Origin of the sequence: Sphingomonas sp. CFBP 8765, assembly GCF_014841445.1 — a bacterium.
Classification (GTDB): domain Bacteria; phylum Pseudomonadota; class Alphaproteobacteria; order Sphingomonadales; family Sphingomonadaceae; genus Sphingomonas; species Sphingomonas aerolata.
The window spans coordinates 1-114,424 of record NZ_JACYTY010000006.1 but is presented as its reverse complement, the minus strand read 5'-3'; the positions used below and the strand labels follow the sequence as shown (position 1 = coordinate 114,424).

Annotated in this window: 101 protein-coding genes, 2 tRNA genes, 1 pseudogene and 1 riboswitch (1 of these 105 cut by a window edge); of the genes and pseudogenes, 47 read left to right on the top strand and 57 right to left on the bottom strand. The window is 64.7% G+C overall.

Annotated elements, in window-relative coordinates:
- The 5 genes from IFT87_RS15590 to IFT87_RS15570 all read left to right on the top strand — a co-directional run.
- Window positions 1-1,184, top strand: the 3' portion of a protein-coding gene (locus IFT87_RS15590) for a S41 family peptidase (protein ID WP_031439957.1). Its footprint begins 151 nt before the window's first position; 1,184 of the gene's 1,335 nt are visible here — the last part of the coding sequence; its start codon lies beyond the left edge, outside the window; its stop codon occupies window positions 1,182-1,184.
- A 20-nt stretch (window positions 1,185-1,204) separates the two neighbouring features.
- The gene (locus IFT87_RS15585; RefSeq protein WP_031395676.1) at window positions 1,205-1,687 is read left to right on the top strand and encodes a disulfide bond formation protein B; all 483 of its coding nucleotides are present in this window, start codon (window positions 1,205-1,207) and stop codon (window positions 1,685-1,687) included.
- Window positions 1,684-2,256 carry a demethoxyubiquinone hydroxylase family protein gene (locus IFT87_RS15580; protein WP_042466726.1) on the top strand — a complete coding sequence of 191 codons (573 nt, stop codon included), beginning with the start codon at window positions 1,684-1,686 and terminating at the stop codon, window positions 2,254-2,256. The genes IFT87_RS15585 and IFT87_RS15580 overlap by 4 nt, the downstream gene beginning before the upstream one ends.
- A 113-nt stretch (window positions 2,257-2,369) precedes the next feature.
- Window positions 2,370-2,837: a hypothetical protein gene (locus IFT87_RS15575; RefSeq protein ID WP_031439959.1), complete on the top strand. Its 468-nt coding sequence runs from the start codon at window positions 2,370-2,372 to the stop codon at window positions 2,835-2,837.
- A gap of 77 nt (window positions 2,838-2,914) precedes the next feature.
- Window positions 2,915-2,992, top strand: a riboswitch (ZMP/ZTP riboswitch).
- An 18-nt stretch (window positions 2,993-3,010) separates the two neighbouring features.
- Complete coding sequence (locus IFT87_RS15570) at window positions 3,011-3,703, top strand: DJ-1/PfpI family protein (protein WP_037527968.1); 693 nt, start codon at window positions 3,011-3,013, stop codon at window positions 3,701-3,703.
- Here IFT87_RS15570 and IFT87_RS15565 read toward each other — a convergent pair.
- Together IFT87_RS15565 and IFT87_RS15560 are read right to left on the bottom strand one after the other, a co-directional pair.
- A complete protein-coding gene (locus tag IFT87_RS15565; RefSeq protein WP_031395680.1) occupies window positions 3,694-4,326 on the bottom strand; it encodes a DedA family protein in 633 nt (210 codons plus the stop codon). The two genes, IFT87_RS15570 and IFT87_RS15565, sit on opposite strands and share 10 nt — an antisense overlap.
- A 53-nt stretch (window positions 4,327-4,379) precedes the next feature.
- Window positions 4,380-5,780, bottom strand: coding sequence for a UdgX family uracil-DNA binding protein (locus IFT87_RS15560; protein ID WP_192191209.1), 1,401 nt, complete (start codon window positions 5,778-5,780; stop codon window positions 4,380-4,382).
- Window positions 5,781-5,863: 83 nt separating this feature from the next.
- On the opposite strand from IFT87_RS15560, the gene IFT87_RS15555 reads away from it, so the two are divergent.
- The 6 genes from IFT87_RS15555 to IFT87_RS15530 all read left to right on the top strand — a co-directional run bounded on the left by IFT87_RS15555 (window position 5,864) and on the right by IFT87_RS15530 (window position 14,348).
- On the top strand, window positions 5,864-6,712 hold the full coding sequence (locus tag IFT87_RS15555) for a shikimate 5-dehydrogenase (RefSeq protein ID WP_037527973.1): 849 nt from the start codon (window positions 5,864-5,866) through the stop codon (window positions 6,710-6,712).
- Between the two features lie 113 nt (window positions 6,713-6,825).
- Window positions 6,826-7,941 (top strand): extracellular catalytic domain type 1 short-chain-length polyhydroxyalkanoate depolymerase, encoded by a 1,116-nt coding sequence (locus tag IFT87_RS15550; protein ID WP_192191208.1) that lies wholly within the window; start codon window positions 6,826-6,828, stop codon window positions 7,939-7,941.
- 158 nt (window positions 7,942-8,099) lie between these two features.
- The gene (locus IFT87_RS15545) at window positions 8,100-10,949 is read left to right on the top strand and encodes a M16 family metallopeptidase (RefSeq protein ID WP_192191207.1); all 2,850 of its coding nucleotides are present in this window, start codon (window positions 8,100-8,102) and stop codon (window positions 10,947-10,949) included.
- A gap of 17 nt (window positions 10,950-10,966) precedes the next feature.
- Window positions 10,967-11,266, top strand: coding sequence for a hypothetical protein (locus tag IFT87_RS15540; protein WP_031439525.1), 300 nt, complete (start codon window positions 10,967-10,969; stop codon window positions 11,264-11,266).
- Between the two features lie 80 nt (window positions 11,267-11,346).
- Window positions 11,347-13,167, top strand: a complete 1,821-nt coding sequence (locus IFT87_RS15535; RefSeq protein WP_192191206.1) for a DUF885 domain-containing protein — start codon at window positions 11,347-11,349, stop codon at window positions 13,165-13,167.
- A 98-nt stretch (window positions 13,168-13,265) separates the two neighbouring features.
- Window positions 13,266-14,348: a glycosyltransferase family 2 protein gene (locus IFT87_RS15530; protein ID WP_037530309.1), complete on the top strand. Its 1,083-nt coding sequence runs from the start codon at window positions 13,266-13,268 to the stop codon at window positions 14,346-14,348.
- Here IFT87_RS15530 and IFT87_RS15525 read toward each other — a convergent pair.
- The 3 genes from IFT87_RS15525 to ykgO all read right to left on the bottom strand — a co-directional run bounded on the left by IFT87_RS15525 (window position 14,345) and on the right by ykgO (window position 16,093).
- Window positions 14,345-15,040 (bottom strand): murein L,D-transpeptidase catalytic domain family protein, encoded by a 696-nt coding sequence (locus tag IFT87_RS15525; RefSeq protein WP_031439528.1) that lies wholly within the window; start codon window positions 15,038-15,040, stop codon window positions 14,345-14,347. The two genes, IFT87_RS15530 and IFT87_RS15525, sit on opposite strands and share 4 nt — an antisense overlap.
- 287 nt (window positions 15,041-15,327) lie before the next feature.
- Window positions 15,328-15,963 carry an HAD family hydrolase gene (locus IFT87_RS15520; RefSeq protein WP_031439529.1) on the bottom strand — a complete coding sequence of 212 codons (636 nt, stop codon included), beginning with the start codon at window positions 15,961-15,963 and terminating at the stop codon, window positions 15,328-15,330.
- A 4-nt stretch (window positions 15,964-15,967) separates the two neighbouring features.
- Window positions 15,968-16,093 (bottom strand): type B 50S ribosomal protein L36, encoded by a 126-nt coding sequence (gene ykgO / locus IFT87_RS15515; protein ID WP_003046794.1) that lies wholly within the window; start codon window positions 16,091-16,093, stop codon window positions 15,968-15,970.
- A 157-nt stretch (window positions 16,094-16,250) separates the two neighbouring features.
- On the opposite strand from ykgO, the gene IFT87_RS15510 reads away from it, so the two are divergent.
- The 5 genes from IFT87_RS15510 to IFT87_RS15490 all read left to right on the top strand — a co-directional run bounded on the left by IFT87_RS15510 (window position 16,251) and on the right by IFT87_RS15490 (window position 20,566).
- Complete coding sequence (locus tag IFT87_RS15510) at window positions 16,251-16,865, top strand: hypothetical protein (RefSeq protein WP_031395071.1); 615 nt, start codon at window positions 16,251-16,253, stop codon at window positions 16,863-16,865.
- Window positions 16,862-18,013, top strand: coding sequence for a M14 family metallopeptidase (locus IFT87_RS15505; protein WP_426291138.1), 1,152 nt, complete (start codon window positions 16,862-16,864; stop codon window positions 18,011-18,013). Before IFT87_RS15510 ends, IFT87_RS15505 begins: the two co-directional genes overlap by 4 nt.
- A gap of 91 nt (window positions 18,014-18,104) precedes the next feature.
- On the top strand, window positions 18,105-18,791 hold the full coding sequence (gene gpmA / locus IFT87_RS15500; RefSeq protein ID WP_037529868.1) for a 2,3-diphosphoglycerate-dependent phosphoglycerate mutase: 687 nt from the start codon (window positions 18,105-18,107) through the stop codon (window positions 18,789-18,791).
- A gap of 240 nt (window positions 18,792-19,031) precedes the next feature.
- The gene (purE, locus tag IFT87_RS15495; protein ID WP_192191205.1) at window positions 19,032-19,487 is read left to right on the top strand and encodes a 5-(carboxyamino)imidazole ribonucleotide mutase; all 456 of its coding nucleotides are present in this window, start codon (window positions 19,032-19,034) and stop codon (window positions 19,485-19,487) included.
- A gap of 11 nt (window positions 19,488-19,498) precedes the next feature.
- Window positions 19,499-20,566, top strand: a complete 1,068-nt coding sequence (locus tag IFT87_RS15490; RefSeq protein ID WP_031439532.1) for a 5-(carboxyamino)imidazole ribonucleotide synthase — start codon at window positions 19,499-19,501, stop codon at window positions 20,564-20,566.
- A gap of 19 nt (window positions 20,567-20,585) precedes the next feature.
- Here IFT87_RS15490 and IFT87_RS15485 read toward each other — a convergent pair whose 3' ends face one another.
- Window positions 20,586-23,192 carry a glycoside hydrolase family 9 protein gene (locus IFT87_RS15485; RefSeq protein WP_192191204.1) on the bottom strand — a complete coding sequence of 869 codons (2,607 nt, stop codon included), beginning with the start codon at window positions 23,190-23,192 and terminating at the stop codon, window positions 20,586-20,588.
- A 289-nt stretch (window positions 23,193-23,481) separates the two neighbouring features.
- Between IFT87_RS15485 and IFT87_RS15480 the strand changes: the two genes are divergently transcribed.
- The 5 genes from IFT87_RS15480 (at window position 23,482) to IFT87_RS15460 (ending at window position 30,098) form a co-directional block, all read left to right on the top strand.
- Window positions 23,482-24,198, top strand: a complete 717-nt coding sequence (locus IFT87_RS15480) for a hypothetical protein (RefSeq protein ID WP_052149131.1) — start codon at window positions 23,482-23,484, stop codon at window positions 24,196-24,198.
- A complete protein-coding gene (locus tag IFT87_RS15475; protein WP_249403389.1) occupies window positions 24,188-25,681 on the top strand; it encodes a family 43 glycosylhydrolase in 1,494 nt (497 codons plus the stop codon). Before IFT87_RS15480 ends, IFT87_RS15475 begins: the two co-directional genes overlap by 11 nt.
- A gap of 167 nt (window positions 25,682-25,848) precedes the next feature.
- Window positions 25,849-27,417 carry an alpha-N-arabinofuranosidase gene (locus tag IFT87_RS15470; protein WP_192191203.1) on the top strand — a complete coding sequence of 523 codons (1,569 nt, stop codon included), beginning with the start codon at window positions 25,849-25,851 and terminating at the stop codon, window positions 27,415-27,417.
- A 51-nt stretch (window positions 27,418-27,468) separates the two neighbouring features.
- A complete protein-coding gene (locus IFT87_RS15465) occupies window positions 27,469-28,536 on the top strand; it encodes an alpha/beta hydrolase (protein ID WP_031440985.1) in 1,068 nt (355 codons plus the stop codon).
- Window positions 28,533-30,098, top strand: coding sequence for a glycoside hydrolase family 43 protein (locus tag IFT87_RS15460; protein ID WP_037529867.1), 1,566 nt, complete (start codon window positions 28,533-28,535; stop codon window positions 30,096-30,098). The genes IFT87_RS15465 and IFT87_RS15460 overlap by 4 nt, the downstream gene beginning before the upstream one ends.
- Before the next feature lie 18 nt (window positions 30,099-30,116).
- Here IFT87_RS15460 and IFT87_RS15455 read toward each other — a convergent pair whose 3' ends face one another.
- The 22 genes from IFT87_RS15455 to IFT87_RS15355 all read right to left on the bottom strand — a co-directional run bounded on the left by IFT87_RS15455 (window position 30,117) and on the right by IFT87_RS15355 (window position 51,345).
- Window positions 30,117-32,021 carry an NPCBM/NEW2 domain-containing protein gene (locus tag IFT87_RS15455; protein WP_192191202.1) on the bottom strand — a complete coding sequence of 635 codons (1,905 nt, stop codon included), beginning with the start codon at window positions 32,019-32,021 and terminating at the stop codon, window positions 30,117-30,119.
- Entirely contained in the window at window positions 32,018-34,690 is a 2,673-nt protein-coding gene (locus tag IFT87_RS15450) for a glycoside hydrolase family 3 C-terminal domain-containing protein (RefSeq protein ID WP_197975314.1), read from the bottom strand. The genes IFT87_RS15455 and IFT87_RS15450 overlap by 4 nt, the downstream gene beginning before the upstream one ends.
- Before the next feature lie 41 nt (window positions 34,691-34,731).
- Window positions 34,732-36,675, bottom strand: a complete 1,944-nt coding sequence (locus IFT87_RS15445) for a sialate O-acetylesterase (protein WP_192191201.1) — start codon at window positions 36,673-36,675, stop codon at window positions 34,732-34,734.
- 23 nt (window positions 36,676-36,698) lie between these two features.
- Complete coding sequence (locus tag IFT87_RS15440; protein ID WP_128082295.1) at window positions 36,699-37,031, bottom strand: hypothetical protein; 333 nt, start codon at window positions 37,029-37,031, stop codon at window positions 36,699-36,701.
- 334 nt (window positions 37,032-37,365) lie between these two features.
- Window positions 37,366-37,441 (bottom strand) — tRNA-Phe (locus IFT87_RS15435).
- A gap of 53 nt (window positions 37,442-37,494) precedes the next feature.
- Window positions 37,495-37,668: a DNA gyrase inhibitor YacG gene (locus IFT87_RS15430; RefSeq protein WP_081877796.1), complete on the bottom strand. Its 174-nt coding sequence runs from the start codon at window positions 37,666-37,668 to the stop codon at window positions 37,495-37,497.
- A complete protein-coding gene (locus tag IFT87_RS15425) occupies window positions 37,668-38,624 on the bottom strand; it encodes a ribonuclease (protein WP_192191200.1) in 957 nt (318 codons plus the stop codon). Before IFT87_RS15425 ends, IFT87_RS15430 begins: the two co-directional genes overlap by 1 nt.
- On the bottom strand, window positions 38,617-39,186 hold the full coding sequence (locus IFT87_RS15420; protein ID WP_037531997.1) for a Maf family protein: 570 nt from the start codon (window positions 39,184-39,186) through the stop codon (window positions 38,617-38,619). The genes IFT87_RS15425 and IFT87_RS15420 overlap by 8 nt, the downstream gene beginning before the upstream one ends.
- Window positions 39,187-39,231: 45 nt before the next feature.
- Complete coding sequence (infA, locus tag IFT87_RS15415; protein ID WP_031441079.1) at window positions 39,232-39,450, bottom strand: translation initiation factor IF-1; 219 nt, start codon at window positions 39,448-39,450, stop codon at window positions 39,232-39,234.
- A gap of 156 nt (window positions 39,451-39,606) precedes the next feature.
- The gene (locus IFT87_RS15410) at window positions 39,607-40,806 is read right to left on the bottom strand and encodes a DNA methyltransferase (RefSeq protein WP_249403388.1); all 1,200 of its coding nucleotides are present in this window, start codon (window positions 40,804-40,806) and stop codon (window positions 39,607-39,609) included.
- A gap of 45 nt (window positions 40,807-40,851) precedes the next feature.
- Entirely contained in the window at window positions 40,852-41,082 is a 231-nt protein-coding gene (locus IFT87_RS20525) for a hypothetical protein (RefSeq protein ID WP_249403387.1), read from the bottom strand.
- Window positions 41,083-41,257: 175 nt separating this feature from the next.
- Complete coding sequence (locus IFT87_RS15405) at window positions 41,258-43,414, bottom strand: sodium-translocating pyrophosphatase (RefSeq protein WP_192191199.1); 2,157 nt, start codon at window positions 43,412-43,414, stop codon at window positions 41,258-41,260.
- Window positions 43,415-43,510: 96 nt separating this feature from the next.
- Window positions 43,511-44,398, bottom strand: a complete 888-nt coding sequence (thiL, locus tag IFT87_RS15400) for a thiamine-phosphate kinase (protein ID WP_192191198.1) — start codon at window positions 44,396-44,398, stop codon at window positions 43,511-43,513.
- A gap of 108 nt (window positions 44,399-44,506) precedes the next feature.
- Window positions 44,507-44,962 (bottom strand): transcription antitermination factor NusB, encoded by a 456-nt coding sequence (nusB, locus tag IFT87_RS15395; RefSeq protein WP_037530839.1) that lies wholly within the window; start codon window positions 44,960-44,962, stop codon window positions 44,507-44,509.
- 199 nt (window positions 44,963-45,161) lie between these two features.
- Window positions 45,162-46,457 carry a histidinol dehydrogenase gene (hisD, locus tag IFT87_RS15390; protein ID WP_037530842.1) on the bottom strand — a complete coding sequence of 432 codons (1,296 nt, stop codon included), beginning with the start codon at window positions 46,455-46,457 and terminating at the stop codon, window positions 45,162-45,164.
- Complete coding sequence (gene hisG, locus IFT87_RS15385; protein ID WP_037530845.1) at window positions 46,454-47,119, bottom strand: ATP phosphoribosyltransferase; 666 nt, start codon at window positions 47,117-47,119, stop codon at window positions 46,454-46,456. Before hisG ends, hisD begins: the two co-directional genes overlap by 4 nt.
- A gap of 98 nt (window positions 47,120-47,217) precedes the next feature.
- Window positions 47,218-47,697 carry an RcnB family protein gene (locus IFT87_RS15380; protein ID WP_037530847.1) on the bottom strand — a complete coding sequence of 160 codons (480 nt, stop codon included), beginning with the start codon at window positions 47,695-47,697 and terminating at the stop codon, window positions 47,218-47,220.
- Window positions 47,698-47,849: 152 nt separating this feature from the next.
- Window positions 47,850-48,725 (bottom strand): alpha/beta fold hydrolase, encoded by an 876-nt coding sequence (locus IFT87_RS15375; protein WP_192191197.1) that lies wholly within the window; start codon window positions 48,723-48,725, stop codon window positions 47,850-47,852.
- Between the two features lie 147 nt (window positions 48,726-48,872).
- A complete protein-coding gene (locus IFT87_RS15370) occupies window positions 48,873-49,772 on the bottom strand; it encodes a pirin family protein (protein WP_037530851.1) in 900 nt (299 codons plus the stop codon).
- A complete protein-coding gene (locus IFT87_RS15365) occupies window positions 49,762-50,208 on the bottom strand; it encodes an NUDIX hydrolase (RefSeq protein WP_056408949.1) in 447 nt (148 codons plus the stop codon). Before IFT87_RS15365 ends, IFT87_RS15370 begins: the two co-directional genes overlap by 11 nt.
- 142 nt (window positions 50,209-50,350) lie before the next feature.
- Window positions 50,351-51,058 (bottom strand): glutathione S-transferase, encoded by a 708-nt coding sequence (locus IFT87_RS15360; protein ID WP_037530853.1) that lies wholly within the window; start codon window positions 51,056-51,058, stop codon window positions 50,351-50,353.
- Complete coding sequence (locus IFT87_RS15355) at window positions 51,058-51,345, bottom strand: BolA family protein (RefSeq protein ID WP_031396501.1); 288 nt, start codon at window positions 51,343-51,345, stop codon at window positions 51,058-51,060. Before IFT87_RS15355 ends, IFT87_RS15360 begins: the two co-directional genes overlap by 1 nt.
- Before the next feature lie 122 nt (window positions 51,346-51,467).
- On the opposite strand from IFT87_RS15355, the gene IFT87_RS15350 reads away from it, so the two are divergent.
- Window positions 51,468-51,992 (top strand): J domain-containing protein, encoded by a 525-nt coding sequence (locus IFT87_RS15350; protein ID WP_081877806.1) that lies wholly within the window; start codon window positions 51,468-51,470, stop codon window positions 51,990-51,992.
- Window positions 51,993-51,996: 4 nt separating this feature from the next.
- Here IFT87_RS15350 and IFT87_RS15345 read toward each other — a convergent pair whose 3' ends face one another.
- The 9 genes and pseudogenes from IFT87_RS15345 to IFT87_RS15305 form a co-directional block, all read right to left on the bottom strand.
- The gene (locus IFT87_RS15345; protein WP_031441068.1) at window positions 51,997-52,584 is read right to left on the bottom strand and encodes a DUF922 domain-containing protein; all 588 of its coding nucleotides are present in this window, start codon (window positions 52,582-52,584) and stop codon (window positions 51,997-51,999) included.
- Window positions 52,577-53,260 carry a Fe2+-dependent dioxygenase gene (locus tag IFT87_RS20520; RefSeq protein WP_107045083.1) on the bottom strand — a complete coding sequence of 228 codons (684 nt, stop codon included), beginning with the start codon at window positions 53,258-53,260 and terminating at the stop codon, window positions 52,577-52,579. Before IFT87_RS20520 ends, IFT87_RS15345 begins: the two co-directional genes overlap by 8 nt.
- Window positions 53,254-54,000, bottom strand: coding sequence for a tetratricopeptide repeat protein (locus IFT87_RS20515; RefSeq protein WP_037530855.1), 747 nt, complete (start codon window positions 53,998-54,000; stop codon window positions 53,254-53,256). The genes IFT87_RS20520 and IFT87_RS20515 overlap by 7 nt, the downstream gene beginning before the upstream one ends.
- An 8-nt stretch (window positions 54,001-54,008) precedes the next feature.
- A complete protein-coding gene (locus IFT87_RS15330; protein WP_249403386.1) occupies window positions 54,009-56,513 on the bottom strand; it encodes a TonB-dependent receptor in 2,505 nt (834 codons plus the stop codon).
- A 74-nt stretch (window positions 56,514-56,587) separates the two neighbouring features.
- A complete protein-coding gene (locus IFT87_RS15325) occupies window positions 56,588-56,830 on the bottom strand; it encodes a ribbon-helix-helix domain-containing protein (protein WP_037530859.1) in 243 nt (80 codons plus the stop codon).
- Window positions 56,831-56,852: 22 nt separating this feature from the next.
- Window positions 56,853-58,676 carry a cobaltochelatase subunit CobT gene (gene cobT, locus IFT87_RS15320; protein WP_037530861.1) on the bottom strand — a complete coding sequence of 608 codons (1,824 nt, stop codon included), beginning with the start codon at window positions 58,674-58,676 and terminating at the stop codon, window positions 56,853-56,855.
- Between the two features lie 4 nt (window positions 58,677-58,680).
- Complete coding sequence (gene cobS / locus IFT87_RS15315; RefSeq protein WP_031393922.1) at window positions 58,681-59,685, bottom strand: cobaltochelatase subunit CobS; 1,005 nt, start codon at window positions 59,683-59,685, stop codon at window positions 58,681-58,683.
- 153 nt (window positions 59,686-59,838) lie between these two features.
- Window positions 59,839-64,503 (bottom strand): NAD-glutamate dehydrogenase domain-containing protein, encoded by a 4,665-nt coding sequence (locus IFT87_RS15310; protein WP_192191196.1) that lies wholly within the window; start codon window positions 64,501-64,503, stop codon window positions 59,839-59,841.
- 292 nt (window positions 64,504-64,795) lie between these two features.
- A pseudogene (locus IFT87_RS15305) lies at window positions 64,796-65,605 on the bottom strand (PAS domain-containing protein); the annotation flags it as partial.
- Between the two features lie 143 nt (window positions 65,606-65,748).
- Here IFT87_RS15305 and IFT87_RS15300 point away from each other — a divergent pair.
- A tRNA-Thr gene (locus IFT87_RS15300) sits at window positions 65,749-65,824 on the top strand.
- A gap of 29 nt (window positions 65,825-65,853) precedes the next feature.
- On the opposite strand, the gene IFT87_RS15295 is transcribed toward IFT87_RS15300, so the two are convergent.
- The 6 genes from IFT87_RS15295 to IFT87_RS15270 all read right to left on the bottom strand — a co-directional run bounded on the left by IFT87_RS15295 (window position 65,854) and on the right by IFT87_RS15270 (window position 69,150).
- Entirely contained in the window at window positions 65,854-67,182 is a 1,329-nt protein-coding gene (locus IFT87_RS15295) for a hypothetical protein (RefSeq protein ID WP_192191195.1), read from the bottom strand.
- Between the two features lie 160 nt (window positions 67,183-67,342).
- Window positions 67,343-67,549 (bottom strand): hypothetical protein, encoded by a 207-nt coding sequence (locus tag IFT87_RS15290; RefSeq protein ID WP_192191194.1) that lies wholly within the window; start codon window positions 67,547-67,549, stop codon window positions 67,343-67,345.
- Between the two features lie 107 nt (window positions 67,550-67,656).
- Window positions 67,657-67,890: a hypothetical protein gene (locus IFT87_RS15285; RefSeq protein WP_192191193.1), complete on the bottom strand. Its 234-nt coding sequence runs from the start codon at window positions 67,888-67,890 to the stop codon at window positions 67,657-67,659.
- Between the two features lie 107 nt (window positions 67,891-67,997).
- Window positions 67,998-68,312: an ogr/Delta-like zinc finger family protein gene (locus tag IFT87_RS15280; protein ID WP_192191241.1), complete on the bottom strand. Its 315-nt coding sequence runs from the start codon at window positions 68,310-68,312 to the stop codon at window positions 67,998-68,000.
- Between the two features lie 35 nt (window positions 68,313-68,347).
- Window positions 68,348-68,863, bottom strand: coding sequence for a hypothetical protein (locus IFT87_RS15275; protein ID WP_192191192.1), 516 nt, complete (start codon window positions 68,861-68,863; stop codon window positions 68,348-68,350).
- Entirely contained in the window at window positions 68,860-69,150 is a 291-nt protein-coding gene (locus IFT87_RS15270) for a carph-isopro domain-containing protein (protein WP_192191191.1), read from the bottom strand. The genes IFT87_RS15275 and IFT87_RS15270 overlap by 4 nt, the downstream gene beginning before the upstream one ends.
- A gap of 91 nt (window positions 69,151-69,241) precedes the next feature.
- Here IFT87_RS15270 and IFT87_RS15265 point away from each other — a divergent pair, with 91 nt between their 5' ends.
- From IFT87_RS15265 to IFT87_RS15225, 9 genes are all read left to right on the top strand, one after another.
- Window positions 69,242-69,766, top strand: coding sequence for a helix-turn-helix transcriptional regulator (locus tag IFT87_RS15265; protein WP_192191190.1), 525 nt, complete (start codon window positions 69,242-69,244; stop codon window positions 69,764-69,766).
- An 892-nt stretch (window positions 69,767-70,658) separates the two neighbouring features.
- Entirely contained in the window at window positions 70,659-71,099 is a 441-nt protein-coding gene (locus IFT87_RS15260; RefSeq protein ID WP_192191189.1) for a hypothetical protein, read from the top strand.
- A complete protein-coding gene (locus IFT87_RS15255; RefSeq protein ID WP_192191188.1) occupies window positions 71,100-72,443 on the top strand; it encodes a hypothetical protein in 1,344 nt (447 codons plus the stop codon). It begins immediately after the preceding gene.
- Window positions 72,440-73,051, top strand: coding sequence for a dCTP deaminase (dcd, locus tag IFT87_RS15250; protein WP_192191187.1), 612 nt, complete (start codon window positions 72,440-72,442; stop codon window positions 73,049-73,051). Before IFT87_RS15255 ends, dcd begins: the two co-directional genes overlap by 4 nt.
- Window positions 73,052-73,212: 161 nt before the next feature.
- Window positions 73,213-74,397: a caspase family protein gene (locus tag IFT87_RS15245; protein WP_192191186.1), complete on the top strand. Its 1,185-nt coding sequence runs from the start codon at window positions 73,213-73,215 to the stop codon at window positions 74,395-74,397.
- A 1-nt stretch (window position 74,398) separates the two neighbouring features.
- On the top strand, window positions 74,399-75,610 hold the full coding sequence (locus IFT87_RS15240; protein ID WP_192191185.1) for a hypothetical protein: 1,212 nt from the start codon (window positions 74,399-74,401) through the stop codon (window positions 75,608-75,610).
- Entirely contained in the window at window positions 75,607-76,698 is a 1,092-nt protein-coding gene (locus IFT87_RS15235; RefSeq protein ID WP_192191184.1) for a ComEC/Rec2 family competence protein, read from the top strand. Before IFT87_RS15240 ends, IFT87_RS15235 begins: the two co-directional genes overlap by 4 nt.
- A gap of 179 nt (window positions 76,699-76,877) precedes the next feature.
- Complete coding sequence (locus IFT87_RS15230; RefSeq protein WP_192191183.1) at window positions 76,878-77,099, top strand: YodC family protein; 222 nt, start codon at window positions 76,878-76,880, stop codon at window positions 77,097-77,099.
- 8 nt (window positions 77,100-77,107) lie between these two features.
- Complete coding sequence (locus IFT87_RS15225; RefSeq protein ID WP_192191182.1) at window positions 77,108-80,215, top strand: DEAD/DEAH box helicase; 3,108 nt, start codon at window positions 77,108-77,110, stop codon at window positions 80,213-80,215.
- A gap of 53 nt (window positions 80,216-80,268) precedes the next feature.
- Here the strand turns inward: IFT87_RS15225 and IFT87_RS15220 are convergent, their stop codons facing one another.
- The 3 genes from IFT87_RS15220 to IFT87_RS15210 all read right to left on the bottom strand — a co-directional run bounded on the left by IFT87_RS15220 (window position 80,269) and on the right by IFT87_RS15210 (window position 86,519).
- On the bottom strand, window positions 80,269-81,417 hold the full coding sequence (locus tag IFT87_RS15220) for a DUF2235 domain-containing protein (protein ID WP_192191181.1): 1,149 nt from the start codon (window positions 81,415-81,417) through the stop codon (window positions 80,269-80,271).
- Between the two features lie 793 nt (window positions 81,418-82,210).
- Entirely contained in the window at window positions 82,211-83,200 is a 990-nt protein-coding gene (locus IFT87_RS15215; protein WP_192191180.1) for a restriction endonuclease, read from the bottom strand.
- Between the two features lie 208 nt (window positions 83,201-83,408).
- Complete coding sequence (locus IFT87_RS15210; RefSeq protein WP_206757234.1) at window positions 83,409-86,519, bottom strand: hypothetical protein; 3,111 nt, start codon at window positions 86,517-86,519, stop codon at window positions 83,409-83,411.
- A 327-nt stretch (window positions 86,520-86,846) separates the two neighbouring features.
- Between IFT87_RS15210 and IFT87_RS15205 the strand changes: the two genes are divergently transcribed.
- A complete protein-coding gene (locus IFT87_RS15205; RefSeq protein ID WP_192191178.1) occupies window positions 86,847-88,649 on the top strand; it encodes an ATP-dependent nuclease in 1,803 nt (600 codons plus the stop codon).
- Entirely contained in the window at window positions 88,618-90,426 is a 1,809-nt protein-coding gene (locus IFT87_RS15200; protein WP_192191177.1) for an ATP-dependent helicase, read from the top strand. The genes IFT87_RS15205 and IFT87_RS15200 overlap by 32 nt, the downstream gene beginning before the upstream one ends.
- A gap of 383 nt (window positions 90,427-90,809) precedes the next feature.
- Here the strand turns inward: IFT87_RS15200 and rtcR are convergent, their stop codons facing one another.
- Window positions 90,810-92,402, bottom strand: coding sequence for an RNA repair transcriptional activator RtcR (gene rtcR, locus IFT87_RS15195; protein WP_192191176.1), 1,593 nt, complete (start codon window positions 92,400-92,402; stop codon window positions 90,810-90,812).
- Window positions 92,403-92,666: 264 nt separating this feature from the next.
- Between rtcR and IFT87_RS15190 the strand changes: the two genes are divergently transcribed.
- On the top strand, window positions 92,667-93,890 hold the full coding sequence (locus IFT87_RS15190; protein WP_192191175.1) for an RtcB family protein: 1,224 nt from the start codon (window positions 92,667-92,669) through the stop codon (window positions 93,888-93,890).
- Window positions 93,891-93,922: 32 nt separating this feature from the next.
- A complete protein-coding gene (rtcA, locus tag IFT87_RS15185; protein WP_192191174.1) occupies window positions 93,923-94,936 on the top strand; it encodes an RNA 3'-terminal phosphate cyclase in 1,014 nt (337 codons plus the stop codon).
- 365 nt (window positions 94,937-95,301) lie between these two features.
- On the opposite strand, the gene IFT87_RS15180 is transcribed toward rtcA, so the two are convergent.
- Window positions 95,302-96,045, bottom strand: a complete 744-nt coding sequence (locus IFT87_RS15180; RefSeq protein WP_192191173.1) for an Lrp/AsnC family transcriptional regulator — start codon at window positions 96,043-96,045, stop codon at window positions 95,302-95,304.
- Between the two features lie 620 nt (window positions 96,046-96,665).
- Here IFT87_RS15180 and IFT87_RS15175 point away from each other — a divergent pair.
- The 4 genes from IFT87_RS15175 to IFT87_RS21045 all read left to right on the top strand — a co-directional run bounded on the left by IFT87_RS15175 (window position 96,666) and on the right by IFT87_RS21045 (window position 101,303).
- Entirely contained in the window at window positions 96,666-97,091 is a 426-nt protein-coding gene (locus IFT87_RS15175; RefSeq protein ID WP_192191172.1) for a LexA family protein, read from the top strand.
- On the top strand, window positions 97,088-98,356 hold the full coding sequence (locus IFT87_RS15170; RefSeq protein ID WP_192191171.1) for a Y-family DNA polymerase: 1,269 nt from the start codon (window positions 97,088-97,090) through the stop codon (window positions 98,354-98,356). The genes IFT87_RS15175 and IFT87_RS15170 overlap by 4 nt, the downstream gene beginning before the upstream one ends.
- A gap of 1,762 nt (window positions 98,357-100,118) precedes the next feature.
- Window positions 100,119-100,454 (top strand): hypothetical protein, encoded by a 336-nt coding sequence (locus IFT87_RS15165; protein ID WP_192191170.1) that lies wholly within the window; start codon window positions 100,119-100,121, stop codon window positions 100,452-100,454.
- 444 nt (window positions 100,455-100,898) lie between these two features.
- A complete protein-coding gene (locus IFT87_RS21045; protein WP_446740633.1) occupies window positions 100,899-101,303 on the top strand; it encodes a DUF7668 domain-containing protein in 405 nt (134 codons plus the stop codon).
- 401 nt (window positions 101,304-101,704) lie between these two features.
- Here IFT87_RS21045 and IFT87_RS15160 read toward each other — a convergent pair whose 3' ends face one another.
- Window positions 101,705-102,052 carry a hypothetical protein gene (locus tag IFT87_RS15160; RefSeq protein ID WP_192191169.1) on the bottom strand — a complete coding sequence of 116 codons (348 nt, stop codon included), beginning with the start codon at window positions 102,050-102,052 and terminating at the stop codon, window positions 101,705-101,707.
- A 148-nt stretch (window positions 102,053-102,200) separates the two neighbouring features.
- Between IFT87_RS15160 and IFT87_RS15155 the strand changes: the two genes are divergently transcribed.
- On the top strand, window positions 102,201-102,368 hold the full coding sequence (locus IFT87_RS15155) for a hypothetical protein (protein ID WP_192191168.1): 168 nt from the start codon (window positions 102,201-102,203) through the stop codon (window positions 102,366-102,368).
- A gap of 49 nt (window positions 102,369-102,417) precedes the next feature.
- On the opposite strand, the gene IFT87_RS15150 is transcribed toward IFT87_RS15155, so the two are convergent.
- Window positions 102,418-103,011 carry a hypothetical protein gene (locus tag IFT87_RS15150; protein ID WP_192191167.1) on the bottom strand — a complete coding sequence of 198 codons (594 nt, stop codon included), beginning with the start codon at window positions 103,009-103,011 and terminating at the stop codon, window positions 102,418-102,420.
- 360 nt (window positions 103,012-103,371) lie between these two features.
- Here IFT87_RS15150 and IFT87_RS15145 point away from each other — a divergent pair, with 360 nt between their 5' ends.
- On the top strand, window positions 103,372-103,767 hold the full coding sequence (locus IFT87_RS15145) for a hypothetical protein (protein ID WP_192191166.1): 396 nt from the start codon (window positions 103,372-103,374) through the stop codon (window positions 103,765-103,767).
- A gap of 790 nt (window positions 103,768-104,557) precedes the next feature.
- Here IFT87_RS15145 and IFT87_RS15140 read toward each other — a convergent pair.
- The 3 genes from IFT87_RS15140 to IFT87_RS15130 form a co-directional block, all read right to left on the bottom strand.
- Entirely contained in the window at window positions 104,558-104,926 is a 369-nt protein-coding gene (locus tag IFT87_RS15140) for a hypothetical protein (RefSeq protein WP_192191165.1), read from the bottom strand.
- Between the two features lie 345 nt (window positions 104,927-105,271).
- The gene (locus tag IFT87_RS15135) at window positions 105,272-105,601 is read right to left on the bottom strand and encodes a hypothetical protein (protein WP_192191164.1); all 330 of its coding nucleotides are present in this window, start codon (window positions 105,599-105,601) and stop codon (window positions 105,272-105,274) included.
- Window positions 105,602-105,736: 135 nt separating this feature from the next.
- On the bottom strand, window positions 105,737-106,516 hold the full coding sequence (locus IFT87_RS15130) for an SDR family oxidoreductase (protein ID WP_056405740.1): 780 nt from the start codon (window positions 106,514-106,516) through the stop codon (window positions 105,737-105,739).
- A gap of 1,689 nt (window positions 106,517-108,205) precedes the next feature.
- On the opposite strand from IFT87_RS15130, the gene IFT87_RS15125 reads away from it, so the two are divergent.
- Window positions 108,206-109,012, top strand: coding sequence for a hypothetical protein (locus IFT87_RS15125; RefSeq protein ID WP_056405742.1), 807 nt, complete (start codon window positions 108,206-108,208; stop codon window positions 109,010-109,012).
- A gap of 130 nt (window positions 109,013-109,142) precedes the next feature.
- Complete coding sequence (locus IFT87_RS15120) at window positions 109,143-109,457, top strand: hypothetical protein (RefSeq protein ID WP_192191163.1); 315 nt, start codon at window positions 109,143-109,145, stop codon at window positions 109,455-109,457.
- Window positions 109,458-109,544: 87 nt separating this feature from the next.
- Here IFT87_RS15120 and IFT87_RS15115 read toward each other — a convergent pair whose 3' ends face one another.
- Window positions 109,545-110,375, bottom strand: a complete 831-nt coding sequence (locus IFT87_RS15115) for an acyl-CoA desaturase (RefSeq protein WP_197975308.1) — start codon at window positions 110,373-110,375, stop codon at window positions 109,545-109,547.
- Window positions 110,376-110,536: 161 nt separating this feature from the next.
- On the opposite strand from IFT87_RS15115, the gene IFT87_RS15110 reads away from it, so the two are divergent.
- Entirely contained in the window at window positions 110,537-110,854 is a 318-nt protein-coding gene (locus IFT87_RS15110; RefSeq protein ID WP_192191161.1) for a metalloregulator ArsR/SmtB family transcription factor, read from the top strand.
- Between the two features lie 721 nt (window positions 110,855-111,575).
- Here the strand turns inward: IFT87_RS15110 and IFT87_RS15105 are convergent.
- Window positions 111,576-111,881 (bottom strand): hypothetical protein, encoded by a 306-nt coding sequence (locus IFT87_RS15105; RefSeq protein ID WP_192191160.1) that lies wholly within the window; start codon window positions 111,879-111,881, stop codon window positions 111,576-111,578.
- A 217-nt stretch (window positions 111,882-112,098) separates the two neighbouring features.
- Between IFT87_RS15105 and IFT87_RS15100 the strand changes: the two genes are divergently transcribed.
- Window positions 112,099-112,461, top strand: a complete 363-nt coding sequence (locus IFT87_RS15100; RefSeq protein WP_192191159.1) for a hypothetical protein — start codon at window positions 112,099-112,101, stop codon at window positions 112,459-112,461.
- A gap of 149 nt (window positions 112,462-112,610) precedes the next feature.
- Here IFT87_RS15100 and IFT87_RS15095 read toward each other — a convergent pair whose 3' ends face one another.
- Together IFT87_RS15095 and IFT87_RS15090 are read right to left on the bottom strand one after the other, a co-directional pair.
- Window positions 112,611-112,853 carry a hypothetical protein gene (locus IFT87_RS15095; RefSeq protein ID WP_156360509.1) on the bottom strand — a complete coding sequence of 81 codons (243 nt, stop codon included), beginning with the start codon at window positions 112,851-112,853 and terminating at the stop codon, window positions 112,611-112,613.
- A gap of 612 nt (window positions 112,854-113,465) precedes the next feature.
- Window positions 113,466-113,744 (bottom strand): hypothetical protein, encoded by a 279-nt coding sequence (locus tag IFT87_RS15090; RefSeq protein WP_192191158.1) that lies wholly within the window; start codon window positions 113,742-113,744, stop codon window positions 113,466-113,468.
- Window positions 113,745-114,086: 342 nt separating this feature from the next.
- Here IFT87_RS15090 and IFT87_RS15085 point away from each other — a divergent pair, with 342 nt between their 5' ends.
- Window positions 114,087-114,293 (top strand): hypothetical protein, encoded by a 207-nt coding sequence (locus IFT87_RS15085; protein ID WP_192191157.1) that lies wholly within the window; start codon window positions 114,087-114,089, stop codon window positions 114,291-114,293.
- The last annotated feature ends 131 nt before the right edge of the window (window positions 114,294-114,424 follow it).

The window sequence follows — 114,424 nt, the reverse complement described above, 5'->3', positions numbered from 1 at the left end:
TCGACAAGGTCGATGACAAGACGCTGATCAAGGGCGCGATCCAGGGGATGCTCGCAAGCCTCGACCCGCATTCGAGCTATGTCGACGCGCTGGATTACGAGAATCTGCGGATCATGACCGAAGGCAATTATGGCGGCCTCGGCCTGACGGTGCAGATGGAGGACGGCGCGATCAAGGTCGTCACCCCGCAGGAAGACTCGCCCGCCGCGCGCGCGGGCGTCAAGTCGGGCGATTACATCACGCATATCAACGGCAAGCTGATCTACGGCGATTCGCTCGACGAGGCGGTCGCGCAGATGCGCGGCAAGCCCGGCAGCAAGATCACGCTGGGGCTCGTCCGGCCGGGTCGCGACAAGCCGCTCGACGTGTCGATGCTGCGCGAGATCATCGTCCAGAAGCCGGTGAAATGGGAGGTGCGCGGCGATGTCGGTTATATCAACATCAACACCTTCAGCGAGAATACCGGCGCGGACACGCGCGCGGCGATCATGGCGATCGACAAGTCACTGGGGCACCGTCCGCTCGGCTATGTCGTCGACCTGCGGCAGAATGGCGGAGGTCTGCTGACCCAGGCGATCGCAGTCAGCGACGCGTTCCTCGATCACGGTGAGATCGTGTCGCAGCGCGGCCGCGAGAAGACGGATATCGAGCGCTACTACGCCAAGCCCGGCGACGACGCGCATGGCCTGCCGGTCGTCGTGCTGACCGATCCAGGGACCGCATCGGCCTCCGAGATCGTCGCCGGCGCGCTGCAGGATCATCACCGCGCGCTGATCATGGGCGAACGCACCTTCGGCAAGGGATCGGTCCAGACCGTGCTCCAGCTCGGGCCCGAGACCGCGTTGCGCCTGACGACCGCGCGCTACTTCACGCCGTCGGGCCGGTCCGTCCAAGAGGGCGGAATCGAACCCGATATCCGCGTGCCCCAGATCAGCGATCCCGATCACAAGGCGCGCCCGGTGTTCCGCGAGGCCGACCTGCGTCGTCACCTGATCAACGAGGTGAAGGCCGACAATGCGGTGCTCGAGGAAGATACCAAGGACGATCCGCGCTTCTCGGCGACGCCCGAGGCGCTGAAGAAGCAGGGGGTCGAGGACTTCCAGCTTTATTATGCGCTGAAGACGGTCGCCCGGCTCGGCGGCGCCGCGCAGGTCGCCGCCGCGACCAAGGCACCCGTCAAGTGAGCGTACGCCGCGGGCTGGGGATGACCAAGAACGAGGAGATCGCCCGGTCGATCGCGCTCGTGCTGCCGCTGCTGCTGTTGCTGGGGGCGCTCGGGTCGCAATATCTGGGCGGGCTCTATCCGTGCGAGATGTGCCACTGGCAGCGCTGGCCGCATTATTCGGCGGTGTTGCTCGCGGCGGCGACGTTCGTGGTGCCGCAGCGCTCGCTGCGCGCCTCGCTGGTGCTCGTCGCGGCATTGCTGATCGGGATCAGCGGCGCGATCGGGCTGTTCCATGCCGGGGTCGAATATCACTGGTGGAACGGCATCACCGCCTGCACCACGACGGTGTCGATGGCGGGCACGACGCCGGCCGAACGGCTCGCCGCGATCATGAACGCGCCGATGGTGCGCTGTGATTCGGCGCAGTGGTCGCTGGCGGGGATTTCGCTCGCCGGGTTCAACGCGATCTTTTCCCTGGGCGGCGCGATCACCATCTTCGTGCTGATGAGGAAGACACGATGACCACCGCGACCCCGATCCCGACCGTCCCGCGCGGCACCGGCTGGAAGCCGGGCGATCGCAAGCACCCGAGCGAGGCGATGGTCCGCGTCGACCAAGCCGGCGAATATGGCGCGATCCGCATCTATGCGGGGCAGCTCGCGGTGCTGGGCGACCGGCACCCGTCGTCGCGCCTGATCCATCACATGGCGCAGCAGGAGGAGCGTCACCGCGCGTTCTTCGACCGGATGATTGTTGAGCGGCGTGTGCGGCCGACTGTGCTGCAGCCGATCTGGAAGGTCGCGGGTTTCGCGCTTGGCGCGGTCACTGCCGCGATCAGCCCGCGTGCCGCGATGGCCTGCACCGCGGCGGTCGAGACCGAGATCGACAAGCATTATGCCGAACAGCTCGTCGCACTGGGCGACAGCGATCCCGAACTGAGCGCGGCGATCCTCGATTTCCAGGCCGAGGAGCTGGAGCACAAGGCGACCGCGATCGCTGCCGGGGCGGAGGAAACCCCCGGCTATCCGGTGATGAGCGCGCTGATCCGGCTGGGCTGCAAGGTCGCGATCGCGACCGCGAAACGGATCTGACCGCGGCGCCGGCCGTTGGGACTGAAACGCGTGGCGTTGCAGCGTTCAGCCTAGGGCCACCGACGATCGCCGATCCTGTCGGCCAACAGATACGGATTATGGGAGTGGTGCGTATGAGGATGATGATGGCGGCGGCCTTGCTGGTCGCCGGTCCGGTGGCGGCGCAGACGGTGACGTCGGGTGCGGCCATCCCGGCCAAGCCCGGTGCCCCCGCAGCCAAGCCCGCGTCCGCGCCGGGTGAGGTGTCGCGCAGCGCCCCGGTCAACGGCGTGCTCACGCTGTTCGGCAACGAGCGCTGCCCGACCAATGCACAGGGCGAGGAAATCGTCATCTGCGTGCGTCGCAGCGCGCAGGAGCAATATCGCGTCCCCAAGGAGCTGCGCGAGTTCGCCGTGACGCCCGAAAATGAGAGCTGGGCGGCCAAGGCGCAGGGCACGCTCGGCACCGGTGTCGGTGCGAACAGCATCGGCAGCTGCTCGACCGTCGGCCCTGGCGGCGCAACCGGATGTTTCGGGCAGCGCGTTCGCGAAGCGCGCCGCGAAAACAAGGAGCGCGCAGCCGAGGTGCCCATTCTCCCATAGGCTGCCGCGACCGGTTTGCGTTCAGCGCGCGAACCCGTCGATGCTGTTGCGTCGTCAAAGACAACCGCATAGCGTTGGCGCGTCCGCGTGACTGGCGCCGAGTGGATCACCACGGGGAAGCGCGGACGGTTCCGCCGCGCGCCTGGGCAGCCCCTCTGGACGGAGCTTGTGCCATGCGCGACCCTTTTCGTATCGCCTTCCTACTGTTTCCCAACGTCACCCAGCTCGACCTCACCGGTCCTGCCCAGATCCTGTCGCGGCTTGGCGAGGCGCAGGTCGATCTCGTCTGGAAGACGCGCGATCCGGTGCCAACCGACGCCGGGTTTTCGATCCTTCCGACCGCGATCTTTGCCGAGGTGCCGTACGCGGATATCCTTTGCGTCCCGGGAGGCTTCGGACTCAACGACGTCATCGCCGACGACGAAGCGATGGCATGGGTGGGGGCCGTCGGGGCGGGCGCGACATGGGTCACCAGTGTCTGCACCGGCTCGTTGATCCTGGGTGCCGCGGGATTGCTCGACGGGTACCGCGCGGGGTGCCACTGGGCTCAGCGTGACATGTTGCCGCTCTTCGGTGCGATCCCCGTCGACGCGCGCACCGTGGTCGATCGCAACCGAGTCACCGGCGGCGGTGTGACGGCGGGCATCGACTTTGCGCTGACACTGATCGCGCTAATCCGCGGCGAGGCGCATGCACGCATGGTGCAATTGGCGCTCGAATATGATCCCCAGCCACCGTTTGACAGCGGCTCACCCGCACAGGCCGGTCCGGAGATCGTCGCCGCGTACCAGCGCCGTGTGCAGGCGTTGGCACCGACGCGTGACGAAGACCTGCGCGCGCTTGCCCGGCGTCGTGGTTACGGGTGACGCTTCAGCCCGCGGACGCGGTGCCAGATGTAGAAGCCGACCAGCGCGATCAGGACGATGCCGATCAGCAGGTCCGCGCTGTGGAAGGCGGCCTTCACACGCGGGTCGCTGTCCCATTTGTCGCCGAGCTTCATGCCGACCCAGGCAAGCCCGAAGCACCACGGCCAGGAGCCGATGAAGGTGTAGAGGTGGAAGGGTACGAGCTTCATCCGCGCGACACCCGCCGGAAAGGCGATGAACGAGCGGATGACGGGGAGCAGCCGCCCGATCAGCACCGCCATGCTGCCCCAGCGCGCGAAGAACCGGTCTGCTGCATCGAGCTCGCCCGGGCCGATCAGGACATAGCGACCCCAGCGCTCGGCCATCGGTCGACCGCCGCGCTTGCCGACCTCATAGGCGACGATCGAGCCGAGGTTGCACCCGATCGCGCCCGCGGTGGCGGCGAGATACAGGTCGAACCGGCCGGTCGACACCAGATAGCCGGCGAACGGCATGATGATCTCGGATGGAAGCGGGATACACGCGCTTTCGATCGCCATGAGGATCGCGATGCCGACATAGCCGCCGGACGAGATCACCCAGATCGTGAAGGTGGCCAGCACGGCCAGAATCTTTTCGAACATGGCGCGGGGATTTGCGCGATGCGGCGCGCGAAGGGAAGGGCCAATCGGTTCGCCTAAGCCAGCCGCGTGCCGGCCATTCGCAGATCCTCGACGAATCGCGCATATTCCTCGTCGGCCTGAACCTTGTCGGGCAGGCGCAGCAGGTAACTGGGATGGACGGTGATCCATGCCTCGCCGCCGCCGGGAAGCTGCAGCGCGCGGCCGCGTTCCTTGCCGATCGTCATCACCTTGCCGAACAGCGAGCGGGCCGCGGTGGCGCCGAGCGCGACCGTCACCTTGGGCGCGACGAGCATCTGCTCCTGCTCGATCCACCACCGGCAGGCCTCGATCTCGCCGGCACCGGGCTTGGCGTGGATGCGCCGCTTGCCGCGCTGTTCGAACTTGAAATGCTTGACCGCGTTGGTGACATAGGCGCGGCTGCGGTCGAGTCCCGCCTCCGCCATCGCGCGATCGAACATCTGACCGGCGGGGCCGACGAACGGCCGCCCGGCAAGATCCTCCTGGTCGCCTGGCTGTTCGCCGACGAACATCAGCGGCGCGTCGATCGGTCCCTCGCCGAACACGGTCTGGGTCGCGGGCTTGTAGAGCGGGCAGCGGGTACAGCCCGCGGCCTCGTCGCGCAGCGCCTCCCAGGCGATCATGCTGTTGCCGCCGACGACGTCGCGGGCGCGCTCGATCATGCCGCTCTCGCGCGCCTGTGCGGTGGCGATCATGCCGGGGACGAGATCGGTTTCGGGCATGTTCTTCCAGTATTTGCGGGGCATTTCCTTCAACATCGCGCCGATCTTGACGCGCGCGGGGTTGAAGGTGCTGGCGTAATAGGTCTTCCAGACTTCTTCGGTCGGATCGCCCTCGGGTGCGTCGGTCTTCTTGGCGCCCGGCCCTTCGCTGAGCATCGTCCCGTCCCAGTGGATCGAGACGTTGGGGGTCAGGATCGACCAGCGCATGCTCGCAAAGCGATTGACGAAGAAGGCGGCGTTGGCGCGGACGATGTGGTGATCGGGTTCGAACCAGGCGACGAACCGGGTTGCGCCCTCTTCCTCGACCTCGCGGAAGCGCAGGAACGCGCGCATCTTGTGGATGTCGCGGCGGACATCCTTCGCAATCCGTTCGAGCCGTCGCACGAGAGGATCGGCCCGATCCTCGATCAGCTTGGGTTCGCGGCGCAGCCGGTGGAGCAGCGTGTAGAGCAACGCGAACCGCTCCGGATCGCTGCCGAGGATGACGCTGCGGGCGAGATCGAGGAACGCGCGCGGGACCGAGACGGTCGCGGAGGCAGCCCGCGGCGCGGATGCTACAGGAGGATCCGGTGGCACCGTCCCGAACAGGTCCGCAGGGGCGCTACCCGCCTGCCACACCACGTCGTCGGGGGGCACGTCATCGGCCATCAGGCCGCGCGCTGCATCGCGCCAGCCATCGAAATCGTCCGGTTCGGCAAGGGTCACGACGCGCATCGCCGGTTCTACGCCGGGTAGCGGCGCTTGTTCCGCCGCGCTTGTATCTCGACCCCGGCGGATCGCCGTCCTATTTTATGGCGATGACCCAACAGACCTCAGCCCCGGAACCCGCTCGTCCGCTGATCGGGCGCGATACACGCCTGTGCATGTCGCTGTCGGCGCGACCGGGCAATTTCGGGACCCGGTTCCATAACCGGCTCTATGCGCTGACCGGACTCGACTATGTCTACAAGGCGTTCTCGACCCGCGACCTGGAGGGCGCGGTGCGCGGTATCCGGGCGCTCGACATCCGCGGCTGCGCGATCTCGATGCCGTTCAAGGAGGCGGTGATCGCGCTGCTCGATGGACTCGCGCCCTCGGCCGCGGCGATCGACAGCGTCAACACGATCGTGAACGACGATGGCGTGCTGACCGGGCACAACACGGATTATGCCGCGGTCGCGGCACTGGTTGCGGATATCGATCCGGCAACGCGGTTCGTGCTGCGCGGGTCGGGCGGGATGGCGAAGGCGGTCGCCGCGGCATTACGCGACACGGGCTTCCGCGACGGCGTCATCGTCGCGCGCAACGAACCCGCCGGGCGTGCGCTCGCCAATCTCTATGGCTTCGCATGGGCCGCGGATCTTCACACCGAAGAGCAGGCGGACCTGCTGATCAACGTCACGCCGATGGGGATGACGGGAGCCGATGCGGACGCGCTCGCCTTTCCGCCGGCGATGATTGCGACGAGCGCCATTGCGTTCGACGTCGTGCAATATCCCCCGGAAACGCCGTTCCTGCGCGCCGCAGCTGCGGCGGGGAAACGCTGCATCACCGGCACCGAGGTCGCGATCCTTCAGGCGCTCGAGCAGTTCGTGCTCTACACCGGCATCCGCCCGATCGACGCGCAGGTCGCCGACGCCGCCGCCTTCGCGCGGGCTCACGGCTGAGCTCCGGCGGCGATTTGCCCTTGTGATCGGGCAGGGGCGGCACAAGATATGCTGCACTGCACCATTCACGGAGCCGGGCGTCAAGGCGTCGGGCGCGCATGACGGGACGATCGATGGCCAGGCTTTCGGAAACACTCGCGCAACTGGCGCAGGCGCAACGCGCCGCGGCGGCGCGCTTCGCCGAGCAGCCAGAGAACGAGGACTCACGCCTGCGCCCGCTCGAATCATTCGGCGCGAATCCCGGCGCGTTGCGTGCGTTGACCTATGTGCCCGAGGCGACGTCCGACCGGCGGATGCCGCTGGTCGTCGTTCTCCATGGCTGTACGCAGACCGCCACGGGGTATGACCGGGGGGCGGGCTGGTCCGATCTTGCCGACCGGCACGGGTTCGCCGTGCTCTATCCCGAGCAGCAGCGCGCGAATAACGGCAATCTCTGCTTCAACTGGTTCGACGCCGAGGATATCCGCCGCGGTGGCGGTGAGGCGCAGTCGATCCGGTCGATGATCGCGACGATGGTCCGCGACGTCGCGATCGATCCCGACCGCATCTATGTAACGGGATTGTCGGCCGGCGGCGCGATGGCTGGCGTGATGCTCGCCACCTATCCCGAGCTGTTCGCTGCCGGGGCGATTATCGCAGGTCTTCCCTATGGCACCGCGACCTCGATGTCGCAGGCGCTCGACCGGATGCGCGGGCGGGGCCTGCCCGCCGATCCCGCGCTGGCCGCGCTGGTCGACGGCGCGGCGCCGGCCGGCGGACGTGTGCCACGCGTCTCGGTCTGGCACGGCGATGCCGATGCGACCGTGGTGCCCGCCAATGCCGATGCGATCGTCGCACAGTGGCGCGGCGTGCACGGGCTCGCCTACGCACCCGACGAGGTCGAACAGGTCGAAGGCCATGCCCATCGCCTCTGGCGCGACGCGCAGGGCCGTGCCGCGGTCGAGGAGTATCGGATCCGCGGGCTGGGCCATGGCACACCGCTGGCCACGACGGGCGCTGACGGCCTCGGCCAGCCGGGTCCGCACATGCTGGAGGCGGGGATCTCGTCGACGTTGCACAGCGCCGCGTTCTTCGGGCTGATCGAGCGCCCATCGGCGCGCGCGGCGGCGACCCGCGCGAAGCCGAAGCCCGCATCGCCCCGTCCGCACCCATGGAGCCACAGTCCGGGCCGATCGCAGGTCGGCGACATGATCAACGGTGCGCTCCGCGCTGCGGGGCTGCTGCGCTAGCCACTGGAGCGGATCCGGCAATGGTACGGGCGGGCGGCGCAGGTCGTGGCGCAAAGGATCGATCGAGATCCGCGCCAACCGCGAAGGCGGCAGCTTGCGGGGCGGCGATCCACTGTTATACCTTGGTATAACAGTCGTCGTATTCCGGGGAAAGATCCATGTCGTTGAAGCTCTTGGCCCTAGCTGGCGTCGCCACCGCCGCGCTTGTCGCGCCGGTTGGCGCGCAGGTCGCAAAGCCTGCACCGGTCGCCACGCTCGTCACCTCGGTCGATATTCCCTATCAGCAGTTCACGCTGAAGAACGGGTTGCGCGTGATCGTGCACACCGACCGCAAGGCGCCGGTCGTCGCGGTATCGGTCTGGTATGACGTCGGGTCGAAGCACGAGCCGCAGGGCCGCACGGGCTTTGCGCATCTGTTCGAGCATCTGATGTTCAACGGCAGCGAGAATGCGCCGGGCGATTTCTTTGCGCCGCTGAAGGAGGTCGGGGCGACCGACTTTAACGGCACGACCTCGTTCGACCGAACCAATTATTTCGAGACGGTCCCCGCCGCCGCGCTCGAGCGCGCGCTGTTCCTCGAGAGCGACCGGATGGGGCATCTGACCGGCGCGATCACGCAGGGCGTGCTCGACGAGCAGCGCGGCGTCGTCCAGAACGAGAAGCGCCAGGGCGACAACCAGCCATACGGCCTCGTCCAGTACAAGCTGTTCGGCGGGCTGTTCCCCGCGGACACGCCCTATGGCCACACCCCGATCGGGTCGATGGCGGATCTCGACCGCGCCAGCCTTGCCGATGTGAAGGACTGGTTCCGCTCGCATTACGGCCCCAACAATGCGGTGCTTGTGCTCGCGGGCGACGTCGATGCGGCGACCGCGCGGCCGCTGGTCGAGAAATATTTCGGCGATATCAAGACGGGCCCCAAGTCAGTCCTGCCGACCGTCACGGTGCCGACGCTCGCCGCGCCGGTGAACGAGGTGATGAAGGACCGCGTCGCCGCGGTGATGATCACCAAGAACTGGGCGGTGCCGGGGATGCTCGATCCCGACGCCGCGGCGCTCGACGTCGGCGGTACGGTCTTGGGCGGGCTCGCCTCGTCGCGGCTCGACAATGCGCTGGTCCGCAAGGAGAAACTCGCGGTCAACGTGTCCGCCGGCTATAGCGACATGGCGCAGATCGGCATGTTCACGATCCGCGCGATCGTGCGGCCGGGCGTCGACCCCGCGGTCGTGTCGAAGCGGTTAGACGAGATCCTTGCCGATTTCCTGAAGACCGGACCGACCGCGGACGAGATCCAGCGCGTCCAGACGCAGGCCGTTGCGGGCCGGATCCGCGGCTATGAATCGGTCGGCGGGTTCGGCGGCAAGGCGGTCGCGCTGGCGGGCGGCGCGCTTTATGCGAACGACCCGGGCCACTACAAGAAGGAGCTGGCGGCGATCGCGGCGCAGACGCCGGCGAGCGTCAAGGCCGCCGCGACGCGCTGGCTGACGCGCCCCGCCTACACGCTGACCGTGGTCGACGGCGAGCGCGACAAATATGAGGAGGCGGTCGTGCCGCCTGCGGTCGCGGTGAAGCCCGCGGCCGAGACGCCGGTCAAGGGCACGCGCGCCGGCGGTATTCCCGCGGTCGGCACGCTGACCGGGCTTGCCTTTCCCGCGGTCGAGCGCGCGCGGCTGTCGAACGGGATCGAGCTCGTCTATGCGCGTCGCGACGCGGTGCCGATCACGCAGGCGGTGCTGAGCTTCGACGCGGGCTATGCCGCGGATGTCGCGGACAAGCTCGGCACGCAGCAGCTGACGCTGAGCGTGATGGACGAGGGGACGCGGACGCTCGACGGCATCGCGCTGGCCGAGGCGCGCGAGCGGCTGGGCGCGTCGATCGGGACGGGCACCTCGCTCGACCGGACGACGCTGTCGATGAGCGTGCCGAGCGCGAACCTGACGCCCGCGGTCGCGCTGTTTGCGGATATCGCGCGCAATCCGGCCTTCGCGGACGAGGAGGTCGGCCGGGTCCGCAATCAGCAGCTGGCCGGCATCCAGCAGGAACTGACCAGCCCTCAAGGCCTGGGCAACCGCGTGATCGGGAAGCTGATCAACGGCGATACCCCTTACGGCAAGGCACAGGGTGGCGGTGATCCGAAGGCGGTCGCCGCGCTGACGCGCGCCGACCTGGTTGCGTTCCAGCAGGCGTGGCTGCGCCCCGACAAGGCGAAGATCTTCGTCGTCAGCGACCGCCCGCTCGCCGAGGTCAGGGCGGTGCTCGATCGCGGGTTCGGCGACTGGACGGCGCAGGGGCCGGCGGGGGTCAAGAGCTTCCCGACGACGCGCACGCCGCTGACACCGAAGATCGTGCTGGTCGATCGGCCGAACAGCCCGCAGTCGCTGATCCTCGCGGGCCAGCGGACCGGGTTGAAGGGCAGCGACGACATGCTGGTGTTCAACACCGCGAACGATGCGCTGGGTGGCAGCTTCCTCAGCCGGATCAACATGGACCTGCGCGAGGAGAAGCACTGGTCCTATGGCGCGGGCGGGCGGTTCCAGACGGCCGCGTTCGATGCGCCCTATGGCATTTCGGCCGGGGTGCAGGCGGACAAGACCGGCCCGTCGATCACCGCGCTGCAGCAGGACGTGACGCAGTTCGTGACGACCAAGCCGATGACGAAGACCGAATTCGGGCTGGCGATCGACGGCGGGATTCGCGCGTTGCCCGGCAGCTTCGAGACGTCGGGCGCGGTGCTCGGCGCGATGCAGCAGAATGATTTGTTGAAGCGCCCCGACGATTATTACGCGACGATCACGCGACGCTACGGCGCGCTGACCTTGCCGCAGCTGAACACCGCGATCGCGGGCGTCATCGACGTGAAGAAATTCACCTGGGTGGTCGTCGGCGACGCCAAGACGGTCAAGCCGCAGCTTGACAGCCTGGGGTTGCCGGTCGAGGTCGTGAGCGCGGCTTCGGTCGCGGGGCTGCCGGTGGTTCCGGTGACGCCGCTTGCGGCCAAGGCCAAGTAATCGAAGGAGAGAATAGCATGGCAAATGTCGATGGCAGCTGGGATTGCGTCGTGAAGTCGCCGCTGGGCGATCAGAAGATGACGCTGACCGTGAACAGCGCGGACACTAGCTTTTCGGGCGCGGTGTCGGGTGCGATGGGCGGCATGGATGTGACCGGCGAGGTCGATGGCGACACGCTGAGCTGGAAGCAGGCGATGACCGTGCCGATGCCGATGACGCTCGACTGCAAGGCGACCGTCGATGGCGACACGATGACCGGCACCGTCGGTGCAGGCGCCTTCGGCAGCTTCCCGCTGTCGGGAACGCGCACCGCTTGATCGCCTCTGGCGTCATGACGTGACGAAGAACGGCCCGTCTTCCCGGTGGAAGGCGGGCCGTTTGCATTTCGGAGAGTGGGATGAGTTTGAAGATCCATCGCCGTGCGGTGCTCGCCGGCACGATGCTGGGCGGCGCGGCATCGCTGTTGCCGGCGCTCGCGCAGGCGGCCGAGGCGCCCGCGACGCCGCTGTCGCGACTGTTCGACCAGCTCGTTCAGGCGCAGTTGCGGCGCAGTCCCGAGAGTGCGACCTCGCTCGGGCTCGACACCGGCGCCAATGCCGATCTGCGCGCGAAGCTGTCGGATCCGTCGGCGGCGGGGATCGCCGCGGCGAAGGCCCAGACCAGGGCCGAGCTGGCGCAGCTTGCAGCGATCGACCGCGCCGGGCTGTCGCCGGCGGAGCTGATCGACCTCGACTGCGTGATCTATACGCGGCGGTCGGCGGCGGCGGTGCAGGCGTTCGATTTCGGCGGCACGTCCTATGGCCCCAGCCCCTATGTCGTGTCGCAGCTGTCGGGTGCGTATCAGTCGGTGCCCGATTTCCTCGACACCAAGCACCGGATCGAGACGAAGGGCGATGCCGACGCCTATCTGCAGCGGCTCCAGGCGTTTGCCGGACAGATCGACGCGAACACCGCGCGCATGCAGCATGACGCGGGCGTCGGCGTGGTCGCCCCCGACTTCATCCTCGACCTCGCGCTCGACCAGATGACCAAGACGCGCCAGCCCGCAAGCGAGGCGCTGGTCGTGCAGAGTCTCGTCCGGCGCGCGGCGGCCAAGGGGCTGGGCGAAAGCTATGGCCGCGATGCCGCGCGAATCTATGACGCGGCGGTGCTGCCCGCGCTCGACCGGCAGATTGCGGCGACCCGCGACCTCCGCCGGACGGCCACGCATGATGCCGGCGTGTGGAAGCTGAAGGAGGGTGCCGCCTTCTATCCCGCCGCACTGCACGCGACGACGACGACCAATTTGTCGCCCGACGAAGTGTACAGGTTCGGGCTCGACCAGGCGAAGATGCTGTCGGCGCAGCTCGATACGCTGTTGCGCAAACAGGGGTACAGCAAGGGCAGCATCGGCGCACGGATGGCGGCGCTCTACAAGAATCCCGACCAGCTCTATCCCAACACCGATGCGGGCAAGCGCGAGGCGATCGCCTATTGCAACGACCGGCTCGCCGCGATCCGCGCGAAGCTGCCAAGCGTGTTCGAGCGGATGCCGCCTTATGGCTTCGAAGTGCGGCGCGTGCCTGCGCAGACCGAGGCCGGTGCCGCCGCGGCGTTCGCGCAGCCACCGGCGATCGATGGCTCGCGCCCGGGGTTGGTCTATTTTAACCTGAAGGACAGCGCCGACTGGCCCAAATTCTGCCTCGCGACGACGGTCTATCACGAGGGTCTGCCGGGGCATCAGATGGAGAGCGGGCTTGCGCTGTCGAACACCCGGCTGCCGCTGATCCGCAAGATGACGAGCTTTTCGGGCTATGGCGAGGGCTGGGCGCTCTACGCCGAACAGCTCGCGGACGAGATCGGGATGTATGACGACGATCCGCTCGGGCGGCTCGGCTATCTGAAATTCCAGCTGTTCCGCGCGAACCGCTGCGTCGTCGATACCGGCATCCATCACCTGCGCTGGACCCGCGAACAGGCGATCCGCCATTTCATCGACGCGGAAGGCGAGGCGGAGGGCTTCGCGACTCGCGAGGTCGAGCGCTATTGCGTCAACCCGGGCCAGGCGGCGAGCTACAAGCTTGGCCATTCGGTGTTCGTCGATATCCGCGAGCGCGCCAAGGCTAAGAGGGGCACGGCGTTCGACCTCAAGGCCTATCATGCGGCGGTGCTCGCTTATGGGCGCGTACCGCTCGATATGCTGCGCGAAATCGGCGATGCCTGGATCGCGAAGGGCTGAGCGAGGGGCGCGCTGAGCGGCGGGCCGCGTAACTCTACGTAATCGCCCGTTAAAGCCTGACCGTGCAAGGGGAGGGGGATGCCGAGCGCTCCCCCTCGATGACGCATGCCGTCCGCCCAAGGCCCGATCCGGTCATCAGCGTCGTCGTGCCGGTGTATAATGGCGCAGCCTTGTTGCCCGCCACGCTCGACAGCCTCGCCGCGCAGTCTTTCACCGATTTCGAGGTGATCGTCGTCGACGACTGCTCGACCGACGCGACCCGCGCCTGCGTTGCGGGCTGGTCCGATCCGCGCGTCAGGCTGGTGGCGATGCCGGTCAATGGCGGCCCCGTGCTGGCGCGCAACGCCGGGGTCGCTGCAGCGCGGGGCCGCTATATCGCCGCACTCGATGCCGATGATCTGTGTCGCCCCGACCGCTTCGCCCGCCAGGTCGCGTATCTGGAGGCGAACCCGGCGACCGTGCTGCTCGGGACGGCGGCGGACCTGCTCGTCGACGGCGTGATCAGGCCGTCCGACCATGCCGCGATCACCACGCCCATGCTCATCGACTGGCTGACGGGAATCGAGAACCCGCTGATCTGGTCATCGGTCATGATTCGCGGCGACGCGGCGCGGCGGCTCGATCCGTTCATGCGGCCCGAGCGGCTCTATGCGGAGGATTTCGACCTGTATCAGCGGATCGGCCGGTTCGGCGCGATCGGACGCCTCGACGAGCCGCTGATGGTGTACCGGGTGCACGCGGGCGGGGTCTCGAAGCGGTTCACCGAGCGGATGGAGACCGTGGCCGCGGCGATTCTGGCCGAGCGGCATGCGGATCTGTTCGGTGAACGGGTGGACCGGATCGCAGCGCTGATCGTGGCGCACATCCTGGCACGGCGCGCGGTGCGCGATCGTGCTGCGTTGACGGCGCTGGGCAGCGCACTGGGGGTGATCCAGGCCGAGTTTCTCGCACGGCATCGCTGTTCGGGGGAGGATCGCCGGCTGATCCGGTGGGAAACCGCGCGGCGCTGGCGCGGTGTCGGGCGGGCCGGCCTGCGTGCGGGGACGCTCGGGGTCGCCGACCTGCTTGCCGCACGGCCGGCGCATCTCGGGCTTGGCTATGCCGGGCTGCCCGCGCTGCTATGGTCCGGGGCGATCGGCGGCGTACGCCGCGCGATGCGCCAACCGGCGTGTGCGCCTTAGACCTTCGCGGCGAAGATCATACGGCCCTGGCCGAGGCGTGCAAACACCTGGTCTAGGTCCTTCTCGCCGACCGCGAAGCAGCCTTGGCTGCGGCCGAGCATGCCGTGCGACGCGATCATGTCCTTGTTCGCATACCAGGCCGAATGGACGACGATCGCCCGACCGAGTGCGTTGTTGTTGGTGCGATCGAGCCCGATCAGCCGCTGCGACCGACCATGTTTGCCGACATAATAATCGTCGGTCACGAAGGCGCCTTCCGACGACGCATTCGAGCCGAACGCGTTCGAGAAGCGCTCGAGATAGCCGGTATGCGCGGGGTCCGAGCCGCTGCCGTGCGACACGAGCAGCGACGTGCTGCGGCCGCTGGCGAGGTCGACGAAGTGGAACCGCGGCTGCGACGACGAGGCGGTGAAATCGGCGATCGCGATCCGGTCGTGATGCGGGATCCGGCTGCCGTTGCGACCCAGCGCGGCCATCGCCTGGCGCAGCAATTCGGGGCGCACGACGCGCGACGACGAAATCGGCATCGCCGGCGAACGCGGCAATGGTGGCTGAGTCATCGGCTTCAAATCGCGTGCCGTAAGACGTTGTGTTGCAGATACCGCACTCGGAACTGCAAGTGCACCGGCCAATACTAGACCGTTCTTTAGAATGGCACGACGATCTCGCCGTGCGCCCTGTTCATCGTACATCGAAATTCCCGAAAAACCCCAATCCCGTGACCCTCTCTATAGCGTAGAAATGATGAACATTCCTCAACCATTTCCACCAGTTGTCATGATGTTCCTTCTGTCCGCCCCGGGAAGGAGGCGGTTCGTCGTAGGCGCGTGCGCGGCGAGGTGACTCTCCGGCTGGCCAGCGGCGTCGGAGTGGGTTGCCATATCAGGCGACACGATCGGTCCTGACGCGGCACATCCGATGCGCGGTCTTCGGGCGTTTCTATGGGAAGTACGGGCGCGCATCGTCGTGCGCGCACGGTTCAGCGCGGGGGCGTTTCGCCCGTAGCGGCAATCGGCAGGCCAAGCTCGATGAGTCGCGAGCGGAAGCTGGCGGCATCGGTGAAGAGCACCGATTCGATCTCTAGCGCGCGTGCGGCGGCGATATTGGCCGGATTGTCGTCGACGAACACCGTCTCGTCCGCACGCACGCCGAATCGATCGAGCGCGAGCCGATAGATGGCGGGGTCGGGCTTCACGATCTTCTCGTCGCCCGACACGACGATGTCGCGGAAGCGGTCGAACATCGCCGATTCGCGGGCGCGAAACGGCGGCCAGAATTCGTGGCTGAAATTGGTGATCGCGAACAGCGGTACGTCGGCGGCGTCGAGATCGCGGACGAGCTCGTGCATCCCCGCAATCGCCGGGCCGATACTCTCGTTGAAGCGCGGGCCCCAGACGGCGATCAGATCGGCATGCTGCGGATGCAACGCCGCAAGCTCCGCCGAGGTGTCGGCGAAGTCGCGGCCAGCATCATGCTGGAAATGCCAATCGATCGTGACGACATCGCGGAGGAACGCGTCGAGCGCCCGATCGTCATCGATCAGGCGCTCGTACAGGATCCGGGGATCCCAATCGTACAGGACACGACCGACGTCAAAAATGACGCTGGTCTTCAGGGGTTTAGCCCTGGCGTGCCTTGAAGCGACGGTTGGTCTTGTTGATGACGTAGGTACGGCCACGACGACGGATCACGCGGTTATCGCGGTGACGATCCTTGAGCGACTTCAGGGAATTGCGGATCTTCATGATCGATTCGCTTCTTTTCAAATCTAGGTGTGCGGAAAGACGGGATCGCCTAATGGCGGGGTGTGTCCAAGTCAAGCAACAGACGCACTCGTTCCGGCCGGGAACCCTCCCGGCTGGTCCAAGCGTTACTGTAGCGCAACATTCTAAGGAAGTCCCGATGGCGGTTCGTTCGATCATGGTTCTCGCGCTGGCGGGCGCATCCCTCACGGCCTGCGCGACCGGTCCGTCGCTGCCGCCGACCGAGGTCTTGCGCTATCACCTCGGCGAGCCGCTCGACCGCGGCACGATCGCGGTCCAGCCGCTGACCGCGGGCGCGCCTGCGAGCCTCGAGTTCAAGAGCTATGCCGCCGCCGTGCAGGGCCAGCTGATCAAGGTCGGGTACAACCCGCCCGCGCCGGGTGCCAAGCCGATGCTGATCGCGACCGTCGCCTTTACGCGCACCACGCAGGCAGGGCCGCCCAAGCGGTCGCCGTTCAGCGTCGGGATCGGCGGCGGTGGCTTCAGCGGCGGCCGGGGCGGCGGCGGTGTGGGGCTTGGCGGCGGGGTCGGCTTCCCAATTGGTGGGGGCGGCCGCGACGCGATCCTGGTCACCGAGATGGCGGTGACGATCAAGCGGTCGCTCGACCAGTCGCCGGTCTGGGAGGGGCGCGCGCAGACCTTCGCCGACGCAAGGAAGCCCGATGCGACGAGCCAGATCCAGGCCGAAAAGCTCGCCAGCGCGCTGTTCGCGGGGTTCCCCGGCGAGTCCGGTCGCACTATCCAGGTGAAATGAACGATCGCCCGATGACCGCCGCCGCCACCACGCCTCTCGCCATCAATGCCGCCTTCGATGGCGGCAATATCCGCCTCGTGCGGGTCGATGGCGACCGGATCGACCTGGAAATCGTCAAGGACCGCGACTCCGACTATTTCCAGTGGTTCTACTTCCGCGTGGCGGGGGCGGCGGGCCGGACGCTGACCTACCGGATCCTGAATGCCGGTCGTTCGGCCTATCCGTTCGGCTGGCCCGGCTACAAGGCGCGGGCGAGCACCGATCGGCAGGCGTGGCGGATGATCGAAACGCGCTACGCCGATGGCGTGCTCGAATTCGACTTCACCGCCGAGACCGACCTCGCTTGGTTCGCCTATTTCGCGCCGTACACGATGGAGATGCATGCGGCGCTGGTCGCGCGGACCGCCCTGCTGCCGGGCGTCACGCACCGCGAGCTCGGTCAGTCGCTCGACGGCCAAGCGATCGATGCCTTCACGATCGGCACCGGGCCCAAGCAGGTCTGGATCTATGGCCGCCAGCATCCCGGCGAATCGATGACCGAATGGTGGATGGAAGGCGCGCTGGAGCGGCTGACCGATTCGGCCGACCCGGTGACCGCGACGCTGCTGGAAAAGGCGACGTTCCACGTCGTGCCAAACATGAACCCCGACGGCACGTATCGCGGGCATCTGCGCACCAATGCGGCCGGGGTGAACCTCAACCGCGAATGGGCGACGCCGAGCGCGGAAAAGAGCCCCGAGGTCCTGTGCGTCCGCAACGCGATGGACGTGACCGGCGTCGACATAGCGATGGACATTCATGGCGACGAGGCGATCCCGGCGAACTTCATCGCGGGCTATGAGGGCATCCCGTCCTGGACCGATGCGCATGGCGAGAAATTCTACGATTATGGCCGCCGTCTCGCGGCGCACACGCCCGACTTCCAGACCGAGAAGGGCTATCCCAAGTCCGCGCCGGGCACCGCCAACCTGTCGATGTCGACCAACCAGCTTGCCGAGCGCTTCGGCGCGGTATCGATGACGCTCGAGATGCCGTTCAAGGATCACGACGCGAATCCCGATGCCGAATATGGCTGGTCGCCGGAGCGGTCGAAGCAGCTCGCGCACGCGATGCTCGAGACGCTCGCGGATGTAATCGACGCGATCTGATCCCTAACCGTCAGCCTGACTTTCGTCAGGATGACGGTTAGGGGGCGATCGCCGCATTTCCATTTCGTCCCTCGCCATTGCAGGAGCCCGCATGCCCAAACTCGTCCTGATCCGCCACGGCCAGTCCAGCTGGAACCTCGAAAACCGTTTCACCGGCTGGTGGGACGTCGACATGACCGCCAAGGGCGAGGCCGAGGCCAAGGCGGCAGGCGAGCTGATGGCGGCCAAGGGTCTCGATTTCGACCAGACCTTCGTCAGCCTGCAGACGCGTGCGATCAAGACGCTGAACATCGCGCTCGAGGCGATGGGGCGGCTGTGGCTGCCGGTCGAGAAGGACTGGCGGCTGAACGAGCGGCATTATGGCGGGCTCACCGGGCTCGACAAGGCCGAGACCGCGGCCAAGCATGGCGACGCGCAGGTCCATATCTGGCGCCGCAGCTTCGACGTGCCGCCGCCCCCGCTCGAAGATGGCAGCGAGTTCGACCTGTCCAGGGACCGCCGGTATGACGGCATCGCGATTCCGAAGGCCGAAAGCCTGAAGGACACGATCGATCGCGTGCTGCCCTATTGGGACGCCCGGATCGCGCCGGCGCTCAAGGACGGGCAGCGCGTCCTGATCTCGGCACACGGCAATTCGCTGCGCGCGCTGGTCAAGCACCTGTCGAACATCCCGGACGACGAGATCACGAGCCTCGAGATCCCGACGGGTCAGCCGATCGTGTACGATCTGGACACGAACCTAAATGCGACCGATCGTTACTATCTAAGCGAGCGGTAAGCCTTTCTTCTCGAAGGCCGGGGCCCAGTTGGAAAAGTAGCAGTGACGAGGCGCCGTGCTTCGTTAACGGCATCCCCCAGACCCCGGCCTCCGCCGGGGAGGTGCGGTCGGAAATGGTGGCAATCGCGTTTGCCGGTCGATCCGTACGATGCCACCAACAGCGTTGCCCTCGTCCCCCCGCGTCGCTAGGCACGGCGCTTCCTGAAGCGGGGGGCGAAATTGGCTCTAGTCGGCATCATCATGGGCAGCACCTCCGACTGGGAGACGATGCGCCACACCGCCGAGACGCTCGATGCGCTCGGTGTCGCGTACGAGACCAGGGTCGTGTCCGCGCATCGGACCCCGCAGCGGCTCTACGACTATGCGACGACCGCCGCCGATCGGGGCCTGAAGGTCGTGATCGCCGGCGCGGGCGGCGCAGCGCATCTGCCCGGCATGACGGCCGCGATGACGCACCTGCCAGTGCTCGGCGTGCCGGTCGAATCCAAGGCGCTGAAGGGCATGGATAGCCTGCTGTCGATCGTCCAGATGCCCGGCGGCATCCCGGTGGGCACGCTGGCGATCGGCAAGCCCGGCGCGATCAACGCGGGGCTGCTCGCCGCGGCGATCCTCGCGACCGCCGACGACGCGCTGGCCGAGCGGCTGAAAGCCTGGCGCGCCGCGCAGACCGATTCCGTCGCCACCGACCCAGCCTGAAAGACGCCGACATGACGCCGCTTCCCCCCGGATCGACCATCGGCATTCTCGGTGGCGGACAGCTCGGCCGGATGCTTGCCACCGCCGCGGCGCAGCTCGGCTATCACACGCATGTGCTCGCCCCCGACCAGGAAAGCGTCGCCGCGCAGTCCGCCTCGACGATGACGCGCGCCGATTATCACAACCGGATCGTGCTCGCTGACTTCGCCGACGCCTGCGACGTGGTGACCTACGAATTCGAGAATATCGCAGTCGAGCCGGTCGAATGGCTCGCCGATCGCGTCCCCGTGCATCCGAGCCCGCGCGCCTTGCGGGTCGCACAGGAGCGGATCGGCGAGAAGCGCTTCGTCGAGAGCGTCGGTGGCCGGCCCGCGAAATGGGCGGCGGTCGACAGCCTCGCGAGCCTGCGCGAGGGGCTGGCGCGCGTCGGGACGCCCGCCGTGCTCAAGACCGCGCGGTTCGGCTATGACGGCAAGGGGCAGGTGAAGATCGACGCGCCCGAGGGTGCACAGGACGCCTGGGATGCGATCGGCGGACCCGCGGTGCTCGAGGCGTTCGTGCCGTTCGAGCATGAATTCTCGATCCTGATCGCGCGCGGGCTGGATGGCAGCATCGTCCGCTACGCTCCGCCGCTCAACCTCCACCGCGATGCGATCCTGCGGCACTCTACCGTGCCCGCGCCCGCCGCCGTGCTGGCGCAGGCGGACGAGGCGGCGGCGCTCGCCGAGCGGATCGCGACCGAGCTCGACTATGTCGGCGTGCTGGCCTGCGAGTTCTTTGTCGGCGCGGACGGCCCGGTGTTCAACGAGATGGCGCCGCGCGTGCACAATTCGGGGCACTGGACGATCGAGGGCGCCGAATGCTCGCAGTTCGAGAATCATATCCGCGCGATCTGCGGTTTGCCGCTCGGCGCGCCGACGCTGACCGGGCGCGAGGCGACGATGGAGAACCTGATCGGCAGTGACGTGGATCGCTGGCGGGATCTGCTCGCCGAACCGGGCGCGCATCTGCACCTCTACGGCAAGGGGACGGCGCGGCCCGGCCGTAAGATGGGTCACGTCACGCGGGTGCGGCGCTAGGCGCGGCACCCGCTGCGCGTCACTTCGCCGGGGGCTTGCCCGCAAGATCCTGCATTGCGTGCGCCAGTTCGATCCACATCGCGCCTTCGGGGATGACATATTCGTTTTCGCCCCAGAAGAACGGCCAGTCCTCGTGATTTTCGGGGAAATCGGGTTTCACGATCAGGACACCCGGCACCACGCCGCCGGCGATGAACGAGAAGTCGGCGCGGTTGTTGCCGTAGGCGACCTCCTTGGATCGTGTCCCGACGCCCGACACGAACGAGATGTCCGAACCGGGGTGATGCCCCAGCAGGAACTCCGCACCGCGGAACACCGGATCGGCGGGCATGATGTCCGGAAACGCCTTGTGCAGCGCATAGGCGTTCAGCGCACCGGCGATCACCGTGCCGCTTCCGGCCCAGCCGCCCGTCGTGATCGGCACGCCGAACGGGTTTGCTGCGGCCGCTTTGACCGTCGCGGCCGCATAGGCGCGGACCGCGGGGATCATGCCCTCGCGATAGCTTTGCGGCATGAGCGGGATCGCGGCGACGGCGTCGCGCAGGTTGAACGCGAAGCGCCGCTCCATCGCCGGCCATAACGCTTGGACCGCGGTGGCATAGCGCGGGTCGCGGGTCGTGCGCAGCAATTCGACGGCGGCGGCGAACCGCTCCGAGTCGAGCGGGCCACCGGTGGTGTTGCCATGCTGGTACAGGTCGGGGGCATGCGTCTGCTCTTCCGCCCAGATGCGCGTCGCGATCCCCAGCGCCGTCCTGGCCAGCGCCGGATCGGCCTCGCCAAGTGAGCGCGATGCGGCGGCAAGCGCGGCGATCGAGCCATAGTTGAGCGCCGAAGCCTTGGTCGTGAAGGCCCAGCGATCGTCGGGCGTCCCGCTGCGGCCACCGCGTTCCTCGCCGAGCTTCAGCGCCGGATCGTGGATCAGTCCGTCGGTCTTGGTCGATGCGTCGCCGAGATGCGTATATTGCGCGACGTCGGGCTCGACGATGCCGTGGATGGCATGACCGACCGCATCGAACTGGGCAACCAGCTGCAGCGTGCCGTGGCGGATCTGCTGGAGCAGATCGGGCGTGCCGTCGGGGACGTGGATCTCCGTCCGGCGACGGGTCCAATCGACCGCGGTCGTGTCGCGCGTCGGGCGCCATTTCTCCCAGGTGTCGACCAGCGACCGGACGACCTGATATTGCGACTGGGTGCGGATGTCGAAATCGCCCGCGTCGAACCAGCCGCCGACCGCGAGACCGGGGATATGCTCCCCCGGCTTGTACTTGGTGTCGGTGGTCGGCCCCTGCGCGTAGAGATCGATATGTTCGTGGTTCAGCGGCGCCTGACGCGCATCGTCGCGGTGCGCGTCGCCATGCCAGACGCGATAGCCCTCGTTCACGTACATGTGATCCATTGCGACGGGGAAGTAAACGTCGAGCGTCGGATGCCATGCGCCCGCATAGACGTCGTCCGCGATGCGGAACGGCGCGGTGCGCGTCGCGCCATATTCGAGCATGTAGAGGCCGGGCTGGCGGACGTCGCTGAAATCGAGCTGGTGATAGCTGTAGCGCAAATAATCGCCCCAGCGGGTCGCCGGTGCGGTCTTGACCGTTGTCGTGCTGCCATCGGCGCCGACCCGCAGCAGGCGCGCCGGTGCCGTCGTGCGATCGTTGCGGTCGAGCTCGATTGTCGCGACCTTGCGTGCGCCGGGGGCATAGCCGAGCTGCGAATGCGCGATCACGGGCGCGCGCAGCCAGCCCGGGACGCTGTTCGGCTGAACCTCCCATTCGAGCACGGTCCCGATCCGCCCGGCAGGCAGGAGCGAGCGGAGCACGAACCAGCCATTCTGCGCCTGATTACGACCGTCGAACAGCTGCACCGGCGCGCTCGAGCGGATCGTCACGCGGCGGGCGGGATCCTCGGGCGCGAGGACGAAGCGGGTGCCCTGCGCAATGGCGTTCGGCTCTGCGCCCGGCCCCTCGGCGCGACCGCTCGCCGCATTGCGCTGTGGCGTCGCGGTCATCGTGTCGGCGGGGTGCAGCGGGAAGACGCCGCTGCGATCGTCCGCGATATAGCCGTGGTGAAAATAGGCGGCGGGGAGGAATTCGAGGTTGAATCCCGCCTTGCCCGCAAGCGCCGCGGGAACGGGCGCGTCGAGGATCACCGCCAGCGCGACGGCCGCGCCCTTGGTCGAGGAGCGGATCCGGTATCGCCAGTTATAGTCGGGATATTCGAGCGTGACGGTGACGGTGCCGGCCGCGCGATCGACCTGCCGGTCGACGAATCGCGCGGTCGCATCCCATTGCCCCGGCGTGGCGGACAGGCGCACGTCGCCATTGGTCGCGATCCGTTCGCCCTGCTGGATGATCTCGACGCCGCTGATCTTCGAATCGGCGAACAGCCCGTCATACCAGTTCGAGAAGACCAGCACGTTGACGGCCGGTGCCTCGTAATAGCCCGCCTCGCCAAGCGTCGGTGCAACCGCGTCCGGGCGCGCGGCCCGACCTGTGCGGGCAGGGGCGATGCGTGGTCGTGCGGTGGCATCCTGCGGGGCTGCGGCATCGCGCGGCAGCGCGCGCGCGACCCCGGGTATCGCGGTCGAAACCAGTGTCCCCAGCAGGCAAAACCAAGCCGTTCCCGTCATATACCCTCTCCCAAGTCCCAATGTCGCCGATCGCTGACCGGTCATTCTTACTCCGACTATAGCGCTAACTTTCGGCGGCGCTACCATGTGATCAGGACCTGGAATGCCAGCCGATACGCGGCTGGACATGATAGCGGTATCGACTTACGTTCGCGCCTTACGAGCAGGGCAGGCATCGGGCGAAGGCGCCGGTGGATCGACCCGATGCCGTGGCGGAGGGAGAGAGATGACGGGGCTCATCACCGATCGAAGTCGTGCACCGCGGGGATCGCTTGTGCACTGGTCATGCATGCTGTTGCTGGCAGGCCTGTCGCCCGGCACGGCGGCGCAGCCTTTGGCGACGCCGGGTTCGAACGCAATCACCGCCGTGGCGGATCCCCAGACTGCGGCCAGACCGATACCGCCCGAGCTAGCGCCCTATTTCACGGCGGTGTCGGAGGCGACGACGACGCCCGACCGCGACGGCTTTCTGCGCCGCTGGTTGTTGCTCGAACCGATCGCCAAACCCAATCGCACGAACACCGGCTTTACCGCCACCTATGTCCGGCAGGCCCTGACCGCATCCCAGCCGGGGTCGCCGGCCGCAATCCCGAGGGACGGGCAGGTTGAAAAGGCCGCCGCGCCACTGCGCTGGCATGCACTTGATTCGAAAGGGTTCGACGTCAAGCTGTTCGACTTCGCCAAGGCACTGGGGGCGCCGACCTATGGCGTGATATTCTGGGCGGTGACGATCGTCGACAGCCCCCGCGAGCAGCGCAACGTCCGCCTGGCGGTCGGTTCGAACGCGGCATCGATCTGGTGGCTGAACGGCACCGAGGCGGTCGGGCTGTTCAACGACCGTCGCATGGTGATGGACGACGTGCTGTCGGATCGCCTGACGCTGCGCAAGGGACGCAACGTCATCCGCGGCGCGGTGATCAACGGCCCCGGGCTGAGCAGCTTCTGCGTCCGCTTCGTCGACGAAGCCGGCCGCCCGATCACCGATCTGACGACCCATGTTCGATAGCCCCCGTCGCGATACCGCGGTTCGGCAACAGCGAGGTCTCCGGATGCGGTGCGGACTGATCGCGGTGTGCCTCGGGTTTGCGGGCGCAGCGCCCGCCGCCGCGCAATTGGCGGGCGAACCCTTCATTCACGATCCCTCGACCGTCACGCTGTCGGACGGGAAATACTACACGTTCGGCACCCGCGGCGGCGGGCTGGTGTCCGAAGACGGCTGGACCTGGCATGGCGGCCCCGAGCGGCCGGGCGGCGGGGTGGCGCCCGACGTCATCAGGATCGGCGACCGCTATTACGTCGCCTATGCGGTCGGCGGCGGGGGCATGGGGGGCGGCCATGCCAGCCAGGTCAAGATGATGTGGACGCTGTCGCTCGATCCGGCATCGCCGCGCTTCAAGTTCCACGACATCGGCGTCGTCGCGTCGAGTGACGGGGTCGAGACCGCGGATGCGATCGATCCTGCGTTTCTCTACGCCGAGGGTCGGTTGTGGCTGACCTACGGCACCTATTTCGGCCCGATCCGGATGATCGAACTCGACCCGAAGACGGGACTGCGCATGGCGGGCAACGTGCCCGTCGACGTGGCGATCGACATGGAGGCCACCGCGATGCTGTATCGCGACGGCTATTACTATCTGCTGGGCACGCACGGCACGTGCTGCGACGGGCCCAATTCGACCTATCACATTCGCGCAGGCCGGGCGCGCAGCCCGCTTGGCCCCTATCTCGACCATATGGGGATCCCGCTGCTGCGGGGCGGCGGCAAGATGGTCGTCAGCGCGCGCGGTCGCCGCATCGGACCGGGGCATTTCGGACGGATCGCGCTCGCCGGCGGGGTCGAGAAGCTGTCGCTCCATTATGAGGCCGACATGGATCGCAGCGGCCGGAGTGTCCTTGCGATCGAACCCCTGCGGTGGACGGACGGCTGGCCGGTCGTGGGCGAGACGGTGGCGCCGGGCACCTATGAGATCGCCTCCGAGCGCAGCGGCTATGCCTTGAGTCTGGCGACCGATATCGTCCGCATTCCGTTCGACGTTCGCCGCAGTTTCATGGCGGCCGCGACCGATCCGGTCGGGCCGATTCCCGACCAGACGCTGGCACAGGATTCTGCCGACTGGCCACGCGGGCGGATCCGGGTGGATCTGGCGGACTATCTGGTGCGCCCGCATCAGTTGTGGACGATCACGCCGGTGCCCGCGGCGGGGGGCTATTTCGGCGCCCCCTATTACCGGATCGCGATCGCAGGCACGTCGCGCATGCTTGCCGCGACCCCGAACGGGGAGGTCGAGACGATCACCGCCGCCACCGCAGGCGCCGAGCCCCTATGGCAGATCGATCAGCTCACCGACGGCAGTTACCGGATCAAACCGAAGGTCGTGCCCGGGGACGGGCGGGATCTCGCGCTGGTCGCGATCGGTGCGAGCACGCCGACCCTTGCGGCATTCGATCCGGCAAGCCCGGCGGGACGGTGGACGTTCAAGCGACCCTGACACGGCCATCGGTCACCAACCGCGGTTGACGGACGCGTAGAGTCGACTACTCCTACTATTAACTTCAAAAGACGGGGCCTCGCCAAGGGGCCGAAAGGGAGAGCATGAACCGGATCAGTCCTCGCCTCGCACGGTCGTGCGCCATCCGCCCTCGTAGCATGGGACGCATGACCGCAGCGTCGTTGCTCGCGCCGCTGATCCTTGCGGGCACGGCGCTGTCCGGCGGCGCCGCAGCGCAGACCCTGTCGGCGGAGACGGCCAGTGCGACCTTGCAGGCCGACAAGCCCGGCCCGCAGATCCACCGCGACGTGTTCGGGCAGTTCGCCGAGCATCTCGGTCATGGCATCTATGGCGGCATCTGGGTCGGCAAGAATTCGCGGATCCCCAATGACGGCGGCTACCGGCGCGACGTGCTCGCGGCGATGAAGGCGATCAACGTGCCGATGGTGCGCTGGCCCGGTGGCTGTTTTGCCGACGAATATCACTGGCGTGACGGGATCGGCGCGACCAAGGCGCGGCCGACCAAGGTCAATACCAACTGGGGCGGCGTCAACGAGGATAACAGTTTCGGCACGCACGAATATTTCGGGCTGATGGACCGGCTGGGCGGCAGCACCTATGTCTCGGCCAATGTCGGCAGCGCACCGCCCGCCGAGACCGCGCAATGGGTCGAATACATGACCGCGCCGCAGGGTACCACGGTGCTGGCGAAGGAGCGCGAGCGCAACGGCCACGCCGCGCCGTGGAAGATCCAGTATCTCGGCATCGGCAACGAACTATGGGGCTGTGGCGGCAACATGCGTGCGGAATATGCCGCCGATCTGACCAACCGCTATGCCCAGTTCGCCAAGTCCGCGAACGGCCCGATGCTCAAGATCGCGAGCGGCCCGAGCGATTCCAACTATGAATGGACCGATGCGATGATGCGCATCGCCGGCAAGAATATCGACGGGCTCGCGCTGCATTATTACACGCGTCCGCGCGACAAGAACTGGGCCGACAAGGGGCCGGCGCTGGGCTTTGCCGAGCGCGAATGGGCAAGCACCATGGCGCACACGCTGCAGATGGAGGAGTTCATCACCAAGCATTCGGCGATCATGGACAAATATGATCCTGCCAAGCGCGTGATGCTTGCGGTTGACGAATGGGGGACATGGTACGATCCGACGCCGGGCAGCAACCCGGGCTTTCTCGAACAGCAGAATTCGGTGCGCGATGCGGTCGTCGCGGGGCTCAACATCAACATCTTCGCGCGCCATGCCGACCGGGTGAAGATGGCGGCGATCGCGCAGATGGTGAACGTCCTGCAGGCGATGCTGCTGACCGACGGCGCCAGGATGGTGAAGACGCCGACCTATTGGGTGTTCGACCTGTACAAGCCGTGGCAGGGCGCGACCTCGCTGCCGATCACGCTGACTTCGCCTTGGTATCACAAGGACGAGGTGGCGGTGCCCGCGGTCAGCGCGTCGGCGGTGCGTGACGCGGCGGGGCAGGTGCATGTCGCGCTGGTCAACCTCGACCCCAATCGGGCGATGCCGGTCTCGGTCGCGATGACGGGGTTGCAGGCGACCCAGGCGAGCGGCCGGATCGTCACCGGTCCGACGATGGACGCGCATAACAGCTTCGATTCGCCGGATGCGGTGACCCCGCAGCCCTTTGCCGATGCCCGGATCGCGGGCGGGACGCTCAGCGTGACCGTCCCGGCAAAGTCGGTGCTGGTGCTCGATCTGCGCTGACCGGCCGGCCGGGCATGACGTGTTCGGCAGTGACGATGGATGGGGGATGCGATGCGGAGTCGTGGTGGAACGTGGCTGCTGGGTGCGGCGCTGGGGCTGGCATCGATCGGGAGTACGGGCGCGCAGGTGAAGACCCCGGCGCCCGCGGTCGTGGCAGGCGCGAAGGCCGTCACGGTCGAGCGCATCACCGTCCATTCCCCCGCCATCACCGGCAATCTGGAGGGGAATAGTCCCGACCGCGCGGTCATCGTCATCCTCCCGCCCGGCTACCGGACCAGTCCGGGCAAACGCTATCCCGTGGTCTATGCGCTGCACGGCTATTCGATCGGCGTGGAGCAATGGATCGGCGAGATCCATGTGCCGCAGACCATCGAGGGGGCGTTCGCCAGGGGCGTCCGCGAAATGATCGTCGTGCTGCCCGACAGCAAGACGGTGCACAACGGCTCCTTCTATTCGCGGTCAGTGACGGTGGGCGATTTCGAGCGCTTCGTCGCGCACGACCTGGTGGCCTATGTCGACGCACATTACCGGACGATCGCGGATCGGCGCAGTCGCGGCCTCGCGGGGCATTCGATGGGCGGCTATGGCACCGCACGGATCGGGATGAAGCATGCCGATATTTTCGGCGCGCTTTACATGATGAGCCCCTGCTGCCTGTCGACGCGCGCGCTGGGCACCCCCGATGCGGCGATCGAGGCCACGATCCGGGCGCTGAAGTCGCCTGCGGACGGCGCGACGCTGCCCTGGGGCGTACGGGCGCAACTCGCGACCGCCGCCGCCTGGTCGCCCAATCCCAAGGCCCCGCCGCTCTATCTCGACCTGCCGGTCAAGGACGGCCAGCCCCAGCCCGACGTGACCGCGCGCTGGGCCGCCAACGCCCCGCTCGCCATGCTCGACCAATATGCCGGCGACCTGCGCCGCTATGCCGCGATCGGGATCGACGTGGGCGACCGCGACGGATTGAAGGACGACGCGGTCAAATTCCACGAGGCGCTCGACCGCTACGGCATCGCCAACCGCTTCGCCCTCTATCCGGGCGATCATACCAGTGGCGTCGCGGGACGCGTGCAGGACCAGATGATGCCGTTCTTCGCGCGCGCGCTGGCGTTCGGCAAATGAAGGCGGGATCGGCAATCGCCGCAGCCCTGCTCTTCGCGACCGCGGCCTCGGCGCAGGTCTGGCGATCGGATCAGGGCGATGGCAGCTACCGCAACCCGGTGCTCTATGCGGACTATCCGGATCCCGACATCATCCGCGTCGGCCGCGACTATTATTTCGCGTCGACGACCTTTGCGAACACGCCGGGGATCACGATCCTGCACAGTCGCGACCTGGTGAACTGGACGATCACGTCGCATCTGGTGGCGCGTCTCGAGGGTCGGCCGCAATATGACCTGGTCGGCGGCAACGCCTATCGCAAGGGGCTCTATGCCTCGAGCCTGCGCTATCACGCGGGCACCTATTATCTGGCGAACACGCCGGTCGGGCAGAATACGCGGATCTGGTATGCCAGGGACGTGCGCGGCCCGTGGCGCTACCACGAGCTCGATCGCCAGGCGTTCGATCCCGGCCTGTTCATCGAGCCCGACGGCCGCGCCTATCTCGCCACCGCGAGCACCGCCGACGGGACGATCACGCTGTTGACGCTCGACCGCGCGCTCGCGCACGTCACGGCATCACGCAAGATCCATTATATCAAGGGGGCCGAAGGGTCGAAGCTGCTGCGGCGTGGCGACTATTATTATCTGTTCAACGCGCTGCCGCCGCGGCTCGCACTCTCCGTATCGCGGTCGCGCAGCCTGTTCGGGCCGTGGGAAACCCGCGACCAGATCGACGACACGACCGGCGGGCATCAGGGCGCGCTGGTCGATCTGCCGGACGGGCGCTGGTTCGGGTTCGTGATGGAGGATAGCGGCGCGATCGGGCGGATGACCAATATCAGCCCGGTCTTCTGGCGCGACGACTGGCCGGTTTGGGGTACGCCCGCCGCCCCGGGCCGCGTGCCGCGTCAGGCAGCCAAGCCGATCGCGGGCCATCGCTTTGCCGAGCCCGCGACGTCGGACGACTTCGGGCGGCGGCGGCTCGGGCTGCAATGGCAGTGGAACCATAATCCCGACCCGGAGCGCTGGTCGCTTGCCGCACGCCCCGGCTGGCTGCGGTTGCGCCCGACCGTGGCGGAGCGTTTCTGGTCCGCGCGCAACACGCTGACGCAAAAGGGGCAGGGGCCTGCGAGCCGCGGCGAGGTGAAGCTTGATATCGCTCGTCTGGCACCCGGCGACCGCTGCGGTTTCGGCACGCTGGGACAGATCAGCGCGAACCTGACCGTGACGCGCAACGCGAACCGCCGGGCACGGGTCGCGATGGAAGTGACGACGGACCGGGTCGAGGGCGCGCAGACCGAAACGCGTGCCACTACCGACCTGCCGCCGGGCGATACGCTGTGGCTGCGCACCGACATGGATTTCACGACGAGCCGGGGCCGGGTCGCCTATAGCGCAGACGGTGTTCGCTGGACGGGGCTCGGCGGTGACTTCCCGCTCGCCTTCGCATGGCAGACCGGTACGTTCCAGGGCGAGCAGTTCGCGCTGTTCTGCTACGCGCCGGCCCGCAGCACCGGTTGGATCGACATCGACAGCTTTCGCCTCTCGCGACTGGCACCGGCTAGCGGCGCGCCACGATAGGCGAAGGCGGGTCGCGGTTTATCGCAGCAGCGCCGCCTCCGCCCAGGCGACGGGCTGCGCCGCGGTCGCGGTGCTACCACGGGCGACGAGTTCGACGATCCGCACCCCCTTGATGTCCGCGCGCAGCGGCGCGGCGGCCATGCCGAACGCCATCGCGGGGGAGGTCGCGAGCAGGCGCCCGTCGCCCCAGACCTCGAACGTGACCGTGCCTGCCTTGGGGGTGCCGGAATCGTTGACGCCGACCTTCGTCGTGAAGCGCGTGAACCCGGCGTTGCGCACCTCGAGACGCGACTGGCCGAGCACGCCGAGCCCCGTGTCGAAGTCCGTCCCGGCGATCCGCAACAGCTTCCCATAGGGTGCCCGGTCCGCCTCGGCCCCACCCCAGCCGCCATATTGCGCATGCTCGCCCGACCCATGCGTACCGATCCACGGGGTGATCGAACGGTGGATGGTCGGATCGGCCTGCGGCGACGCGACCCCGTCCACCGCCGGATTGACCCGCCCGGTCTGTTCGGAAAGATAGAGCCCGTCGGCAAGGCGCCGGGTGCCCGCGGCGCGGAACACGCGCGTCTCGTGCGGGGCCAGCGACAGGGCCATGTCCTTGCGGAAGCTGCTGTCCGCCTTGCTCCACAGGTCGCGCAACCGGACATCGATATCGGGTCGCAGCTTGAGATGCTCGGCGGTCAGCGTCGCCTTGGCAGGCTGCGCGGTCCGGTTGACGACCGCGACGCCCTTGCTGCCGTCGGCCAGCGCCTTGACGAGGATCTGCACCTCGTCCGAGTCATAGGCGAGCACCGCCTGATTGCCGGCCGGATCCTGGTTCAGCGCGACGATGTCGGCATTGCCGAAGATCGCGAGCAGATCGGGCGTCAGCTTGCGCAGGTCATAGCCGATGATCAGCGGCGAGTTCAGCATTGCCCAGAGCGTGAAATGCGCCCGCGCCTCGACGAGATGGCTGCGATCGAAATCACCCGACCCGACGAACAGCATGTCCGCATCGTTCCACGACCCGGGATGCGCATAGAGCGCGCGGTGCGTGACGGTGTCCATGTTGGTCAGCATGCGCGGCCAGAGCGGCTGGATGTCGTCGCTGGTGCGCGAGGTGTTGCCGACGTCCTTGCCCCAGGCCCGCACGTCGCCCGCGCCCCAGAGGCACAGCGAATAGACATAGGGACGTCCCGCCGCCTCGGCGCGGATCGCCGCCCCGACATCTTCGTAGAGGCGGCGGATACCCGCCACGTCGGACCGGCCGAGCGACTGCATGTCGACCAGCGGCGGCAGCGCGCGATACAGGCCCGATCGCACGCGCGGCGCATCCGCGGGCAGCCCCCGGATACCGCAGGCATCGACCTTGATGAAATCGAAATTCCAGTCGCGGAAATAGGTCTTCATGTCCTGATCGACATGGCCGTAGAGCCCGACTTCGCGTTCGGCGACGCTGCCTTCGGGCTGGTTCTTGAAATCGGGGGTGTAGATCTGTCCGCAGCTGTTGCGGCCGATGTCCGAATAGATCCCGGCCTTCAGCCCCATCGAGTGGAGCCGGTCGGTGAGCGGGCGGAAGCTCGTGTCGGGGCCGGTCGCCGCAGACGGGAAGTGGCTGGTACGGATGATCATCCGTCCGTCGGGCTGGCGGCGCTTGAGCCACCAGCCGTCGTCGATATTGACGTAGCGATAGCCGAGCGTCACCAGCTTCGTGTCGACCAGCGCCTGCGCGGAGGCGAGCACCTTCTCCTCGTCGACATCGCTGTTGAACGCGTTCCACGAATTCCAGCCCATCGGCGGGACGGGGGCGTGGCCATCGGCGTTCGCGCTCCACCGGCCGGTCGCCGCAAGCGGATCGCGCGGGGCGGCGTGGGCGGCCGAGGCGGCGGCACCGGCGAATGCGAGCGCGGTGCCGAGCAGCAGGATCGAGCGGGCGATCATAGCGGCAGCGCTGCGGAAGCGCGCGCGGTGAAGCGTGTCGTCGCGCCCGGAACGCCGGTGCCGGGCTGGCCCGACCCCAGCGTCACGCGGTACGTGCCGGCGGCGACCGATCGCGTGCCGTCGAGCGCGACCGAACTCAGGTCGCGCGGCGACAGGTCGAAGCTGAGCATGCGGGTTTCTCCCGGGTTGAGGTCGACGCGGCGAAACCCGCGCAACGCGATCCGCGGCGTACCGGGCCGGTCGGGGAAATCGAGGTAAAGCTGCGCGACTTCGGCGCCCGCGCGCTTGCCGATATTGCGGAGCCGCGCGGTAACGCGGATGCCGGTCTCCGCCCCGGCCGGCGCGGGCTCGACCCGGATCGCATCATACGCGAAGCGCGTGTAGCTGAGCCCCGCCCCGAACCGATAGACGGGCGTGCCGGTGAAATAGCGATAGGTCCGCCCGGCCATCGCATAGTCGCCGAAGGGCGGCAGATCCGCGACGCTGCGGTAGAAGGTCAGCGGCAGCCGGCCCGACGGATTGGTCCGGCCGGTCAGGATATTCGCTGCGGCCAGCCCGCCCTGTTCGCCCGGATACCAGGCCTCGAGGATGGCGGCCGCGTGATCCTTGGCCCAGGCGAGATTGATCGGGCTGCCGTTCATCGCGACCAGCACGATCGGCTTGCCCGCGGCGCGCGCCTGTTCGAGCATCGCGATCTGGTCGGCGGGAAGGTCGAGCGTGGTCTTGTCGCCGCCGGCGAAGCCCGGAACGCTGACGCCGGTTTCCTCGGCTTCGAGATCGGAGGTGAGGCCGACGACCGCGACGACGATGTCGGCCGCCGCGGCGGCGCGTTTCAGCGCAGCGGTCGGATCGTCCGATACGCGTTTCCAGACGAGATCGCCGCCGCCGCCGTCGATCGCGATGCGGTAGCGTCGCCCGGCGGTGAGCGTGAGCGTCTTCATTCCGGGCAGATCGTTCCAGCGGGCCTTGCGACGGTCCGACACGACCACCCCGTCGACCTCAAGCACGCCGCCCGCCCCCGACAGGCCGAGGCGATAGGTGCCGGTTTCGGGGGGGATGAGGAATCCGGTCCGGATCGTCCGGTGCACGTCGGCGACCCCGGCCAGCGCGAGCTGACGGTCGCCGACATCGGGCTCGATCCGGGTCACGACGGGGGTGTCCCGATACCGCACCGCCGCGACGATCGCGTCGCGCGTGCCGGGGGCAAAAGCGGTCGGCAGCGGGGCGACCGGGTTGTAATAGCGTGCGAGCACGCCCGGCTTGCCATCGGGGGTCTGCAGCGCGGAGGTCGGAACGCGGTCGCCATCGGTGACGGACTCGCCGAACGGGACCAGCGTGATCCGCTCGGCGCCGAGCGTCGTGCGCAGACCTTCGAGGATCGAGACCGGCGGTCCCGACAAGGGCGATGCGTAATTGCCGCGCAACACGCGGGTCGCGTCGCCCAGCGGCCCAATCACCGCGACCTTCGTCCCGGCGCGCAGCGGCAGGACGCCGTCATTCTTCAGCAATACCATCGACCGTTCGGCTGCAGTCAGCGCGAGCCGGCGATGTTCGGCGGCTCCGACCGCGTCGACCGGTACCGCCGCGGGCGCGCCGGCCAGACCGGGCAGATCGCCGGTGCGGTAGCGCGCCGCGAACAGGCGGACGAGGCTGCGATCGATATCGGCCGGGGTAACGAGGTCGTGCTGCAACGCGGTGCGATAGCGGGCGTCGAGCCCCGCCGTGTCGCTCAGCGTATCCCCGCTGCATTCATTGTCGACTCCCGAGCGCAGTGCCGCCGCGACCGCGGTCGCGCCGTCGGGGGCATATTTGTGGTTGTCGGCAATGTCCTTCACCGCGTCGCAATCGGACACGACATAGCCCGAAAACCCCCAGGCGCCGCGCAGATGCGTCTTGAGCAGCGGGTCGCTGGCACAGGCGGGCTGACCGTTGATGCGGTTATACGCGCACATGACCGACCCCGCCTGTCCGTCGACGATCGCCGCGCGGAACGCCGGCAGGAAGGTATCCTCGAGATCGTGCGCGGACACATAGACATTGGCCTGGTGCCGGGTGGCTTCCGGCCCGCTGTGGACGGCGAAATGCTTCGGCGTGGCGATGACGTGCGGGCGCTCGGGATCGGGGCCCTGCAGGCCGCGAACGAAGGCGACGCCCATCGCCGCGGTCAGGACGGGATCCTCGCCATAGGTTTCCTGGCCGCGCCCCCAGCGCGGATCGCGGAAGATGTTGATGTTGGGGGACCAGCTGTCGAGCCCGGTGCCGATATGCCCGACCCGCCCGGTTTCGCGCGCGAGCGTGTGGAGCCCGCGGACCTCGGTGCTGATCGCGCCTGCCACCGCCTGGACGAGCGGCGCATCGAAGCTGGCGGCCAGACCGATCGGCTCGGGGAAATTGGTCGTCGCGATCGGCCCCAGCGCGCCGTGGAGCGATTCCGTCCACCAGTTATAGGCCGGAATGTCGAGCCGCGGGATTGCGGGCGCGACGTTGAGCAGTTGGGGCAGCTTCTCGTCCGCGCGAAGCTGCGCGACGAGCGCGGTGGCCATGACCGTGGCCTGGTCGGGCGCGTTCGGGCTGGTCTGCGCAGCGACCGGGGCCGCGACGAGCGCCATCGCAAGCGTGAGCGACGGGCCAATCGCCGCGCGCCGGGCGGGCATCATACTCTCGCGCATCATCGTCTCCCCCATGCTCGCCGGACGTCGCCGCCGGCGCGTCACGAAAGCGACGTTTCGAACGGGCCGACGGGCAGCCCTGCATCGTCGACCAGGTTGATCGCGGGCGTGTCCGACCAGGCATAGCGGACCCGCGTGACGGGCTGGCCGTCGCCGGGCAGCGTCACCTGGGAGCCGACGACCGTGCCGGATGCGTAGCGACAGCTTGCGGCGGCGGCACCGCACAGCTCGAACCCGATCGCCTCGCGCGCGCTTTTCGCGTGCAGCGCGCCGGTCACGCCGGAAAAATCGAGCGCGACGCCGCCGCCGGGCGCGCGCTGTGCACGGGCGATGGCCGGGCCCGAGGGTGCGATCCGTTCGCCATAGACCGTCGCCCGCATGACCTGGGCAAGGCGTTGCCCCACCGCATGTTTTTCGCCCGGATGGATGTCGAGTGCATCGCCGATGTCGAGCGTGACCGCGACGCCGGCGTGGCGGTCCGTGGCGGCGACGCGACGCTGCGCATCGCGCACAGTGGCCCAGCCGCTCTCGCCTGGCGCAAAGGACGGTGCGCCGTAGCCGGCGAGCTGGGCGATGGCGAAGCCGGCCTGCGGGCTGCCGAGACGCGTGCGCCAGTCGGCGATCAGCGCGGTGAGACGCTGATCATAGCCCGGAATGCCGGTGTCGGACTCGCCCTGGTACCAGGCGATCCCGGCGACGCGCGTCCGGCCGAGCGGCGCGATCATCGCATTGTAGAGCGTCCCGGCGCCGTTGATGTCGTCCCACGGCACCCGGGGGGCGGAACCCGCGATCCGTCGCGCCTTCGCATAGCGCCAGCCATCGCCGAGCGGCACGCTGCTCCCGTCCCCGAAGGTGATCCGCATCGTGTCCGCAGGACCGGTCATCCCGCCATAGGCATAGACGTCATCGTCATTGACGGTGATGACGTTGCGCCCGGCCTTCAGCGTGCCGACGGGCAGCGCATAGACGCGCGATTGTGAGGCTAGACTGCTGCCGCCGACACCGATCCCGTTGACCCAGGTCCGGTCGGCATCGTCGATCGTCCCCAGCACGAGCGTGGCGGGACCGCGCGCCTGTTCGGCGGTGATCTCGACGCTGCGCTGATACCACAGCATGCCGTTGTAGCTGGCGAGGTCGGCGATGCCCCAGGTCTCGAAATTGGTCATCGCGGGCACCGCCTGCCAGTCGAGCGCGGCGCCGGGCTGCCACGGCTCGCGCCCGACCGCGTCGCCCGATCCGGTCCGCCACCAGGTCTCCCACAGCGTCATCGCACGCCGGTTCGCCGCCGCGGAATCGCGCGCATAGAGCGCGAGCAGATCCGCCTGGTCGCCTAGCCCCGCCTGCCGCAGCGCGGGATCGCTCATCCACGCGCTGATCCGTGACCCGCCCCAGCTCGCATGGATCGCACCGATCGGTACGGCCGCGCTCCGCCGGAGCGCTTGCGCCATGTAGAAGCAGGCCGCGGAGAAGGCGGGCTGGCTCGTGGGGCCGGCGACGGTCCAGCGCACCGCATCGTCGAGCCGCGCGACGGGCGTCGCGGCGGCGCGCTTCGGGATGGTCAGCAGGCGCAGGCCGGCGTCGACGGGTGCATGCGCATCGGGGATCAGGTCCTGCGCCTCGCTGACCGCCAGTTCCATGTTGCTCTGGCCCGAGCAGAGATAGACATCGCCGATCAGCACATCGTGCAGCACCGCCGCGCCGCTCTGCGCCGCGACCGTCAGATCATAGGGACCGCCGGCGTCGAGCGCGGGCAATTCCGCAGCGAAGCGGCCTGCTCGGTCCGTCTTTGCCGTGACCGAACGCCCCGCCAGCGTAATCATCACCGTCTCCCCCGCCGCCGCCTCGCCGGTCAGCGCGATCGGCTGACCCCGCTGGATCACCGCGTGATCAGTCAGTACGCCGTCAAGACGCGGGGCCGCGAGCGCGGCCGACGCGCTGCTGGCAAGAAGGACGGCAATGGCAAGACGGGCGGGCAGGCGTGGCATGATTCGATGGGTCCTCTGGCAGGTCAGACGGGCTGGAGCCCGTGGCGCACGATATGATCGATACGTTCGCGGTGGTGAGGCGGGCTGGCCACCAGACGGTGTGTCGGGGCGTCGTTTTCGATCGAGCCGGGCATCACCGCCGTGCGTGCGCGGAGGCTGACGACTATGTCGTTACCAGCGCCGTCTATCGCGGGCAGGGGTAGCGTGTTGCTCTGAATGGCAGTGTCGTGCGCGAAGGCGGGCAGCGCGCACGTCAGTGCGGCAACGCTGATCACGTGCGCGACTGCAGGGCCACGGCGGGCGAGCGTCGGGCTTTGGGCCGCAACGGTGGAAGCAGCAGACGTCGTCGAGCCCATCCTTGCCTCCCCTCATGGGTCGCATTGCCTCATCGTGCGTGAGGCATGGGCGACCGAATTGCATGTCTCCGACTTCAGACGGAGATGCGCAATTTAGCATTTGCGATAGCGCTCACACTAACCCGGATGTCGGGCTTTGCAAGTATTTGTCGGAGTGAATCCAAAACAGCTCTCAAATGCCAGAGCGCCATGCGATGTGGAGCACAATTGACAAGACTATGGGCTGGATGGCCGCGCGGGCGAGGCTGGACCATGAACGGCATGATGCGGCGGCTGAACGCGCGTGGACGCCTGCCGCAAAGTACGGTTCGGTGTTGCAATATCAGAAGAAAAATGGTGCCCGGAGACGGGGTCGAACCGCCGACACTGCGATTTTCAGTCGCATGCTCTACCAACTGAGCTATCCGGGCATCGTCCGATCGGGATCGGATGAAGGGCCGATCGTGCGATCGGAAGGGCGCGTTTAGTCGGGCTCTTCACCGCTGTCTAGCCCCGTTTGCGATATTGCGCGACCGGGGATGCGATAGCCTTCGCCGAGCCATTGCAGCAGGTCGCGGTCGCGGTGCCGGCTCGAGCAAAAGGGGGCGTAATCGGGGACGGCGGGCTGGCCGCAGATCGGGCATTTCACGGCGGGCATCAGCGGCTCTCCAGATCGTGGACGACGCCCGTACGACGGGCGAGCGTCGCCAGCCAGTCGGGGTGCGCCATGAGGCGGGCATGGACCGCGGCGGGCAGCGCATGGCGCCGCGGGGCGGTCGGCGGGGTGCGCTCGAGCGTGCGCAACGCCGCGCGGGCGGCGGCGCCGACCGGATCGGCGCGCAGGATCTCGGGGATCGACGCGCGGGCGCGCGGGCGGATGATCTGCAGGAAGCCGAAGCCGTTGACCGCGGTGCGCTCGAACGGGGGCGGCAACGACGCGTCGATCGCGGCGGCGACGGCGCTGCGCTGCGCCTTGCCGGCGATGGTGGGGAAGTCGACGCCGATCGAGCCGCCGATACCGTGGCGGCGGATCGCGCGCGCGACCGCATGTGCCGCGGCGACCGCCAGCGGGTCGAGCGGGGGTGCGCCATCGACATCGAACAGCGTCATCGCCGGGGTCGGTGACAGCCGCAGCGCGCCGAGCGGGAAGACGATCTCGCCGCTCATCGCCTCGTCGAGCAGTTCGGACCAGCCCGCGGCCTCCAGCGCGTCGGGCTCATGCGCGCGCGGGGCGTGGATCGGCAGGCCGGTCGCGACGAGGCGGTCGTACAGCGTCGGCGCGGCGCAGGGAGAGCGATCGGTGGCGTTCGCCTTGGCGAGCTTGGCGCGGCCGGCCTCGGGCAGGGCCTCGCGGACGATCTCGACGGTCAGGCTGGCGCCTTGCGTGATGCCGGGCGGCAGATGGCTGACCAGCGCCTCGCCGCCGTCGAGCGCGACGCGGCCGCGCCCGCCGCCCAGCGCCTCGACGAGGCGCGCGCGCGCGACATGGCCGACGCGCAGCGCCACGTCGTCGCGCTCGATCAGTGCCTCGACGATCTGGTCATTCTCGACCAGCGCGGCGCGGTCTTCGCCAATGCCGGCTTCGTAGAGCCAGACGGGGCCGGATTCAGGCAAGCGCGAGCCCGGCGGTCTTCAGCAGCGCGCGGGTTTCGAACAGCGGAAGCCCCACAACCCCCGAATGGCTACCCGAGAGAAAGCGCACGAACGCCTCGGCGCGGCCCTGGATCGCATAGCCGCCCGCCTTGCCCAGCCCTTCGCCGCATGCGATGTAGTCGTCGATCTCGGCGGTCGAGAGCGGCTTGAACGCGACGATCGTGTCGGCGAGGCGGGTGCGGACGGTGCCGGCGGCGTCGATCACGCAGACTGCGGACAGGCAGTGATGACGCCGCCCGGACAATTTGCCGAGCAGGTCGCGCTGGATGTCGGGCGTATCGGCGGGCGGCAGGATGCGGCGGCCGAGGGCGATGGTGGTGTCCCCGGCGATGACGATCTCACCCGCGGCGCGATCGACCGCGCATGCCTTCTCGACCGCGAGACGCAGCGCATAGGCGCGCGGCACTTCGGCCCGGTGCGGGCTTTCGTCGATATCGGGGGACGCAACGCGCGACGGCACGACGCCGAGCCGCGCCAGCAGGTCGCGGCGGCGGGGCGAGGAGGAGGCTAGGACGAGCACAATTGCCTCGATCTTGCTGCACGACCGCGGACGACCCGCGGCCAGCGCTTATTTGAAGCGGTAGGTGATGCGACCCTTGGTCAGATCATACGGGGTGAGCTCACACAGCACCTCGTCGCCGACCAGCACGCGGATGCGGTTCTTGCGCATCTTGCCGGCGGTGTGACCGAGAATCTCGTGGTCGTTTTCGAGCTGTACCCGGAACATCGCGTTGGGGAGGAGTTCCACCACGCGGCCGCGCATCTCGAGCAGTTCTTCCTTGGCCAAATATAATCTCTGAATTGGGGGAATTTCGGGACGAGCGCCCTTACCGCAGGTTCGCGAAAAAGGAAAGCACGCCCGAAAGGCGCGCATGGCCCTTATGCCCATACGCGCCCCTCAGACCTGGATGTCGGTGTTCGCCGCGTCCGAAACAAGGGCGCGTCACAGCAGCCCGGGCTGTGTGCCGGTGGCTTCGCGCGCGGCGCGGCGGAAGGCGGCGCGGTCGACATTGGGGATCCGCGGCCGCTTGCCCTGGAACAGGTCGGCGAGCGTGAGGATCTGAAGCCGCGGGAACGTCTCGTCGACGCCGGCGCGGTAGATGCCGACCGCGGCGGCGCGGCGCTCCATCTCGCGCGTGGGCCTGGCGTTCATGATCAGCACGCCGATCGGCGCCTTTTCGCGCGCGATCGTCGCCGCGAGCGTCTCGACCATCGTCACATCGGGATTGAGCCCGCCCTTGACCGAGACGATCGCGCGGTGCGTGACCATCTTTCCTGCGGCGACATCGTGATCGTTGAAATAGATGAGCCCGTCGATCCCGCCATCCGCCCCCTTCTTGCGGCCGCCAAAAGGGAGCGCATCGACCAGCGACACCGCCCACCACTGAAACTGGTATTTGTCGCGCAGCGCCAGATCGCGTGCGGAGGCGAGGCCCTTGGGGGTGCCTTCGACCGTGAAGGTGACGCGGGGAAACGCGTCCTTCATGCGCTTTTCGATCAGCGAAATGGCGAGATGCGTGATGTCGATCCCAATCCATTGCCGGCCCATTTTCTGCGCGGCATGGACCGCCGTGCCGCATCCACAGAACGGATCAAGCACCACGTCGCCTTCGTTCGACGACGCGCCGATGATGCGTTCGAGCAGGGCCACCGGCTTCTGGGTCGGATAGCCGAGACGCTCCCGCGACACCGGGGCGATGATAGGAATGTCCCATACGTCGTTCATCGCGACGCCTGGCGACGTGCCGCTCTCCTGCGTGGGATTGCGGGTTCCGTCGGGAGCGAAGGTCACTTTCTGCATCGCCCCGCGCCAACGTTTGATCGAACTCGCCGACGGGGGCATCGTCAGAACGTTGAACAGATTGCCCGTTTCGGTCTTACTGTAGAACAGCAGGCAGTCGTGCATCCGTTGAAAGCGGTGGGAGACCGTCGGCCAGCGCCGATAGCTCCAGATGATCTCGTTCTGAAACTGCCGTTTGCCGAACGTCGCGTCGAGAAGAAGTTTCAGATAGTGGCTCGCGGTCGGGTCGCAGTGGAGATAGAGGCTGCCGGTCGGTTTCAGGACGCGGTGCAGTTCGAGCAGCCGGACCGCCATCATCGCCAGATAGGCCATCATGTCATTGTCGCCGAGAAACCCGCGCATCGCGTTGAGCAGGTCGAACGCCTTGGTGTTGCCGCTGCGCGCGACCTAGTCGAAGGCATCCTCTGCGCTGTCGTTCCAGTGCCAGCTGTCCTCGAACGCCTCGATCTGCGCGTTCGAGGCGCGGCCGTCGGGTTCCTTGAACAGGATGCCATAGGTCGCGTTCGAATTGAACGGCGGGTCGAGATAGATCAGGTCGATGCTCTCGTCGGCGATCTCCTTGCGGAGGACGGTGAGATTGTCGCCATAGAAGAGGTGGTTTTCGGGGCGGTTGCGCATCGGGGCAGGATGCGGGGGCAAAAGCCGGTCCGTCCAAGCCAGATGCATCCGCGGACGGTCTATCGGGTCCGTTACGGCGGTATCGGCGGGGGGGTGTTACGGAGGGGGCAGCGCGTGCCGCCCCCTCCGTCAGGCTGCACCTGCTACCTCCCCCTTGCGGGGGAGGATCGTCGCGTCAGCCCACCCCGCCGCCCGCGAGTGCGGCGAGCAGCAGCAGCGCGACGATGTTGGTGATCTTGATCATCGGGTTCACCGCCGGGCCGGCGGTGTCCTTGTAGGGATCGCCGACGGTGTCGCCGGTCACCGCGGCCTTGTGCGCCTCAGATCCCTTGCCGCCGTGGTTGCCGTCCTCGATATATTTCTTGGCATTGTCCCAGGCGCCGCCGCCGCTCGTCATCGAGATTGCGACGAACAGACCCGAGACGATCACGCCGAGCAGCATCGCGCCGAGCGCGGCGAAGCCCGAGGCCTGGCCGGCGACCGCGGTGATGATGAAATACACCGCGATCGGCGACAGCACCGGCAGCAGCGAGGGCACAATCATCTCGCGGATCGCCGCCTTCGTCACCAGATCGACGGTGCGCGCATAATTGGGGCGGCTGGTGCCGAGCATGATGCCGGGATTGTCGCGGAACTGCGCGCGGACCTCCTCGACGACCGCGCCCGCCGCGCGACCGACCGCGGTCATCCCGAACGCGCCGAACAGATAGGGGAGCAGCGCGCCGAGCAGCAGGCCGACGATGACGTACGGGTTGCTGAGGCTGAAATCGACCGTGACCTGCGGGAAATAGGTCGCGAGGTCGGTGGTATAGGCGCCGAACAGGACGAGCGCGGCGAGCCCGGCCGAGCCGATCGCATAGCCCTTGGTCACCGCCTTGGTGGTGTTGCCGACCGCGTCGAGCGCATCTGTCTTCTGTCGGACGTCATCGGGAAGGCCCGCCATCTCGGCGATCCCGCCGGCATTGTCGGTGACCGGGCCGTACGCGTCGAGCGCGACGACCATGCCCGCCTGGGCGAGCATCGCGGTGGCGGCAAAGGCGATGCCGATGATCCCGGCGAGCTGGTAGGCGACGATCACCGCGACGACGATGACGAGCGTCGGCATCGCAGTCGATTCGAGGCTGATCGCGAGCCCCTGGATGACGTTGGTGCCGTGGCCGGTCTCGGATGCCTTGGCGATCGACTGGACCGGGCGGTGGTTGGTGCCGGTGTAATATTCGGTGATCCACACGATCAGCCCGGTGACGACCAGCCCGATCATCATCGACCAGAACAGGTCCATGCCGGTGAAGCTTTGCGTCAGCGACGGCGCGGCCTGGGTGGTCAGGTCGTCGGTCGCGGGATCGAGATAGCCTGCACCACCGATCACGCGGTGAAGGTCGCCGAGCACGTACTGCGTGGCGAGGTAGATGGCGGGAATCGACAGGATCGTCGAGGTGAAGAAGCCCTTGTAGAGTGCGCCCATGATGCTGCCGCCGCCGAGCCGGACCATGTAGGTGCCGATGATCGAGGTGACGATGCACACGCCGCCGACGAGCAGCGGGAGCGTCATCAGACGCATCAACTCGGCGCCGCTCGCCTGGATCAGCAGCGCGATCGAGATCATCGTGACGCCCAGCGTGACGACGTACGTCTCGAACAGGTCGGCGGCCATGCCCGCGCAGTCGCCGACATTGTCGCCGACATTATCGGCGATGACCGCGGGGTTGCGGGGATCGTCCTCGGGAATGCCCGCCTCGACCTTGCCGACCAGATCCGCGCCGACGTCGGCCGCCTTGGTGAAGATGCCGCCGCCCAGACGCGCGAAGATCGAGATCAGCGAGGCCCCGAAGGCGAGCGCGGTCAGTGCCTCGACGATGATCCGGTCGTTGGGCGCGTGACCCGCAAAGCCGGTGAGATACCAGAAGAAGGCGCTGATCGCGAGCAGCCCGAGCCCCGCGACGAGCATGCCGGTGACCGCGCCCGATCGGAACGCCATCGTCAGCCCGGCCTGGAGCGAGGTGCGCGCGGCCTCTGCGGTGCGGACGTTCGCCCGAACCGAGATGTTCATGCCGACATAGCCCGCGACCCCCGACAGCACCGCGCCGATGACGAAACCGATCGTCGAGATCATGCCGAGCGTGGCGAGCAGGATGACGGCGACGATGACGCCGACGATCGCGATGGTCGTGTACTGGCGGCCGAGATAGGCCTTTGCGCCCTCCTGGATGGCGGCGGCAATGTCCTGCATCTTCGCATTGCCGGGGGAGGCGGCGAGGACCTGCCGACTGGTGACGAAGCCATATAGGACGGCGATGACGCCGCAGATCATGGCCAGATAGACGGTCGTCATACGGCACTATCCCTTTTTTCAGTTCCTCCCCGGTCTCGGCTTTGCCGAGTCCCGTCCAAGGAACCTATCAGTGCAGGGGTATTGCGCAAGCGACCGTCAGGCGCGGTGCTCATAGCCTAGACTTGGCGGCAGCGGGACGGGCGTGCCGGCATCGTGAAGGACCAGCCCCGATCCCGTCAAGAACGCCCCTATCCGGGTGGCATCGGTAGCGAAATCTTCGGGCGCGGCGAACAGCAGCTGATAGTCGTCGCCTGCGGTCGCCGCTGCGACCCGATCGCCTGAATAGGCACGATAGGCGTCGGAGAGGGGGATGGCGGCGAGATCGATCGCGACGGCGAGGCCACTCGCGAGCGCCATGCGCGCGGCGTCGATGAGCAGACCGTCGGACACGTCCATCATCGCATGGACGTGGCGGGCGAGGCGGCGGCCATCGGCGAGGCGGGGCTGCGGGCGGCGATACGCGGCGAGCAGCTCGGCCGGGCCAGGCTTGCCGAGCGCGATCGCCAGTCCTGCCCCGGCATCGCCGATCGTGCCGGTGACGTAGAGCGCGTCCCCCGGCTTCGCGCCGGCGCGGGCGGGGGCGGCGGCGTCGCTGCCGAAGGCGGTGACGGTGAGGATGCGGGGTGCTCCCGGGGGGAGGGTGACCGTGTCGCCGCCGATCAGCCGCGTGTCATGGGCCGTAAGGATGTCGGCGAGGCCTTCGAGGAACGTGCGGTCCCATGCGTCGTCGCCGAGCGGGTAGTTGAGCAGGATGCCCTCGGGAACCGCGCCCTTGGCGGCGAGATCGGAGAGGTTGGTCGCGACGAGCTTCCACGCGACATCCTGCGCGGGGTCGATGGGGAGGAAATGCACGCCCTCGACCAGCGTGTCGGTGGTGACGACGAGCGGCCCTGCGTCGAGCAGCGCGGTGTCGTCGTTCAGGCCGCGCGCCGCTGGGTGGAGCGGGAGGCGGCGCAGGGCTGCAATGAACTCGGCTTCGGTCATGTCCTCCGCCAATACAGCAGCGTCATCCTGACGAAAGTCAGGACCCAGAGTAACGAACGCTCCGTCCTGTTACTCTGGGTCCTGGGTCAAGCCCAGGATGACGATAGATTACGCCCGGACCTCTTTCGCGATGCCGTCGAGCAGGCCGTTGACGAAGCCCGATTCGCGCTTGTCGTAAAAGGCGTGCGCGACGTCGACATATTCGCTGATCACCGCGGCGACCGGCACGTCCTTGCGCGCCAGCAGTTCGTAGGTGCCGACGCGGATGATCGCCTTCATCGGCTTGTCGAGGCGGGCGAGCGTCCAGCCCTTGGCGAGCTTGCCCTCGATCAGCAGATCGATCTCGCCGCTGCGGGCATTCGCACCGGTCACGAGGTCGTCGAAGAAATCGACGTCCGCCTCGGCATATTCGACGTCTTCGATCGTCGCGCCAAGCCGGTGCTGGTGGAATTCGTTGAGCAGGACGGGCATCGCGGTACCTTCCATCTCATGCTGATAGGTCGCCTGGACGGCGGCGAGTCGCGCGGCGGCGCGTTCCTTGGTGCGGGGAGCGGTTCTGGACATAAGCGGTTGCCTGTACGCGCGGGGGGCTTGCGTGTCAGCCCTTCGCGTTTCTTACGCGTGGGGGGAGTGAAGAAGATTGGTTCGCGCGGAGGTGTCGACCTTACCGCGCAGCGGCCCTCCAATAACCCGCTGGTGAGGATCGGGGCGGCTGCGCCGCGTACAACATCTCCGCGCCTCCGCGCCTCCGCGCGAACAAAAATCAGTGGTTGAGGCGAAGCCGCAACGCCACCGATTTTGCGTGGGCCGGCAAACCCTCGGCGTTGGCGAGTGCGACGGTCGCGGGGCCGAGTTCACGCAAGGCGGCTTCGTCGAGCGCGAGGAAGCTGGTGCGCTTCATGAAGTCGAGCACCGACAAGCCGCTCGCGAACCGCGCGCGGCGGCCGGTCGGCAGGACGTGGTTCGGGCCCGCCACGTAATCGCCGATCGCCTCGGGGGTGTAGCGGCCGAGGAACACCGAGCCCGCATGGCGGACGCGGTCGAAGAAGCCCTGCGGGTCGGGGATGGCGAGCTGGAGATGCTCGGCGGCGAGCCGGTCGACCAGCGGGATCGCGTCCGCCAGCGTGTCGACGACGATGATCGCGCCGTTCGCATCCCAGGCGACGCGCGCGACCGCCTCGGTGGCGAGTTCGCTGAGCTGGCGATCGACCGCGTCGGCGACCTTGTCGGCAAACGCCGCGTCGTCGGTGAACAGGATCGACTGCGTCGTGGTGTCGTGCTCGGCCTGGCTGAGCAGGTCGGCGGCGGTCCATTCGGGGTCGTTGAGCGCATCCGCGACGACGACGATCTCGGACGGCCCCGCGACCATGTCGATGCCGACGACGCCGTAGACCTGGCGCTTGGCCTCCGCGACCCAGGCGTTGCCGGGGCCGGTGATGACGTCGACGGGCGCGACCCGGCCCGCGCCGTAAGCGAGCGCGGCGACGGCCTGCGCGCCACCGACGCGCCAGACCTCGTCGACGCCCGCGAGATGCGCGGCGGCGAGGACGAGCGGGTTGATCTGGCCGTCCGGCGTCGGCGTGACCATCGCGAGACGACCGACGCCCGCGACCTTGGCGGGGATCGCGTTCATCAGCAGCGACGAGGGGTAGGCCGCACGGCCGCCGGGGACGTAGATGCCCGCCGCGTCGACCGGCAGCCAGCGTGCGCCGAGCCGGACACCCGCCGAATCGACCGAGTCGCTGTCGAGCGGGCGCTGTTTCTCGTGATAGGCGCGGATCCGCGTCGCGGCGAGTTCGAGCGCGGTGCGCAGCTCGGGCTCGAGCGCGTCGAACGCGGCCTTGCAGTCGGCGGCGTCGATCTGCCAGCCGGTCGCTTCGAGGTCGTGGCGGTCGTGCTTTTGCGTCAGGTCGCGCAGCGCGGTCTCGCCGTCGCGGCGGACGGACGCGATGATCGCGGCGACATCCTGCGTGACGCCGGCGTCCGATTCGCGGCGGTCCTCGACGAGCGCGGTGAAGCGGTCGGCGAAGTCGGCGTCGGTGGTGGAAAGGCGGATCATGCGGCCTGCTCCTGCTCGACGGCACGACGGAACGCCTCGACCAGCGGCACCACCCGAGCGCGCGTCTTCATCGCGGCGCGGTTGACGACCAGGCGGCTGGTGACGTCCATGATCCGCTCGACCTCGACCAGGCCGTTTTCCTTGAGCGTGCGGCCCGACGAGACGAGGTCGACGATGCGCGGCGCGAGGCCAAGCGTCGGGGCGAGCTCCATCGCGCCGTTCAGCTTCACGCATTCGGCCTGGACGCCGCGGGCGGCGAAATGCGCGGCGGTGACGTGCGGATATTTGGTCGCGACGCGGACATGGCTCCAGCCGCGCGGATCGTCCTTCGCCGCCATTGCGGTGGGCTCGGCGACCGACAGGCGGCAATGACCGATGCCGAGATCGACCGGGGCATAGAGTTCGGAATAGCCGAATTCGGCGATCACGTCAGAGCCGACGATGCCGAGCTGCGCCGCGCCGTGCGCGACGAAGGTCGCGACATCGAACGCGCGGACGCGGATCAGCGAGATGTCGGGGTCGTTGGTCGCGAAGCGGAGCGCGCGGCTGTCCTCGTCCGAAAACGCCGCTTCGGGATGGATGCCGGCGCGGGCGAGCAGCGGCAAAGCCTCGGCTAGGATACGTCCCTTCGGGACGGCGATGATGATCTGGGAGTCTGGCACGCGCCGGGCTTTACGATCGGGCTGGGGAGGGTGCAACCGGATCGCCCCGATCGCCACAACAATACGGCCCGGGATCGCTCCCGGGCCGTCGTGGCGCCTTAGTAGAAGAAGCCGTTGTTGACCTGTGCGACGCGACCGTTGCGCGTGTCGACCAGGACGACGTCGCGGCCATAGCGGACCCAGCGCTGATAGCCGAAGCCTGGGCGGGGCAGGCGATAGGTCTGGTAGTCGTTGATCCAGTAGTTGCGGCCATAATATTGCGGCGCGAACCGGTGGCCGACGTTGATCGGGCGATAACGATAGCCGCGCGGGCCGACATAGGCCGGACGACGATAGACGTTGGCGTGGCTGCGGCGATAGTCGCGCCAGTCCTCGCGGCGCTCCTGACGGTCTTCGCGCAACTCGCGGCGGGCATCGCGGACGTCGCCGCGGTCGCCGAAACGGCGCGCCTGCTGAAGTTCGCGCTGGCTCTGACGCACTTCACGGTCGCTGCGGCGGACTTCGCCATAGCTCTGCGCGGTGGCGAACGTGGGAACCAAGGTGGCGGCGGCTACGGCCGCGAGGATCAACTTACGCATGACTGCTCTCCTGTCTTCGTCGCCGTATCAAACGGCATGACAGGAGATTTGCTCCCCGGCCGCTGAACGGTTTCAGAATGCGGTGGTCAGGATTCAGACAGGTGGCATCTACGCCTTCCACCACTTTCGTCAGGATGACGAGGATTGGGCGGTCAGATCCCCCAGCGGCGCATCGCGGCGATCACCGCGTCGGGTTTTTCCCAGGGGACGAAATGGCCCGCATCGACCTTCTCGATCGTCAGCTCGGGGACATAGTCGGCGAGGTCGAGCTGGCTTGGCAGCAGCGCGGTGTCGCGCATGCCCCAGATCACCAGCACCGGCATCTTCATCGGCGGGAAGGGCGCGTCGAGAAAGGCGGGGCGGGGCGGGGTCTCGTCCATCGCGGGGACGACGATCGCGCTGGCGCGGTACCAGTTGAGCATCGCGGTCATCGCGCCGGGCTGCGACCATTCGTCGAGATAGGCGGCCTTGTCCTTGCCCGCGATCGCCTGCGTCACGTGATGCGCGAAGGTCGAGCCGAGGAATTTCTCGAGGCCCGTGCCGGTGAGGCCCTGGTCGATACTCGTGTCGCGGAACCGGCGGATATACTGGCTCGCCTTGCGCTGTTCGGGGTCGTCGAAGATCGTCCGCTGGAAGACGAGCGGGTGGGGCGCGTTGACGATCACCAGCCGTTCGATCCGGTCGGGATGGTGGAGCGCGGCCATCCAGGCGACCGCGCCGCCCCAGTCATGCCCGACCAGCGTGAAGCGGTCGATCTTGAGCTGATCGGCGAGCGCGAGCAGGTCGGCGACAATCTTGTCGGGGGTGTAATTGGCGACGCCCTCGGGCTTCGACGAGCGCGCATAGCCGCGCTGGTCGGGGGCGATGACATAATGGTCGCGCGCGAGGTCGGGGGCGATGTGGCGCCAGGTGCGGTGCGATTCGGGGAAGCCGTGGAGGAGAATGACGGGCGGATGCCCCGGATCGCCGCTGATCGCGACGTCGAGGTCGACGCCGGTGGAAAGTCGGAGGCTCTGCAGCTCGGTCATGTCTCTCTCCCGCGTGGTGCCCCGGATCTGGCCGGGGGTCGATATGGTCTGCACCGATAGGGGGAGTGTGCGGTACCGCGCAGGGCGGGACAAGGGCCGGATCCATTTTGCGATCCTCCCCCTGGCGGGGGAGGATTTACCTGAGGGTCAGGGGTAGCTGACCGTCTTGGGTATCGCGGGTATCTCGATCCGTTCCTTCTCATCGCCCGGGACCTGCGGGAAATTGCCCGCATTCCAGTCGCGTTTCGCCTGTTCGATCCGGTCGCGGTTCGAGCTGACGAAGTTCCACCAGACGTGGCGCGGCGTCGTGAACGCATCGCCGCCGCACAGCATCGCCCGCCCGCCGCTCGCCGAGCGCAGCGTCGCCGCGATGCCGGGGCGCAGGACGTAGAGCACCTGCGGCTCGAGCGGCACGCCCTCCAGCGTCGCCTCGCCCATGGCGAGATAGACCGCGCGCTCCTCCGCCGCCGCGTCGATCGGCACGCTCGCACCCGGGTCGAGCGCGATGTCGGCGTAGATCGTGCCCGAATAGGTTGTGGTCGGCGCGCTCTGGCCCCAGAGACTCCCCATGATGATCCGCGAGCGCGCGCCATGCGCCTCGATCACCGGCAGCTGCGCCTTGGTGACGTGTTCGAACGCGGGATCGATCTCCTCGACCGCCTCGGGCAGCGCCAGCCAGGTCTGGATACCCGACAGGTTCGGCCCGCCGGCGCGCTCGTCACCGGGCGAGCGTTCGGAATGGACGATGCCGTGACCCGCGGTCATCAGATTGACCGCGCCGGGCTCGATCCGTGCCTTCGTGCCGAGCGAGTCGCGGTGGTCGATCGCGCCGTCGAACAGATAGGTGACGGTCGACAGGTTAATGTGCGGATGCGGGCGCACGTCGATGCCCGTACCGACCTCGAGATGCGCGGGGCCCATCTGGTCGAAGAACAGGAACGGGCCGACCATCGTCCGGTCCTTGTTCGGCAAGGTGCGGTGGACCTTGAAGCCGCCCAGATCATGCGTCGAGGGCAGGATGGTCTGGAGGACGAAATCATCCAGCATGGCGTGTCTCCGTGGCGTCGAGGAGTTCGACGAGGTCCGCTGGATAGAGGACTTCGTCATGCCCCGCGATGTCGTTTCGGGAAAACCAGCGGTGACCGACGAGCAGCTTGCGCTCCTGATCGGTGAGCCCGCCCGCCGCCACGTCGCACGTATCGACGTCGACGCGGAAATAGCGTTCGTCGGCGGTCACCTCGACGCCCTCGAAGGTGCGGAAGTCGACGACGCGGCGCGCGACCTCGGGGCCGCAATCCATGTCGAGCCCGACCTCTTCCCAAAGCTCGCGACGGGCGGCGGCGGCGTAGCTTTCTCCCGGATCGACCGCACCGCCCGGCGTGCACCAGAGCGGCGGGCGATCGTCGGGGGTGAAGCGGAACATCAGCACGCGGTCCTGCGCGTCGACGAGCAGGATGCGCGCGGCGGGGCGCGGGGTTCTCACAGCCCGAGGCACCTCCCCGGCGAAGGCCGGGGTCCAGTTGGATAGGTCGATATGGCAACGGACCGCCCATTGTTATGCCTGTCCCCCAACTGGACCCCGGCCTTCGCCGGGGAGGTGTTCGATGTGAGGAGGCGACCAAGGCTCATGCGGCGTCGAGTTCGGGATAGTGGCGGAAGATGCCGTCGGTGTTGAACGCGATCCGCCGGTCGCTGTTCAGATAGGCCCTGATCGCGGGGATCTCGGCGACCTGGTCGCGGATTCGGATCAGGTTGGGATAGTCGGGTTCGAGCGTGCGCATCCGCTGCGGAAACATGTAGCGAAGCCCCTCGACGATCTGGAACAGCGAGGTGTCGGCATAGGTCCAGCGATGGTCGATCAGCCATTCGCCCGGATTGGCCTGTGCCGCATCGTCGAAGTGACCGAGGAATTTGGGCAGCCGCTCCTCGCGGAACTGCTTCGCGGCGCGCGCGGCCTCGGGCTTCTGGTCGGCGTAATAGTCCATCATCGCGACCGGATGGTGGACGTTGTGGACCTCCGCGACGAGATCGGCGAACGTCAGCTGCAGCTGGTTGAGCCACAGCCGATCGGCCATGTTCGATGGCGCGAGGTCGTGGCGTTCGCCCAGATACATCAGGATGTTGGCGACCTGTGCGATCACCAGACCATTGAGTTCGAGATAGGGCGGGGCGAAGGGCGTGCGGCCGGTGCGGTCGTTCAGATCGGCCATCAGCGCCTCGGCACCGCGATCGTGCGCCGCATCCGTATAGGGAATCTCGCCGCCTTCGAGCGCAAGCCGGACGAATTCGCCGCGGCCCTGGAGGCCGGGCCAGTACCAGAGCGTATAGGCCATCATGCCTCTCCAGGCGCGCGCGCCTTGATCGCGAGCGCGTGGATCTGTGTGCTGAGCAGTTCGGCGAGCGCGTGGTTCACGAGGCGCTGCCGGGCGACGCGGTTAAGCCCTTGGAACGCCGGTGCTTCCACCTCGACACGAAAATGCGTCTCGCCGGTGCCGTCGTCCCCCATATGTCCGGCATGCAGCGCGCTCTCGTTGACGACGGTCAGATGGGTCGGGGCGAGCGCGGCGGTGAGGCGCGCGGTGATCTGGTCCTGTACGGAGCCGGTGGCGAGGTCTGTCATCCGACCTATATAGCCCGTTTTGGATAGACGGGGAGCCGGTGACGCAAGACGCGAGAAAAGAGCGCAAGGACCGGCCCAGCCCCCGTTTCCACGGGCGCGTGGAGGGCAGCGGGCGTGTGTGCATGTGGCCGGGCTGTGCCGAACCCGGCGAATTCCGCGCGCCGCCGCTCGAGGGGCCGAGCGATGGCGGGCCGCCGCAATTCCGCTGGTTCTGCCTCGAGCATGTCCGCGCGTTCAACGCAGGCTATAATTATTTCGACGGGATGACCGCGGACGAGATCCACCATGCGCAGCGGCCGATGGCGGGATGGGAACGCGAGACGCGGGCCTTTGCGCATGGCGGCGGCGACACGCCGCCCAAATGGGCAGACTTTGCTGACCCAATCGACGCGATCGGCGCGCGGTTCGGCGAGCGGATGGCGGCTGCGCGCAAGGATGGTCGCGTGCTGTCCGATGGCGAGCGGCGGTCGCTGCGCGTGCTGGGGCTGGGGACCGACACCGACCGCACCGCGCTGCGCAAACGCTATAGCGAGCTGGTGCGGCGCTATCATCCCGATCGCAACGGCGGGGACCGGGCGCATGAATCGGAGTTGCAGAAGGTCATCGCCGCCTATCAGCATCTGAAGGGTGCCGCGGCGTTCGCCTGACGGGTCAGGAGGCGGGGAAGCTTGCCCCGTCCTTGGTGCCATGCTCCGTCTCGCGGTCATAGGCGATCTGATAGGCGTCGAGCCGGGCCAGCGCTGCCCGTGCGGCGGCGTCCGCGGTCCGGCAGGTCGCCCGCCTGATCGTGGCCAGGATGTCGCCGCGGTGGCGATAGGTGTAGCGGACATGCCCCGCTTCGTGCCGGGCGAGCGCCGCGACGTAGCGGTCCCAATCGGCGCGCTCGGCGGCGGTCAGCCGGGCGGTCGCGGCGAGTTGCGGCATGCGCACCGTTGCCTTGTATCGGATCGTCGTCGCCGCAAGATCGCAGCCGCCGTGTCTGGTTCGCGGCCAGGACCAGCGCAGGTCCCAGCTGCTCAGCGCATCGACCCGGCGGCCGTCATGCGCATCGGTCGGTCGGGCGGCGTCGATCGCCCGGCGGACCGCCATCGCATCGCCGCCATCGACCGGGTAATAGTCGATCGTCACGTCCGGTATTCCGGCAAACGCGGCGTTAGCCTGCGCGCTCGACTGGCTGGTGAGCCCCGCGATCGCGAGCAGCGCGACGAGGGGCCGGATCGGCAGGGCGTGGTCACGCATCGGCCCAGCGACGGAGCAGATTGTGATAGACGCCGGTCAGCCGGATCGTCGCCGGGTCGCCCATCCCTTGCGCCGCGGCGACCGCCTGCACGCCCTGGTCGAGATCGAACAGGATCCGGCGCGCGCCGTCGTCGCGGACCATCGACTGAAGCCAGAAGAACGACGCGGTCCGCACGCCGCGCGTCACCGGTGTCACACGGTGCAGGCTGGAGGCGGGATAGACGACCATGTGCCCGGCGGGCAACTTGACCGATTGCGGTCCGAACTGATCCTCGATCACCAGTTCGCCGCCGTCATAGCTTTCGGGATCGTCGAGAAAGAGCGTCGCCGACAGGTCGCTGCGGATCCGGAAATCGCTGCCGCGGCGGATACGGATCGCGGTGTCGACGTGCAGCCCGAAATCCTGCCCGCCGGCATAGCGGTTGAACAGCGGCGGGAAGACCTTCAGCGGCAGCGCGGCGGCGATGAACAGCGCCGACTGCCCCAGCGCGTCGAGGATCATGCCGCCGGCGTCCTTCGCCGCGGCGGACTCCTCGGGCAATTGTTCGTTGCGCTTGGCGAGCGCGCTTTGCACGCCCGAGGTCGCGTTGCCGTCGACCCACTCGGCCGCGTCGATCAGCGCACGGACCCGCGCGACGCCGGCGGAATCGAGCACGTCTGGAACCGCGATCAGCACTGCGCGCCCTCCCGCAACGCCGCGACGCCGCGCGTGCGGAACGCCGCGATGTCGCTGGCCGCGAGAAACGCCTGCGCCTTCGTCACGAACGCGGCGTTGCCCCGCGCGCCGGCCTGTTCGAGCCAGCCGAGCGCAGCGTCGATCTCGCCCGCCGCACCGAGCATCCGCGCATGGTTGAAACAGCCGCGGAAATCGCCGCCCTCTGCCGCGCTGGCATAGCAGGCCGCGGCACGCGCGAGGTCGCGGGGGCAGGCCCAGCCATCCTCGGCAAAGCTGCCGACGAAGTTGATCGCCTTCGCGCTGGCAAGCCCTGTGTTCATCGCCGCAACTTTCTCCAGCAAAGCGAGCGCGGCCGGCCTGTCCTCGGGCACGCCGTCGCCCAGCGCCAGCAGCGTCGCGTAATTGTACATCGCCCAGTCGAGCCCGCGCGCAGCCGCGACCCGGTAGCATTCGGCCGCACGCGCCTTGTCGACCGGCGTGCCCCAGCCGAGATCGTAGCAGCGCCCGACCATGTTGAGCGCCATCACGTGATGCTGCGCCGCCGCCCTGACGAACCAGGCCAGGGCGGCAGCCGGATCGGCCGCGACGCCGGCACCGTCGAGCAGCATCTGCCCGTAGACCGCCTGTGCCTCCGCCACGCCGGCGTCCGCCGCCTCGCGCACGAACGCCGCGCGGTCCTCCGGAGTGCCGGAGAGGCGCGCGGCGATGGCGTCGGGCGAAAGTGTGTCTAGCGCCGTCACTCTGGTCCTCAGAACCGCAGGTTGACCGTGCCGAACACCGTACGGCCCGCGGCGAGCGTGGCATAGTGGCTGGCATAGGTCTGCGAGAAATAGGTCTTGTTGGTCAGGTTCTGCGCGTTGACGCTGAGGTCGATCATGTCGGTCAGCTTGTAGCTGGCCCGCGCATCGAACCGCCAGTAACCGGGCGTGCTGCGGGTGAGGACCTTTGTCGCGGGGGTTACCGTGACGACGCCCGCCGCAGTCTGCCGCGCGCTGCGATTGTCGGCATAGCCGCCGATCTGTTCGTCCATGTACAGCGCGGTGCCGCCGATCTGCAGCCGCTTCGTCACGTCGATATTGGTCGTTGCGGTGAAGCTGTTCTTCGCGGTCTGCGGCACCTGCTTGCCGGTGTTGACCGACACGACGCCGGTGGTCCGCGCAGGCTGGACGACGGTCGTCACCCCGTTCGCGGTCGTCGTGATCGCGGGGGCGGTCAGCGTCGTGAAGCCGCCGTCGATGATCTTCGGGTCGAGATGCGTGAAGCCGCCAAAGACGGTCCAGCCGGGGAGGATCGTCCCGCTGACGTTGAACTCGAACCCGCGGATCCGCGTCTCGCCGATGAACGATGCGGTGTTCGTGTCGTCGAGCACGCGCGCGTTGGAAATCTCCGTCTGGAACACCGCCGCGCCGAGCTGCAGCTTCTCGGCGAACAGGCTCGCCTTGGCGCCGACCTCGTAGGACTTGGTCTTTTGCGGCTTCAACAGCCCGAGCACTGCGACGGTGATCGCGTTATCCTCGCGGCCTTCGCCGAGCAGGCTGTTCGGCGGCGTCGCGGCGGTCGCGTAGCTCGCATAGAGGCTGGTTTCGGGGGTCGGCTTGAAGACGAGCCCTGCTTGCCAGTTGAAGAGGTTGTCGACGCGCGTGAGCTTCGTCTGCGTTGCGCCCGGCAGGGTGATCGTCGATTCGAACCGGTCGTAACGCGCGCCCAGGTTCAGGATCAGCGCGGGCATCAGCGTGATCGAATCGAACGCGTAGACCACCTTGGTATTCGCGTCGTTCTGCGTTTCGGTCGACACCGCGCCCCGTGCGATCGGGGTCTGCGTCGTCGACGTGTCGCTCGCGTAATTGACCCATGGCGCATAGGGATCCGGATTGAACAGGCTGACGCAATAGGAGCGCGCGATCGTCGCCGTGTTGCAGCGTGGCGAGATCGTCGAGCCGTTCGCCGACACGAACGTGCCGCGCCGCGTCTTTTCCCATGAAAGCTCGGTGCCGAGCGAGAAGCTGTGCTCGATGCCGCCGGTATTGAATTTGCCGTAAAGGTCGGTCTGGTCGACGATGCTCTCGCTATAGCCGTAGCGCGTGTTGCCGCGCGTCCAGACATAGCCGCCATTGGTCACGTTCGCGCCCGTATTGGTCGCGGTGGTGCCATAGACATTGCCCTGGCTGTCGTCGGGGAGGGTGAAGATGAAGCTTTGCGTGCTGTGCGTGTAGCGTGCGGTGTTGCGCAGCGTGATGCCGCCGAAATCATGCTCGACGCGGATCGTCGCCTGGTTGGTGTCGGCGTCGCGGAAGTCGCGCGCGGCCAGCCCGTAGAAGTTTTTCCGGGAGACAAAGCCGGTCTGGCCGCCCGCGGTCGTCACGGTCCCGAGCGCGGGCCGTGTCGTGACGCTGCCGGTGCCGGGGTGATTGTTGATCGTGTAGAGATAGGGGATGCCGCTGTCGGGCAGTTCGCTGCTTTCCATATGATAGAAGCTCGCGGTCAGCCGGGTCGGCGTGCCGAGCCCGATCGCGACGGAGGGCGCCACGCCCCAGCGCTTCTGCCAGATCGCATCGCGGCCCGCGACATCCTGGTCGTGCCACATGCCCTGGATCCGGAACGCCGCGGTGTCGGAGATCTTGAGGTTCAGGTCGCCGGTGACCCGCTTATAGTCCGCCTCGCCATAGCTGCCGCTGAGCGATCCGAACGTGTCGAGCACGGGCAGACGCGACAGGATGTTGATCGTGCCGCCCGCCGAGCCGCGGCCGCCGAGCGTCGAATCGGACCCGCGGACGATCTGGACCGATTCGACCGCGAACACCTCGCGCGTCTGCGAGGCGAGGTCGCGGACACCGTCGACGAAGATGCTGCCCTGGCTGTCGAACCCGCGGATGAAGGGGCGGTCGCCGATCGGATTGCCGCCCTCCGCGGCGCCGAAGGTGATGCCGGGCACGGTGCGCAGCGCATCCGCGAGGCTGTTCGAACCGGTCTGTTCGATCACCTCCTTGGGCAGGACGATGATCGAGCGCGGGGTATCGACCAGCGGCGCGACCTGTTTCGGGCCGGCGTCGCGTTCGCGGTGGCCGTTGACCAGGATCTCGTCACGGTGCTGCACGTCGGCCGTATCCGCCGTGGCCTTAGGCGTCGCCGTCGTCCGGTCGGCATCGGCGGCGAACGCCGGCGCGGTCGTGAAGGCGCCGATGCAGGACAGGGCCAGGAAGGCGGGCATCGTGGCAGGACGCGGCGCGGCGCCCCACGGCGAAACAATCGACATAGTGAAACCCCTTTTGCTCTTGGGGCATCGCTATTGAGAGTCGTTCGCACTGTCAATGCTAATGCGACTGGTTCTCAAGTCGACGAGGCGAACAGCCAGCTCCGCAAGGCACTGGCAAGGTTCGGGGGCACGTCCGCGACGATGCGCAGCGCGTCGATCTCGGCGACCAGCGCCGACAAGGGCAGGCCGAGCCGGACCGCCTCGCGCTCGAGTGCATGCCAGAAGATCGGTTCGAGGCTGATCGACGTCTGGTGACCGGCGATCGTGATCGACCGCTTCACGGGGCCTGCAAACCCGCCGCGCGGGGGGGCGATCACGCGCGCGGTGGCCGAATGGCCGTCACTCGGTGTCGAAGAGCGATGCGAGCTGTTCGATGATCGTCCCGCCGAGCTGTTCGACGTCCATGATCGTCACCGCGCGCGCATAATAGCGCGTCACGTCGTGGCCGATGCCGATCGCGACGAGCTCGACCGGCGACCTGGTCTCGATCCAGCCGATCACCTGACGCAGATGACGTTCGAGATAGGACCCCGAATTCACGCTGAGCGTCGAATCATCGACCGGTGCGCCGTCGCTGATCACCATCAGGATGCGGCGTTCCTCGGGCCGCGCGACGAGCCGGGCGTGCGCCCACATCAGCGCCTCGCCGTCGATATTTTCCTTCAGCAACCCTTCGCGCATCATCAGCCCGAGCGAGTTGCGTGCGCGCCGCCATGGCTCGTCAGCGCGCTTGTAGACGATGTGGCGGATGTCGTTGAGACGGCCGGGCTGGGGCGGACGACCGGCCGCGAGCCAGGTCTCACGCGACTGGCCGCCCTTCCACGCGCGCGTGGTGAAGCCGAGGATCTCGGTCTTCACGCCGCAGCGTTCGAGCGTGCGCGCGAGGATGTCCGCGCTGATTGCGGCGATCGAGATCGGGCGCCCGCGCATCGACCCCGAATTGTCGATCAGCAACGTGACGACGGTGTCGCGGAAATCGGTCTCGCGCTCGGCCTTGTAGCTGAGCGACAGCGTGGGGTTGACGATCACGCGGGCGAGCCGCGCCGCGTCGAGGATACCCTCCTCCTGATCGAAATCCCAGGAGCGCGACTGCTGCGCCATAAGCCGGCGCTGCAGGCGGTTGGCGAGTTTCGAGACCGCGGACTGGAGATGGACCAGCTGCTGGTCGAGATAGCCGCGCAGTCGCGCCAGTTCCTCGGCATCGCACAGCTCGGTCGCGGCGATCACCTCGTCGAACTGCGTCGTCCATGGCTTGTAGTCGAACGCGGTGCCCATGTCCGCCATCGGGCGGTTGGGACGGACGGGCTGCATGCCCTCCTCGCCGTCATCGCCGGGCTCGCCGTCGATGTCGTCCATCGACTCGTCGCTCTGCTCCTGGCCGTCGCTTTCCTCGTTCTGCTGCTCGGACTGCTCGCCGCGCGCCTCGACTTCGCCCTGGCCGTCCTCGCCCTGGTCGTCGCCTTCGTCGCCCTCGTCCTGCTGCTGCTCGTCGGTGCCCTCATCCTCGGAGCCGCCCTCTTCGCTCTCCTCGGGGACCTGGTCCGCCTGGACGAGCTCGAGCTCGGCGAGCATCTTGCGCGCCAGGCCCTGGAACGTCTTCTGGTCGTCGATCGCATAGGCCAGCGCGTCGAGATCGGTCTTCTGCTCGATCCACTCGCGCACCAGCGCGAGGCCGGGGGCGGCGACCGCGGGCGATTCCTGCCCGGTCAGCCGCTCGCGCACCATCAACCCGAGCGCGGTCGACAACGGCACCTCGTCCCGGTTGCGCGCGCGCGTGATCGGGTCGGCGCGCAGCCGGACGTCGAGCGCCATGGCGAGATTGTCGCTGATCCCGGTATAGCCGCGCGACCCGAGCGCCTCGACGCGCGCGGTCTCGACCGCGTCGAACACCGCACGCGCGACCGCCTCGACCGGCGCGGCACGGTTATGCAGCGCGATGTCGTGATGCTTCAGCTGAAGCGCGAAGCCATCGGCGAACCCGCGCGCTTCCGCGACCTGTTCGGGCGGCAGCGCGCGCGCGGGCATCGGCACCTTGATGTGCTTGCCCGACTGCGCCGGCGCGTCCGCGGTGAAGGCGAGCTCGACCTCGGGCTCCTCCGCGATCGCACGCGCGGTGCCAGCGAGAACCGCCTTAAACCGGTCGAGGGGCGTTTCGTTCGCCAAGGCCTCAGGCCTTGCCCATCACGCTCTCGGGCAGGTCCTTGCCGAACACGCGCTGGTAATATTCCGCGACCAGCGACCGCTCCGCCTCGTCGCACTTGTTGAGGAACGACAGGCGGAACGCGAAGCCGACGTCACCGAAGATCAGCGCGTTCTGCGCCCAGGTTATGACGGTACGCGGGCTCATCACGGTCGAGATGTCGCCGTTGACGAAGCCCTTGCGGGTCATGTCGGCGACGCGGACCATGTTCTCGACGACCTTCTTGCCGTCGGGCTTGTCATATTCCCCCGACTTGGCGAGCACGATCTGTGCCTCGACCTTGGCGGGCAGATAGTTGAGCGTGACGACGATGTTCCAGCGGTCCATCTGACCCTGGTTGATCTGCTGCGTGCCGTGATACAGCCCGCTGGTGTCGCCGAGGCCGACCGTGTTGGCGGTCGCGAACAGGCGGAACCAGGGGTTCGGGCGGATCACGCGGTTCTGGTCGAGCAGCGTCAGCTTGCCCTCGGTCTCGAGCACGCGCTGGATCACGAACATCACGTCCGGGCGGCCTGCGTCATATTCGTCGAACACGAGCGCGGTCGGGGTCTGCAGCGCCCAGGGGAGCAGGCCTTCGCGGAACTCGGTGATCTGCTGGCCGTCCTTCAGGACGATCGCGTCGCGGCCGATCAGGTCGATGCGGCTGATATGCGCGTCGAGGTTGATGCGGATGCACGGCCATTTCAGCCGTGCCGCGACCTGCTCGATATGCGTCGACTTGCCGGTGCCGTGATAGCCCTGGACCATCACGCGACGGTTGTGCGCAAAGCCCGCAAGGACCGCGAGCGTGGTGTCCGCGTCGAAGACATAGGCGGGGTCGAGATCGGGGACGCGCTCGTCCGCTTCGGAGAAGGCGGGTACCTCCATGTCGGAATCGATCCCGAACATCTCGCGCACCTTCACCATGCGGTCGGGGGCGTCGAGGATCGTCGTCTCGCGGCTGTCAGGCTGGGTATTGGGGATATCGGTCATGCTGGCCTCGTGTTCCCGGTAGCTCTAGGCCAAGCGCGGGTGAATACTCAACCGCGACGTACGCGATTGTCGGGAAGACATCATCGAACCGCCGGACGCGCGATGGGTTCCCGCCCCGCCGGGAATGTGGCGGGGCAGGGCTTCGGTTTGCGCCTATCGGCCGAGCAGTACGCGCGCCTGGCTGGCGATCTGCGCGAGCATCGCGGCGTTCGGGACGGCGGCGTGGCGCGCACGGTCGATCACCGCCTTGAACTGCGCGACGCGGGTGGCATTGCTCGCCAGCCATGTGTCGACCGCGCCCTGCGGATCCCTGGCTCCGCACCGTGCGAGGAACTCCAGCCGCAACTGCTGGAAATCGCGCGCAAGTCCGGCGATGAGCAGCCGTTCCCACGGATCCGACGGCGTGATCCGCGCCGCATTGGCCTGTGCCCAGTCGAGCCCGAGCGCCTGTCCGAGATGCGTGAAGGCGCGGGTCAGCACCGCCTCGTCGAGCGCGAGGCGCTCGCCGAGATCGGCTAGCCCGACCGCACCGTCGAGCTCGAACAGCCGGACCACCTTGATCGCGAGGTCGTGCGGGGCACCTGCCGTCTCGAGCTGCGCGGCGATGCGGTCGCTCTGCGCGCTCGCCTCCTCGAGGAGCAGCGCCTTGGTCTGGCCATCGAGATGCGTGATCCCCTTGGCGAGCCGCGCGAGCACGGCACCCGGCATCGTGCCGGGCGCGGACACGCGCAGCAGATCCGCGATCTGCGAGCGCGTCGCCACCGCCACCTCGTCGAACAGCGCGATGCGTGCGGCCTCGGGCATCGGTCGTGACTCGATGTCCGCCCAGAGCGAGGGCAGGTCGAACAGCCGTTCGGCGACGACGAACATCGCCGCGATATCGCCCATCGCCGCGCCTTCCTCTTCGGCCAGCTCGAACGGGTGGAGCACGCCGAGCCGGTTGACGATGCGGTTGGCGAGCTTGGTCGCGACGATCTGGCCGCGCAGCCGGTGGTCGTCGATCGCCTGCGCGAAATGCTCGCGCATCGCGGCCGGGAAGGCGGCGTGAAGATCGGGCTTGAGCGCAGGGTCGTCGCCGAGCCCGGCGTGCTCGATCGAATCCTGCAGCGCGAGCTTCGCGGTGGCGAGCAGCACCGCGAGTTCCGGACGCGTCAGGCCATGGCCGTCGAGCCCGCGGCGGAGCAGGTCGTCATTGGCGGCCAGCCCCTCGACCGCGCGATCGAGCCGTCCGCTGCCCTCGAAGATCTCGATGACGCGGACATAGCTCGGCATCGAGCCCGGCCCGCCACCGCCGCCGGTCGCGCCACCAAGGCCGCCGGGGCCCCCCAGCGCGCCCGCGCCCTCGGCGATCGACAGCGCGAGCGTCTGGAGCCGGTTGTCCTCGAGCACGAGATGCGCGACGTCGTCGGTCATGCTGGCGAGCAGCGCATTGCGATCCTCGTAGCCCAGGCGTCCCTCGATCATCTCGCGGTTCAGCGCGATCTTGATGTTGACCTCGTTATCCGAGCAGTCGACGCCCGCCGAATTGTCGATGAAGTCGGTGTTGATCCGCCCGCCACGCTCGGAAAACGCGATGCGCGCGGCCTGCGTGACGCCGAGATTGGCGCCTTCGCCGATCGCGGTGACGCGCAGATCCTCGGCATTGACGCGCAGCCGGTCGTTGGCGGGATCGCCGACCTGGACGTTGTTCTCGGATGCCGCCTTCACATAGGTGCCGATGCCGCCGAACCAGAGCAGGTCGGCGGGCGCCTTGAGGATCGCGGAAATCAGCGCGCCGGGTTCGATCTCGTCGACCGCGATGCCGAGCACGGCCTGCGCCTCGGGCGAGAGACGGATGACCTTGGCGGTGCGCGGATAGACGCCGCCGCCTTCGGAGATCAGCGCGGTGTCGTAATCCGCCCAGCTCGACCGGGGGAGGGCGAACATGCGCGCGCGCTCGTCCCAGCTTGCGGCGGGATCGGGGTTCGGATCGATGAAGATGTGGCGATGGTCGAACGCCGCGACGATCTTGAGCGACTTCGACAGCAGCATGCCGTTGCCGAACACGTCGCCCGACATGTCGCCGCAGCCGACGACGGTGATCGAATCGCTCTGCACGTCGATGCCGCGCTCGGCGAAGTGACGCTGGACCGAGACCCAGGCGCCCTTGGCGGTGATGCCCATAGCCTTGTGATCATAGCCGACCGAGCCGCCGCTCGCGAACGCGTCGCCCAGCCAGAAGTCACGCTCGAGCGCGAGCGCGTTGGCGACGTCGCTGAACGTCGCGGTGCCCTTGTCCGCGGCGACGACGAAATAGGGATCCTCGCCGTCGAGGATCGCGACGCCCGCCGGATGGACGACCTTGCCCTCGACGATGTTGTCGGTGATCGACAGCAGCGTGCGGATGAAGATCCGGTAGCTCTCGGTCCCTTCCGCCAGCCACGCGTCGCGGTTGGACGGGGCGGGGAGCTGTTTGGGATAAAAGCCGCCCTTCGCGCCGGTCGGCACGATCACCGCGTTCTTGACGCGCTGCGCCTTCATCAGCCCGAGAATCTCGGTGCGGAAATCGTCGCGGCGGTCGGACCAGCGCAGGCCACCGCGCGCGACCGGGCCGGCGCGCAGATGGATGCCCTCGATCCGCGGGCTGTACACCCAGATCTCGCGCCATGGCACGGGCGCGGGGAGGCCGGGGATCAGGTGGCTGTCGAGCTTGAACGCGAGCGCTTCGGCCGCGGCGGGCGTGAAGGCGTTGGTGCGCAGCGTCGCGCCGACCAGGCTGTGATAGGCGCGCAGGATGCGGTCGTCGTCGATCGCGGTCACCGCGTCGAGCCCGGCCTCGATCGTCGCGTCGGCATCGGCGGGATGCCCGGCATCGGCCGGATCATGCGCGGCGGCGAAGCGCGCGATCAGCGCGGTCGCGACTCTCGGCGCGCGGCGCAGCGCGTCGACCACCGTCGTCAGGCCGTAGGGCAGCCCGGCCTGGCGCAGATAGCGGAACCAGGCGCGGAACAGCACGACCGCCTGCGGGCTCATCCCGACCTCGACGATCAGCCGGTTGAACGCGTCGTTCTCCGCCGCGCCTTCGAGCACCGCGGCGATCGCGCGCTCGAGCGTCGCGGCGTCGGCCTGCGCGACCGCATCGTTCGCCTCGAGCACGAAGTCGTGCACGAAGGGATCGCTGTCCTCCTGCAGCCGGGTCGGCAATTCGCCGATCACGCGGAAACCGAAATTCTCGAGCACCGGCACGGCATCGGACAGCGGCAGCGCGCCGCCCAGCTTGTAGATCTTGAGCTGGCGGTCTTCGCCGGGCGCGCTGGAGATAAGGCGCACCCCGCGCGACCCCGGCCCGTCGAGCGCGGCGAGCCGCTGGATGTCCTCGGCCGCTTCGGCGGGGCTGCTGAGGTTGCGATAGTTTTGCGGGAAGGCGGCGGCCCAGCGCAGCGCGAGGCGGGCGGCGCGCGGCGAGGGCAAGGTCTCGACCAGCGCGGCCTCGACGTCGGACACCCAGCCGCGGACCATCCGCTGCAGCCTGAGCGCGAGCGGCGCGACGTCGGGCACGCGGCCTTCGCCGCGCAGGTCGAGCGTGTAGCGCAGCATCGCGGTCTCGCCGTCCTCGAGCGCGATCGACCAGTTCAGCACGGTGGCATTCGCGGCCTCGGCGAGCATCTCGCCGATCGCGGCGCGGCGGCCGGTCGTGACGTCGTCGCGCGGCAGCCAGACGAAGCCGAACAGATGGCGGCCGAGCGGCGATGCGACCAGCACCAGCGCGGGACGCGGCCGGTCGGCCAGGCTCATCGCGGTCAGTGCGAGTTCCTCGAGCGCGTCGGGCGCGAACGCGATCACCAGATCATGGGGCAGGGCGGTGAATGCGTGGGTCAGCGCCTTGCCCGCATGGCCGCGCGGATCGAAGCCGAATTTCGCCTTCATCGCGGCGAGCCGCGTGCGCAGGATCGGCACGTCGCGCGGCATCGTCGCCAGCGCCGCGCTGGTCCACAGACCGCTGTAGATCGACAGTCCCGCGATCGTCTCGCCCTCGATCACCGGGACCACGACCAGATCGAGCGGGACGGCGCGGTGGACGGTCGAGATCAGGTTCGACTTCAGCAGCAGGGGGGCGAGATTGCCCGCCTCGAACCACTGGATCGCGAGCGCGCGTGAGGCCTCCGCCAGGATCGGCACGGCATGCGGATTGCGCGCGATGCCGAGCGCGGCGCCGCCGCTGCCGTCGCGGTGCCAGACCTGATGCCCGAGCAACGTCAGATGCCCGTCGAGGAACCAGCGCAGCAGCGCGGCGCCTTCCGCATCGGGGCCATCGCTGTGGAGCAGCGCGATATCGGTCGCCATCGCGCCCTGCATCGCGCGCCAGTCCTTCACCGCCGCGCGCACATCGGCGAGCACGCCGGTCAGTTCCTCGATCAGCCCGCGCCGATCGCGGGCATCCGCGCGCTCCATCTCGAGATAGATCATCGATTCGGCGGGGCCGGTGTCGCCGATCGCCTGGAGCACGCCGTCGGGGCTGCGCGTCGTGTGAACGACCGGGTGGATGATGCGATCGATCGCGATGTCCTGCGCGGCGATCGCGGCGGAAATCGAATCGACCAGGAACGGCATGTCGTCGTTGACGATCGCCAGCCGCATGCGGCGGCGCGTGTCGTCGGCGCTGATCGGTTCGAGCGCGATGGCGGGCGCGCCATCGTCGCGGCGAAGCGCCGTGGCGACGACGAAAGCCGCGGCGTGCGCCGCCTCCGTCGTGCCGAAGTCCTTGAGTTCGCCCGGAAGCGCGCGTTCAGTCAACCGGGCGGCCAGCGCGTCGGTCAGCGTCGTGGAAAGATCAGCCATGACCGCGCCTATGCGCCGGGTAGCATACGACCTCAAGGCTTGTGGCAGGTGCGAACACCGCTGTTGCGGTGCAGCATTCGGATGCGCGACGGCGCGGCGCGAACACGGTTTTCGCCTACCCGATCGCGGCCATCGCCTGCGCGGTGAGGGCCGCGTCGTCGGTGATCGTGCCGATGATGTCGAGCCCGCCATCCACCCCCGCGCGGGCGACGAGCAGGACGATCGCGCCGGGCTCCGCATCGGTCCGGAGCACGACATGCGCCAGCGTGTCGGGTGTCGGGCCATCGGTCGGGCCGGTCGCCGCTATGGGGTCGGCGAATTCGGCACTCGGCCCGTCGGCCCAGATCGGCGCGCCCGGCGAGGTGGCGGGCGCGTGCCCGGTCGAGGCCAGCGACGCGCCGAGCCCCGGCATCATCGGCGCGTGGCGGGCATAGGCGGTGAGCCCGGACGCGGACGGCACCGGCGCCGCGCGAACCGCCGCCTCGAGCTCGGCGGCGAGCGTGGCCTGCATCCGGTCGTCGGCGAGTTCCTTCCAGTTGATCACGCCATACAGGAAATCGATGCCCGCGTCGCTCGACGAGAATGGCATGAGGATGCCGCGGTACAGCGTCGTCCGCCCGCGGCTGTTGACGAATTCGGCCTCGAACCCGATCGGCGCGCGATTCGCGATGATCTGCAGATAATGATCGGTCAGCCGCGACAGCAGCGACCGGCTGGGCACGTCGGCGATCGACGTGATCGGCCCGACCAGTCCGCATTCCTCGCGCAGCTTGGCGCCGAGATAGGCGATTCGCGGATCGTCGATCGTCATCACCGCTGCGGCATCCCGATCCGCACCCGTGCCCGGATCGGTGCGGAAGTCGAGCAGCACGCTGTGCGGGCCGAAATCGGCGATCGAGCCGGGATCGAGGTCCGCGATCGTCGGATAGGGGCGTCCCCTCAGCAGTGACACCCAGTGGTTATAGGCGCGGACATGCATCCGGCGTTCGTCCCCGCCCAGATCGAACATCACGTCGTTGACGCCCGCGTCGGTCGCCCCGCCGGGAAGCCCCGTGCCGGCCTCGTCGATCTCGCCGTATTCGCCGTCCGGCTCGCGTCGCATGCCCATACCGAAAACTTCCCCGTTCACTTACGGCTGCTTGTGCACGCTGCTTGGTAAACGGCACGTAAATGCGGGTTAGCGCTTGTCACGGCAAATTTCCCCTGTTAAGCGCCGCCCCCTCGACCGGAGATATCCGTCATCGGGCCGCTTTAGCTCAGCTGGTAGAGCATCGCATTCGTAATGCGGGGGTCACAGGTTCGAGTCCTGTAAGCGGCACCATCGACATGTTGTTGAAAACACTTACATTTTTAGCTCCTCCCGCATGGTTGAGGATTTTCGGCTCCGGTAGGGTTCCGGTGCATCGAACCCGGTGCGAGCTTTTCGATTTCCGAAATGATGCTCTCCAGAGCGCGGACGACGCTCGGAAATTCGCCGATCGCATATACCTCGGTCTGGCTTCCGGCGCGGTGGCCCATGAAGCCCTCCAGATCCCATTTCTCAGCGCCGCGGTTGCGGACGAGCGTCGCAAGGCTGTGGCGCAGCACATAAGGGCGCCATTCGCGGCCGGTGGGCATGTCGAGCTTCGTCAGCATCGTGTCCCAGGCGCGGTCGACGTCCTGCACGGGGCGGCCGTGATAGTTCACTAGCCAGCCGCGGCCCGATCGCTCGGCGGGTTTGAGTGCCATGTAGGTCGAGTATTCGGCGAATAGCCAGCGATCTAGCAGCGGGAGAACGGGTAGGAGCGCGCGGTGCTTCTTGTTCTGCGTGCGGCCCTGTGGGTTCAGATCGATCGTCCCGGCGCCCGGCCACCATTGCTGGCGATCTGGAGCGACGCTGATATCTACAACCGCGCCCGGCCGCGCGATGGTGCAGACCGAAGCTACGAGAAACGCATGGAGCGAGCCGCGCTGGCGATCGGGCTCGGCCGCATAGGCGAGCATCTTCGCGATTTCCTCGACGCCGATTCGCGTACGGCGCTGGCGCTGTACCTGTCGGGCGGGAAGGGGCTTGTAGATCGGGCGCTTGTCCGAGCGCGGCGGCTCGGCGTTGGCGGCGTGGTTCAGGACTGCGATCAGCTGCGCGATCGACGCCTCGGTCGCGGCTGGCGAGCGGGTGCGTGACACCGTGACCTCGCCCTTGCCGTTACGCCATTCGACCGGCTGCAACCGCGACCAGGCACGGAACGCGTGGACGAACACGGACGAGCAGGCGACCGCACAGCTGGTGGCGTGACCGAACCGGCCTTCCGCGCCCAGCGCCTGCTCGGCATCTAGGAATCCAACGACGTGCGCCAGCCGTCCGGCGATCGTGTCCGCCGACACGCGCGTGTCGCCCCATTCGATTTTATAATCCGCGATAGCGTCGGTCAGGAGATAGGTTTGCGCCTGCGCCAGCGATTGGCCGCAGGCGTGGCAGAAGGCCGGCGCCTCGCCCTTGTCGGCAAGGTAGAGCGTGTCGAGCGCAAGGATCGCAGTGGCTTCGTCTACCGTACGCGTCGACGAGCTTCGCTCACGTTGCGCGGCGGAATCGTACCACCAAACATAGAAATAGGGGCTCCGACGGGTTCCGTCTGCTCGCTCGTCATGAGCGAGCCAGTATTTGCCCCGTTGATAGACCGGCGGCGTGCGTCGCGACATTGTGTTCGTTCTTTCAGATATTCGGATTTGGCGCGGTGCGTCATGTCGAAGAGGCCGAGGCTGCCCAGCAGATCGAGGTCGGCGGACTCCAGCCGGATGCCCTTTCCAAGCTCGGCGGCGCGGGCGAGCTTCTGATCGAGCCGGACGATCGAGGGGGCGTTCATTGGATCGCCTCGCGCAGCTTGCGGGCGTGGGCGAGAAGCCGCGCGCCGCGCGACTCCCGCGCTGCAGCAACGTCTGTAATGTTCGAGACCGACGCGCCGCGGTCCCCGTTGATCTTGAAGTTTAGCGTGGGGGCCCTGACGCACAGTTCGTCGGCCAGCTTGCCCTTGCCGAGCAATCCGGCCGCGGTATCGAGCCTCATCATCTGGACCACCGCGATCGGGAACGTGACTTGTTCCCGCTTTCGGGAACAAGTCACTGATCGTGGCGGTGGGACGAGTTGGCATACTTGCGTGGGCGCGGGGCGGGTCATCATGCTGATCCACCCGCTGCGGGGCGATCGAGCGGGTGCGCCAGCCGCCGCTCTTGTAGAAAGTGTTTCGACAAGAGCGGCGGGGTTGCGGGGACATCTCCGAGCGCAAGGCCGCAGATGCGTTGCCATTCCGGCGCGACCGTTGCGACGATGACGCCGAGCGCGGTCGCGCCGCCGCCTATGAACAGGCCAGTGCAGACGCCGTGGAGGATAGGCATCGTGACATGGATCATGGGGCAATCCTTGCAGGCAAAAGGGTGGCGGCACCGAAAGCAGGATCTTCCGGAGCTGCGGAGGGATGGTTCAGGACGGTCGCGGCAGCTCGGCCGCGGGAATCAGATCAGGGGATGATCCGGGGGATGGCGACTTCCGCCGCGTCTGGCGGGTGGTCGTCATTGGCCGGCACGCGGTGGTCGTCGTTGGCCGGCAAGTGATTGTCGTCGTTAGCGGGCTTCGAGCGCGATTGGCCGTACGGCAAGCGGATCGCCGACTCCGGGATCATGCTCGGCCGCCCAATGCGGAAGATGCAGAGCCGCGGCACGATGACGTGACCGCATTTTGCGTTCTGGCAAATATAGCGGATATCTCGCGGCAGCCGATCGATTTCAAACAAGTCACAGGCGATCGGGCGCGTCAGGCAGTGCGGGCACACCATGGCCGGAACGCGCGGCGTATAGCTTCTCCTATTCGTCACTGATGGGTCCCCCCGGTATTGCCCGACCCCGTCGACATGGTGGGACGAAGGAAATTTGGCAGGCGCCGACGAATGCGGCGCAGAACGCCGTCAACCTGCTGCGCCTCGACCAGCGCACGATGATGATCGCGCGGGGACGAACCGGGCTGGGCGGCGGCAAAAAGGGCGGAGTGCAGTTCTCCTGCCTTGTGGATGAAGTCGAGCGAATCCGCCACGAGCGCGAGGCGACAGGCTTTCTGCTGCTGGATCTTGATCCCGAGTTGCTGACTAAATGCGTCACGGAACGGCGCATCCTCACCGCCTGCAAGGCGATGGGCGGTATCTAACGCCAGGGCTTGCATGAGGGTCGGCAGCGTTCCCGTGTCGGGGTCGGACCACTCGCGCATAGTCCGCGCTGAATAGTCGCGCTTAGTGAGCGCGGTAATGACGCGCGCAGCTCCGGCCGGGCCGATCTGCGTGAGAACCTTAGTCATCGCGTCCTGAAACGTATCTGGCGTGCGGAGCTTGGTCATGCGCCGCCTTCTCGCTGCAAAACCGAACGCTGATGGCAATCGACCTTGCCATAGGGAGGAGGTAGGTCAGTTAAACGAGGCACGTCTGAGAGCCCATTAAGCGGAAATACAACGTCGAGGGCACTGATCTGAATGCTGAGTTCGCGGGCCATTTCCAAGACCTCCGGCTGCTTGGTCGATGGAATACGTCCTGCGGTTTTCGAGCTTAGAACGGTGGACGGCCGTTCAATGAGCGCAGCAGCCATCGGCCGGACGCCGCCAAATCGATCAAAGAGGTTGGATGCCATGACCATGAGCAGCTATGTACGATAAAGTCGCACAAAATATCAACGGTTATTTCGTACAGACAGCGTGCGAAATTTTCGCGACGTAGCACCGGTGGAACCCGCTGCTATCAGGCTCAAGAAACTGCGCGAGGCTGCTGATCCAGCGCTGAGCGTGCGTAAACTCGCGCAATTGCTAGGCATGCCCGCGTCGACGTACGCGTTTTACGAGGACCCGAAAAAATTTAAGAAGGCTTATCTGCCGATCGAACTGACAAAGTCGCTCGCCCAGCGTTTGACACCTCATGGCATAGACCAGTGGGATGTGCTGGCGCTGGGCGGCTTCGAGGAAACGAATGCGCCGACCATCGAGGCCAGTATCAAGCCCGTCGCGCAGTTCGCGACCATGCAGGTCCTGTTGCCGGACGCGCGCGCTCTGGAGCGGATGTTTCTTGGAATTCTGAAGGCTTCGGAGGGCTTGCCGCAGGAAGCGCTCGCGCGTGAACTCGCACAGCTGCTTCCCAGAGGGCTCGGGCTTCTTCAAGGGCCGCTCGTGTTCGAGCAGACGGATGACGACGATGCTCCTCAAGCCGATCCTGAAGACGGTCACGACGATCGTCCCGCGCGCCAGCGAGCATAGCGCAAGTTGTTTCACACCGAGCGCATCCGCGCTCACATCGGGACTGAGACTGGAACACTAAGACCATAACGCCGACTCATATCGTTCTTATTATGTTCCGATCCGTACGGCACGATTTCCAACAAAAATAGGGGTGCCTGCGAAAACTGGCGTCTTCCCAACATCGAGCTGCTCAATGCGATAGGATCCGATTGCGGAATGGGTCAGCTTGACGGATTTATGCTGAGCAGGTGTCAGCAACTGGTGGGAAGCCGCCAGTCCGCTTTCGGGCGCCGACCGCGAAAAGCAGACGTTCGTTCAGTCGGCAGGGCAGGGGCCTGAAACGTCCGCGGATGGTGGAAAGCACCACGGCAGCTTTCGGCACCTGAGGTGACTTAAGCCGCAGCTTCCCGATCCCTATAAATGACCAGCTACAGACGCTGCGGCTCGACGACGTCAAGGACATCGTCATGCGGGCCTTCGACGACGACGCCGGCGACTAGCGGGCGGTCGTGCGGCGTTGCCATCGAAAAGCTTCCTCTCGCCTCGACCCGATACATCGGTGAGCCGACGTAGTGCGGCACGAGGTAGCAATGTCGCACAAGATAATTCAGCATGTGCACCGACAGTCCGACGATGCACGAAGCCTCGATGGGACTGAAGGCGTTCAGGACGCGGGATGCGGCGCTATCCGGCGAGTCGCGACCTTTGCTCATTCAAAACTAGCGAGGTATGCTCAAACCTGTATCAATTGTTTTCGCGATGGCCCTGCCGTCAGGTATCAGACGCGGGGTTGCGGGAGCGTAGGGCTTGGCATAACGTGCGGGAACAGACTATTCGTTCCCTTTGGGTTCCCGCCTAAATCTGGTGTTTACGAAGTCGGGGGCACAAGCGCGGTGAGGGAGAAGATTTAATGCCCGTGATGGCGGTGGCCGATCAGAACGACGCGCGCGGATCCGCGCAGGTCTTGGCCCGAACCGCGAGGAAGTGCATCGACGGGACGCTGCAGGCCTCAACCCATCGCATTGCGCTCAACAACATCTACCGGCTGCTTCACGCCTATCGCAGCCACGGCTTCGCAGGATACTCCTACGCGTCCCGTACGCTGCGCGGCCCCGAGGCTCTGACCCTGATGCCGACCCCCGACCGTCGGGTATATCTGCTGGCGGATGCGTTGGAGCGCGCCCTTAGTGAGACTTACGGCAACGTACCGGGCGGCGCCGTCTTTGACGAGCTGGACCGGGTGATTCTTGTCGTGGCGGGCAACAGCAAGGACGAGCTGGTGGACGAGCAGCGCGAGAAGGCGTCGCGTTTCTTGGACCGGTTCGCCGAGCATCTCCAGCCGAGCATCTAGTTGGACCCCCTCTCGTTCCTCAGGGAGGAGTGCCACAGCGTCGCGTCTGCTCTCAACGAGACGCTTCGGCACGACTACGGGCCCGATCAGTCCGGACACTATTTTCAGGAGTGCCGCGAGCGGCTCCAAGCGATCCGTCAGGCGATCGATGAGGATCCGTCGATGGATCGGGCCTCCATCGCGGCGCATATGGGCGAGCTCAGCGCGCTCGGTAGCAGGATCTCCCTCATAGAGCGCTCCCACTTGGGCGAGTTCTCCTGGCCCTTCGCCGGCGTGATCAGGCGGATCGCGGACACGATGTTCCGCGAACCCACGATCGACGGCCTCAAGCCCCCCATCGTGCACGTCGTCGCGGAGGGGATGGACTACCAAATCGTCGACGACCACGTGCCGAACGGCGGCCTGCGGCGCATCATCATCGTGGCGTTCCCACGCCAGTTGAAGCACCACGTCCTGATCCATGCGATCTTCGGGCACGAGCTGGGCCACACCGCCTATAATGTGGAGGGCACGGGACAGACGATCCAGAACAGGGTCATGCCCATCCTGAAGCGGGGCATACTGTCGGATCCCGGAACCGCTCGCGCCTGGCTCGAGAGGGATGACGCACCGGCCGCCATCCGCTCGGCGTCGGCATCCGCGAGGAAGCGCGCATTCGACGAGCAGACGCTGGTGAATTGGCGCCAGGAGATCGTCAGCGACCTTTTCGGCCTCTTGCTGTTCGGCCCCGCATTCGCTGCGGCCCATCGGACCGTGATCGAGGCGCTCTGCCCGCGGCCCGATTCCTTCCAGCTGGGGAATTCGACCCACCCCCCATATCCGGTGCGGCAGAGGATCCTTGCCAGGGCCATCGTCAAACTGGGCTGGAGCAAGACCATCTCTTCTCCAGACGCGGAGGACCTGTACGCGGCCGAGACTGCACTCATCGGTTACCTAACCCAAAGCGTGGACGATCCATGGTTCGACCTCCTCGACGATCAGCAGCTCGAGGAGGCGCTCGCGGCGATCTCACAGATCTTCAAGTCCTTCCCCGGCACGGCCTATTCCCCTCCCGGCAAGCGGGTTCTCTCCGAACTCGTGAGGCGTCTCAGCCTCGAGCGGCCGCCCATCTACCAATCGCTCTCGAAGGAGGGCCACCCGCAGAACCGCGTCGTCCCCGTCGCACACTGTCTGTATGCCGGCTGGACCTTCTGGTTCGGTCGCGATCGCCTCACGGAGGCCGCGAGGCGCACGGATCGGGAAGTCAGGGAACCCAGCTTCCTTGAGATCAACCGGCTTTGCAACCAGGCCATCCTGCAGCAGGAGGCGATCGACTTCGTTATCGAGTCAGGTACCTGCGCATGAGCACGCTGGGCAAGGGCGAGATCATCAAGCGGATGCGAGCCGGAGGTCTTTCGGTGACGCCGCTGCTCTCTAATTCTCAAATCGGCGCGGCGAGTGTGGACCTGCGGATGGGAAATGTCGTCATGATGGTGCGCGCGCGGGGATCGTCCCACGTCGATCCCCTTGGCGTGAAGCGTGCTGCGACTGGCCCCGACCATGCGCGGGAGGAGAACTACCAGCAGAAGCACGAAAGGCATGAGTTGCCGTTCAAGTCGTCTTTTCTACTGCACCCGGGCGCCCTTGCGCTTGTTCCGACCCTCGAATGGGTAGTGATCCCCACGGACCTGATCGGCGCGGTGACGGCGCGGTCGACATGGGCAAGGGAGGGGCTCAGCATAGCGACCGCCACGTTGATCGAGCCGGGCTACAAGGGCATCGTCACCCTCGAGCTCGCGAACCTCGGGGAAATTCCGATCGCCCTGTACCCGGGACTTGAGATAGCGCAGATCTCATTCACCAAGGTAGTGGGAGCGGCGAAGCGCGAGGATCGCGCGCAGTTCCGGTTGTCCTTCGAGCCACGGCAGGGTTCGGTGGCGAAGCCCAGCGAGTTCCCGTTCCTACCGGACTAGCCCAAGATGGCCTTAACGCCGCTTCGGTTCCATTACGGCTTCGCCCGAATGCCGATCGCTGCTAGTTAGACAATCTGGGATGGGGGGCCATACGTGAAGGTCACGTGCGTCGAGACGTTTGAGAATGCCATCGCTGAAGCGGGTCCTGGAGACCGCGCCAAATGACTCTCGTTCTGGACAAGCGTGCGACCAGAACGCCTGGCACTCACGCGATCATCATTGGCGTGAGCGCATATCCCCATCTGGACGCCAAGCCGCCCCAGCTGTCCGACATACTCGAGGGGCTCAAGTCGCTCGCGTCCCCAGCCGACTCCGCGCGTGCCTTCGCGACATGGCTCGCGAAGACATACAGTAACCCGCAGGCGCCGATCGCAACGATCGACCTCCTTCTGTCTGACAAGGCTGGTCAGGGCTTTACACTTGACGGGTCTGAGAAGGGCCCTGTGGATACTGCTGATATCAGTAATATCATGGACGCGGCTCTGGCCTGGAAAGCCCGCGGCGACGCCGATCCTGATGGCGTGATGATATTCTACTTCTGCGGGCACGGCATGTCCGCCGGGCTGCGCAACGCGCTTCTGGCGTGCGACGTAGGCCGATACCCGGCGATGCCGTCGACCAACGCGTTCGATCCCGACCTGCTCCTCGCAGGTATGAAGACCTGCAATGCAGCAAAGCAGGTCTTCTTCTTCGACGCCTGCAGGGCGGCGAACGAGGAGCTGTTCAAGGATTTCAATCAACAGATGGGAGGCCTTGTCCCGGCTGGAGGCAACGCCAATCCCGCCATCGCCCAGGCGGCGTTCTACTCTACGCGCCACGGGGCGCCGGCGTATGGTCCCACGGACGGCGGCATTAGCGTATTCACGCGCATCCTGCTCAAGGCGCTCGACGGGCTCGCGGCGAATGAGGCCGAGGGATCCTGGCGCATAAACACCTATGACATCGCCAAGGCGCTGGATCACGCTTCAGGGCCGCTCTACGATCCGGATTTTGGCGATATGCAGACGCCGGCGCTGGGAACGGGCGCCGGTTTCGATCTCCATTTTCTGAAGAAGGCGCCCGTAGCGCCATTCTACCTCTTGCCGAGGTGGCACGAAGGCGACGCACCACCGATTGATGCTGCGGGCGTGAGCGTTAGGCGATCAAGAGCGCCAGCGCCGTCCGATTGGTCAGCCCCATGGGCAGAGGATCCTGCCGGGGCTTGGTCCTGGGGTCCAGACCGCTTCAAGGGGGAGGTCATTGCTGGCGCAATGTGCGACGCGTCGATCCTCATGACGGACGGCACCGTCAAGGAGCTTGAGCCGTTCTATCTGTCCCCCCCATTCCGCAAGTTCGAGGTGGATTGAAATGACTAGTCTCGAATTGAGAGTGAACCCGATCGAAGGGGATAACCAGTCCGACCGGCGGGTTGAGATGATTGCGGAAATTACCCCCGTCGGTCGCTTTCGCGCCAAACGCCGCTCGCGAAAGCTCGCGATCACGAGTGGTGATGCGCTGCAGATCGACGATCTGCCCACGGGCGCATGGCAGATCAAGGTGACGTTGCCGTCGGGACGTCGCATGATCCGTGACGTAACCCTAAAGTCTCGCGGCGCGAAGTCGGTGCAGTTCGACGACGTCGATGTCGCCCCACGCCGGTCCCGCGATCCGATGTCGGCGACGCGGTCGTCGGAACTCAGCTTTTTGTCTCCGAACCTTGCCACCGCCCGGTCACTCAGGCCTATTGGCAGGATTACAAAGCCGAGGGCATCGGTCGTGGAGCTTGGTGGCGGCGGGGACCCCGGGCGCCACAGCAGATGGAGTGCGGTCACGCGTCTGATCGGCGAGCCGGCGACGAACCTCGGCACGCCGGTAAGCCTCTCTGGGAGTGCCGCCGAGGGAGAGTGGGTGATCAGCGCGGACGACACCGTCTACTATTCGCCAGTCCGCTCTGCGCTAGCTGTCACGACTGGAAACCGGACCCTTCTACAGTCGCTGCCGACACCTTGGGACATCTTTGGGGAGGACGGAGTTCTGACGGTGTCGGTCTCAACCGCGATCGACCGGCTGGATGTCGATGTAAGGGTCGATGAACCCGGCATTTCGGGCGTGATCTCGTATCTCGCCAATGGCTCGCTTCAGAGCGCGGCGGAACTGCTTGAGCAGTCTTCCACCCTGAACTTTAGCGAGATGCTGCGAGGCAAGGTATCGAGTCCTCTGCGTGCCTGTGCCGCCGCCTACGTGCTGGTCGGTGCAAGCGACCTGTCAAGGCCTGCGGAGTGGCACCGCTGGCTCGACAACCTCGCCAGCTGGTTCGACACCATTCCGGACGGGCTGATCATCCTCGCCCGGTTCCGTCAGCTCACGGGTAATCGTGAAGCGGCGTCGCAGCATCTCCTCGATGCGCTCGCTCGCGGCCTACCGCACTACACTTTGGGCATCGTCTGGCTCCGCGATCTCATGGCGATGCAGACGAGGGACCATCCCGCGCACGGCTACGGCGAACTCGTCAACAGGGTCGCCTCGTACGTAGACGTCTCCAAGCCTTTCACATGCCTTCGGTGGCAGTCCGGCCGATGACGGTATTCCGGCTGCACGCCATCCCCGCGGAAGAGGGCGACTGCCTTGTCGTCACATACGGACCTTCCGAGGACGATCTGGCGCGCATCGTCGTGGATGGCGGTCACACGGCTACGCAGACCCATCTCAAGAAGCACCTTAAGAAAGCCGGCGCGAAGGCGATCGGCCTGCTGGTTGTCACCCACGTCGACGCGGATCACATCGAGGGCATGCTCGGCATGTTGGGAAGCGACGGGCCATTCAAGAACCCGACGGACGTTTGGTTCAACGGCTACCGCCACCTCGTCGAGGATCTGGAGTCCTTCGGGCCGGTACAGGGCGAAACGCTGACGACCGAGCTACTGAAGCAGAACTGGAACCTGGCGACGGGGGGCGGTGCGGTCAGGCTTGAGGACGATGGCACCCCCAGACGGCTTCCGGATCTAAGGCATGGGATGAAGGTGACCGTGCTCTCTCCGAGCCGTAAAAAGCTTTGGGCGATGGAGCGAACCTGGAAGTCCGCCTGCGCGGAAGCGGGCTTGGTACCCGGTAAGCCCGCCACCAAGACTGCGACCCTCCCCGGCTATGAGGCGTTCGGCGCTGACCTCAAGGCCATCGCGGCCACCGCCACGAAGCGGGATGGCGCTGCAGCGAACGGAACAAGTATCGCTCTGCTTCTCGAGTTTGCCGGTCGCAGGCTGGTTCTTGGTGCAGATGCCCACCCGGATGTCCTTACCGACAGTCTCCGGCGACTGGGCGATGGCGAACCTCTTCACGTCGACCTGTTCAAACTTCCGCATCATGGCAGTCAGGCCAACGTGACCGTCGATCTACTCAAGGCAGTCCGCTGCAGAGATTACGTCGTCTCCACGAACGGTAAGCGCTTCAACCATCCCGACGAGATCGCGATCGCCAGGGTGATCACGTCGTCGGTCGAGCAGAAGACGATCTGGTTCAACTACAGGCAGGACCGCACCGAGTGCTGGATCGATGACGAGGCGAGCGCGAAGTACGCCTATTCGTGCGAATTTCCGGAGACCGGGGACGAACCGTTGGAGATCGATATCCTCAGCCTCGGTCCCCCCAAGCCCGATGTCGCCGACGTTTAGGAGACGTGGGAGGATGTCGACTTGCGTGGCCGGTCCGGTCGCAAAAGTGCCGGCGCTCTCGATGCAGCCGGTCCGGCGCTGATTTCCCGATCGACCTCTAGCACCTGACGCACGCGGCACCCATTTTCTATTTACAAGCCGGGGTTATGTGCTCGCCGCGGCAAGGGGAGCGATGCGTGATGGCGTTCACAATTGGCGAGACGGTGCAGTTGAAGTCCGGCGGTCCGATCATGACGGTCGAGGACGTTGATGGCGAAGAGGGCGGCAGGTGCAATGTGCACTGCGTCTGGTTCGAGAAGGTCGGCACACGCCGCGTCACAAGCCGTGACGTGTTCGCCGCGGCCATCCTGGCGTCGGCGCAACCAGGTGGCTTCTCGATCGGAACGATCCGCAGGGGCTAGATCAGGCGGTGGGATTCAGAAGCCTCTTCGTCGGCATCGATCGGCATGTGTCGGACGGCGTGCAGGAACTCACCTGCGCGACGCGGGACGCGACCGCCCTGGCGGCGCTCTTCGACGACACCTTGGGCGGCGACACTCTCCTGCTGGTCGACCAGCAAGCCACCCGCGGCGCGATAGCGGCCGCGATCGGGGATCTCGCGACGTGTGGCGCGGACGACACCGTGGTGATCGGGTTTTCAGGACATGGCTCCGAGGATCACCGGCTGGTCGCGCACGACACTGATCTAGACAACCTTTCAGAGACGAGCCTGGCGCTAGACGAGCTTCAGGAGATGTTCTCCAGCATACCCGCCCGACGGCTGCTCCTGGTCCTGGACTGCTGCTTTGCCGGCGGCATCGGGTCCAAGGTACTCAGGCTCGATGCGCGGAGCCGTGATCCGCGGTCGGCGGAGGCGAGACTCGCGCAGCTGGCTGGCGAGGGCCGCATCATCCTGACGGCATCGGCCGCGGATGAGCCCGCCTACGAGCACTCGCGCTTTCGGCATGGACTGCTGACGTACCATCTGATCGAGGGCCTAACGGGTATCGACGGCGCTGGCGAAGGCGGACGAGTTCCGACTCTGCGTCTTCTTTCGCAGGTGGCGGAAAGGGTCGTCGCCTCGTCGGCAGCGATGGGCCGTCCTCAGACGCCCACGATACGCGGCACCTTTGATGGCGACGCTGCCTGGCCGATCTTCGTTCGTGGGCCACGTTGGGCGGAGGCCTTCCCGGAACACGCGCCGGCCCGAGTCACGGAGTCGCTCGAAAGCCTCATCGGCGCCGGCTTTCCAAAAGCGGTCGTTAATGCCTGGGCGACGGCGATACCCAGCTTGAACGCGCTTCAGGTCTCGGCGATTAACGATTACGGGCTTCTGGGTGGCGACCATCTCGCTGTCTCGGCGCCCACGTCTTCCGGCAAGACCATGATCGGCGAGCTGGCCGGCCTTCGTGCCGTCCTCGACCGGCGACGGGCCATCTTCCTCCTGCCACTTAAGGCGCTTGTCGCCGATAAGAGGCGGCACTTCGAGGGTACCTACGGCTCATTCGGGATCCGTACGGTCGAGGCGACCGGCGAGACGGACGACGTGTCGCCGATAATCCAGGGGAGATACGATGTCGCACTTCTGACGTACGAGAAGTTTGCGGCGATTGCGCTCGCGTTTCCGCACGTCCTTGCGCAGGCGGGCGTGATCGTGGTCGACGAAGCGCAGATGATCGCCGACGAGGGTCGCGGTGCCTCGCTCGAGTTTCTGCTCACCCTCATTCGAATGGGCCGGCGTCGTGGGATCGAGCCGCAGCTCATCGCGTTGTCGGCCGTCATCGGCGACACGAACGGGCTTGAGGATTGGATCGGTGGCAAGCTCCTACGCCGTGACGAGCGCCCGGTGCCCCTTGACGAGGGCCTGCTCCTGCATTCGGGCGATTTCCGGTACATAGATTCGGCGACGGGGTCGGAGCAGACTGCCCGCGGCGCTGTCTCGCGGATACACCAAAAGGGGTCTAGCCAGGATTGGGTGATACCGCTCATGCGCCGTCTCCTGGGCGAAGGCCAGCAGGTGATCGTGTTCCGCGAGACCAAGGGTGAGGCGAGGGGCTGCGCAAAGTATCTGGCGGATGCGCTTGCGCTGCCGCGTGCGGATGAGGCTCTCCGTCGGCTGCCGGCCTTCGACCCCTCTCAGGCCAGCCAGGCGCTGCGCGCGTCCCTGGAAGGCGGCGTCGCCTTCCATCATGCCGATTTGACGGCTGAGGAACGCCGGGTCGTGGAGGAGGAGTTCCGTCGAAAGGATTCCGGCCTTCGCGTGATCGCGGCGACCACCACGTTGGCGATGGGCGTCAACACGCCCGCCAACTCGGTTGTCATCTGCGGGTTGGAGCATCCGGGCCCGACCCCGTATTCCGTCGCCGAATACAAGAACCTCGCCGGGCGGGCGGGCCGCTTGGGGTATGCGGAGCGGGGAGCTTCCTACCTCCTCGCACTGTCCCCGCGTGAGGAACACGACCTGTGGCGGCGTTACGTGACCGCCGAGCCGGAGGAACTCCGTTCCCGGTTTCTCGACCGCGATACTGACCCGCGCACCCTGATAGTGCGGATCATCGCCAGCGCGGCCCGAGCGGGGTCCGGGGTCAGTCGCGCAAAAGTCGTCGAGTTCCTCGAGGCGAGCTTCGGCGCATTCCAGCAGGCGCGGCTAAGGGATGGCTGGCGTTGGGACCAGCATGCGATCGAGGGGGCGTTGCACGACCTCGAACGGCACGGTCTCGTTGAGACCAGGGGCGACGAGGACCTCTGGCTCAGCGCATTGGGACGGATCGCCGGTGAAGGCGGGTGTGAGGTCGTGTCGATCCTGAGGCTTGTCGAGGCGTTACGCGGCCTGTCAGTCGATCAGGTCACCGACCCGGCACTGATCACTGCTGCCCAGGTCACGGCCGAACTCGACGCTGTGCATTTCCCGATGAACAAGAAGAGCGTGCTCGGGCATCACAAGGAGCCTCAGGCCTGGACTGGCGCCCTAGAGCGTCAAGGCGTGCCCAGGACGGTGATGTCCGCGCTGCAGCGTAATGCTGGTGAGAACCACCAGCCCACCCTGCGCGCGAAGAAGGCCGTCGCGGCTCTCATGTTCGTGTCGGGCCGCCCGATCGCCGAGATCGAACAGTCGCTCACCCAGTTCGGCGGCGGGTTCAACGGCGCGGCCGGTCCGATCAGATCAGTCTCCGGACGAACCTGCGACCTCCTGCCTACCGCGTCTCGCGTGGCGGAGATCGTGGTCCCGGGTCTGGATCTGGGCGATCGCGTCGAGCGGCTCCTCATCCGGCTCACGCTGGGAGTCCCGGGCGTCGCGGTGGATCTCACCCGTCACGCCGGATCGAACCTCACCCGTGGGGAATACTGCGAGCTGGCCAGCTTGGGCCTTGCCGATCCTGCGATGCTTGAGGATGCTCCGGACGAGCAATTACTGGCTGCGCTAGATGGCGACAAAGAGCGGGTCGACATCGCCCGGTCAGCGGCGACGCGGGCCATCGCGGTTGCCGCAAGCGCTGCCCTGGCTGGAGCCGAGCTCCTCCCGGATTATGTTCCGTGATCGCCACTGTCCCCTCGCCATGCGCGGTGAGTTTCCCTTCAACGAGCCGGGGCTCAGGGCTCTACGGAATATGATTTTGGCAGATTGACTGGGGCATAGGTCGTGTTCGTCACGCGATCGATTACGGACCGGTGCAGGATGGCGCCCTCGGGAATCGCGCGCGGCTCTGCTCGCGGGAGGTAGAGGCCGGATCGACCGGCGTCGGCGGGATACCGTCGCCACCGCGCGCTCTTCGGGAGCCACTCGAAGAGTTTCCAGAATCCCCGCATCGAATCGTGGAGCGGCGCCTTCGGATCCGGGGCGACGTAGACGGCGCGACCGTCGGGAAGCGGAACGCCGAGCGCGAGGTGCGCCGTCATGGCTTGGTCGAGACGGAGTCCATGGTTTTCCGCCTCCTGCGCCATCCAGATTAAAGGAAACTTCGAGGGCTGGCTTTCCATTTCCGGGTGCCCACCACCGATGTCCGAGTGGTCGCCCGCGAACCAAACGGTACGCTGATCTTGGGCAACCGAACCTTTCGCGAACGGGTCGGGGCGGTGCTCCTGTCCGTCCGTCCAGCGGTAGAGACGAAACATCCGGCGACGTTCGTCGATGGCCGCGGCCTGGCGAAAGGCGCGGACGCCAGGATTAGCCTTGGTGTATGGGAGGAAGGCCATGCTCGGCAGTCGCCAGCCGCGCCGCGGGACGAGGATCGAGGCAACCGTGTCCCACACCCCGAGAAAGTGGACCGGCGCTCGACGGCTCCGGATCACGCGCTGGAACCGCCATGCGTATTTGAGGTCGTCGTCCCGCGCCGCCCGCTTGTAGGCGCCGAGCGCGTATTCCGAGAGATTGAACTGATCGGGATCGATGAGGCCTATCATGTAGATCAGGCCCGCTAGTGCGCGGGCGGTGTACGATCCCCGGCTGAAGCCGAACAGGAAGATGCGGTCACCCTCGCGCCAGTTCCGGCAGAGGAATTCGTATCCGTCTAGGATGTTCTTATCCAGACCCCATCCCGTCGCGAGACCGAGATATGTCTCGAGGCCTTGGGGGATCCGGCGCCACTCGTCGCGGGATCCTAGGGTGCCAATGCCTGGGTCGTAGAACAAGTGTTGCCCGTCGCCCTCCACGGCCACGCGGTAGAGCCTCAGAACGTTGCTCAGATGCGACTGGACCTCGTTGCTCGTTCCATCGAGGAACAGGACCAAGTTCTTGCCCATGACAGCTCCATGCGAATTGCGACCGCACGTACGGTTTTTACGAAGCGAACGATGGCCTTTTGTTCAAGGTACGCAATCCGGAATCGCCTTTCCGCCGGAAGGATAGATGGTGGCGGTCCGACAACCGGGCCGAACGGACCTACGTCAATGCGAGAGCGGTTGCCGCCATAATCACGATCGAGCACGAGTAGATGGCCCTTGTACCCTGTTCGACCGCGCCCAAAAGGGCGCCCCGCAGGTTTTGTTCGAATTCGACGCCGCCGCTTTCAGGCGCCGTCTGGATGAGGTCACGGTTACGAGCGCCTTCAATTGCTAGGCGGCCGCTTCGGCGGGGGCCTAACCGCGCGCCTTGTCGCCCGCACGGGACATCTGCCAGGATCTGGACTACATCGACGCCTACGAAGCGAAGAAAGGCGCAGAGTGGTCAATCCGCATACTCGCTACGTTACCGAGCCGGCGTCACCTTAATATAATACGGGGCGACAGGATCGCGGAGGTTCGTTGCCGGCTCGCGGTGCATTCGGACCACTTCCGGGCGTGTCCGCTTTTGCGGATCGCTGGCCCAAAAACTGACTTTCAGCATCCGGCCCAGTTTCCGCCATAGGCCTGAACCTGAACTAACGACCGCTTTCGGGATGCTTGTGAGCAGCCCTGAGTGACAGACATTGGGTCTGCCGTCGGTAGTTCGGCCGCGGCAACTCACGACCAGAGCTGGTCGCTCACCATTGTTTTTGGTGAACGTCCGGTCCTGACGGAATCTGCCGATAGGGCTATCCCGCGCGGTTCGAAGAAGTCAGGTTCCGCGCAGCGTCCGATCGATCCATAGATCGAGATCATCGCGGTCGACCTTTCCGAGAACGTGGCGATCGCGCTCAACCCGATCGAGCGCACCGCGAGTCAGGTAGGAAGTCGTCACGATAAAAGCCTTGGTCGCATCGTGCTCCAGGCGCGTATCGGCTAGTTCGCGGACAAGCGACAGGCCGATCTTACGATCCACGCGGTTTCGCTTGGCCTGCCAAATCGCCTTGAACATGCCGGCGATGCCGAGATCCTTGACCGCAATTACGTCCACGCCGCCATCTTTGGAGCCGCGCGTCAACTCGACGTTGTATCCATCGGTCTCGAGCATGCGCGCTATAAGCATTTCAAGCTCGCGCCAAGACAGGTCGTCCAAGCCGACTAGCCGCTGCTGGACTCGCTCGATTAGGCCGATGCTAGGCGAAAGCGTGAGGAGGTTCGACCGCGTCTCGGGCTTGGCGAGGACCTCGGCTGTGAAGAATTCCATCCCAAAGGCGAACTTTACATCCACCGCAAGCGGAGGCGGCTGGGATGCAATGAACAGTATGCGCGAGCCCGGAAAACGCAGCAAAGCATCGGCCGCTAGCGGTTCGACATCGATACCCTGCCAGTCGACATCGTCGAAAATCACCAGCCATCGCGTTCCCAGCGGTGCTTCGCGCCAAACCGCTTCGGGATCATGGCTGAGCCGCGCATAAGTGACAGCTTGGGTGGCATTGGCCGGCACAGGTTCGGCAACCTTGGCGGAAGATGCGTGCGCAAAATATTCGCTCCACTGCTCGCTGGATGCCCGAGTGGCAGAAATCATCAAGACGCGATCGACCTGACCGTCGTCGTAGAGCCTGCGCGCGGCGAAGAGGGCGACAGTCGACTTGCCGAGGCCGGACGCAGCGACCAGCAGGCTACGTGCGTCGTTTCGCTCGGCGAAATGCTCCAGAAATTGCCGCTGTTCGGGGTGCAGCGCGGAGATCGGGTCGGTCGGCATTGGTTCAGACTAGCAGACGGTCGCTTCGTCGCGAACCGACAGTGTCCATAGTCGGGCTTGCCGCTCGAACATGCCGCGGCCCCTTAGTGCAGAGCTTTGCCGCACGCTGGTCCATCGAACCATAACTTGGTTCTTACGCAGTGGGAGCGGACGGGCCAAACAAACGCCAGACCGCACAACGGAACACACGAAAGCGGTTCCATCGGCGTCAGAGGTCGGAAAATGTTTCCAGCTTCTTCGCAGAAAGGGTGGCGCCCTTTGGAAATTCCTCTCTTAAGCGTCGCGCAAGGTCGCCGAGTGCGCCGCTTCGATCGCGCAGATGATGGACAAGCCAGGCGACGGCCTCCCGTGCACCGGGGTGTCTTAGCTTATGGCCGCTGACCTCACGCCCGCTCAAGGCAGCGGTCCAGCCTTTGCCGGCGGTTGCGACATCAACTTGTTCCAATATCGTCTCAAATCCGATCGGTGCGACCTGACGGCACACGCGCAAAAACAGCAGAGCCCGTTCGAAATAAGTCGGGCTTTCTTGCGACAACGCCGCGGCAATCGCGCTGAGATGCGGCTCGAGCAACGCCCCAACGCGTTCGGGTCGCCGTTTATGAAAGTCCGCGAGAATGCCGCCTCGCAGCGGCCAATTGTTGGAATCGCCGGCAAGCGCGATGTACGCACCGCGTTCGATCTGGCGCAGCGCCGCATCGGGCGCAATATAGGCAAGACTGGTGTCTAACTCGGCTATCTCCTCAAGATGCCGGTCAATCATGTCCGCCACACGTGCCCGGCCGACTGAGTCGTAAAAGAATTGGCAGAGCAGCGAGATTGCGTCGTGCGGCAGTTGGCCCCAATCGGCGCCCAATGTCCGATCGAGCTGGTCCCAATCGATCGCGGCCACCGTCGCGGCGAAAAGTTCGGGTGCCGCTTTGTGGATGACGTTGAGGACGCCTGCCGCATCGCGGAACTGACGTACGGACGCCTGTTCCAACGCGCGCGCGAGGTCCTCCGGTCCCCATTGGCGGCAGAGCCGGCCACATGCCTCGCGCATCGCCGCGGTGGGCGCCAATTTCCCCTTATAGACCTGCAACGGATCGTAGATGCGCAGGCCGTTCGAGAAGATGTCCTCGAGCGCATCGAATGTGTCGATCGGATCGGCTCGCATGCGCCCGCCGATCGCCGCCCCGAGCGCATCGACTAGTTGCAGACCGAAGTTACGGTCGAGGTGCAGCAGATGCTCGCAGAACCAAGCCGAGCGGTATAAGGGGCTCTCGGTCGGCCAATTCGAGGCCAGCATCAGGCACTTTTGGCGATCGATACGTGCCAAGTATCGCGTTTTCCACTCCAGGGTTAGCGCGATGAACGCCTGGGTGATCATCTTGGCGATCTCGCTCGCGAAATCGGCCGTCTGCGCGCAAAGCGCATCGTTCAACCGGTCGGCAATTGCCTCTGGGTCCGACGCCCGCACGATCGCCCGGCCGTACCGTACATTGCGGTAGGTCCCGTTGAGGTAATTGCCAACCGCATGGGCCATGCTGGGCTGTGGCGCGCTAAACCACTTTGCGACGGTTATGACTGCGTTCCGGCCGGGGCGCTTGATCGCATCGGGAAGATAGGAATCGATTTCACGCAGCGCGCGCGCGGCGGCCGCAATGTCCTCAGCGCTCTCGGCAGCCCAGCAGCGTTCGAGAAACGGCGTGAGGGCAGGTTCGTCGATCAGACGCGACCACCGGGCGCCGCTTTCGCTCATCCGAAACTCGCTGAGCAACAGGCCCAGCCCCGCGAGCGACATCGCAGGATCGGCGAGCGTCTGAGCCATCATTCTTGCAATCTGGCGGCGACCATCCGCATCCCGCTGTTCGAGCAGCGGATCGAACACCTTTGCGGAGAAGCGCTGATGCGGGCATCTCAGGTCGGTGGCGGCAACGACGATCCGCTGCTCGACCAGCCAGGCGATGGCGGCCGCGGCCTCGTCGAACGCGAGCCCAGCCGCGACGAACATCGGGTGCAGGTCCTGCGCGGTGGCGCGTCCGTCGCGCGTAGCCAATTGGCGAATCGCTATCGCGCCCAGCACGAGGTCGGCTTTGGCTGCCCGAGCGGAGGCGACGACAGAATTAACGCGGCGCCAGCCGCCACTGAGGATAAAGCAGAACTGCCAGGGGAAGTCGGCGCTCGCTGCAGCGTCCAGTCTCCCCTCGAGCTTTTCCTGCCCGATCCCGTCCCCGACCCAATCGTCGACGAGGCGAACGGCGGCAAGCGTTTCATCGCGGCGACGGCGAAGGTCATCGGCGATCACGCCAACGGCGCGCTTGGCATCGAGATGGATCGTGCCGGGCGAACGCCCAAGGATATGGGGTGTCGTAAATGCTGAGAGGAGCAACTTCGACGGTGTTGCAGCCTGTTCGGCGAGGACCAGCGTATGCTCGGCCGTCAGATGCGCGTCGTCGATCAAATGGACGGTCGGGACGTCATCTTGGGTAAGTGTGAGCGTGTCAGTCCGGGGATCGCGCAAGCGGACGACGCGAAATCCCTTGCCCGCGAAATACTCTGCCGCCTGAAGCGCGCACACCGACTTGCCCGCACCCGGCACGCCCGCCAGCCGCGCCGAGTAGCTGCTGGCAAGTTCGGCCTCGAGCACGCCGGCCTCGGGCAGCCGTGGACACAGACCGACATCGGCCGCGCCGAGCGCCCGGCCCAGCAGCGCGGGGCCAAGGCCGCGCGTTGTCTCAAAGGCGATCGGCACCCAAGAGTTGCGCCCGCTGGTGTCCTCGTGTTGCGACGAACTCTTGCCGGACAAGAACGGCAACAGTTCGTCGCGGCGCGGGAGCGCGCGCACCGCCGCGAGCAACGCGCACATATGGTTGCCGTGCTCGGGATAGAATTGCTCGATGACGGACGGGTGATCGCCCATCAACGCAATGAGCGATTCCCACCCCAGCACCGTGACGAGAAATGTGCCGGCCGCCGCGCGCTCCTGTGACCGGATGCGGACATGCTCCTGCAATGAGGCGTCGTTCGGCGCGGTCGTGGCGAGGATCCACAAGCGAGGGGCAGGTTTGAAACGCTCGGCCTTAGCGAGCTCGGTATCGAATTCCGAATTCGTTACCTTCCCGTGATAGTTGATCTCCTTGCCTTTGCACTGAATACAGTGCGTCCCGGACCGCGCGCCGTGGCTCTCGCCCCAAATATCGACGCCATGTTGCGGCTGCCCGGATCGCCCGTTCTTCTGGGCATAGGGGTCGTTCCATACCGCGGAAAAGAGCGCGCGGCACAAATCCTCGAAGCGGCTCCAGTCCTTAGGCGGTGCAATCTGCTTGGCGGTGAACTCCATCAGAACAGCTAACCTTACGCACCGCGTGCGTCGAGCGATCACCGTTTTCACCGAGGCGGTGCCGACCATTAATGACGGAATTTTGCGAGATACGGAGGACGGGCTTACGCACCGTATGGCTCGGACGCCATAGCGTAGGGCAGCAGACAATCGTGAACGGACCCAAAATGTTCGAGCCGATCGACATCAGCGAGTTCAGGCCCAGCAATCGTGTCGTCATCGCTAGGATCGGGGTCACCAAAAGAAAATGTAATCCAATGGATCTAGGTCGTGACGCCCGCGCAACATGTCCTGTATATCCTTGCACTGAGAGGTAAACGGGCCGCTATGTATCTGTCGCGAATCAAGATCGAGAATTTTCGGAACTTCCAAGATCTGGATGTCACACTTGGCGGCAATGCGGTCATCGTTGGCGAAAACCGGGTCGGCAAGAGTAACCTCCTGTTTGCGATGCGGCTGATCTTCGATCCATCGCTGCCCGATAGCGGCCGGCAACTCGGTCTCGCCGATTTCTGGGATGGGCTCGAAAGCATCGATGCCGACACCGTGATTACCGCCTCGGTCGAGATCAAGGATTTCGAGGACGATCTCGACGTGCTGGCGGTGCTCACCGATTACCGGCTCGACGACGATCCTGATACGGTGCGCCTGACCTATCAGCTGCGCGCTGTGCCCGACCTCGATGGCGATCCGGCGAGTGACGATGATTTTACATTCGTCTGTTTCGGCGGCGAGGACGAGGCCAAACGCTTCGGCCATGACCTGCGCAGACGGATAACCATGGATCTGCTCCCAGCGCTCCGCGATGCCGAAGGCGATCTCGCGACCTGGCGCCGCTCACCACTCCGGCCGTTGGTCGAGGAAGCCTTTACTGGCATCGATGCCAATGCGCTTGCTGAGATTGGGGAGAAGATTGCCGAGGCAACGGGGGCAATGATCGCGTTTGATGAAGTCGAGAGGCTCGAGTCGAACATTGCATCGCTATTTCTTGCGATGAGCGGTTCCAAACAGGATGTGCATCCAACGCTCGGTTTCTCGGCGACCGATGCGCTGCGCATCAATCGCCAGATCCGGTTGCTGATCGACGAAGGCCGGCGCGGGATCGGCGACGCCAGCCTCGGTTCGGCCAATCTCATCTTCCTGACACTTAAACTGCTCGATCTCCAGCGCCTGATCGATGCGAACAAACGCGATCATTCGATCCTTTCGATCGAGGAGCCGGAAGCGCATCTTCATCCGCATCTGCAGCGTCTTGTGTACAAGCATCTGTTCGAGACCATCGTCGATCCAACCGACGAGGACGATGCCAAGCCTTTGTCGGTCCTGCTCACCACGCACTCGCCGCATATCGCTAGCGTCGCGCCGCTCGCGTCACTGCTGTTGCTTCGCGATCAGGTGGGCGCGGGGACCAAGGGCTATTCGACCGCCGCTGCGGATTTCTCGGACGCCGAAACCGAAGACCTCGCGCGCTATCTTGATGTCACTCGGGCCGAACTGGTGTTTGCCCGCGGCGTGATTTTGGTCGAGGGCGAGGCCGAGCGTTTTCTAGTTCCGGCTTTTGCCGAGGAAATCGGCACACCGCTCGACGATTATGGTATTTCGGTCTGCTCGGTCGCGGGTACCAACTTCGAGCCCTACGTAAAGCTGCTCGGCGCGCTCGGCATCCCCTTCGCCTTGATCACCGACTATGACCTGATCGACGGCGTTCCTCGCGTGTACAGTCGCGCCATGAAGCTAGTCGAGATCATCGACACGGCGCGCGGTGGCGACGACCCTGGATTCACGGTCGCGGCAATCAAGGCGCTGGAGACATATGAGGAGTCGCTCGACGTGTGCGAGCCGTACGGCATCTTTACTAATCGTAGCACGCTCGAAACTGAATTATTCGGCGGGGATTATGCCGAGGCGATGATTGAAACGCTGCGAGAACAATCGTGGAGCAAGGATCGCAAAGCGCTCCTCGTTGCATGGGAGGCGAAGCCCAAGACGGTCGATCATGACATTCTGCTTAAGATGATCGAGCAGATGGGAAAGGGGCGTTTCGCGCAGCGGCTGGCGACCCGGATCGATGGAAAACTTGTCCCCGATTATATTGCCGATGCGATTACCCAAGTCGTCGAGCGTGTCTGACCGGGCGCTTTATCTCCGCGCGGCAGAGGATCTGCGGGACAATGATAAGCAATGGCAGGCTTATCAGTCCGGCAACCATTGCGTCCTGCTGGCCGGCCCGGGCAGCGGAAAGACTAAGACGCTGACGGTCAAGCTCGCGCGCATGTTGAGCGAGGATGTCGATGCGCCGCGCGGGCTCGCCTGCATCACCTATAACAATGAGAGTGCGCGCGAACTCGAGGGCCGGCTTGATGCGCTCGGCATTGTGCCTGGCGGTCGGGTGTTCATCGGAACTGTGCACAGCTTCTCGCTCACCCAGATTCTGCTGCCTTATGCCAAGCCTGCCGGTCTTGGCTTGCCTGAAGGGTTCACCGTAGCCACCCTGAAACAACAGCGCGGCGCGCTCGAACGTGCCTTCAACAAAGTGGTCGGCGGTTCGGAAAATCCGCAGAACTGGCGCCTGCGCATGGATCGCTACCGCCGCGCCTTTCTTGACCGGTCGAGAACCGAATGGCGAACTCGCGACGCAACTCTGGCGAACCTCATTGAGCACTATGAAGCTGAGCTCCGTCAGCTTGGCCTGATAGACTTTGACGATATGCCGCTCTTGGCCGTGCGTGCGCTTGCGAACAATTCGTGGCTCCAGAAGGCGCTCGTTGCCAAATATCCGATTCTTGCGGTTGATGAATATCAGGATCTCGGCTCGGCGCTCCATGCCATGGTGATGGGACTGTGTTTCAGTGCAGGTATGCGTCTGTTCGCGGTCGGCGACGTCGATCAGTCGATCTATGGTTTTACCGGCGCGTATCCGGAGTTGCTGCGGCGGCTGTCGGAACGCGACGATGTCGAGGCGGTTCGGCTCGGCCTTAATTATCGCTGCGGCTCTAAGATCGTCACCGCATCCGAATATGCGCTCGGCGAGGTGCGGGGCTACCGCGCGCCCGATCAGGCCCATGAAGGCACGATCTACTTCCATCCCCGTCCGAGCGGATATTCCGGTCATGCGAGCTATCTCTTAGGGCACCTCCTACCTGAGATCCAGGCGCGCAGGCCGGGCCTCAATCTTGGCGAAGTCGCGGTGCTCTATCCCGCAGCCTATATCGGCGACGACATTGCGGCGGCCGCTGCGTCCGCCGGACTCACCATCATCCGTACTGATGGCAATGCGCTATATCCCCGTTCGAGCCGCATCCTGCGCTGGCTCGAGCAATGCGCGATCTGGTGCTGCGGCGGATGGCGCGCGGGCTCTCCCCGGATTAGCAAGCTCATCGGCGAAGGCGCGCGCATCTTTCACGAAGCGATCCTCGACGAGGATGCGCAACTGACCTTTCAGCGAACGGTGATCGAGGCGCTTTGGACGCGACGCGACGCGACACTCGGACTCCATGACTGGCTGGTGGCGATGCGCGCGGACGTGATCGCTCCAAGCATTGCCCGGTCACGCTCGCTGGCCGACGATTTTGATAATCTCAACGTCTTCGTTGAGCGGCTGAGCGCGACCGGCGACGTCGAGGACATGTCGCTCGGCGAATTTGCCGGGATCGGCACCGGGCTCGACCGGATCAATCTCTCAACGCTCCACAGCGCCAAAGGGCGAGAGTTCGATGTCGTGATCCTGTTCGCGATGGACGAGGGTAAGGTTCCGCGCGGCAATCCATCCGACAATGATCTCCGGGAATCACGCCGCCTTTTCTATGTTGGGTTCACACGCGCGCGCTATGAAATCCATCTGATGTATAGCCAGCATAACGCTTCGCGCTTTGTAACCGAGGTTCGAGAGCGGCTTCAACAGACGTGACGACTGCCGTTGCCTTGATTCAACGGTTGGCTGCTTTTGAGCCGACTATTTCGTTTCGCTAGCCCGAAAGCTGCCATTCGCAAAACGGCCCGCCCCGTGTTATCTCTCGGTCGGGCTCCGGCACTCAGCGAATGGCCGGATCATCCGAAACCCGCCTTCCACGATCGTATTTGTGAACGACGGCTTCGTCCCACTTTTCGCCGATCCGCGTCCTCGACACGTCGCTTCCGGCGAGCGGATCAGTCGACATGAATGAACGACCGAAGCTGGGAAGCGAGCAGGGCGGCCTGAACGTCCACTTGTGGGTCTGAGTTACTCACAGCACGGCAAAGGCGATCGTTCGTTATCAGCGCTGAGAACGTCATGAGCGCAGCATCTTCGGTCTAGTGGCTGTCGTTTAAAGCTGGCCATGTCAGATCGAACCTCTGGAGATATTTCCTCAGCCGGTCGGCGTCATTGGAGGAGCTCCGCTTCGCCAGCGATGCAGCGAATAACATTCGCCCCGCCTCTGACAGCGAGCGGCTCCGGCGGCAGACGTCGATGACATGGGCCAACTGAACACGGTCGAAGAGATCGAGCTCGGCCATTCGCTCTGCCGGCACAATGCTGCCAAGCCCTTCGTCGACGGCGGTACCGGTCGACCATAGCCGTCTCAACCTAGCGATCTCCGACTCCACGCAAGAGGCGTTTATTCGTCCACTGGGACTGAACGTCGCCATGCGGGTCACGCTGGACGCAAGATCCCGGAAATTGCCGGTCCAGCGCGCGTCAGAATGGGTGGCGAAGGTCAGGTAACGGTCTCGCGCTTCTTTGTTGAAGGTGACCCGCGTTCCTTCGCGTTCGGCGAAGCGGTCGAGTTCGTAATCCAGATTGGGTGCGATGTCCTCGTGGCGGTCGGCGAGACCGGGCAGCGTGAACGTCCACAAGTTGAGTCGCGCGTACAGGTCGTCGCGAAAGCGCCCGTCCGCTACGGCCCGGCCCAGTTCGCGGTTGGTGCCGGCCAATAGTTGGAAATCGGACGCTGCCTCGCTGTCTGCTCCCACTGGCAAGAAGCGCTTGTCCTCGATCGCGCGTAGGATCATGGCCTGCTCGTCGAGGCCAAGCTCGCCGATTTCGTCGAGAAACAGCATCCCCTTATCGGCCGTCCGCAACAGTCCGGCGCGATCGGCTGTTGCCCCGGTGAATGACCCCTTCTTGTGGCCGAACAGAGCCGACATCGCGCTGTCGCCCTTCAGCGTGGCGCAGTTCACTTCGACGAACGCGCCCTTGACCTGATGCTTCAGCCGCTTGAGGTCGTAGATGCGCCGCGCCAACTGGCTTTTGCCTGCACCGGTCGGCCCCATCAGCAGGATCGGCGCGCGCGAGCGGGTGGCGACCTGCTCGATTTCGTCGATCATCGCGTTAAAGGCGCGGTTGCGCGTCTCGATCCCCGACTTCAGGAACGAGGTGCTCTCGGCGCTCGCGGCGCTGAAGCGGGTGGCGATGCTGTCGTAACGCGAAAGGTCGAGGTCTATCGCGTTCCATGTGCCGGCTGGCCCGGCCGTTCCCCGTTGCGGTTGCGTTTGGAGCAGGCGGCCTGGGAGGTAGTGCGCCTCCGTCAGCAGGAAGAGGCAGATCTGCGCCACGTGCGTGCCGGTGGTGATGTGGACCAGATAGTCCTCCGCCTCCGGATCGAACGGCGATGCACGAACAAAATCGAGGAGCTTGCCGTAAACCTCCTCGAAGTCCCAAGCGTCGGCAAAGTCGATCAAATAGGGTTCGACCCGCGTCTCGGGCGACACGGAGCGGATGTCCTCGGCGACAAACTCCGCCAAGCGTCGGTGCGGCGTACCATGCAGCAGCACGAAGCGATCGACCCGCAAATCCTCGTGCATCACGATACCGACGGAGGGGCGCCACTTGTTCCAACGGGACGCGTCCGGCTTGCTGCCGTCCAACGTCGAGCCGAGAAATCCGATAACAACCAGCGGCTTCATTGTTATCCCATGGAATAAATCATTATCGTTGTCGATCGATTACTTACATTGACGCTTCAGAGCAGGATGCGGAATGGCGTAAAGATATCTACAAGAAACAAAGGTATAGCTGAATTCTGATCCGCTGCAGAGCGTTTGGCACACCGTCTGCAGAGTGTTGAGCGTCGGGTCGAATGGTATCGAGCAGCCCGACACCGCGGCCGGGGTGGCTGGAATAGGTCAGCCACCCCCAATCCGCGACAAGACAGGGTACCGGAGGCGACCATGACGACCAACTATGACTTACAGACCGTCGAGGGCGGCGTACCGATCAAGATGTGGACGCGCGGCGTTTCGGTCGACGACAAGGCGCGAGCTCAGCTGGCCAGCGCTGCGCGGATGCCGTTTGTCTTCAAGCACGTTGCAGTGATGCCCGACGTGCACGTCGGCATCGGCGCCACCATCGGCTCGGTTATTGCCACCAAGGGCGCGGTGATTCCCGCTGCGGTCGGCGTCGATATCGGCTGCGGCATGATGGCAGCGCGGACCTCGCTGATCGCCAGCGACCTACCCGACAATCTGGAGGGAGTCCGCGCCGCGATCGAACGCGCGGTGCCGGTCGGCCGCGACGTCAAGATGGGCAAGCGCGATCCGGGATCGTGGGGGGATCCGCCTGCCGCGATCGTCGATGCGTGGGCGACGCTTGCCGGGCGTTTCGGGCAGATCGTCGCCAAATATCCGAAACTGGGCAAGGCCAACAATCTGGTCCACCTTGGCACGCTCGGCACAGGCAACCACTTCATCGAAGTCTGCCTGGATACCGAACAGCGGGTTTGGGTGATGCTTCACTCGGGCTCGCGGGGCGTCGGCAATGCGATCGGCACGTTCTTCATCGAGCTGGCGAAGCAGGACATGCGCAAGTGGTTCCTGAACCTGCCTGACGAGGATCTGGCCTATTTTCCCGAGGGAACCGATCATTTCGACGATTATGTCGAGGCGGTCGGCTGGGCGCAGGACTATGCAGCGCTCAATCGGCGGATGATGATGACGAACGTGATCCGGGCGATGCGCGGCGTCATCGCCAAGCCGTTCGATGCGGAACTGGAAGCGATCAACTGCCATCACAACTATGTTGGGCGGGAGAACCATTTCGGCCAGAACGTGCTCGTGACCCGCAAGGGCGCGGTGCGCGCTGCGACCGGCGTCATGGGAATCATTCCCGGATCGATGGGCGCCAAGTCGTTCATCGTTCGCGGGCTCGGCAACAAGGAGGCTTTCGACAGCTGTTCGCATGGCGCCGGGCGGGTGATGAGTCGGACCCAGGCGAAGCGCGAGGTCACGGTGGCGGAGCACGTCGTCGCGACCGAGGGTGTCGCCTGCCGCAAGGACGAGGGCGTGATTGACGAGAGCCCGCGCGCCTACAAGCCCATCGAGGCCGTGATGGCGGCGCAATCCGATCTCGTCGAGATCGTGCATACGCTCAAGCAGGTGGTGTGCGTCAAAGGCTGACGCACACCATGTCCGAACGAGAAAGAACGACAATGATCGAGATCGACGGCTCAGAAGGCGAGGGCGGGGGGCAGGTCGTTCGCAATGCGTGCGCGCTGTCGCTGGTCACCCGCTCTCCCTTCCGGATCACCAAGGTCCGCGGTGGACGCGAGAAGCCGGGACTGATGCGTCAGCACGTTACCGCGATTGAGGCTGCATGCACCATCGGTGGCGCGACGTGCGAGGGACTGACTGTAGGATCGTCCGAAATCCTTTTTCGTCCCGGCCAGGTCGCCGCCGGGGACTATCACTTTGCCGTGGGGACGGCGGGATCGACCGGTCTGGTGTTGCAGACGGTATTGATGCCGCTCGTTCTCGCGGATCGGCCGTCGCGACTAGTGCTCGAAGGCGGCACCCATAACATGCTCGCGCCGCCCTTCGACTTCATCGCCAAAAGCTTCCTTCCCATCATAAATCGGATGGGCCCAACCGTCACAGTGCGGCTCGTCAGGCCCGGCTTCTATCCGCGTGGCGGCGGTCGGATCGAAGTCGACATAACGCCTGCTCCGCTCAGTGCTATCGACTGCGTCGACCGGGGCGCGCTGGTTGATCGTTCGGCGTTGGCAATGTTCGCGGCGATCCCGCCGAGGGTCGCCGACCGCGAAGTCGCGATCGCTCGCAAGCTGCTTGATTGGCCCGACGACGCTTTTGCCGTCAGGGAGCTCCCCGAGAGCCAGGGGCCGGGCAACATCCTTCTGCTGGAGGCCGCCTTCGAGCATGTAACTGAAGTGGTTAGCGGTTTCGGCAAGCTCGGCGTGTCGGCGGAAAGGGTAGCGCAGACTGCGGTGGGTCGCATGACCGGTTACCTCGCATCGGACGCGTTCGCCGGCCCGTATCTGGCCGACCAGCTTCTTCTTCCGTTTGCCCTGGCGGGCGGGGGCACGTTCACGACGGTGAAACCGAGCCAGCACAGCTACACGGCCGCAGCGGTTATCGAACGCTTCCTTGGTCGGCGATGCGGATTTACTCAGCTGCCCTCGGGAACTCACCGTATGGAGGTGCGGTAAGCGACCAGGCGCAGCTACCACCCCAATTAACACGCTATTTCCCCCGCCTCGCCCGCGGTCTTTTCGTGTCGCAAAAGGTGCGATCGAACGACCTGCGGAAACTGGCCCAGGTCCTAGGCCGCGTTGCGGTATTTGGGGCTCCTACGCCGGTGCAGTTCGGTGCAGATCGCGGCCGCGCAACGGGGGCGACGTGGATTGGCAGAATGGCACCGATTTTACGCATCCTCCCCAGGATGCACGTGACGGCGCAAGCCGGCACGCTCACCCGCGGTAGCTGGATGCTGAACCTGTTGGGCTTGGGGCGTCGGGGGCTTCGTGAAGCTTCAAACTGCGCACTCCATAGGCGTTCTTTATATATTTAAATCTTACAGGGCCTCTGTGTGACCGCTCGACGGATTTGCACTATCAACAAATGCCCGAACGCGGGCGAGGATGGCGCGCAGCTCGGGGCTCTGGACCTCGGCGATCACGTCGTCGACCGTCGCGGTGTCCAGCTTCTTCTGGCGCGCAAGCTTCTCGGCAACAGCGCGGACGAACTCGCTCGGCTTGCGGAGCATGCGGCGAACGCATTCGCGCACCGTTGGCGGCTGTAGCAGGATGAAGGCGTTCGAGATCTGCTCGCTCTGCTGCTCATCGGGCAGGGCGTCCTCGATCGGCACGCATCGCCGGATCCAGTCGAGGAACCCGCTCGCCTTCAGGCGCTCTAACGCTTTTCCTACGGCACTCCGCGACCGGTGTATCTTGTCCGCAATCCACTGGTAGCTCGGATCGAGCCGGCCGTCCTTACGGCCGCGCAGGCGCAATAGGCAGCGCAGGACGTCGAGCCCGATCGAACCGAGGGCACCGTTGCGCTTCCCCGGCAGCTTCGTCTCATGCTCGAACGCCTCGGCCGCGCGCATACGCGCGTTGTGTTCGGTTTTCGGAAACGTGTTGTGCATGCGCCAGAGGGATACCTCGGAGCCGCCGGCATTGTGGCTGTTGCGGCGCACTGGCGAGTTTGACCGTGCGCGGTCGCGGATACCGGTGGTAACTTCGCTAAACGAGCGGGCGATGTTGCTCGTGCCGGAAGCAGCGCGGGGGGAAGTGGCGGCGGGCAGTGAATTCGACATCGTGTCGGCTCCCGAAGGAAGTCGATGGCAGGCAATCGGCCGGCGCTGGAGCCGGGATTGCAGGGCTCGATGTCGATGGTCTCGCCTCCGGTGCGTTTCCGGTGCACTCCGCTTTCAATAACGGATTTCTGCGGGCTAGAAGGTGCGGGTCTCTAGAGTTTCCCGAGCAAAAACGTTGGAAGTCCGGGATAACGGCTTCGTTCGTAATGCGGGGGTCACAGGTTCGAGTCCTGTAAGCGGCACCACCTTAAACCATTAAAATCCTTGAACTTTATTGGCGACTTGTTGCCTAAAGCTTCGGTAAATATGCGTTTTGGTATCGCGGTGGTATCGCAAGCCCGCGTTCCGGTAGCGTAGCCCGCCGCCGCTAGGTTGGACGGTTGTCCTTCCATGTCCCCCAGCATCATATGATTCGCACAGCGGCCACCCCGTGAGCCGACTGCCTCGCGCAGCGGTGCCGCGCCACAACACACGTCGGGCCGGACGCTTACTTTTTAAATGTCCTTGCAAACGCCCGCTTTCGGTTCAAGCGCTTACCATGCGGCAGCGTTGTCACACGAATCCTTGTTCACTTTCTGTTCTTGCGCTCTAAAGGGCTGGCCGGAAAAAGGAATCGTCCTATGAGCATCTTGAGGCTCCACGAAATACCGTTCGCGTTAGTGCCGCGCGAGGTCCCGTTCTTCCTGTGTCACACGCCGGCCGGGTTCCCGTCACCGGCGCAGGATGACATGGAAGAGCCGATTGATCTTGGTGCCTGGCTCGTGGAGCACCCCGCGGCGAGCTACATCATGCGGGTCGAAGGGCGATCGATGGCGGGCGCCGGGATTAATGACGGCGATCTGATCGTCGTGAACCGTGCCAAGCCCCCAAAGACGGGCGCGATCGTCGTCGCGCTGGTGCATGGCGAGCGGACGTTAAAACGGCTTCGGCATATGGATGGGCGGCACTGGCTCGTGCCCGAGGCTGAGGGGTTCCCGCACATCCTTGTCGACGAATATGTCGAGATCTGGGGTGTCGTCGTCGGCGTAGCGCGCAAGGTGCCATGAGCGCGCCCATCGCCCTGATCGACTGCAACAACTACTACGTCAGCTGCGAGCGCGCGTTCGATGCCAGCCTCGTCGGCGTGCCGGTCATTGTGCTCTCTAACAACGACGGGTGTGCGATCGCCCGTTCGGCCGAAGCCAAGGCGCTCGGCATCAAGATGGGCGATCCGATCCACCACCTACGCGATGTCGTCTGCCGGCACGGCATCCGGGTCCTGTCATCGAACTACACGCTGTATGGCGACATGCAGCGCCGCGTCATCGCCGCCTGCGAACCCTTCGCGCGTGACTTCGAGATCTACTCGATCGACGAGACGTTTCTGGACCTCGCCGGATTTGAGGGCAGGGACCTTGTCGACCACGCGCGTGCGATGCGGGAACAAGTTCGTCTGTGGACGACGATACCGACATGTGTGGGCATTGCTGAGACTAAGACGCTGGCCAAGCTGGCGAACGCTGCTGCCAAAAAGGACGTTCGGTTCGAAGGGGTCGCTGATCTGCGCGATGCCGCCGTTCGTCGCGAGGTTATGGACGCGTTCGCCGTCGGCGACGTCTGGGGCGTGGGCGGTGCAACCGCCAGGAAGCTCACGGATCTTGGGGTGCACACCGCGGGCGCACTGCGAGACATGCCGATGAAGCAGGCGCGCGCCGTCGGGACGGTCGTGCTCGAGCGGCTGGTTGCTGAGCTGCGCGGCGTACCTTCAAACGCTGTTGAGTCCGTCGCACCCCGGCGAAAGGGCATGGCGGTAACCCGCTCGTTCGGCACACCGGTATGTGACTTTGATCGGATGATGGGTGCTCTGTCGCAATACGCGCTGCGAGCCGGAGAGAAACTGCGGATGCACGGGCTCGTCGCGGCACGGCTTACGGCCTTCTTTCACACCAATCGTAACAGGCCAGATCGACCGCAATATGGTGGGTCTCGCACGGTCACGCTTCATCCCATGTCGAGCGATAGCTTTGAATTGATCGCGGCAGCACGGCGGGCGGCGGAGAGGGCGTGGCGCGACGGCTATTCCTACACCAAGGCCGGTATCCTGCTCGACGACCTCCTGCCCGAGGCCGAGCGACCGCGAACTCTGTTCGAGGTGGATACGGCGAAGCGCGACCGCCTAATGGGCGCGCTCGACGCGATCAACGGCAAGTTCGGCACATGGACGGCGGTGACGGCGACGCAGGGCTTTAAGCGGGAGTGGAAGCTGCGATCAGAAATGCGCTCGCCGGCATGGACGACCAAGATTGCTGACGTCCCGACGGTCCGCGCATGAAGTTAAGGTGCGAACGGAGCATCGCAACAAACCGTTATCGACTGCCGTTCACTAACGCCCACATGTCGCCATTCTTGTTGCGAAGCGCTTGCACGAGAGCGGTCGTTCGTTCAGCTTCCTCACTATGTGGTTCAAGCGTCTTGCGATGATCCCAAGCAAGTAGGCACTCATGCAAAGTGGAATTTGGGTCCTGCTAATCTGGCTTGCGCCATGCGTTCCCGTAGCGCTGTTCGGCTGGTGGCGAGCTAGCATATTACGAACTCTCGTCGCAGAAGCGTGGACCGTTATTGCCTCTGCTATCACTCTAGTGGTTGTGGGGTTCAGCGTCCTCGGCGACTGTGCCGAAGACGTAATCGGTCCTGTACCGGGAAACCCGTGTCACGCAGCTAAAAATCAGGCGATGCCGGTTAGCCTGGCTTTGAGAGTTGCCATCTTAGTTGCTGGAAATTGGCTGATCTTCCGTGGCTCTCGCAAATAGGCGTCGGCGCAGACCGTGCCTTCACCGGGCATGACCGCTGAAGTCAATCGGACCCCTTACCACGCTCAATGGCCCATCGGGGGCAGCGGCCGCTGGCGCCAAATATCACCCATTGCCTGCATGCCTTATCCTCACGATTGTGGACAGTACGGCAGAAGGGCATCGTGAGGATTGTGATTATATCTAACTTTCGCGCCGATCTGTTCGCTTGCGGCACTAAGATGAGGTACGCAGGAGGACTGGTAGCGGCAGCCTTTCTCAGCAGTTGCTCGCAGCCTCAGATAACCATTGAGCCCTGTCTGCTTGGTCAGAGACTTGCTTTTAAGGTTCTCGACGCGCCTCGGGGTTTTTGGTCAATAACTCCTCAATTGTTCAGCATAGTCATTCACGAACCATGGGCGGATCCGGCTTGCAAAGCCCAGATTCCACGAAAGACGTCTGGTGATTCAACTGAAGTAAAACCAGCCACCCGCATCATATTGTATGGACAAGTTCCGCGGGGATGGGAAACGACCGTAAAACCACAAGTGCTGAAGCGCGGACACAAATACTATGTCCAGTTCGATTCTGACGCTGGTCTAGGTATTGTGGAAATGACAGCGGGTGCTCAGTTGGGCCTGTGCAATAAACCTCGCTGACGCTTCTTCCTAGTGATGAAGCAATGAAGACTGGGAACGTCCGGATTTCGACTTGCAGCCCCGTAAGCGGCCATTCCGCTTTCCACCAATGCCGGCAATTCCGCTTCCGCCCATAAGCGGACCCTAAGGTTGGTAGGGCCACCTCCAGATTGGGACATCCCTCGCGCCATGCAGACTTTGCCACGAAAGCTCCGCCGCTGGATGGGTAAGAAAGAGAACGCCTAGGGCGATAACGATCGCCGGAACGACTGCTTGCGCAACCAGCGCCTTACCACTTCGCATCTGCCAGGATCGAACCACACCTTCGAACACAATGCCGACCGCCGCTAACAGCAGCACGCAGCCAACCATTACTGATATCAAGAGGCCAAGCATCTCGAGAAAGTTCGCCGCCACAGGTGCGAGAAGCGCATTGGTAATCCACGCAAGGATCCAACCACCGGTGAGGCGCAGGATTAGAGGTAATCTCATGAAGCTAGTGACCATATCGCAGATCTACAGGAAACGTCCGCATTCCACCACATTCAGCCATTCCGACGTTGATCACGCCGAGTGACCGAAAGCGCTCACTTTCGGACATCCGCCTTCCGAGAACTCCCTGAAAGGGTACACTTGAACGCTGCCTCAAGAAATGTATCATGTTGAAATGACGGAACCGCGACCGAATGCGATTTACCAATTCGTTCTTGAGCGGACGGGTGATTACACAGGTAAGCTACCTGACGAGATTGAGGATCGCTTACTTCACGGCGATCTATATATCGAGGGGTGGGCCTTCGCCGATCTTTGCGAAGAATTGGAGCTTTGTTACTGCATCGACTTGAAGCCATTTTTCGAGGACGGTCAGCCCACACTAGGCTGGCTGTTCTGGAAGCATAAGGTCGCGCGGGACGTGACTGTCCGGGAACTGGCTCAACATGTGGTGACGCTCGCCGCAGCTGTAACGTCCGCTAAACCCGGCGCCAGTCCGAAAGCAGCCTGATCGCTTTTCCGCCACAAAGCGACTTTCGGTCGGGTGTCGACCGGATGACCGCTAACGCCCAATTGCAGACATTCGCTTGTCTGCTAACAAGGCATATGCCGGTTGCATCATCCCCAATGCGTCCAAGAACTCCATCGCCTCTGTCTCAGAGCGAGGTCGAGTTTATTAAGCAAACGATACAACGCTACTATGGAACAGACGCAGTCATTCGCAATTTCGGCCCCGACCCAAATCGTTTAGAGGTCCACGTCGAAACTGACGCGGAAAATGATATGCGGAAGTATGACTGCCTTGGAGTGCTTCTTACGCGCATCGATCGAGCGCAGATTAGCCTCGAAGTTACGAGCCGCGGCGAGAAACCGCGTGGATCTGCAAAGCTCGCATACCGCCAAGGTATGATCCTCTAACCTCCGCTTTTCACCACTTGCCGCCGTTCACTTGGCAATGCAGGTTTCCCGTAAGCGGACGCAGGAACTAGTCGGTATGCTGGCAAGAGACGATGAAGAACACTCCGTGCCACCGGAGCTACATGCCACGTTCCGGGAAATCGCAGACGCCTTCGCGGTCGGAGATTACTGCCTGCGCGATCATCCGATCCGGTGTGTGTGCGAAGTTAGTCCTTCGACAGCGAATGCAATCGCCGAGAGCGTGTCGGCCTACGGAGACAGATTGGCTCCCCTACACCGGTCCACGTGGAGATATGCGGTTTACCGCTGGATGGGTGACTACTGGCAGATGCTGGTTGATTTGACGACGGAGGGTGAGGAAGTGAGCGATCTCACACTTCATGCCAAGCTCCACGACACCGAACCGCCCACGCTGGAAATTGCGTCGGTTCATGTCGCCTAATTGATCACACCGCCCGAAAGCTGCCAGTCTGCCCCCCACCAATTCCGGACATCCAACCCGGAGGGTCATATCCAGATTTGTAACGTGGCGCTGTTAGACAGTACTAAGACACTGTGAAGCAACAGTTAGGCAGGATTGGAGGCCCAGCCGGGCCTTAAACAATCGAGTAATTTTAATACCATGGTCTGTCTAACTGCGCTGCAACGAGGACGGGATTCTGCGGCGCCCCGCGGCCAATGGCTAAACTACCCGTGCGATCCATAAGCCTTGAAAAGCGATTGCTCCCAATGCTGCAGATCTGACCGGTTTATGAGGGGAGGGGACAGGCGGATCGCTATCGCGAACGGTCGCTATGGGCGGTTTGCGATACCAGGGCGATACCAAGCCCAGTTGCAAAAACTTTAGACGACAAGCCCATCCGCTCGAAGCCGAGCCACCAGCTGATCGTAATTCCATGTTGCTAGCTGACCCTGACCATAGAACGCGGCAGCGGTGGCCTTTTCCGTCTCAGACCGTTTTTCAAGCTGAGCGACGTGGCGAAGTAGCGCCGTGTTTTTCGAATTTTGAAGCTCCGCCAGCCACCAGTTCACGCCGATCGCAACAATGGCTGTCAGCGTTCCGATGACCGTCGCCGCGTTTACGTCGCCGCCAAAAAAAGCGAGGAAAGTAGCAGCGAGAGCCAATAGCGATGCGGTTCGTTGGATCCTCATGGTGATCGATAACATCACAATGCGATGCGTAAACGTCAACCGCGTATCCTCGTGCGACGTGGACCGTGTCCAGCTCTGGCGATGCGGGCTCGTGCTGGGAACAGGATTTGGTCGCTATCAGACGGAGTAGGCAATTGAACTGATCTACGGTCTCCGTATGCTGCGCGAGGTTTTTAGGACGACGCTTATGACACCTACCATTTGGGCCATCTCCATTGCGACGGGCGCTATCATCATCACGATTCTAGTCGTGGGAAGTGACATCGTCAAAAAGCTCGACGTGATTGCGCGTGTCACCACATATGCAAACGAAATGACGAGAGAGAACCGCACCGGCGAATGGCGCGATCAATAACAGGATTTGGTCGCTATCGGTACCGGTGAGCTCAAAGCCAATTTGGCTCCTAGGGCCGCGGCCAGATTGGCTTGCCTGGACCGCCAGAACCTGGAAACTGCCACCCATGTACGGTCACGGTATTAATAACCTCGATCGTTAGCCTTGCAGTCACCACTTGCAAATTCCGGAGGTACGCGAGATCGATGGGAATCTGCCACGTCTCGTCATTCTTATTAACAAAAAATGGCAGCGATCTTCCCGAGGAGTCTGGAACTCCCCAAGATCCATGGCAGATTACGTTCCGAATTATTGCCATCTGCTGAAGTTCGCCAATCAATTCTTGAAATTTACCGGATTCAGGGCTTTGATGGTCGCGAACGGCCTTCGCATAGTTAGCGATTAGACTGCCGAGCGGATCTGAGAGAGCCCTTTTCAGCTTTGGCAACCAAGCTTTGTACGCGGCTTCGTGATCTTCCGCGTTTATCTCAGTCGTGGCTGTGAAGGAGAACACTGCTTTTCCGAGCGTCTCTTCTAGGAAACCGTACGTGGCAATGCACCGGCCTAATTCTACCCAGAACTCCGCAGTGTGTTTATGGGTAGGAAATTTATCCGGAATTCGCGCCACATCGATTACATAAAACTTGGTAGCTTCGCTTGTCACACAACCCTCCGTCCGTCGGCTCTTGGCCGTAAAGCCGCATCGTAGAGATGAACATGAACCACCAATACACGCTTTAGCCGTGGAGCCGTGTTTCGCTTAGTTTTCAATGAGGCTTGCCCGAATAAACCACAAAGCCGGCGTCCTATTTATCAATAAGTCACGGGGTGGAGGGGGGGGGGCTCAGCGACCATATGCTGACGAGTTTGCTAAAGCGGCTTGAGCGTTATCGCAACTCGCGGCGAACGACCGCTTTCGCCCAAAAGGCGACATTCGCTGCGATGTTGGCCGCACTTATGGCCTGCCGAAAAAAATTCTGTAGTGGGTAAACGGGTCCCTCACAGGGGGGCACTGAGAGGGCAAATGCTGACCACGCCCAGGGCCTGGTTTGGGCTAGCTATCGTCTACATTTCAGGAGCTTCAGCGATGGAAGAACCAGGATACAGAAGCGATACAAAGGAGCTTTGGAAGCGTGTCGTTCCTTTAGTCGTTGGAGTGGTGGCGCTTCTTGCCATACCACGAGCCGCCATGATGGCGCTCATGACCCCGATGACGTTTGACGCACCCGAGACGATTTCGAAGACTGGCCCTTATATTATGCTTGCGGTGCTACTGGCGAAGCCAGTGATGCTGTTTAGCACCGTGGTGTTATCCTTTCTTGTCTTCAAAGACTTTTCTCAGCGTCGCTTTGCGGGACTGCTCGTCGTACCCGCACTTTGGTGGGCAATTTATTGGGTGTCACTCGTGGTGGTGGCGTAACGCAGGTCGATGTTTACGGCGTTGCCCTCTTAAGGAACGTCTGCTCTCCACCAAACCCGGACATTCAGGGCCGACACGCATCAGATTTCTGCATCAAGCGATCCTACGATTTCCGCGGCTCCGAGCCTGATGCAGATCTTGTGAATTTGCATCATGTCGGATTTACCACACGGTTCTGAGTACCTCTGCGGCAGCGCTGCGTAGCAGGGGTTCGTTTCGTGACTGCACTTTGGGTCCGACGCGTTCAGCAAAGGGCATGAATGATCTTTGATCATTTTTCTGCATAGCGGTGCATGCTTGGCCAATCTCGGTGGCGCTGAGCGATTGCCAGCTACTGACCAAGTTCTTCTCCCACTCTGCGCTATGACGCTTAACGGCCGCGTCGATTGCCTGCGCAAGCTTCTGGTCACCCGAAGCCCCGTCCCGGGCCTTGACCATAGCGGCAGTCTGAGTTCGCCCAACTGCCATGGTCAGTATCGACCTGAACTGCTCGGCCGGCTTCATCGAGGCAACGAGGCCTTGCGCATCGCGAGTAGCGCACTGTGCAGACGCGCTGCCGCAGCTCGCGAGGGCTACAGACGCGGTAACGATCGTGAGAAGTCGTATCATGCTTAAAACATGCGCTTGAAGGGTTAGGATAAACTGAACGAAGGGGGATTGCCTCCAGCCTTCTTGAGCCCGCCGCGCTATTGTCAGGCCTGATGCAAAACTTTTGGTTTTGCATCAGGAACGAAGGTGATGGTAGATTTTGGCGGGCGCCGGTCATTGATAATAAAATATCGAGTGTAAATTATTTACGATATCCCACGACGATCCGAACACCTGGTGCGTCGACGCTGCCTGTTGTTGCAAGTTCAACAATGTGCTCTGCGGGGAACCAATAAGCAGGTATGGCCTTACCATCCTTTATTTTCCGGTCTGCTTTTAGCGCGATATCAATCGCATTTGCAATATCACCAACGGCGGATACATTAGGTACTTTCGCCATAACAGCGCAGATTGGAGTTTCTGCGTCCGACTTATGAAGAATTAGAATATTTCCCTTAGATAATAACGGTATCGGCAGCCCTACCGACTTTCCAGCCTCGGAAGCTGACACTGCGCCCCATCCATCTTTCTTCAGAATTTCGACATTCACCTGATGACTATCAACCGCCATCAGGCAAGATAGGACGCCCTTTACGACCTCCGGCGTTTTAGCTGCGGGAAGCGTATCAGCTGACGCTGCGGACGCTGTGAGGCCTAAAATCAAGCATCCATATAAGATTTTCACGGGCACCCTTCACATAACGGCAAGCCGTCTGACTATTACTAACCTGCGCCATTCCATCGATGTCTGGCAATGGGCAGTTTCAGCGTTGCAAATGGGACCCTTTTTGCGACGCAGCTCGTGCCAGCCTCAATTCTGGAGATAGGATCGATTCCAAGACGTCCGCGCCATCTGATTGGGCCCCGTTCCTATTCCGTTTACGGCGGCGAGGAATATGCCGCGGGTCGGGCGGCCCTAGGCCTGCGCGCGCCGAATAAGCCGGAAGATCGCATAGACGAACGCCGCCACACCAGCGAGCGATAGCTCGAAAGGCATAGTGAAATGGCCGATCAGCGCGAACAGCACGAAGCCGAGCAGCAACTGGCTTAGCGGCCCTGCGCGACGCAAACCGATCCATAGGACTGGCGCGAGGACCAGCGTACCTAAAAGCGCGACGAGCATCGCAGCATAGCCGCACGATCCTTCGAAACAGGAGCCGAAAACGGTCGGGTCGAGCGCCTTGGCGATGACGGTGCCTACCAGGGCGATGACGAAGGCAAGCGCCAGGGACAGCAGGGCTCCCATGCTCCCGACGGTGACGACTACGTCCGCACCGGTCAACTTTGTCGGCCATGGCAAGCCGCAGACATGTCACTTTCCCAGAATGCCATCGCTGGTGGGAAGGCGAACGGGCGTGATCGACCACGCCCGTTGCTGCCATCAGCCGGGTGAAGCGGCAGAACCGGCCAGTAGCCCACCGTCGATGCTCATCTCCGTCCCTGTGACGTAGGTCGCTTCATCGGAGGCCAGCATTACCGCAATAGCCGCGACTTCATCGGGCATCCCGAACCGCTTGAGAGGCGTGTCCGCTACTACCGCCTGCATCTTGGCGTCCCGATCGGGACCGGTGCCGAGCATCGGCTCCCAGATCGGCGTGAGGATGGCGGCCGGGTGGACCGAGTTGCAGCGAATCTTCCAGCCCTGTTGTGCGCAGTAGAGCGCGACCGTCTTGCTGTGGTTGCGGATCGCCGCCTTGGACGAGGCATACGCCGCAGCGGCGGGGATGCCGACTAGTCCCGAGCGGGAGGATATGTTGATAATCGAACCGGCCCCCGCAGCCTTCATCGCGCCGATCGCGTAGCGACAGCCGAGGAACGTCCCGTCGAGGTTGACCCGGTGTACGTCGCGCCAGTCCGCTAAGCTGGCGTGTTCCGGGTCGTGCGGTGTCATGCCCGCTTCGAACCCCGTCACGCCAGCATTGTTGACGACCACGTCGGCTACGGGAACGATACCAGCCAACCGCAACCAGTCAGCTTCCTCGCGCACATCAAGCGGTTCGAACCGACACCCGATTTCAGCCGCTGTTGCCGCTCCCGTTGCTTCATCGATGTCGGTGACGATGACGACCGCACCTTCGTTATGGAAGCGTGCTGCGATTGCGCGGCCGATACCACGCGCAGCGCCGGTGACGACGCACGTCTTGTTATTCAGTCTTTGCATGATGTTCTCGAAAACAGAGTCCAGTCGGCGGATTACTCCGCTGGCGTATGCTTTGCCGCTTTAGCGGTGACGCTGGATCATTTCGAAAGACTCCCGAGAACGTGACGATGCTACGTCAACGATCAATCGGCTGCAATTCAATATTTCGATCCTTTTTGGGAAGCGCGATTGCCAGGAAGCCATTGCTATCATTCGGACGTTAGGTCCAAGGCGCAGCGCACCATCGGAATGGCCTTAGCCTGCCCACCCCTGTGGCAAGAGCCCTGCGCAATTCATTACAAACCGTTTGCGAAGCAGTTCGGGGATGGCGGGGTAGAATCTGACTTGCCGTTGGTACGACGCGGTTATTATTTCTCCTGCCTCTAAGCTGGTTAGGATCTTTTGACTCGTTGGAAAGTCAAAGGAATAAGCAGTCTCGTTGCCAACCAGAGCCAAATCAGGGCGAGAGGAACGCGCGACCTTCCCAAATGATAGGTTCAAAGTTGGCTGTGGCCACGCCTGAGCGGCCGTAAAACCACGCAATTGCACATTTGTACGAGTGCCACTACAGCCGAGTGTTAGGCGCGGACGATTGCCTTCATAGAAGGACAGGTAGGGGGTGTTATCTGCCACCCCAAAGCTAGTCCAGCCTGAGGGTTGCGGCCCAGCAACTACTGCCGTTGCAAGACAGATTGATAAAAGACAGGGGTGCATCCGTTTCGACCTTGGTGAGCGTCGTCAAGAAAGCCGAGTTAGCGATTGAAGATGACAACACGTTGACTATCCGCTCACGGTCTCCGACTTTTTGTCTGACGTAGGAGTTCCCATTCAACGATCGATCCCGAGAACGTCGACCCCTTCTCGCCAACCGTTCCCTTTTTGGAAAGCTGCCGTTCCACAGTCGCCCAATAGCGGACGCGAAGCTTATGTCGTATGTTGCGCCAATGAGCACACATCATGTCTTCCGGCTGACGCCTAGTTCGGAGGTCGCCTGCAGCGACACAGGCTACTTCCTGAAGCTGCGAACTGGTCGGGATGGCGATACACTCGAGATCCGACACGAGACTAAACACATCAGTAATTATCTCGATCCGAAGACGGCGATACTGTGCTTCTGTAGCAGTAGCAGTCGGTTTCTCACAGTTGAGGAGCGGGCACGCTATGGAGAGGAGGCTTGCCCTCGTGCGGTGCTCTGGGCGGTCGCATGGCCTTTGCCCATGGACACGCGGAGAATCGATGACCTCGGAGATTTGCGGGCGTTTCTGGAGAGCTTCTTTTGCTTCTGGCAAAGCGGGCTCGGAGTCGGATGCTATGTAGATCGCGCGCCAAGGTCCGCATTGGTAGAAACAAGTTTCGGTACTGCTTGGTACGGGGTGAACCATGGACGCGCCTAGATTTTAGCAACGTCTTGGCCGGGACGGTTCTGGAACAGTAGTGTGGAGCTCAACGTCCGCTCCCCACCAAGCCGTGCCGTTCTGAGGCTCTTGGGCCGACCCGCTCACTCCAAAATCGACCGGCTGCGATTGGACGTCTGACAAGCATGCTCGGCGACCTCAGCCGCTAGCACGAACAACGCGTCGCCAAGACGTCCTTAAGCGTGAGCCCCCTGCCAAGATTATCGGTTTCAGAGCGCCTTAACATTTTAGAACAATGCTTGACGCAAATCCCCATGCATTCGATAGTGATTGAAATCGCAGGGAGAGCGCACCGATGAAGCTGCTTGTTACGGGCATTGCCCTGATCGTGCTCGCCGGATGCAGCCGCGCCCCGGAGGGCAGCGCGGGGGAGCCCGACATCGCCGGCAACGCCATCGCCGGCGTGGCATTCGACTACAGCTATTCCTTGGTCTTGCCCTCGACGCGCATAGGGGATCTGCAGGAGGACCATGCCCGCGCGTGCGAACGCCTCGGTACCGCGCGCTGTCGGATAACCGGGTTACGTTACAGCGTTGACCGCCAAGGCGACGTGAACGCCAGCTTGGCGGTCAAGGTCGCGGCGTCGATCGCCCGCACCTTTGGCCGCGACGGCGTCAAGCGTGCCGAGAGCATGGGCGCAACACTAACCGGCGCCGACATCAGCGGTACCGACGTTGCCTCCGAGGCAGCCGTCACGACCCTTCAACAGGCCGATCTGGACAGCGACCGTGCGCGCATCACGCGGGAACTCGCCCGCGTTGACCTCTCGCCACGCGAGCGCACCGAGCTTCTCCGTCAGCAGGCGGCGCTTGCAGAACCCAATCGTGCCGCCGCGGCCCAAGCGGCGACGCAGCGCGAGAGCCTGGCCAACACGCCGATGACGTTCGCGTATCGGACCGGCCGGGGAACGGGGTTGATCGACCGGTTCCGCGATGCCGGCGATACCGCGCTGGGCTCGATCGGCCTGACGCTCGCCGCTCTGCTCTGGGTCGTTGCCGGACTTGGGCCGCCCTTCCTCGCGTTAGCGCTCGTATTCCTGTTGTGGCTTCGATGGGGCCGTCGTTGGTGGGGTGCCCTAGTCGAGCGCGCCGACCCTTCATGACGGTCTTGACCGTCAGGTCGCTCCCCTAACGCGCCGGTCCTTCCGAAAGGGGCCGGGCCACTTCCCGCCAATTCCGGCCATTCCGCTAACGCCCAATTGCGGTCATCCAGCATGGCGCTACAGTTGCCCCATGATAGATTTTGCAGATCGCGTTCGTATTAGATCCTCTGCCGATACAGAGCGGCTCGGATTAGCGGGCCGGGAAGGGGAAGTCTACGGTTTGACCACCCCTTCGCAAATTGGGGTATCCGTCATTGGCTCGACGGTGAACGACTACGCGATCAACGTGCACTTCGAGGAAGTCGATGAAGCCTTCTGGTTCTCCGAGGAACTGGTTGAATTGATCGACAAGGGTGCGGGCACGGTCATCAGCCTTGACGAACACAATGCTGAATGGGTCCGCCTTCCAAACGGTCATTGGGAAGAGCGGCCCCGCTCGAAGTGAACTTCCAATGTCCGCTGTCCACCAATCTCGGACATTCCTGATGCAAAAATCAAGAGTTTCCCATCAGCGATAGATGCCCACGGCCTATCAATAATTGGCAATAACCCGATGCAATCCTTCCCTTGGCACGAGCATCCGGGGTTCTTTTAATCCGGCTACCAATCCCGCCCGCCGTAGGGCCAGCAGCACCCACCAACCCGGATCATGTTGTCCTGGCTCAAGGCCAAGTCGTGCAGATTCGGGCCAAGCATGGTGATTTCCATGCCAGGCTTCGCCAAATGTGATGAGCGCCGCAGCGGGCAGATCGTGCCCTTGAACGGCAACACCTTCGATACTCCATCCCTGAGGTCCCTTACGATGCGTGATGTGGCCGACCAGCCAATGTCCCGTCACGCCAACCGCGATACGCACCGGCACGCCCCAGATCAGCCACGGTAGCCCACCCGCCCAAAGAAACAGCAGTGCCCATGGAAGCTGTTGCGCCATCCATGTGCGTTCGAGGAATCGCAGCACAATATCGTCTCGCAGGCGTGGCTCGAGTTCGAAATGAGGCGGATGCGTGAGGTCGAGACGACAGTGCATTTGCCACCAAGCGTCGCGCAGCAACGATGCCCGATGAGCATGTAGATCGTGGCATTCCGCCTGCCGTTGCGCCCAATCGCGCGTGTCGTGCAACCGCACCATGCCGAGCGGCCCTGCCATACCGACCAATGTGCCAAGATAGGCGAGCATCCGCTCAAACCAGCGCTGTGCGTCGAGACTGCGGTGGATCAGCAGCCTGTGCAATCCAATCGAATGACCAAGACAGAGTGTGACCGCTGAGGTGCAGAGCCAGAGCAGCACTGCACCAGGCGTGACGTACAATGGCGCCAGCAGCAGCGTGCACCCTGTCATGCTGGCTATCCAGAGCGAGCGCACTGGCGACCATCGTACTTTACCCTGTCGAGCGTTGCTGAGGGGCAGAGCAGTCATGCGGGCGGTACACAGACAGACCATCGAGCATCCTTCGGCAATTAGGTATATGCCTAATTACAAGGTTCGATTTGTCAATGCTTAGCTCATTGCCTAAATGCCGTAGAATGCAGCGTGTCTTCGAAGCCCTATCGTCATCCGTCCGACGCAAAATTCTTGCCTATCTTGCCCATGCGGAGCTGAGTGCGGGTGACATAGCCTCGCGGTTCGCCATGTCGAAACCCTCGATTTCACAGCATTTATCGATCTTGGAAGCCGCTGGTCTGGTGGTCAGCGAGAAGCGAGGTCAGTTCGTTTTCTACCAGCTTGTGCCGGAAAGCCTCGCCAACACGCTCAACGGCTTTGTCCAAGAAGTTTGCCCTGTCTCTCGCCCGCTAAAACGGGAGAGCGCAACATTGGCGCGTAAGGCAGCGGACGAACTATAAATCCCACCCGGATCTAGTTGATGCAAGGCTCACGGGTTTTGCATCAACGAAAGGACGGCAGGGCACCTTGGGTTCCGCCGATGCTGAAGATTGATGCACCCGATACACCCGTTTCGTAACTGGTTTCCTAGGGTGTGGACGCGAAAGCAGCCGGTCCGTTTTCCACCAATTCGAGACGTTCCGGAGCCGATTGCGTCGAATGACCGATAACGCCCACTTGCAGACATTCCAGGTCAGTTACAGACTAGACTCATGCGTGCTTCCACTGCCTTAGCCCTACTCGCATTGGCATCATGTAAAGTCGCCCCGCTGGCCAGGCAGGCTGGCGACCAATCGCAACGTAGCGACGAGCGAGAGATTACCGGTGTCCTGACCCTATACACCGAGGGCGAATCGTTCCAGCAGTGTCCACTAAGAGAGCCTTGGAACTGCTTCAAGGCCAAGGGGCCGGAGTGCGGATTTGACGCTACGCCTGAGGCTCGGACTTTGATCAACACGGAGATTACTAAGTCAGGAGCAACCCAAAAATACGCTACTTTCGGAATAGTGATGATTGGTACCCGATTAGATGGCGTCCATGCCGGACATTTATCCGGCTATTCCTGTGAATTTCATGCGCGCTCAGTTCTCCATGTCAAGGAAGTGGCAAGCGCGCCGCCAGACACTTCGAACGCTGTTAGCGTCCGCTAGCCTCTCGAACTGGCCATTCCAATAACGCCCACTAGCGGACATCCGAAGGTGGCTTGGACATCAACTCACGGATGATGTCGAAACGGTCGGCACCTTCCATGTCTGCACGCTCCTGCACTGTGAACAATTCGCTTGGAATAGTCGAGCGACACGCGAGCGTGATGCGTTTAGCTAATGTGCGAGCGGTCTGCATCGAAAGCGGATTTGCAGCCCCCACCCGCACGTGGTCAGTCTGGATCGTGAGGCATTCAGATCGTTCCATGATCCATTGGGCTGGACTCGTTGCCGGAGCAATGGTTGAGCACACCATATAGGAGGCAAGAACAAGCAGACGCATCGTGCGGCGACCTCATGACGATGAGGCACTTGTTTTACGCGCAAGTGGGTCCGCTTTCCACCCAATCTTGGCCATTCCGCTTCCGCCCAATTGCAGACATTAAGAAAAACTGTCACAACATGCCGATGAAGATCGCGGTCAAGGCGCAGAAGCTGCTTGGGATTAGTTTGGAAGGCTCGGTGGGGTGATATCTGCCCTACTTTTCTTTCTATTGGCGTTGCCTGAGAAAGACGAGCAATCCGATCTTTCGAAATTTGCTTTATGCGTAAAGACGTCTGTGACTTCTAAGACGTTCTTACCGGATCAGATCTATGTCAGCGAGATCGAGCTTCTATCGGAAATAAAAAAGTCCTGTCGGGAATTGAGAAGTTTAGTTCGCGATGCGCTGATTGCAAAAGCGGCGGTAGCTTCAAATACGCGATTGCCGGAAAATATATCAGAGGCAAGAAAAGAAGAGATGATGGATGCTGCAACCATTGGTTGGGTAAATAAAGTCTTGATCGACGAAAGCCTGAAAGACGAAGCCCATGCTAAAGACCGAAAGTCTACATGCCGAGATCGTCGGCATGTAAAACCTTAGGGATTGGTCGCTCACCGTGAACGCGGGTGAGATGCATGAGATCATGGCTACCTACGGCAGCTAACAACCAATCCCGGTCATTCCGCCAACGCCCAATTGCGGACATAGCCGTTGGTCTCAGCGCCATCCGTTTGATAGGCGGTAACTGATCAAATAGGAGGCTCTCCCGCCTTCACGCTTCGTGCCGCGTCGCATAGAATGCGATTTTTCACCCGCCGGTACCAGTTATCCGAGGACCTACGAGCCTGCGCGATCTGATCGCCCGAGAGGTACTTAGATGGTTCATCTAATTTACCTGACCAGAAGCCGAGGCCGAAACTGATTTGCCACAATTTCACGCGCCACCAAGGCACGGCCTCGGCGATCGTCTCGATGATGTCATTGCGATACATGGACTGAGCCTTGTCTCGCAGCGCGTAACCCGAGTCCGCAGCGCGTTCGGCAACCGCAGTAAGGTCAGATGCTCCGCCGCATCTGTCCACGACGTTAGGCAACGCCGTGTCTGGCTCGATCTGCCCCGTGGACCAACTTGGATAACGGAATAGGCTGTCGGAGCGTGACCAGACACCTTCTAACATCGCGCCCCGAGTCATCCTGACGGACAGCACATTCGCTCCCGGACGGCTGAACACTTGAACTCCGCCTATTACGAGTCCGCCCAAGGTTACGAATTTCCAGAGCCGAGCATCTCTCATCGCGTCAGAATAGCAATCGTGCCGTACCCCGCAATGTCCGCTTTCCACCACCAAGGGACGTTCGCGCCCCCTTTGGCGGCATCCTGAACGAACGGCTGATTACCGCGAGCGCGGCCCGAAAGCGGCCGTTCCGCTACCCACCAAACCCGGACATTCACGACCGACACGCATCGGATTTATGCATCAAGCGATGCCACGATTTCAGCGGCTTCGAGCCTGATGCAAAACTGGTGATTTTGCATCATCTTCGCGCGGTCGATGGTCAGCTATCGAGAGTCCGGAGCCGACGATAGCTGACCACTGATCACTTTAGTTGACGCCCCACATTTCGGCACGATCGCGAGCGAGCTTAATCATAAACTCGTCTAACATAATAAGGCGGCGATCAACCTCGGCGGCCGAAACGCCGTTCCAAACGGAATGGTCATAGCCTTCGCGCAATGGCTTCAGGTCATCACCCGCCTGAAAACGCTCGACTATGTAAAGTGTCTCAAGCAAATCTGTCGGACGCTCACGCTCGCTCGTTTTGGCCAAGCCCCACTTCACGAGGTATTCAGACATGATGCCGTCGTTGGATGTACTAACCATCGTCATCCCCTTTCCCGTCGAAACATGGGTCGCAGATTGGCGCTAGTCCAGAGGCCCTTGCCTCTAATCGCATGGGTGGCTGGGCAACAGCTATCGCCGCTCAGGCTAGTAAATTCACGATAAGAGCTGATGCAAAACTTTTGATTTTTGCATCAGGAATGAGCGGCCGTCGGCTGCCGCTACCAAAGGATATGATCGGTAATAACGCCGAACCTGACCAGAAAGCCCAGCGCCGCGCCTATCATAAGTAGGGTCACATACACGCCAATGGCTCGTGTCCGGCTTCGACGGTCCGTCTGGTAGCTCATTCCCGCTCGCCTCTTAGCTGACCCTGCTGCCAACGTGAACGATACAACAAACGTCCGCAATTGGGTGTTCTTGACGTTGCAAAAGAGACCCCTTTGCGACGCTACACAGCCGTTATCGATCTCGAATGTCGCAAAAGAAGCGATATTCGAGACGTTCGAAACTCAGCACTTCCGCGACAAGGCTATGTCCGCCTTCGCCCAGAGCACGAAGCCGCTGCGCGGCAGTGGTGGTGGCGGTTGAGGTAGCGCAGCGGCGCTGAGGTTTGGTTCTGCGGCAGCGGCGGGAGACGATGGAGTTCCTTCAATGAGAGGAACTCTCCATGGCGACTCTACCCACCGAACAGTCCGTTACGCCGCTGCGCCAGCGGATGC

What these genes read in the sequence shown, in the direction of transcription:
- IFT87_RS15585 (WP_031395676.1), top strand. Translation starts at nt 1,205, where the DNA reads ATGACCAAGAACGAGGAGATCGCCCGGTCGATCGCGCTCGTGCTGCCG.
- IFT87_RS15580 (WP_042466726.1), top strand. Translation starts at nt 1,684, where the DNA reads ATGACCACCGCGACCCCGATCCCGACCGTCCCGCGCGGCACCGGCTGG.
- IFT87_RS15575 (WP_031439959.1), top strand. Translation starts at nt 2,370, where the DNA reads ATGAGGATGATGATGGCGGCGGCCTTGCTGGTCGCCGGTCCGGTGGCG.
- IFT87_RS15570 (WP_037527968.1), top strand. Translation starts at nt 3,011, where the DNA reads ATGCGCGACCCTTTTCGTATCGCCTTCCTACTGTTTCCCAACGTCACC.
- IFT87_RS15565 (WP_031395680.1), bottom strand. Translation starts at nt 4,326, where the DNA reads ATGTTCGAAAAGATTCTGGCCGTGCTGGCCACCTTCACGATCTGGGTG.
- IFT87_RS15560 (WP_192191209.1), bottom strand. Translation starts at nt 5,780, where the DNA reads ATGCGCGTCGTGACCCTTGCCGAACCGGACGATTTCGATGGCTGGCGC.
- IFT87_RS15555 (WP_037527973.1), top strand. Translation starts at nt 5,864, where the DNA reads ATGACCCAACAGACCTCAGCCCCGGAACCCGCTCGTCCGCTGATCGGG.
- IFT87_RS15550 (WP_192191208.1), top strand. Translation starts at nt 6,826, where the DNA reads ATGGCCAGGCTTTCGGAAACACTCGCGCAACTGGCGCAGGCGCAACGC.
- IFT87_RS15545 (WP_192191207.1), top strand. Translation starts at nt 8,100, where the DNA reads ATGTCGTTGAAGCTCTTGGCCCTAGCTGGCGTCGCCACCGCCGCGCTT.
- IFT87_RS15540 (WP_031439525.1), top strand. Translation starts at nt 10,967, where the DNA reads ATGGCAAATGTCGATGGCAGCTGGGATTGCGTCGTGAAGTCGCCGCTG.
- IFT87_RS15535 (WP_192191206.1), top strand. Translation starts at nt 11,347, where the DNA reads ATGAGTTTGAAGATCCATCGCCGTGCGGTGCTCGCCGGCACGATGCTG.
- IFT87_RS15530 (WP_037530309.1), top strand. Translation starts at nt 13,266, where the DNA reads ATGACGCATGCCGTCCGCCCAAGGCCCGATCCGGTCATCAGCGTCGTC.
- IFT87_RS15525 (WP_031439528.1), bottom strand. Translation starts at nt 15,040, where the DNA reads ATGTACGATGAACAGGGCGCACGGCGAGATCGTCGTGCCATTCTAAAG.
- ykgO (WP_003046794.1), bottom strand. Translation starts at nt 16,093, where the DNA reads ATGAAGATCCGCAATTCCCTGAAGTCGCTCAAGGATCGTCACCGCGAT.
- IFT87_RS15510 (WP_031395071.1), top strand. Translation starts at nt 16,251, where the DNA reads ATGGCGGTTCGTTCGATCATGGTTCTCGCGCTGGCGGGCGCATCCCTC.
- IFT87_RS15505 (WP_426291138.1), top strand. Translation starts at nt 16,862, where the DNA reads ATGAACGATCGCCCGATGACCGCCGCCGCCACCACGCCTCTCGCCATC.
- gpmA (WP_037529868.1), top strand. Translation starts at nt 18,105, where the DNA reads ATGCCCAAACTCGTCCTGATCCGCCACGGCCAGTCCAGCTGGAACCTC.
- purE (WP_192191205.1), top strand. Translation starts at nt 19,032, where the DNA reads ATGGGCAGCACCTCCGACTGGGAGACGATGCGCCACACCGCCGAGACG.
- IFT87_RS15490 (WP_031439532.1), top strand. Translation starts at nt 19,499, where the DNA reads ATGACGCCGCTTCCCCCCGGATCGACCATCGGCATTCTCGGTGGCGGA.
- IFT87_RS15485 (WP_192191204.1), bottom strand. Translation starts at nt 23,192, where the DNA reads ATGACGGGAACGGCTTGGTTTTGCCTGCTGGGGACACTGGTTTCGACC.
- IFT87_RS15480 (WP_052149131.1), top strand. Translation starts at nt 23,482, where the DNA reads ATGCTGTTGCTGGCAGGCCTGTCGCCCGGCACGGCGGCGCAGCCTTTG.
- IFT87_RS15475 (WP_249403389.1), top strand. Translation starts at nt 24,188, where the DNA reads ATGTTCGATAGCCCCCGTCGCGATACCGCGGTTCGGCAACAGCGAGGT.
- IFT87_RS15470 (WP_192191203.1), top strand. Translation starts at nt 25,849, where the DNA reads ATGACCGCAGCGTCGTTGCTCGCGCCGCTGATCCTTGCGGGCACGGCG.
- IFT87_RS15465 (WP_031440985.1), top strand. Translation starts at nt 27,469, where the DNA reads ATGCGGAGTCGTGGTGGAACGTGGCTGCTGGGTGCGGCGCTGGGGCTG.
- IFT87_RS15460 (WP_037529867.1), top strand. Translation starts at nt 28,533, where the DNA reads ATGAAGGCGGGATCGGCAATCGCCGCAGCCCTGCTCTTCGCGACCGCG.
- IFT87_RS15455 (WP_192191202.1), bottom strand. Translation starts at nt 32,021, where the DNA reads ATGATCGCCCGCTCGATCCTGCTGCTCGGCACCGCGCTCGCATTCGCC.
- IFT87_RS15450 (WP_197975314.1), bottom strand. Translation starts at nt 34,690, where the DNA reads ATGCGCGAGAGTATGATGCCCGCCCGGCGCGCGGCGATTGGCCCGTCG.
- IFT87_RS15445 (WP_192191201.1), bottom strand. Translation starts at nt 36,675, where the DNA reads ATGCCACGCCTGCCCGCCCGTCTTGCCATTGCCGTCCTTCTTGCCAGC.
- IFT87_RS15440 (WP_128082295.1), bottom strand. Translation starts at nt 37,031, where the DNA reads ATGGGCTCGACGACGTCTGCTGCTTCCACCGTTGCGGCCCAAAGCCCG.
- IFT87_RS15430 (WP_081877796.1), bottom strand. Translation starts at nt 37,668, where the DNA reads ATGCCCGCCGTGAAATGCCCGATCTGCGGCCAGCCCGCCGTCCCCGAT.
- IFT87_RS15410 (WP_249403388.1), bottom strand. Translation starts at nt 40,806, where the DNA reads ATGCGCGGGTTTCTCGGCGACAATGACATGATGGCCTATCTGGCGATG.
- IFT87_RS20525 (WP_249403387.1), bottom strand. Translation starts at nt 41,082, where the DNA reads ATGCGCAACCGCCCCGAAAACCACCTCTTCTATGGCGACAATCTCACC.
- IFT87_RS15405 (WP_192191199.1), bottom strand. Translation starts at nt 43,414, where the DNA reads ATGACGACCGTCTATCTGGCCATGATCTGCGGCGTCATCGCCGTCCTA.
- thiL (WP_192191198.1), bottom strand. Translation starts at nt 44,398, where the DNA reads ATGACCGAAGCCGAGTTCATTGCAGCCCTGCGCCGCCTCCCGCTCCAC.
- nusB (WP_037530839.1), bottom strand. Translation starts at nt 44,962, where the DNA reads ATGTCCAGAACCGCTCCCCGCACCAAGGAACGCGCCGCCGCGCGACTC.
- hisD (WP_037530842.1), bottom strand. Translation starts at nt 46,457, where the DNA reads ATGATCCGCCTTTCCACCACCGACGCCGACTTCGCCGACCGCTTCACC.
- IFT87_RS15380 (WP_037530847.1), bottom strand. Translation starts at nt 47,697, where the DNA reads ATGCGTAAGTTGATCCTCGCGGCCGTAGCCGCCGCCACCTTGGTTCCC.
- IFT87_RS15375 (WP_192191197.1), bottom strand. Translation starts at nt 48,725, where the DNA reads ATGACCGAGCTGCAGAGCCTCCGACTTTCCACCGGCGTCGACCTCGAC.
- IFT87_RS15370 (WP_037530851.1), bottom strand. Translation starts at nt 49,772, where the DNA reads ATGCTGGATGATTTCGTCCTCCAGACCATCCTGCCCTCGACGCATGAT.
- IFT87_RS15360 (WP_037530853.1), bottom strand. Translation starts at nt 51,058, where the DNA reads ATGGCCTATACGCTCTGGTACTGGCCCGGCCTCCAGGGCCGCGGCGAA.
- IFT87_RS15355 (WP_031396501.1), bottom strand. Translation starts at nt 51,345, where the DNA reads ATGACAGACCTCGCCACCGGCTCCGTACAGGACCAGATCACCGCGCGC.
- IFT87_RS15350 (WP_081877806.1), top strand. Translation starts at nt 51,468, where the DNA reads ATGTGGCCGGGCTGTGCCGAACCCGGCGAATTCCGCGCGCCGCCGCTC.
- IFT87_RS15345 (WP_031441068.1), bottom strand. Translation starts at nt 52,584, where the DNA reads ATGCGTGACCACGCCCTGCCGATCCGGCCCCTCGTCGCGCTGCTCGCG.
- IFT87_RS15330 (WP_249403386.1), bottom strand. Translation starts at nt 56,513, where the DNA reads ATGTCGATTGTTTCGCCGTGGGGCGCCGCGCCGCGTCCTGCCACGATG.
- cobS (WP_031393922.1), bottom strand. Translation starts at nt 59,685, where the DNA reads ATGACCGATATCCCCAATACCCAGCCTGACAGCCGCGAGACGACGATC.
- IFT87_RS15310 (WP_192191196.1), bottom strand. Translation starts at nt 64,503, where the DNA reads ATGGCTGATCTTTCCACGACGCTGACCGACGCGCTGGCCGCCCGGTTG.
- IFT87_RS15295 (WP_192191195.1), bottom strand. Translation starts at nt 67,182, where the DNA reads ATGTCGCGACGCACGCCGCCGGTCTATCAACGGGGCAAATACTGGCTC.
- IFT87_RS15290 (WP_192191194.1), bottom strand. Translation starts at nt 67,549, where the DNA reads ATGATGAGGCTCGATACCGCGGCCGGATTGCTCGGCAAGGGCAAGCTG.
- IFT87_RS15285 (WP_192191193.1), bottom strand. Translation starts at nt 67,890, where the DNA reads ATGATCCATGTCACGATGCCTATCCTCCACGGCGTCTGCACTGGCCTG.
- IFT87_RS15280 (WP_192191241.1), bottom strand. Translation starts at nt 68,312, where the DNA reads ATGGTGTGCCCGCACTGCCTGACGCGCCCGATCGCCTGTGACTTGTTT.
- IFT87_RS15275 (WP_192191192.1), bottom strand. Translation starts at nt 68,863, where the DNA reads ATGACCAAGCTCCGCACGCCAGATACGTTTCAGGACGCGATGACTAAG.
- IFT87_RS15270 (WP_192191191.1), bottom strand. Translation starts at nt 69,150, where the DNA reads ATGGCATCCAACCTCTTTGATCGATTTGGCGGCGTCCGGCCGATGGCT.
- IFT87_RS15260 (WP_192191189.1), top strand. Translation starts at nt 70,659, where the DNA reads ATGCCCGTGATGGCGGTGGCCGATCAGAACGACGCGCGCGGATCCGCG.
- dcd (WP_192191187.1), top strand. Translation starts at nt 72,440, where the DNA reads ATGAGCACGCTGGGCAAGGGCGAGATCATCAAGCGGATGCGAGCCGGA.
- IFT87_RS15245 (WP_192191186.1), top strand. Translation starts at nt 73,213, where the DNA reads ATGACTCTCGTTCTGGACAAGCGTGCGACCAGAACGCCTGGCACTCAC.
- IFT87_RS15240 (WP_192191185.1), top strand. Translation starts at nt 74,399, where the DNA reads ATGACTAGTCTCGAATTGAGAGTGAACCCGATCGAAGGGGATAACCAG.
- IFT87_RS15235 (WP_192191184.1), top strand. Translation starts at nt 75,607, where the DNA reads ATGACGGTATTCCGGCTGCACGCCATCCCCGCGGAAGAGGGCGACTGC.
- IFT87_RS15230 (WP_192191183.1), top strand. Translation starts at nt 76,878, where the DNA reads ATGGCGTTCACAATTGGCGAGACGGTGCAGTTGAAGTCCGGCGGTCCG.
- IFT87_RS15220 (WP_192191181.1), bottom strand. Translation starts at nt 81,417, where the DNA reads ATGGGCAAGAACTTGGTCCTGTTCCTCGATGGAACGAGCAACGAGGTC.
- IFT87_RS15215 (WP_192191180.1), bottom strand. Translation starts at nt 83,200, where the DNA reads ATGCCGACCGACCCGATCTCCGCGCTGCACCCCGAACAGCGGCAATTT.
- IFT87_RS15210 (WP_206757234.1), bottom strand. Translation starts at nt 86,519, where the DNA reads ATGGAGTTCACCGCCAAGCAGATTGCACCGCCTAAGGACTGGAGCCGC.
- IFT87_RS15205 (WP_192191178.1), top strand. Translation starts at nt 86,847, where the DNA reads ATGTATCTGTCGCGAATCAAGATCGAGAATTTTCGGAACTTCCAAGAT.
- IFT87_RS15200 (WP_192191177.1), top strand. Translation starts at nt 88,618, where the DNA reads ATGCGATTACCCAAGTCGTCGAGCGTGTCTGACCGGGCGCTTTATCTC.
- rtcR (WP_192191176.1), bottom strand. Translation starts at nt 92,402, where the DNA reads ATGAAGCCGCTGGTTGTTATCGGATTTCTCGGCTCGACGTTGGACGGC.
- IFT87_RS15190 (WP_192191175.1), top strand. Translation starts at nt 92,667, where the DNA reads ATGACGACCAACTATGACTTACAGACCGTCGAGGGCGGCGTACCGATC.
- rtcA (WP_192191174.1), top strand. Translation starts at nt 93,923, where the DNA reads ATGATCGAGATCGACGGCTCAGAAGGCGAGGGCGGGGGGCAGGTCGTT.
- IFT87_RS15180 (WP_192191173.1), bottom strand. Translation starts at nt 96,045, where the DNA reads ATGTCGAATTCACTGCCCGCCGCCACTTCCCCCCGCGCTGCTTCCGGC.
- IFT87_RS15175 (WP_192191172.1), top strand. Translation starts at nt 96,666, where the DNA reads ATGAGCATCTTGAGGCTCCACGAAATACCGTTCGCGTTAGTGCCGCGC.
- IFT87_RS15170 (WP_192191171.1), top strand. Translation starts at nt 97,088, where the DNA reads ATGAGCGCGCCCATCGCCCTGATCGACTGCAACAACTACTACGTCAGC.
- IFT87_RS15165 (WP_192191170.1), top strand. Translation starts at nt 100,119, where the DNA reads ATGACGGAACCGCGACCGAATGCGATTTACCAATTCGTTCTTGAGCGG.
- IFT87_RS21045 (WP_446740633.1), top strand. Translation starts at nt 100,899, where the DNA reads ATGCAGGTTTCCCGTAAGCGGACGCAGGAACTAGTCGGTATGCTGGCA.
- IFT87_RS15155 (WP_192191168.1), top strand. Translation starts at nt 102,201, where the DNA reads ATGACACCTACCATTTGGGCCATCTCCATTGCGACGGGCGCTATCATC.
- IFT87_RS15145 (WP_192191166.1), top strand. Translation starts at nt 103,372, where the DNA reads ATGCTGACCACGCCCAGGGCCTGGTTTGGGCTAGCTATCGTCTACATT.
- IFT87_RS15140 (WP_192191165.1), bottom strand. Translation starts at nt 104,926, where the DNA reads ATGGCGGTTGATAGTCATCAGGTGAATGTCGAAATTCTGAAGAAAGAT.
- IFT87_RS15135 (WP_192191164.1), bottom strand. Translation starts at nt 105,601, where the DNA reads ATGGGAGCCCTGCTGTCCCTGGCGCTTGCCTTCGTCATCGCCCTGGTA.
- IFT87_RS15130 (WP_056405740.1), bottom strand. Translation starts at nt 106,516, where the DNA reads ATGCAAAGACTGAATAACAAGACGTGCGTCGTCACCGGCGCTGCGCGT.
- IFT87_RS15125 (WP_056405742.1), top strand. Translation starts at nt 108,206, where the DNA reads ATGAAGCTGCTTGTTACGGGCATTGCCCTGATCGTGCTCGCCGGATGC.
- IFT87_RS15120 (WP_192191163.1), top strand. Translation starts at nt 109,143, where the DNA reads ATGATAGATTTTGCAGATCGCGTTCGTATTAGATCCTCTGCCGATACA.
- IFT87_RS15110 (WP_192191161.1), top strand. Translation starts at nt 110,537, where the DNA reads ATGCAGCGTGTCTTCGAAGCCCTATCGTCATCCGTCCGACGCAAAATT.
- IFT87_RS15105 (WP_192191160.1), bottom strand. Translation starts at nt 111,881, where the DNA reads ATGCGTCTGCTTGTTCTTGCCTCCTATATGGTGTGCTCAACCATTGCT.
- IFT87_RS15095 (WP_156360509.1), bottom strand. Translation starts at nt 112,853, where the DNA reads ATGTATCGCAATGACATCATCGAGACGATCGCCGAGGCCGTGCCTTGG.
- IFT87_RS15090 (WP_192191158.1), bottom strand. Translation starts at nt 113,744, where the DNA reads ATGGTTAGTACATCCAACGACGGCATCATGTCTGAATACCTCGTGAAG.